This is a genomic window from Pseudomonas sp. PDM15, from assembly GCF_014851565.1.
Lineage (GTDB): Bacteria > Pseudomonadota > Gammaproteobacteria > Pseudomonadales > Pseudomonadaceae > Aquipseudomonas.
The window spans coordinates 55,414-166,214 of sequence record NZ_JACVAA010000003.1; the positions used below are offsets into that span (position 1 = coordinate 55,414).

Sequence of the window (110,801 nt, forward strand, 5' to 3'; positions counted from 1 at the left end):
TCCAGCGCCTGTAGCAACTGCTCGCTGTACAGGCGCCCGGCGGTATGCGCGCCGCCGCCGTGGACCAGGATGCGCAGGCCGCTGCTGGCCAGTGCCTTGATCGCCAGCAGGAACCAGGGCAGATGGCGCTTCTTGCCGGCATAGGTCGGCCAGTCGATGTCCACGGCGATCTGCGGCGCATTCAGGCGCTCGCGGATGGCCTCGGTGAAGCCGGCTAGCTCCTCGGCGCTTTCCTCCTTGTGCCGCAGCAGCATGAGGAAGGCGCCCAGCTGGGTGTCCTCGACCTTGCCGTCGAGCAGCATGCCCATGGCCTCGCGTGCTTCCTCGCGGGTCATATTGCGCGCGCCGCGCTTGCCTTTGCCGAGGATGCGCACGAACTGGGCGAAGGGATGTTCCGGCGGGGCGACGAGATTCATGGCGAGGCTTTCACAGGCAATTCGTGGGTTTCGGCAGGCCGGCCAGCTTGGCGGCGAGCTTGGCTGGCGTGCCCTTGAACAGGCGGTTGAGGTGCAGGCTGTTGCCTTTCTCCGGGCCCAGCTTGAGGGCCACGTATTTGATCAGCGGGCGGGTGGCCGGCGACAGCTGGAATTCGGCGTAGAAGCCGCGCAGCAGTTCGAGAACCTCCCAGTGCTCGCTGGATAGCTGTATCTCCTCGCTGGCTGCCAAGGCCTCCGCGGTGGCTGGCGACCAGTCGGCCAGGTCCGCCAGGTAGCCGTCCTGGTCCAGAGCAATCTCGCGGCCTTCGATCTGCAGGATGCTCATAGCCAGCTGTTGACCTTGGCATAGCGGCCGCAAAGTTCGACGAACGCCGGGTAGTCGATGGCCTGGGCGCGAGCAGGAGCTTGCAGAGCGCGGGCTTGCAGGTCTTCTTCCAGTGCGTACAGGGCGATGCCGGCGGGCATCAGCTGCAGCGCCTGCAGCTGGGCGGTGCCGGGTTGCAGGGCGTACACGGCGTCGCCGGTCAGCAGCAGGCCATCTTCAGGGCCGAGCAGGCGCAGGCAGCTGCTCAGGCGGCTATCGCTGAAGGGCGAGTGGGAAAGCAGGTGCAGGGTGGCCATCAGATCGTCACTACCAGATCGAAACGCTCGAGAAGCAGGGTGAGGGCGGTGTCGTCCAGGCGTTCGGCGGGCAGCGCCAGTGTTGCTTCATCCAGGCCGCGTTCGGCGAGGCTGCGGCTGGACACGAACAGCTCCTCCACGCCGAACAGTGGTAGCGCCTGCAGGTTGGCGCTCAGGTCCTTCTGCTGCAGTGCGCCGGGCTGTTGGCCGGTGGCCAGCTGGAACACCCCGTCGTCGAGAAACAGCAGGCCCAGCGGCAGGTCGAAGGCGCCGCCGGCCAGGGCGATATCCAGCGCCTCACGGGCGGACGGGCCGGCCCAGGGCGCCTGGCGGCTGATGATCAGCATCGATTTGCTCATCAGTGGCCTCCGAAGCAGACCAGACGGTCCGCCATCTGCGCCGCTTCGTGCAGCTGGCCAAGGCCGGACAGCTCCCAAGGTGCGTCCAGATTGGCGGCCGGCTTGTTGTAGCGCTGCGCTTCCTCGGCGTTAAGCACGCCACGGCGCAGGGCGGCGGCGATGCACACCACGGCGTCGAGCTGGTGCTGCTGCACGAAAGTGCGCCATTCGCCGGAGAGGTCGAGCTCGTCCTGCGCGCTGGCGATGTTGCCGGAGGCGCTGTGCACACCGTCTTGATAGAAGAACAGGCGGGCGATCTCGTGGCCGCCGTCCAGCGCCGCCTGGGCGAAGCGCAGGGCGCGGCGCGAGGAGGGGGCGTGGCTCGGGGCGAACAGGGCAATGGCGAACTTCATGGCGAGTCTGCGGCTACTTGCGGATGTCGCCATGATAAACGCCGAGGCATGAAAAAGCCCGCCGAAGCGGGCTCGTTCAACGGTGCGGCGAATCAGTCGTCGCTGCCCATGATGCCGAAGATCTGCAGCAGGCTGACGAACAGGTTGTAGATCGACACGTACAGGCTGATGGTAGCCATCACGTAGTTGCGCTCGCCGCCGTGGATGATTTCGCTGGTCTGATACAGGATGCAGGCCGAGGCGAACAGCACGAAGCCGGCGCTGATGGCCAGTTGCAGGCCGCTGATCTGGAAGAAGAAGCCGGCCACCATGGCGCCCAGCAGGACGAAGCAGCCCGCGGTGATGAAGCCGCCGAGGAAGCTCATGTCCTTGCGGGTGGTCAGCACATAGGCGGACAGGCCGAAGAACACCAGAGCGGTCATGCCCAGTGCGCTGACGATCAGCTCGCCACCGTTGGCCATGCCGGCATAGATGTTGAGGATCGGGCCCAGCACGTAGCCCATGAAGCCGGTCAGGGCGAAGGCACAGAGCAGGCCCCAGCCGCTGTTGCGCAGCTTGGCGGTGAGGAAGAACAGGCCGTAGAAACCGACCAGGGTGATGAGGAAGCCCGGGTGTGGCAGATTCAGTTGTGCGCTGAAGAAGGCGCAGAGCGCGCTGAACACCAGAGTCATGGCCAGCAGGCCATAGGTGTTGCGCAGGACTTTGCTGGTTTCCAACTGGTCCGTCTGCGCGTGGGCGAGTGCGTAGTCCTGTTCGTGCATGGCATCCCTCCTGAGGGGGTAAAAATCCGTGGTCGGGTCGATCATAACAGAGCAGGTCCGCCTGCCAATTGCGAGAGTTTGACAGTGTGTTGCGTTCGGGTAGTATGGCGGCCCGCTACGCGGAGGGTTGGCAGAGCGGTTGAATGCAACGGTCTTGAAAACCGTCGAACGTGAAAGCGTTCCCAGGGTTCGAATCCCTGGCCCTCCACCAAATTGACAATCAAGGGTCTAGACGGCGTCTAGGCCCTTTTTTGTGCCTGCAGAAACTGCTCGCGGCGACACCTAATTGGCGAGAGCCGGGCAACTGCCCTGCAGGCTGTCGTCGAAGCCGCTGATCTGCGGCAGCGCCTTGCCATCGGCTCCGGCATTGCAGGCGAGATGGTAGATGGTGTTCTGGCTGTAGGGCAGCTCCCAGGAATGGTAGGTCTTGGACAGGTCGGCATCGGTGCCGGAGCGGCCCAGCACTATACGGGGGAAGTCAGTGCCGTCGTGGATGCAGATCTGGTTGCCCTGAACGGCCAGCCGGTCCGACTGCAGCGCGCCGGGCGCCGGGATGTAGCACCAGGCCACGCTCACGTTGTGGCTGCAGTTGTTGATCAAGGTGATGACGTTGGGGCCGCCGCTGGCGATCTGGATGCAGGTGTTGACGGTCTCGGCGCCGGGCTGCGGGGCAGGTGGGGGCAGCGGTTTCGCCGCGGGGCGTGCCTTGCCGACGCGGGCCAGCTGCGCGGCGAGACGGTCTAGGCCTCTGTCGATGGCAACGCTGCGCTCCGCTGTCGGCCTGCCCGCGATGAAGCGGGCATGACGCGCTGCCTGGTCGGCATAGACCGCTGCCAGGGTGGCTTCGCCTAGCTCGGCATATTGATCGCGTCTGGTCTCGGCAATGCGCATTTGCTCCCGCGCATCGTCGCTCGGCGAACCGGCAGCCGTTTTGGCCTGCACCTGTTTCACTCTGGCTAATCGCTTGCGCAGCCGACCGGCCTCGTCGGCATAGCCACGTTGCCTGGCGAAATCGAGGGCCAGCTGGGGATAGAGATTGCCGTCCTCCACGTACTGGCCGGAGAGGCCGAACAGGTAGAGCCGCATGGTCAGGTTCGGGCTGCGCAAGGCCTCGGAGCGACTGGCGGCCTTGACCAGCTCCAGGCCCGGGCCGCCGTAGAGCATGCGGACGTCGCCCTGTTTCGCCAGAAGGGCACGGTAGTGCTCGACGGCCTTGTCCTTATCGCGCTTTAGCCAGTACTCGGCCAGGCGTCCCTCGACCCGGCTGACGGCGCCACCTTCTCGTGGGCTGCGGTCCAGGCTTTCCTCGGGCTGCTCCCAGGCCCGCAGCGCGGCGCGCTGGCCCTCCATCAGGGCCGACAGCTCGCGCTCGGGCAGGCCGCTCTGCCTGTAGTTGTCCGCCGCCATGACGTAGTAGGACACCGCGCTGCTCCAAAACTGCTGCCGCTCGCTACGGTGGGCATCGGCCAGGTTGAGTTCTGCCGCTTCACGGTAACGGCCGGCCTGGGTCAGGTCTGCGCTGGTGGGTGACTTGAGGGGGGGCGAGCAGCCGATCAGCAGCATGGATAGACCGAGCATTCCTACGGTTCTAGTCATTGTCATGTCCGGTTTCCTGGAGGTGCTGTGCTGGGGGCTTTCGTCTCACGTCTGTGTGTCGATGCTTCTGCACCTGCATGAGTTCCCGTTGCGGCTACGGGGGAGTGGGATGAGTTCGGGATGAATTTGCGGCGCTGTCGCAACTTAATTGACTTGGTGGCAATTAAGTTGTTGATATTTATATAAATTTGTTTTTGGTTTTGGCGTGCCAAAAGTGCCGCTGCGCTTTGCTGGTGAGGTTCGATGCGTGTAACATTCGTGGCCTCTGCTACGCCGATTTCAGGACGAAATCGGGGGCGTTGATGCAGCGAATCGCAATCTCTGGGAGAGCTGGCTAGCGCCGCTTTTTCGTATCGAATTTCCTGCCAAGTACGGTTTTCTGGCGTTTGCTTTCTGGCGCAGATGCGCCAAGCTAAGTTCGTTGATTGCTGTGTTGCGACAAAGGTGCAGCGAGGTGTCGCTTGATTAAGGTGCTGGTGGTCGACGACCACGATCTGGTTAGAACGGGTATCACCCGCATGTTGGCCGACATCGACGGCCTGCAGGTGATCGGCCAGGCCGACTCCGGTGAGGAAGCGCTGAAGAAGGTGCGCGAGGTGCGTCCGGACGTGGTCCTGATGGACGTCAAGATGCCCGGCATCGGCGGCCTCGAAGCCACCCGCAAGCTGCTGCGCAGCCATCCTGATCTGAAGGTCGTCGCGGTCACCGCCTGTGAGGACGATCTGTTTCCCACCCGCCTGCTGCAGGCCGGCGCCGCCGGTTACCTGACCAAGGGGGCGGCATTGGAGGAAATGGTCCAGGCCATCCGCATGGCCTTCGCCGGCCAGCGCTACCTCAGTCCGCAGATCGCCCAGCAGCTGGCGCTGAAGTCCTTCCAACCCAACAGCGGCGGCTCTCCGTTCGACCTGCTCTCCGAGCGCGAGATCCAGATCGCCCTGATGATCGCCAACTGCCAGAAGGTGCAGACCATTTCCGACAAGCTGTGCCTGTCGCCGAAAACCGTGAATACTTACCGCTATCGCATCTACGAGAAGCTCTCGATCACCAGTGACGTGGAGCTGGCCCTGCTGGCCGTGCGCCACGGCATGGTCGATGCCGTCAGCTGAGAGCCTTAGGCAAGGCCGGGAAGAGGACGTAAACTGCGTCCTCTTCGTCTTTTCAGCCTGCCGATTTCGATGACTTCCACGCCCGCCACTCCTTTCGATCCAAGCGCCTTCCTCGCAACCTGCAGCGGGCGGCCGGGCGTGTATCGAATGTTCGACGAGACGGGCAAGCTGCTCTATGTCGGTAAGGCTTCCAATCTGAAGAAGCGTCTGGCCAGCTATTTTCGCAAGACCGGCCTGGCGCCCAAGACCGCGGCCCTGGTGGCGCGTATCGCTCAGGTCGAGACCACCATTGTCGCCAACGAGACCGAGGCGCTGCTGCTGGAGCAGACGCTGATCAAAGAGTGGCGGCCGCCGTACAACATCCTGCTGCGCGACGACAAATCCTACCCCTACGTGCTGCTTTCCGACGGTGAGTATCCGCGGCTGGGCATTCATCGCGGCGCGAAGTCGGCGAAGGGGCGCTACTTCGGTCCCTATCCCAGTGCCGGCGCCATCCGCGAGAGCCTGGCCCTGTTGCAGAAGACCTTCCTGGTGCGCCAGTGCGAGGACAGCTACTTCAAGAACCGTACCCGGCCTTGCCTGCAGTACCAGATCAAGCGTTGCAAGGGACCTTGTGTCGGCCTGGTGGATCCGCAGGAGTACGCCGAAGACGTGCGTCACTCGGTGATGTTCCTGGAAGGACGCAGCAGCGCGCTGACCGATGAACTGTCCGCGGCCATGGAGAAGGCGGCGACGGGGCTGGAGTTCGAGCTGGCCGCCGAGCTGCGCGACCAGATTTCCCAGCTGCGTCGGGTGCAGGATCAACAGAGCATGGAGGGCGGCAGCGGCGATGTGGATGTGGTGGCCGCCATCGTCAATCCGGGCGGCGCCTGCGTGCACCTGATCAGCGTGCGTGGCGGGCGGGTGCTGGGCAGCAAGAACTTCTTCCCGCAGGTGGGCATCGAGGAGGAGGGCGGTGCGGTGATGTCGGCCTTCCTGGCGCAGTATTACCTGTCCAGCCACGAGCGCGATCTGCCGGGCGAGCTGATCGTCAACGTCGACCATGAGGATCTGCCGACAGTGGCCGCCGCCATCGCCGAGTTGCGCGGCCGCGAGGTCGGCATCAGTCTTCGTGTGCGTGGCACGCGCGCGCGCTGGCAGCAGTTGTCAGTGACCAATGCCGAGCAGGCCCTGAGCGCACGCCTGGCCAATCGTCAGCACGTGGCCGCGCGCTTCGAGGCGCTGGCCGATGCTCTGGATCTGGATGAGCCGCCGCAGCGCCTGGAGTGTTACGACATCAGCCACTCCAGCGGCGAGGCAACCGTCGCCTCCTGCGTGGTGTTCGGCCCGGAAGGGCCGCTGAAGTCCGATTACCGCCGTTACAACATCGAGGGTGTCACCGCCGGCGACGACTACGCGGCCATGCATCAGGCGCTGACCCGGCGCTTCAGCAAGCTCAAGGATGGCGAGGGCAAGCTGCCGGATATCCTCCTGGTCGACGGCGGCAAGGGGCAACTGGCCATGGCACGCGAGGTGCTCCAGGAACTGGCGGTGCCGGAACTGATCCTGCTTGGTGTGGCCAAGGGAGTGACCCGCAAGCCGGGACTGGAAACCCTCTATCTGAACGATGCCGATCACGAGTTCACCCTGCCGGCCGATTCGCCAGCGTTGCACCTGATCCAGCAGATCCGCGACGAGGCGCACCGCTTCGCCATTACCGGCCACCGCGCCCGGCGCGGCAAGGCGCGGCGCACCTCCAGCTTGGAGGATGTGGCAGGCATCGGACCCAAGCGCCGCCGCGAGCTGCTCAAGCACTTCGGTGGGCTGCAGGAGCTGAATCGCGCCAGTGTCGAAGAAATCGCCAAGGCACCGGGTATCAGTAAAAAGCTCGCCGAGTCGATTTATGCGGCCCTGCACAGCGAGTAGAATGCGCGCTCAACTCGCTGGCCAGTGGTCCCGATGAACATCCCGAACCTGCTCACCGTACTGCGCGTCGCCCTGATTCCGGTCTTTATCCTGTTTTTCTATCTGCCGTTCGCCTGGAGCTACTGGGCGGCCAGCGCGGTATTCGCCCTGGCGGCAGTGACCGACTGGTTCGACGGCTACCTGGCCCGTCGCTGGGAGCAGAGCACTCCATTCGGCGCCTTCCTCGATCCGGTGGCCGACAAGCTGATGGTGGCGGTGGCCCTGGTGTTGCTGGTGGAGGAGCACGCCAATCTATGGCTGACCCTGCCGGCGGTGATCATCATCGGTCGCGAGATCGTCGTATCGGCACTGCGCGAATGGATGGCCGAGCTGGGCGCGCGCGCCCATGTGGCCGTATCCAACCTGGGTAAATGGAAGACGGCGGCGCAGATGGTGGCGCTGGTGATCCTGCTGGGTAACCCGCCGCAGCTGACCATCTGGGTCGGCGGTGGCTATGTGCTGTTGATAATCGCGGCCGGCCTGACCCTGTGGTCCATGCTGCAGTACCTGCTGGCCGCCTGGCCGCACCTCAGCATTGATGCCGAAAAGAAATAAAGTTTTTTGAATCAAGGGGTTGACGCGGCGTTTCGAATCTATAGAATTGCGCCCGTCACCAAGACGCGGGAATAGCTCAGTTGGTAGAGCACGACCTTGCCAAGGTCGGGGTCGCGAGTTCGAGTCTCGTTTCCCGCTCCAATTTGTTGACGTTGACGCCGCTTTTGCGGCGTCTTCGTTTGAGGCCGATTAGCAGAGTGGTTATGCAGCGGATTGCAAATCCGCGTACATCGGTTCGATTCCGGTATCGGCCTCCACTATAGAAAAGCCCCGTAGATCATTGATCTACGGGGCTTTTTCTTTGCAGTACCGGCAGTTCTACAATCTTGCCGGGCTGGCGTGGGCTGTATATAGTCCAGCCCTCGCTTCACAGTGCTACCGCCCGAATGGCGAAATCGGTAGACGCAGGGGACTTAAAATCCCTCGCCAGCAATGGCATGCCGGTTCGAGTCCGGCTTCGGGCACCATCTTTTCCTGGACACCTCAGCTTTCATGCTGCCGAGCTGCTTCGGCTCCCGCCGCGGTCAGTTTGAAGGGATCGCTCCAGTCCGCTTCCGCTTTCCTGTCCTGAATCAGCCCGCGCGCCTGTAGCTCGACAAGGGCCTCGGCGACCACGCGCTCGCCGCGATAGTTGTCGAGAATCTCCTTGCCCAGGCCGCCAGGCCCGGCGTGTAGCAGGCGGGTCAGTATTTCTTGCTCAAGTTCCTGATCGATTGCCATGGTTCACCTCGCAAGGGTTTGCCGTGAACGGGCACGCCGCGTCCAGCGATGGCCAGATTTATGCGCCCGGATGCACTACTGACTCGCCGTTGGCGTCGATGATTCCAGCAATCTGCTGTCGGGCAAGGAGGAGGGGCTTTGGGGCGGTCACCCCGGCTGGCGCGCCGCTGGACGTTTGCCAGGCAAAAGAAACCCGGCGCTAGGCCGGGTTAGAAATGGCATTCATGGAGTATCACGACGCCACTCTGTGCCTCTCGATGTGAAAAGAATGTGAAGGGAAAAGCTCGGTTGAAAACCCTGAGTGTGATTGCTTGGTGTGGCTCTGCAATTTAGGTGCAACCCGCGCCAAGCCAAGCGGCTCCAAACAGAACGGCGCCGCCGTATGCTACAGCTGATGTGCGGCCACGTGGCCGAAGGAGAGAAGAATGAGCATTCCGTTCTGGTGTGTCTTTATCGCTGCTTTGCTGATCTACGCTGCCAAGCTGCCCGTCGCTCGGGCAATGAACGCCGAGTCCGGCGGTTACGACAATCACAACCCACGGGCCCAGCAGGCGCGTCTCACTGGCCTGGGGGCCCGCGCGTATGCGGCGCATCTCAATAGCATCGAGATGTTCCCGCTGTTCGCCGCCGGGGTGCTGATGGCCCATACCACCGAGGTGTTCGGTTGGTGGGTGGACCTGCTGGCGATCCTGTTCATCGTTACCCGCGTGCTCTATCTGTTGTTCTACTGGCGCGATCTGGCCTGGCAGCGCTCCATGGTCTGGACCGTCGGCCTGGTCTGCTGCCTGTTGCTGATGCTCAGCCCGGCGATACGCTGGCTGCTGGTGATGCCCTGAAACGAACAAGGCCCGCATTGCGGGCCTTGTGCTGAAACGCTGGAGAGCTTACTGACCGTCGACGGCGTCCTTGGCCTCGTCACCGGCATCCTGGATGGCTTCGCCCGCGTCATCAGCGGCTTCCTGTAGCTTCTCGCCGGTGGTGGGCTCATGGCCGGTGGCCTGGTCGACCTTCTTCTCCATGGCCTCGCCAGTGTCTTCGGCGGCATCACCGAGCGACTCCATGGCTTCGGACACGTTTTCCTTGGCGGATTCCATCTTGTCTTCTGGCGTCTTCTCGCAGGCGCTCAGGCCGAGGGCCAGGGCAAGAAGCAGGGCATAGGTGAGGGGCTTTTGCACGGTTGGATCTCCTTGTCGATGCGGATGCTGTAGTACTGCATCCGTATCGCTTGGAGCGGAGCGGCGCGCCTAAGTTCCTGGCGCACCGATGCCTGCGGGCGAGCCGCAGGCATCGGGCAAGCGTTATTGCTGTTGCTGGCCAGCGGGCGGCGGAGCAGGAATGGTGGGCTGTGTCGGAGCGGCCTCGTTGTTTTCCTCGGCGCGTTCCTGCGCTGCCTCTTCCGCCGCGCGGGCGGCGTCGTTGCTATGCTCGGCGGCGTCGTTCATCGACTCCTGGGCTTCAGACTGGGCTTCGCGGGCCTCTTCGGCCTTGTCCTCCGACGGTTTGTCGCAGGCGGCGAGACCGAGCGTGGCGGCGAGCATGAGCGCATAGGCGAGTGATTTCTGCATGAGCTGTTTCTCCTCGTGGATGAAGGCCATCACTGCTTCGAGGCGCAGCCGTTGGCGATGGTTCAGACTGTTTTTTACCGCGGCCGGCAGCGACGCTATCATGCGTGGCTTTTCCGCATCGCCACGAGGTACCGACGATGAGTGATAACCCTGTTCTTGAGCGCGCCCAGCGCTTCCTGTCGGCCCTGCGCCACTGCCAGGTCCTGGGCCTGAGCGTGCATCAGGCCAAGCCTGAGGGACTGACCCTGCGCCTGCCGTACAGCACGCAGATCATCGGCAACCCAGAGTCCGGCGTGATCCACGGCGGTGCCATCACCACGCTGATGGACACCACCTGCGGCATCTCCACCGTCTGCGTGCTGCCGGAATTCGAGATCTGCCCAACCCTCGACCTGCGCATCGACTACATGCGCCCGGCCGCGCCGCACAAGGACGTCTACGGCTTCGCCGAATGCTACCGGGTCACCGAGAACGTCATCTTCACCCGTGGTTATGCCTACCAGGACAACCCTGACGAGCCGATCGCTCATGTGGTCGGTGCCTTCATGCGCATGGGCAAGCCGACCGATCTCAAGGCCGGCGCCAAGGGAGGTGCCTGATGACCGCGCTCAATCTGAATACCCTGGTGCGCCAGGCGCACGAGAAGAACGACTACGACGCGCTGCTCAGCCTGATTCCCTACGCCAAGCTGATCGGCATCGAGTGTCTGCGCCTGGGCGACGACATGGTGTTCCGCTTGCCGGCGAACAAGGACAACATCGGCAACCCGACCCTGCCGGCGCTACACGGCGGAGTGATCGCTGGCTTCATGGAACATGCCGCCATGCTCCATTTGCTGATGTTCATGGGTATTCCACATTTGCCGAAAATCATCGACTTCTCGATAGATTACCTGCGCGCCGGTCATTATCGTGACACCTACGCCCAGTGCCAGGTCTGGCGTCAGGGCCGGCGGGTGGCCAACGTCGCCATCACGGCCTGGCAGACCAGCCAGAGCGAACCCATCGCCACGGCCCGTGCGCACTTCAAGGTCGACGAACCCTGAGGGCGCGGCGGGTCATCGCATAACAACAAGGAATACCGAATGGATGCGCTGTTGATCCTCGGCGGCCTGCTGCTGATTCTCGCCGGCCTGGTCTGGCTGGTGATGCGAGCCTTCTCCACCAGCCTGCTGTGGGGCTGGGGCAGCCTGATCCCGCCGATCACCCTGATCTATGTGCTGCGCCACTGGCGTACCGCGCGCAAGGCCGTCGGCCTGGTGGCGCTGGGGGTGATCCCGCTGGTGGTGGGCATGGTGCTGATGGCCAGCCAGGACGCGGCGCGCCTGGAAGCGATCCTCAGCCTGCGCTGGCTCAAGGAGCAACCCAAGGCCCCGGCCGAACTGGCGATCCGCCTGCACGGCGAGCTTGACGGCCAGCCGTTCAACCCGCAGTACGCCGAGTTGATCGATGGCGTGCTGAGCCTGCGCGAAGGCGAGGACTTCTTCGCCCGCCGCGAGGTGACCATTCGCCTGCCGCAGGCGCAGAAGGCGCCGATCAAGCTGGATGTGCTGCCGGAAGATGCCGGCCGGCTGCCGGAAGTGGAGATCAGCTGGCTGTTGCCTGAGCAGGACCTGCCCGAGGCCCGCCGCCTGAGCAAGGGCTACACCCTCCACCTGGACCTGCAGGCGCTGCCGCCCAACAAGCTGCAGGGCGACTTCCACCTGGTTCTACCGCCGGCATTCAAGACCAGCCTGAGCGGCAATTTGGAGCTATTTTCCGATCGCCTGCGCTACAAGGACGGCCGCCTGGACGCCCAGTTCGACTCGCGCGAGACCCTGGCCAAGGTGATCGACGATTACCTGCAACGCCGCTTCGCCACTCGCCTGGTACAACTGGCCGAGTTGCCGGAGGTGACCTTCCCGGCCAGCGTTATTCCGCTGGCGGTGCAGGCGCGGGTCAATGGCGAGGCGCAGAACCTGGAGCTGGTGCTGGAGAAGGGCGCCCGTGGCTGGCAGGTGCAGGGCGATCATTACCCGGCGCTGGCCGAGCCGCGTGCCGCCGAGCCGGCCAAGCCGGCGCCCGAGGCCGAACCTGAGGTGGCGCAGACCGGCCGGCCGGCGCTGGATCGTCGCCAGCGTTTCTCCCTGCCGCGGTTGCAACGCAATCCGGAGCAGTACCGCAACCTCAGCATGCGCGTGAGCAAGGCCGCTGGCGGTACGGTGGAAGGGCGCTTCGTCGGCGTGGACGGCGACGGCAGCATTCGCCTGAGCCAGCAGCTGGGCGGAGGCGGTGGCCAGGCCAGCTTCAGTTTCAAGCCGGACGAGATCGGCAAAATCGAATTGCTTGAGCCGTAGTTGTAAACCTAGCCCCTTGAAATCCCTCACGAACTCCCCATCTGTATGACATCCGCCGCAATGGTGCGGCCTGTCATGCATGTGGAGTTCGACGACCATGAGTGTGGAAACTCAAAAAGAAACCCTGGGCTTCCAGACCGAAGTGAAGCAACTGCTTCACTTGATGATCCATTCCTTGTATTCCAACAAGGAAATCTTCCTCCGTGAGCTGATCTCCAACGCCTCCGACGCTGCCGACAAGCTGCGCTTCGAGGCGCTGGCCAAGCCGGAGCTGCTGGAAGGCGGCGCCGAGCTGAAGATCCGACTCAGCTTCGACAAGGACGCCAAGACCGTCACCCTCGAAGACAACGGCATCGGCATGAGCCGCGAGGAAGTGATCGCGCACCTCGGCACCATCGCCAAGTCCGGCACCGCCGACTTCATGAAGAACCTCACCGGTGACCAGAAGAAGGACTCGCACCTGATCGGTCAGTTCGGCGTGGGCTTCTATTCGGCCTTTATCGTCGCCGACCAGGTCGACGTATTCACCCGTCGTGCCGGCAGCCCGGCCAGCGAAGGCGTGCACTGGTCGTCGAAGGGTGAGGGCGACTTCGAGGTCGCCACCATCGACAAGGCCGAGCGCGGCACCCGTATCGTCCTGCACTTGAAGAGTGGCGAAGAAGAGTTCGCCGACGGCTGGCGCCTGCGCAACGTGGTCAAGAAGTACTCTGACCACATCGCCCTGCCGATCGAACTGCCCAAGGAATTTCACGGCGAGGAGAAAGACAAGCCGGCCGAGCCCGAGTGGGAGACCGTCAACCGCGCCAGCGCGCTGTGGACCCGCGCCCGCACCGAGGTCAAGGACGAGGAGTATCAGGAGTTCTACAAGCACGTCGCCCATGACTTCGAGAACCCGCTGAGCTGGAGCCACAACAAGGTTGAGGGCAAGCTGGAATACACCTCGCTGCTCTACGTGCCGGGCCGCGCGCCGTTCGACCTGTATCAGCGTGAAGCGCCGAAGGGCCTGAAGCTGTATGTGCAGCGCGTATTCATCATGGACCAGGCCGACGAGTTCCTGCCGCTGTACCTGCGCTTCATCAAGGGCGTGGTCGACTCCAACGACCTGTCGCTGAACGTCTCCCGCGAGATCCTGCAGAAGGACCCGGTGATCGACTCGATGAAGTCGGCGCTGACCAAGCGCGTGCTGGACATGCTGGAGAAGCTGGCGAAGAACGAGCCCGAGCAGTACAAGCAGTTCTGGAAAGCCTTCGGCCAGGTTCTCAAGGAAGGTCCGGCGGAAGACTTCGCCAACAAGGAGAAGATCGCCGGCCTGCTGCGCTTCGCCTCCACTCAGGGCGACGACGGCGAGCAGACCGTGGGCCTGGCCGAGTACATCGGGCGCATGAAGGAAGGCCAGGACAAGATCTATTTCCTCACCGGCGAGACCTTCGCGCAGATCAAGAACAGCCCGCACCTGGAGGTCTTCCGCAAGAAAGGCATCGAGGTACTGCTGCTCACCGATCGCATCGACGAGTGGCTGATGAGCTACCTGACCGAGTTTGACGGCAAGCACTTCGTCGACGTGGCGCGTGGCGACCTGGATTTGGGCAAGCTGGACTCGGAAGAGGACAAGAAGGCCCAGGAAGAAGTGGCCAAGGCCAAGGAAGGGTTGCTGGAGCGCCTCAAGGGCGCGCTGGGCGAGCAGGTCGCCGAGGTGCGCGTGTCGCATCGCCTGACCGACTCGCCGGCGATCCTCGCCATCGGCGAACAGGACCTGGGCCTGCAGATGCGGCAGATCCTCGAGGCCAGCGGGCAGAAAGTGCCGGACGCTAAGCCGATCTTCGAGATCAACCCGCAGCACCCGCTGATCGAGAAGCTGGATGGCGAGGCCGACGAAGACCGTTTCGCCGACCTGTCGCACATCCTCTTCGACCAGGCCGCCCTGGCCGCCGGCGACAGCCTGAAGGACCCGGCCGCCTATGTGCAGCGCCTGAACAAGCTGCTGGTCGAGCTTTCCGCCTGATTCGCAGTGGTGACGAAAAGCCCGCTTCGGCGGGCTTTTTCATGCCTGCCATCCGGCGGGAGGCAGTAGAAAGCGCTGGAGCTTGGGTGATGGTGGCTATTTAATGGCCATCTAAAGAGCTGCGGCCCAGCGCCGATATGCTTCTGCCTGCCTAACTTGCCGTTGCCGCCCCGCATGTCGTATCTGACCAGCCTTTTCCTGCTCGACGCCGATCCCAGCCTGCTTCTGTATGGCAGCCACAATCCCTGGCTGGTGGGGCTATCGCTGGCCATCGCCATGTTCACGTCGGGCATGGCCCTGCAGGTGGCAGGCATGGCGCGCCTCAGCGACAACCGCCTGTATCGCCAGGTGGCGCTGGTCACCGGTTCGCTGGCCCTGGGCGGTGGCGTCTGGGCGATGCATTTCATCGGCATGCTGGCATTCCAGCTCTGCGCCCGGGTCGACTACGCCCCCGGCCTCACACTGCTGTCGCTGCTGCCGAGCCTGGGCGCCTCCTGGGTGGCCCTGCAGTTGCTGGTGCGCCGCACGATCAGCCGCGTCCAGCTGGTCAGCAGTGGAGTACTGGTGGGCGCCGGTATCGGCGCCATGCACTACAGCGGCATGGCGGCCATGCAGATGGCGCCATTGCTGCGCTACGACCCTTACTGGTTCGCGCTGTCCATCCTAGTCGCGGTGGTCCTGGCGATTCTCGCCCTGTGGGTCCGCTTCGGCCTGCGCGGGCGCCTGTCGTCGGGCAAGGCAATCATGGCCAGCGGCGTGGTCATGGGACTGGCCATCGCCGGCATGCACTACACCGGCATGGCGGCGGCGCGCTTCATCGGTGTTGCCGAGCCGCTGGATCAGCAGAGCAACGCGGACAGCGTCTACATCGCCCTGGCCGTGGCCCTGATCACGGTGACCTTGACCGTGTTCGTCGCCGCCACCAATGGCCTGTTGCGCTACCGCCAGCTGTTCCGGCAGATGCAGGGGAGCGAGTCGCGCCTGCGCGCGATCCTGGAAACCGCGGTGGACGGCATCGTCATCATCGACGAACAGGGGCTGATCGAGGGCACCAACCCGGCGGCCGAGCGCCTGTACGGCTGGAGCAAGGGCGAACTGATCGGGCGGCACATCAACACGGTGATTCCCGAGAGCTACCACAAGGGTGTCCTGGACTATCTGCCCCGGCTGATGCGCGAAGGAAGGAGCGAAGTCATCGGCGGCAGCCGCGAAGTCGAGGCGCTCTGCAAGGATGGCAGCTTGCTGCCGATCCGCCTGGCCATCGGCCTGGTCAACCTGCCGGGCAAGACCCTGTATGTCGGCTTCGTCAGCGATATCAGCGCGCGCAAGAGCATGGAGCAGGCCCTGCGCGAGAGCGAACAGCAGTACCGCTCGCTGATCGGCAATATTCCCGGCGTGTCGTTCCGCTGCCTGCTGGACGAAGACTGGACCATGCTGTTCATCAGCGACGCGGTGGAGAAGCTGACCGGCTGGACCGCGGACGACTTCATGAGCCAGCGCAAGTCGATCAGCAGCCTGTACCACCCCGAGGATTTCCAGCGTGTGGCGGAGGAGGTGCTGGCGGCCGTCGGCCAGGGGCGCAACTACACGGTCGAATACCGCTTGTATGACCGCCAGGGCGTCGAGCACTGGATCTGGGAAAGCGGCAGCGCGGTGCTCGATGAGCACGGCGAGCCGAAGTGGATCGACGGCGTGCTGCTCGACATCACCGATAGCAAGCTGCGCAACGCCGAGTTCGAGAGTACGGTGACCGCCATCCGCCGGGCGCTGCTGGTGATCGAGTTCGACCTGCAGGGCAATATCCTCGACGCCAACCAGAATTTCCTCGACCTGATGGGCTACCGCCTGGAGGAAATCCAGGGCCGGCATCACCGCATGTTCTGCGCCCCGGACTATGTCGAGAGCCAGGAATACGCCGACTTCTGGGCGCAGCTTGGGCGTGGCGAGCTGGAGGCCGGCGAGTACCGGCGTCTGGCCAAGGGTGGGCGCGAGGTGTGGATCCAGGCGTCCTACAACCCGATCTTCGACGCCGACGGCAAGCCGTTCAAGGTCATCAAGTTCGCCACCGACCTCAGTCAGCGCCGCGAAATGGAAGAGGCCCTGCGCGACGCCAAGGAAGTGGCCGAGCTGGCGGCGGCGGCCAAGACCACTTTCCTGGCCAACATGAGCCACGAGATCCGCACGCCGATGAACGCCGTCATCGGCTTCACCGAGCTGCTGCTGGACAGCGTGCTCAACGAACAGCAGCGCCGCCACCTGGGCACTGTACGCCAGGCCGCGCGCTCGCTGCTCGGCCTGCTCAACGACATCCTCGACACCGCCAAGCTGGAGCGCGGTGCGGTGGAACTGGAGAGTCGCGACCTGTCCCTGCGCGAGCTGTGCGCGCAGGTCTGCGACTCCCTGCGTCTGGGCGCGGAAGCCAAGGGCCTGAGCCTGTGCCTGGACTACCAGGAGAGCCTGGGAGACTACTTCAAGGGCGACCCGCTGCGAATCCAGCAGGTACTGACCAACCTGGTGGGCAACGCGGTGAAGTTCACCGAGACCGGCTGGGTACGCCTGGAAGTCAGCGGCGTGCCGGGGCAGGTGCACTTCGCCGTGCGCGACAGCGGCATCGGCATCGCCGAGGACCGCCTGCAACACATCTTCGATCCCTTCGCCCAGGCCGATGCCTCCATGAGCCGGCGCTTTGGCGGCACCGGCCTGGGCACCACCATCGCCCGCCAGCTGACCGAACTGATGGGCGGCAGCATCACGGTGGAGAGCCGCCTGGGGGCGGGCAGCGTGTTCCATGTGCAGTTGCCGCTGCAGGCCGGCGTGGAGCAGCTGGGCGAACGTAGCGGCGGCGCGCGACTTTTGCCGACGTTGAATATCCTGGCCGCGGACGACGTGGCGCAGAACATCGAGCTGCTCAGCCTGACTCTGGGTGCCCTGGGCCATCAGGTGACTACCGCCGGCGACGGCGAGCAGGCCCTGGCCGCCTTCGTCGGGGGGCGCTTCGACGTGCTGCTGATGGATGTGCAGATGCCGCGCATGGACGGTCTGGAGGCCACCCGGCGCATCCGCCGTCACGAGCAGGATCACGGCCTGCGTGCCACGCCGATCATCGCCCTGACCGCCAGCGTGCTTGAGCAGGATCGCCGCGCCGCGCGCGAGGCGGGCATGGACGGCTTCGCCTCCAAGCCACTGGAGATGGACAAGCTGCTGGCCGAGATCGCACGCGTGATCGGCCTGGCGCCGGCCGCCGAGCAGTCCGCCGCGCTGGACGTGCCGGCTGACCTGGCTATCGACTGGCCACGCGGCATTCATCTGTGGGGCAGTCAGCAGGCCATGGCCGCTGCGATCCGCCGCTTCCTCGACGAGCATGCGGGCAGTTGCGCCGAAGTCGCGCGTCTATTGCAGGACAACCGGCGGGAGGCGGCCATCGAACTGGTGCATCGCCTGCGCGGCGCTGCCGGCAACCTGGCGCTGCTGCGTGCCAGTCGCCTGGCCGGGCAGCTGGAGCACGCCCTCAAGGGCGCCATCCCGGCCTCGGTGGATGAGTTGCTGGCGGCGCTGCAGGCTGCGCTCGCCGCCCTGCCGGTCGAACTGCCGGCGCCGGCTAAAGTGGAAGAGGGCGGTACGGCAGCGATGCCGGCGGCTGAGCTGGCCGAACTGGTCGAGCACGCCCGCGCGGCCCTGCAGCACGGCGAGCTGGCCGAGGATGCATTACAGCGCCTGAGCGCCGCATTGCCGGCCCATCAGGCCCAGGCCCTGGAAGGCGCCATCAACGATTTCGACTTCGAGCGCGCCGACGCGCTGCTGGCCGAGCTGCTCGGCCGTGGAGACATGCCGCAATGATCAGACCCGCCGATGCTCGCCCCAAGCTGTTGCTGGTGGATGACGAGCCGACCAACCTGCAGGTGCTGCGGCAGATCCTGCAGGATGACTATCGCCTGCTGTTCGCCAAGGACGGCGACAAGGCACTGGAGCTGGCCGAGCGCGAGAGCCCGGCGCTGATCCTGCTCGACGTGATGATGCCGGGCATGACCGGCCACGAGGTGTGCACCCGGCTCAAGGCCCAGCCGGCCACGGCGGGCATCCCGGTGATCTTCGTCACCGCCCTGGCCGACGTCGAGGACGAGGCGAGGGGCTTCGAGGTCGGCGCGGTGGACTACATCACCAAACCGGTCAGCCCGGCCATCGTGCGTGCTCGGGTACGCACCCACCTGTCGCTGGTGCGGGTCGACGAGCTGCACGAGACGCGCCTGCAGATCGTCCAGCGTCTGGGCCTGGCCTCCGAGTACAAGGACAACGAGACCGGCCTGCACGTGATCCGCATGAGCCACTACACCCATATCCTGGCCAAGGCCGCCGGTTTCAGCGAGCACGAGGCGGACGACCTGCTCAACGCCGCACCCATGCATGACGTGGGCAAGATCGGCATTCCCGACGCCATTCTGCAGAAGAACGGCAAACTCGACGATGCCGAGTGGCAGGTGATGCGCAGCCATGCGCAGATTGGCGCGGAGATCATCGGCGAACACGACTCCGGCCTGCTCAGGACCGCCCGCATCATCGCCCTGACTCACCACGAGAAGTGGGACGGCAGCGGTTACCCCAACGGCCTCAAGGGTGAGGAGATTCCCCTGGCAGGACGCATCGTCGCCATCGCTGACGTGTTCGACGCGCTGACCAGCGTGCGCCCCTACAAGCCGGCCTGGCCGGTGCAGGAGGCGGTGGACTTCCTGCGTCGTGAGAGCGGCCGGCACTTCGATCCGGAGCTGGTCGAGCTGTTCCTGGCCCAGCTGCCGGCGATTCTCGAAGTTAAGGAGCGCTGGGCGGAAACGGACTAGGGCACAATGCCGGCCTCTGCCGCCTGGAGGCCATCATGAGTCTGCCCACCTGGGAACTGCTGTCCTACATCGTCACCGTGGTGGCGTTGCCGTTTGCCATCGGCGTATTCCTCTTTGAGCAGCGCAAGGAGCGCGAGAACGAGGAAGAGGCCATCTGGCAGCAGATATCCGATGCCTATATCGCCTTTCTCGAAGTGGTGTTGGCCAACCCCGATCTGCGCCTGCGCAGCCAGGCCGCTACCCCCGACCTCAGCGACGAACAGCGCGAGCGCATGTGGGTGATCTTCGACATGCTGATCTCGCTGTTCGAGCGTGCCTACCTGCTGGCCTACGAAGACGACATGAGCGAAAAGCAGCGCCGTCGCTGGCACTCCTGGGAGGATTACATGCGCGAATGGAGCCGCCGCGAGGATTTCCGCGAGCGCCTACCGCACCTGCTGCGTGGCGAGGACCCGGGCTTCGCCGCCTATATCCAGGGCCTGGCCGACGAAGAAGTGCGCAATCCTCAAGACTGACTAGTCTTGTCGCTTTGCGGCGGCAGTTGCCCGCCGCCGGGCCGAGAGGAGGCAGCATGAGCCAGATCGTCAACCGTACCCTTCGCTATGAAATCGATGGCCAGCCGTTCGAGGGCCAGTTGCTGTACGACGAGTCGCATGCACGGCCGAGGCCGGGCCTGCTGCTGGCGCCGAACTGGATGGGGGTATCCGCTGGCGCCATCGAGATCGCTAGCCAGGTGGCCGAGCGTGGCTACGTGGTGCTGGTGGCGGACGTCTACGGTGTTGGCATACGCCCGCAGAACCATGATGAAGCCGCCGCGGCGATGATGTCGGTGAAGGGCAAGCCGATCCTGCGCCAGCGCCTGCAGGCCTCGCTCGCTACGCTCAAGGCCCAGCCTGGCACGGCGCTGGACCCCAACCGGCTGGCGGTGTTCGGCTTCTGCTTCGGCGGCCATTGCGCGCTAGAGCTGGCCCGCGACGGTGCGCCGGTGAAGGCCGCGGTGTCTTTCCACGGCACCCTTGATACGCCCAACCCGGCCGATGCGCAGAATATCCGTGGCGCCGTGCTGGTGCTGGATGGCGCCGCCGATCCGCTGGTGCCACGCGAACAACTGACCGGCTTTATCGAGGAAATGAGCGCCGCCAATGTCGACTGGCAGCTGACCACCTACGGCGGCGCGGCACACTCCTTCACCGACAAGCAGGCCAACATCCCCGGCAAGATGCAGTACAACGCCAAGGTGGCGCGCCGCGCCTTCGCCGCGATGCACGACCTGTTCGAGGAAGTCTTCGCCTGATCCGACCGGCTAGGGTGCGCCGGCCTTCTTGGCGATGGCCAGCGGATAGTCGATCAGCACTTCCTCGGCCGAATACAGCGGTGTGGCCAGTCCCGGATCGGTCAGGACCGCGCGCACTCGGTAGCGCCCCGGTGCCAGCTGGGGGAAGAAGGGCACATAGGCATCCTGCTGCTGTTCGTCCGCGTGGTAGATGACGAACTGGCCGTGCTGCCGCTCAATGTAGTTGTCGTCGAGCAGGTAGCCTTCGCCGGGCTTGAGTTCGATCTGGTGGTTGGCGGCATACAGGCGATGGCTACTCTGTGTGCCGTTCTCGGCGGTGAACAACAGGTGCACCTCGGCATGCTCCAGCTGTAAAGGCCGGTCGCCGTCGAGGCCCAGGTTGAACAGCGGCGAGGACGCATCGGAGAAGTCGCTCATGCTCAGGCGCAGGCCGTCCGGATGTGCCGCCGCGCTGTAGCGCTGGTGCAAGTCGTAAGCCTGGTCGAGCGAGATCCAGCGCTCCAGCGGGCCCTTCTTCGATGCGTAGCGAATCAGCAGCCACTGCTCCTTGCGCGCCAGTACCTCGCACACATCACCCTGGATCAGATAGGCCTTGCTGCGGCTGGCCTCGTTCGGTTGCTGGTGCAGATAAAGGCGCGCTGTCGGCACCGTCCAGGTCTGCGGCTGGTCATCGTCGTTCATGGCGCGGCTGGCCACTACGTTGCCCTGGGTGTCGAAGGTCTTCTCGAACAGCGGGAAGAACACATAGGGGTAATCGGGGCTGTAGTCGTCCTGCACTTGCAGAGTCTTGTACAGCCACGGTTGGCCCTGGGCGTCGAAGCGGAAGGCGTCGTAGTACCAGCGCGGGCCGCTGCGGCAATTGCTGTACAGGGCACGCTCCTCGACCTTGCGCGCCAGCCCGAAGAAGCTCGAGCAATTGACACAGTCGATCAGCGTCTCCGGCATTGCCAGGAACTCATAGCGGCGCAGAGAAGGGCGGTACAGATAGAGGTGGTAGTTCTCGTTGACCATGCCGGCGGCGACGCTGATCGCCAGATCGGCATGGCCATCGAAGTCGTAGTCGGCGACCTCGAAGCGTGGTTCGGTTTCGTTGGCCTCGGGAATCTGCAGCTCCATCCAGCTGCCGTCCGGCTGCTGCAGCCGATAGTTTTCACCTTTCTGCTCAACACGGGCCTTTAGCCCGAGCTCGGGTTGCAGTGTTGGCAGGTCGGCGTGGGCGAGTAGCGGCGAGGTCAGCAGGGCGGTGGCGAACAGGCGAAGAGCGAGGGACACGGCAGCAATCCTTTGCGGGCGGAGATCGCCATGTTACTGCCGGACCGACAGTCCGGCACGTGATGGGCGCGGCATTATGTGCCGGGCAGGGTGATGCGCTCGGTCTCGCCGGGCACCCGCGGCCAGTCCCAGGCCGCCCAGTTCTGCTTGGCTTTTTCCAGCAAGGCGGCATCGCTGGCGACGAAGTTCCAGTACATGCGCCGCGGCCCCAACGGCTCGCCGCCGATCAGGGCCAAGTGGCACTCGCCACAGGCGGTCAGCAGCAGCTCCTCGCCCTCCGGCAGCACGGCCATGCCGCGCAGGGGCAGGTCGTTACCCTCCAGCTGGGTTTCGCCGTCGATCAGGTACAGCGCGCGTTCGCGGTGTTCGGCGGGAATCAGCAGACTGGCGCCGGCCGCGAGCTTCAGCTCGGCATAGAGTGTGGGTGAGTGCATGGGCACCGGCGATTCGAGGCAGAAGCCGCTGCCGGCGATCAGGGTGATCTGCACGCCCATCGCCTCGCTGCGCGGCAGGCTGGCGGCCGGGTGGTGGCTGTAGCTCGGTTCACCTTCTTCCAGTTCCTGCGGCAGGGCCAACCATACCTGCAGGCCGTGCAGGCGCGAGCCGCTTTGCCACAGGTGTTGCGGAGTGCGTTCGACATGGGCCACGGCGCGGCCGGCGGTCATCCAGCTGACGTCACCGGGCTGCACCAACTGGTCCGAGCCGAGGCTGTCCTTGTGCTGCAGTTCGCCCTCGAACAGATAGGTAAGGGTGGAAAGGCCGATGTGCGGGTGCTGGTTGATGTTCATGCCGCTGCCGGCCGGATAGGCCTTTTCCAGCATGTGATCGAAGAACACGAAAGGGCCGACGCTGCGGCATTTGGCCGAAGGCAGCGGGCGCAGGATCGGTTGCCCGGCGATGTCCTCGGCCTTGGGGCGGATCAGCAGCGGCTCGCTCATGCGCCGCCGCCCAGCTGGGTTGTCACCTGCACCTCGGCGCTGGTCATCAGCTTGTGCACCGGGCACTTGTCGGCGATGCGCAGCAGTTGCTGGCGCTGGGCATCGTCCAGCGCACCGTGCAGCTGCAGTTCGACGTTGAGGCGGTAGATGCCCTGGCGCTCCTCGCTGTCGTCGCGTTGTACCTGCACGTCGAGGCTTTCCAGCGGCAGGCCCTTCTGCTTGGCATAAAGCATCAGCGTCAGGGCCTTGCAGGCACCCAGGGCGGCATCGAACAGGTCGTGTGGCTCAGGGCCGGAGGCGGTGCCACCGAAGGATTCGGGCACGTCGGTGTGCAGCAGGTGTTCGCCGATCTCGATGCTATGGCGCAGGCCGGACTCGGTGCTGATACGGATCATGGTGGCTCCCAGGCTAGATTGGATGGCCCAGCCTAGCCCAAGGGCGCGAGCGCAGACCAGCCTGGCGAGGCATCGGTTGCGGCCAAGTGCGGGCCACGGCGGGCCAGACGCTACCGGGCCGTGCTCGGCCGGAACCAGAGTTCCTGGCGTTGGTGGGGCGTCTGCGGTGGCTGATCGGGGTTTTCCAGTTCAATTACCTGGCGGCGCTCCAGCCCGGCGCGCTTGATGGTTGCGCCGTGGTACTGCTGGAACAGGGCATCGAAGCTGCCGTCAGCGATCATCGCTTCCAGGCCGCGCTCGATGTGGCCGGCCAGGTCGGCGCGGGCGCGCGAAGTGAAGAAGTAGAAGGCGCTGGGGTAGTGGATGACGATGTGCTCGTCGACTTCCAGGTTGAGGCCTTGCTTGGCGGCTTGCGCCTGCTCGTCCCAGGCCACCACCACTTCGCGCGGGAACAGATCGAAGCGGCCCGCGTCGAGCATGCGGAACAGGCTGTCGTAGCTCTGGCTGGTGATCACCTGCAGGCCGTTGCTACGCAGGATGCGGGTGTCCGGCCAGTCGGCGCGCTGGCCGATGCGCAGCGGTTTGAGGTCCGCCGCGCTGTGCACCTTGGCCAGCCAGTCCTTGTCCTCGCGCCGCACCAGGGGCACGCGCCAGCCGATCAGGCCCTTGTAGATCGGGATGCGGATCGGCAGCAGGCTTTCCTCGCGGGCCTTGGTGGTCATGGTCCACATCAGTTGCACGCTGCCATCGTTCTGCTCCAGCGATTGTTCCGCGCGGCTCTGCGCCATGGGCCGGTGCGACGGCCGCAGCTGGTAGTCGCCACCGCTCTTGGCCAGGGCCTGGCGCAGCAGCTCGACCACATAGGCCTCGGGATCGGCGCCATTGGAATGCAGCGGATAGGTCAGCGGTTCGGCGGCCAGCGGTGTGACGCAGAACAACAGGACGAGCAGGGCGGCGAGGCGGGCGATGGACATGCGCAGGGTTCGCAACGAGAGATGCATCATGATGGCCTTTCGCACGCATGCTCGCCAGTGAACGGCACGGGAGGGATGGCGGTCTACTCTTGCTCGAAACGCCAGGGAGTCATGCCTTTGTCCGTCCGCCGCCTGTTGTGCGCCGCCTTTTGCGGCCTGCTGGCCCTGCCAGCCAGTGCCCGCGACTATCGCTTCAGCGATGCCCATCTGCACTATGTCGACTTCTTCCAGGAGAGCGAGGGCATGACCCCGCTGCTGGAGGCCATGGCCGCCGGCAACATCGACCACGCGATGATCAGCGGCATCCCGGTGGCGAAGAAATGGCACGAGGACGAGCCCAAGCGCCCGCGCTACTACGCCGGCGACGATGCCGGGGCGTACTGGTACAGCGCCACCGATGTGCTGCTGGCCGACGCCCTGCGGCGCCTGCCAGCCGAGCAGCGCCAACGCTTCCACCCCTTCCTCAGCGGCTTCAATCCCGCCGACAAGAACTCCGACGCGCATATCCGCCGCATGCTGGAGCTGGACCCCGGCCTGTGGCAGGGCCTGGGTGAAGTATTTACCCGCCACGACGACCTCACTGCGCTGACCTACGGCGACACGCCACGGGCCAACAACGAGGCCATGACCCGCATCTATCACCTGGCAGCCGAGTACGACCTGCCGGTACTGGTGCACAGCAACATCACCTCCAAGCGCGAGCGCAACCCGCTGTACCTGGAGGAGATCGAGGAGCCGCTGCGCAACCACCCGCATGTACGCTTCATCTGGGCCCATGCCGGCACCAGCCTGGAGATCCATCGTCACCAGGAGAAGCTGGATTTCCTCCTGCCGACCCTGCAGCGCATGCTCGGCGAATACCCCAACCTGTATATCGACCTGTCCTGGAGCGTGCTGCGGCCTTATCTGCTGGATGCCGAGGGTCGGCCCGACCCGCGCTGGGTGAAGCTGGTCAGCAGCTATCCGGCGCGCTTCATGCTCGGCTCCGACGTGGTCGGACGTTTCGACGATCTGGGGCAGTACATGGCCGATTTCCGGCCGTTCCTCGATGCCCTGCCGGAAGACGTGGCGCACAAGGTGGCGCGAGACAACTTCCTTGCCGTGCTGCCGCGCAAGCACCAGGCGCAACTGCGCGACTGACTGTCATCAGCCTGTAACCGCCGCGTCATAGCCTCGCGCCAACTTTCCACAAGGAGCGCGAGATGAAACTGTTCAGCCTGTCTGCCCTGGCCCTGTCGCTGGGCCTGTTTTCCCACCTGGCCCTGGCCGATGTGCAGGTGCAGGGCCCTGTCGAGTACGGCGTGTTCGCCAGCGCGCCGATCAAGGACCCGCAGCCGGGCGAGCGCATCCTCAGTCGCGCCAACCAGCCGATCGAGCAGACCGAGGTGGTGCCGGCGCGCCTCGGTACCAAGTTCGGCGTGCGTTATCAGCTGACTGGCAAAGCCGAGACCGAAAAACCGCTGACCCTGATGTACTTCACCCCCGGCCTGATCGGCCCGGACGGCAAGCGCCAGGACAAGATCGAGTTGCAGCAGAAATTGGTGGTCGGCGCGCCGCAGGACGTGATGGCCTTCGAGTTCACCGAGCACCACGAGGTGGTGCCGGGCGAATGGCAGTTCATGGTCTTCCAGGGTGACCGCAAGCTGCTGGAACAGCGCTTCACCGTGCGTTGATCGTCAGGCGGCTATCCGCCGCCCCGCTGGCGTTTGGGGTGTCTGTTTGCTTGGCTTATCAGTCTATGGACCAAGCCAAGGACGCCGCCATGTTCCTTCGCAATCTGAAAATTGCCCCACGCGCCGGACTGGGTTTTGCCTCGCTGGCGCTGCTGATGCTGATCCTCGGTATGTTCTCGCTGCTGCAGATGGGCGAGATGCAGCGGCAGTCGGCCGACGTCAACGACAACTGGTTGCCGAGCATCCAGTCGGTCAACGAGATGAGCCAGAACATCCTGCGTATTCGCGCCTTGACCCTGCGCCTGATGGTCGACCGAGACCCGCAGAGCCTGAGCCAGAACGAGCAGCGCCTGCAGGACCTCAAGGGCGACCTGCTCACGATTCAGCAGCGTTACGAGAAGCTGATCAGCAGTGATCAAGAGCGTGCCGCATACCAGACCTTCGAGCAGGCCGAGAGCAATTATCTGCGCGAGCAGGAGCGGGTCATGGCGCATTCGCGCCAGGATCAGCTGGACGATGCGCTGGCGCTGGTTAACGGCCCGCTCGGTCAGCATGCCGAAGCAATGGCTAGTGCCCTGGATTCGCTGATCGACATCAACCAGCGTGGCGCCGAAACGGCTGCCGACGAGAGCGACGCCGCCTACGGCAGCGCCGTGCGCATGGTGCTCGGCATGCTGCTGGTGGCTGCGCTGGTGACCCTGGTGCTGGCCGTGATGCTCACGCGCAGTATCGTGCGGCCGCTGGTACAGGCGGTGGAGGTGGCCGAAGTGGTGGCCTCCGGCGATCTCAGTCGCGAGTTCGCCATCGACGGCAGTGACGAGCCCGCACAGCTGCTGACGGCGCTGAAGAATATGCAGCGCAACCTGCGCGAGACCATCCAGCACATCTCCGACTCCTCGCGGCAGCTGGCCTCGGCCTCCGAGGAACTGACGGCGGTGACCGAGGGTTCCACCCGCGGCCTGCATCAGCAGAATGCCGAGATCGAACAGGCGGCCACCGCGGTGAACCAGATGACCTCGGCTGTGGAGGAGGTGGCGCGCAATGCGGTGAGCACCTCGGAGGCCTCGCGCGAGTCGGATCGCAGCGCCCAGCATGGTCGCGAGCAGGTGCGCCAAACGGTGGACTCGATCGGCCAGCTGGCCGGCGATGTGACCGAGACCTCCACGCAGATCGGTCGTCTGGCCGAGCAGGTGCGCAGCATCAGCCAGGTGCTCGACGTGATCCGCTCCATCGCCGAGCAGACCAATTTGCTGGCGCTCAACGCCGCCATCGAAGCGGCGCGGGCAGGCGAGGCCGGGCGCGGTTTTGCCGTGGTGGCCGACGAGGTGCGCGCGCTGGCCCATCGCACCCAGCAGAGCACTCAGGAAATCGAGCAGATGATCGGTGGCATTCAGCAGGGCACGGAGCGGGCGGTCAGCGCCATGCACAACAGCACCCAGCGCACCGGCTCGACCCTGGCCCTGGCCCAGTCGGCCGGGCGCGCCCTGGACGAAATTGCCGAGGCCATCACCTCGATCAATGAACGTAACCTGGTGATCGCCAGCGCCTCGGAGGAACAGGCCCAGGTGGCTCGCGAGGTGGATCGCAATCTGGTGAACATCCGCGACCTGTCGCTGCAGACCTCAGCCGGCGCGAATCAGACCAGCGCCGCCAGCCAGGAGCTGTCGCGTCTGGCGGTCGGCCTCAATGGTCTGGTGGCGCGTTTCCGTATTTGAGCCGGTTGAAACGAAAACGGCGCCCGAGGGCGCCGTTTTTTCATGGCAGCTGCAATCAGCCCTTGTAGCGTTGCAGCACCAGGGTGGCGTTGGTGCCGCCGAAGCCGAAGCTGTTGCTCATCACGGTGTTGAGCTGGGCATCGCGGGTTTCGCGCAGGATCGGCATGTCGGCGACCTCCGTGTCCAGCTCGTCGATGTTGGCCGAGCCGGCGATGAAGCCGCCTTCCATCATCAGCATGCAGTAGATCGCTTCCTGCACGCCAGCGGCGCCCAGACTGTGCCCGGACAGGCTCTTGGTCGAGCTGATGGCCGGTGCCTTGTCGCCGAACACTTCGCGCACGCCGCGGATCTCCGCCACGTCGCCGACCGGGGTCGAGGTGCCGTGGGTGTTCAGGTAGTCAATCGGCGCATCGACGGTGGCCAGGGCCTGCTGCATGCAGCGGATGGCGCCTTCGCCGCTCGGTGCGACCATGTCGTAGCCGTCGCTCGTTGCGCCATAACCGACGATTTCCGCATAGATCTTGGCACCGCGCTTGAGGGCGTGCTCCAGTTCCTCGACCACCACCATGCCCCCGCCGCCGGCGATGACGAAGCCGTCACGTTTGGCGTCGTAGGCGCGCGAGGCTTTCTCGGGGGTCTCGTTGTACTGGGTGGAGAGGGCGCCCATGGCGTCGAACAGGCAGCTCTGGCTCCAGTGTTCTTCCTCGCCTCCGCCGGCGAAGACCACGTCCTGCTTGCCCAGCTGGATCTGTTCCATGGCCTGGCCGATGCAGTGCGCGCTGGTGGCGCAGGCCGAGGAGATGGAGAAGTTCACGCCCTTGATCTGGAAGGGGGTGGCCAGGCAGGCCGACACGGTGCTGCCCATAGTGCGGGTGACGCGGTATGGGCCGATGCGCTTGACGCCTTTCTCGCGCAGGGTGTCGATGGCTTCCATCTGGTTCAGCGTGGAGGCACCGCCGGAGCCGGCGATGAGGCCGGTGCGCGGGTTGGAGATCTGCTCCGGGGTCAGGCCGGAGTCGGCGATGGCTTTTTCCATCGACAGGTAGGCGTAGGCCGCGGCGTCGCCCATGAAACGCAGCACCTTGCGGTCGATCAGCTCTTCAAGGTTGAGGTCGATCGAGCCGGAAACGTGGCTGCGCAGACCCATCTCGGCGTAGGCCGGGTTGAAACGGATGCCCGCCTTGCCGGCACGCAGGCTGGCGGAGACGGTGTCTTTGTCATTGCCCAGGCAGGAAACGATGCCCAGACCGGTGATCACGACGCGACGCATGCGGATAACCCTTAGAAATTGTCAGTGGAGGTGAACAGGCCGACGCGCAAGCCTTCGGCACTGTAGATTTCGCGACCATCGACGCTGACGCTGCCATCGGCGATGGCCAGGATCAGCGAGCGGTTGATGGTGCGCTTGATGTGGATGTTGTAGGTGACTTTCTTCGCAGTGGGCAGCACCTGGCCAAAGAACTTCACTTCTCCCGAGCCCAGCGCGCGGCCGCGGCCGGGATTGCCCTGCCAGCCTAGGTGGAAGCCCACCAGTTGCCACATGGCGTCGAGGCCCAGGCAGCCCGGCATGACTGGGTCGCCTTCGAAGTGGCAGGCGAAGAACCAGAGGTCCGGATTGATGTCGAGTTCGGCGACGATCTCGCCCTTGCCGTACTTGCCGCCCGTGTCGCTGATATGAACGATGCGATCGATCATCAGCATGTTGGGGGCGGGCAACTGCGCATTACCTGGACCAAACAGTTCGCCGCGGCTGCAGGCGAGCAATTCTTCCCGGGTATAGGCGTTTTGCTGGGTCATGCGAACTCCTCAAATGGTCCCCTCGGTGGGGCTAAAGCTGTGCCGCGAATGTTCTTGTGTAGCGGCAGACTAGTCATAGACTGTTGCGTCCTGGTGAAAGTCACAGCCTGTTGTGAACACTTGTATACCGGATGAGTCTGACGCAAATCGTCCACGCTTAGTTCGCTGGGCCGATTCTAGTACTCCTGCTGCAGCGTCTGGTTGCGCTTGCCCAGCCAGCGCAGCAATACCCGTTCCAGGTCTGCACGCTTGAACGGCTTGGCCAGGTAATCGTTCATACCGGCCTGCAGGCAGGCCTCACGATCACCCTGCAGGGCATTGGCGGTCAATGCGATGATCGGAGTACTGCATTGCGGCGTCTGGCGGCGGATCTGCCGGGTGGCTTCGTACCCATCCATGACCGGCAGGCGGCAGTCCATCAGCACGGCGACGAAGCGCTGCGGGTCGAAATGCTGCACCGCCTGGGCGCCATCGCCGACCAGCTCGACCCGATAGCCCAGGCTGCGCAGCATGGCCTCGATCACCGTCTGGTTGACCGGGTTGTCTTCCACCAGCAGCACTTCCTGGCCTTCGCCGGACGGATGCTCGCTGCGCTCCTGTGGCTCGAGGCTGGGGCTGCTCAGGCAGAACGGCAGGGGAATCTCCAGGGTGAACACCGAGCCGCTGCCTTCCAGGCTGGTGGCATGTAGGGTGCCGCCCATGCGCTCGGCCAGGGTGCGGGCGATGGACAGGCCCAGGCCGGTACCGCCATAGCGCCGGGAGATCGAGGTGTCGGCCTGCTGGAAGGCATCGAACATATGCTCCAGGCGCTGCGGGGCGATGCCGATGCCGCTGTCGTGCACGGCGCAGGTGAACCACAGCACCTCATTATCCAGCGGCTGCCAGTGGGTCTCGATGCGGATGCCGCCTTCCTCGGTGAACTTCAGCGCATTGCCCAGCAGGTTGACCAGAATCTGGCGGATGCGCGTAGGGTCGCCCTGCACCTCGAACTTTTCCAGCCCCGGAGGGGTGTCCAGACGCAGGTAGAGGCCACGCTGGTGGGCGCTGTGCTGGAACACCTGGATCGAGCCCTGCAGCAGCTCCTGCAGGTTGAAGGGGATGCGCTCCAGCTCCAGGGCGCCGCGTTCGATGCGCGAGAAGTCGAGGATGTCGTTGATCACCTTGAGCAGGTGCTCGGTGGATTCGGTGGCCAGGGCCGCGTACTCCGCCTGCTCCTGGGTCATCTCGGTGGTTTCCAGCAGCTGCAGCATGCCCAGCACGCCATTCATCGGGGTGCGCAGCTCGTGGCTCATCATCGCCAGGAAGTCCGACTTGGCGCGGCTGGCCTGTTCGGCCTCCTCGCGGGTCTGGATCAACTGCTGCATGGCCTCGCGCTGCTCGCGGCTGGCGTTGTCCAGCTCCACCGCCAGGTTGTTGATGTGCCGGGCCAGGTCGCCCAGTTCACCGGTATCGCTCTCCGGCAGCTGGGTCTGGTAGTCGCCGGCCTTGATTGCCTCCACAGCCTCGCCCATGGCGCTGATCGGCTGGGCCAGACGCCGCGCCAGCTGGCGCGCGAGGAAGAAGGTCAGCAGCAGGGCGACCAGGGCCAGCACCGTGGCCTTGAGCAGGATTGCCTGCTGGCGACTGGTGAAGGCCTCGTCGGACATGCCGACCACCACCCGGCCCAAGTAGCCGTCAGGCTCGACGCCGTTCTCCTGACGGATCGGCGCATGGAAGATGCCGACTCGCGAGGCGCTCTGCTCGTTGTGCTGCTCGACGTAGACCAGAATGTTCTCGGCTCGGTCGCGCACCTCGAGGAAGCGCACGTTGGGGGTCTGCAGGGTGGCGCGTAGCAGGTTCTCCAGCACCTTGGTATCGCCGGCTGCGACGCCATGCACCGAGGCTGGCGCCAGCTGGTTGGCCATCAGCTGGCCGGCGTGGTTGATCTCCTGGCGCAGGTCTTCCAGGCGCGAATGGGTGAAGAAACCGGTCAGCAGCAGGGTCAGCAGCAGGGCCGGGCCGACGCTGATCAGCTGGGTGCGGGTGTGGATGTCCCAATTACGCCCGAACATCGGCCCACTCGTGCAGTCGCAGATAGAAGCCTGCCACGTCGACAGACTCGGGAGTTGCGCGCCGCGCGGCCCGGCAGTGTGGGCGCGGAAGTCGGCGGGGAAGGGATGTGAGCACGGAACGGCCTTGTTCTCTGGGCATGACTGCCGCATGTTAACCGAGAAGCCGAGCTTTGCCAGCGCACGCTCTGCGCGGCGGGTCACGCTGGGGACTGGTCGGTCGGCCGGGGCTTCGTGATAATGCGGCTTTCGCCATCTGGATGGCCTGTTTGGAACTCTTATGACCGAGCAACAACCTGTTGCAGTACTGGGCGGCGGCAGCTTCGGCACCGCCATCGCCAACCTCCTGGCCGCCAATGGCCAGCGCGTCCTGCAATGGATGCGCGACCCGGAGCAGGCCGAGGCGATGCGCACCCAGCGCGAGAACCCGCGCTACCTCAAGGGCATCAAGCTGCTGCCCGGCATTGAGCCGGTCACCGACCTGCCGGCCACCCTGGCGGCCTGTGAGCTGGTCTTCGTCGCCGTGCCTTCGTCGGCCCTGCGCAAGGTACTGCAGCCGATCGCTGACTCCCTGGCCGGCAAGCTGCTGGTCAGCACCACCAAGGGCATCGAGGCCGACGGCTTCAAACTGATGAGCCAGATCCTCGCCGAAGTGGCACCCCAGGCACGTATCGGTGTGCTGTCCGGCCCCAACCTGGCCCGTGAGATCGCCGAACACGCGCTGACCGCCTCGGTGATCGCTAGCGAGGACGATGAGCTCTGCCAGCGCGTTCAATCGGCCCTGCACGGCCGTACCTTCCGCGTTTATGCCAGCCGCGACAGCTTCGGCGTGGAGCTGGGCGGCGCACTGAAGAACGTCTACGCCATCATCGCCGGCATGGCCGCGGCCATGGGCATGGGCGAGAACACCAAGAGCATGCTGATCACCCGCGCCCTGGCGGAGATGACCCGCTTCGCCGTCAAGCTCGGCGCCAACCCCATGACCTTCCTCGGTCTGGCCGGGGTCGGTGACCTGATCGTCACCTGCTCCTCGCCGAAGAGCCGCAACTACCAGGTCGGCTATGCCCTGGGCGAGGGCCTCAGCCTGGAAGACGCGGTGGCGCGCCTGGGCGAGGTGGCCGAGGGCGTCAATACGCTCAAGGTGCTGAAGACCAAGGCCGAAGAGCTGCAGGTGTACATGCCGCTAGTGGCTGGGTTGCATGCCATTCTGTTCGAGGGCCGCACCCTGGCCCAGGTCATCGAGGCGCTGATGCGCGGCGAGCCGAAGACCGACGTGGATTTCATTTCCCCCAGCGGTTTCTGACCATCCAAGGAGAGCACCATGAGCGAACCGAACAAGGAACTGGAGCGCGAGTCCATCGCCCTGCGCATTCTGTGGATGGTGATCTTCGCCATCGTCTGGCAGCTGGCGGAGATCATTCTCGGCGGCGTGGTCCTGCTGCAGATTGGCTATCGCCTGTTCTACGGCGCGCCCAACGGCACTCTGCAGGGCTTTGGCGACAGCCTCAGCCAGTATCTGCAGCAGATCGGCCGCTTCGGCACCTTCAATAGCGAGGAGAAGCCCTGGCCATTCGCCGACTGGCCGACTCCACGTGCCCCGGAAGGCATCGAGCCGCACAGCATTCCGCCGGCGCCGCACCCCGTGCGCGACGAAGAGCCCAAGCTGTGACCCTCTGGCTGCTGCGCCACGGCGAGGCCGAACCGCGTGCGCGTAGCGACGCGGAGCGGGCCCTCACCGAGCGCGGCCGCAAGGAAGTGCGCAAGATCGCCGAGCACCTGCGTGGCCGGCAGCTGGCGCACATTCTGGTCAGTCCCTACCTGCGTGCCCAGCAGACGGCAGAGCTAGTGCGCGAGACCCTCGGCCTCACGCTGCCGCTGACCACGGTGGACTGGGCCACGCCGGATGACTCTCCGCGCTCGGCCGCCGACCGCTTCGAGCATTACCCAGGCGAGTGCCTGCTGGTCAGCCACAATCCGCTGCTCGGCAGCCTCTCCGGCTTTCTGCTGCATGGCAATCTGCAGCAACCCCTCGGTCTGCACACCGCCAGCCTGGTCGCCCTCGACGGCGACATCGTGCCTGGCCTGATGCACCTGGCTGGTCTGCATCACCCGCACTAGAGGGGTCCTGCGCTCCTGTAACATTTCTTCACTTGCCGCACCTCCTGACGCATGGAATATTCGACCAAGCAAGTGCTTGGTTGCTCCCTGTGACAAAAACAACAAACAAGGAGGCCCCGTGGCCAGTGCAGTCCGTTTGCCGCTCGAAGCGTTTTTCGAGCGCGAGTCGCGTCATCCCAACAAGACCTACCTGATCCAGCCTCTGGGCGGTGGTCGGGTGGAACAGCTGACCTGGGCCGAAGTCGGCGAGCAGGCGCGGCGTACTGCCAGCTGGCTGCGCAGCCTGGAGCTGCCGCAGGGCAGCAAGATATCGATCATTTCCAAGAACAGCGCGCACTGGATAGTCACCGATCTGGCCATCTGGATGGCCGGGCACGTCTCGGTGCCGCTGTATCCCAACCTCACCGCCGACTCGGTGCGCCAGGTGCTGGAGCATGCGGAAACGAAAGTGGTCTTTATCGGCAAGCTCGACGACTGGCCGGGGATGGCTCCCGGCGTGCCCGAGGGGGTCATCACCGTGGCTCTGCCGCTGCACGCCGAAGGCAGCTTCGACAAACAGTGGAGCGATCTGCAGGCCTGTGCGCCGATCCAGGACCAGCCGCGCAGCCAGCCCGACCAGCTCGCCACCATCATCTACACCTCCGGCACCACCGGCATGCCCAAGGGCGTCATGCACAACTTCGCCAACTTCGGTTTCACCGCCAGCCATGCCACCGAGCTGTTCGGTGTCGGCGAGCAGGACCGCGCGCTGTCCTACCTGCCGCTGTGCCACGTGGCCGAGCGCATGTTCGTCGAGCTCAACTCGCTGTACAGCGGCATGAGCGTGTTCTTCGCCGAGAGCCTCGACACCTTCCTCGACGACCTGCGCCGCGCGCGGCCGACGGTGTTCTTCGGCGTGCCGCGGATCTGGACCAAGTTCCAGATGGGCGTCTACTCGAAGATGCCGGCCCAGCGCCTCGATTTCCTCCTGTCCATCCCGCTGCTCGGTCGCCTGTTCGGGCGCAAGGTCCTGCGCGGGCTGGGGCTGGATGCGGTGCAGTTCGCCCTGTCCGGCGCCGCGCCGGTGCCCGACGCGCTGCTGGCCTGGTACCGCCGCCTGGGCCTGGAGCTGCAGGAGGTCTACGGCATGACCGAGAACTGCGGTTACTCGCACGTGTGCCGTCCCGGCAAGTTCAAGAAGGGCTGGATCGGCCAGAACAACCCGGGCACCGAGGTGCGCATCAGCGAGGAGGGCGAGGTGCTGGTGCGCAGCGGCTCGACCATGCAGGGCTATTACAAGGAGCCGGGCAAGACCGCCGAGGTGCTGACCGAGGACGGCTTCCTGCGCACTGGCGACAAGGGCGAGCAGGATGCCGAGGGCAACCTGCGCCTGACCGGGCGGATCAAGGAAATCTTCAAGACCAGCAAGGGTAAGTACGTGGCCCCGGCGCCGATCGAGAACCGCCTGGCCGTGCACAGCCATATCGAGCAGGTCTGCGTGGTCGGTGACGGCCTGCCGCAGCCGCTGGCCTTGTGCGTGCTGTCCGAGGCCGGGCGCAAGGAATCCCGCGAGCAGCTGGAGGGCAGCCTCAAGCGCCTGCTGGAGGAAACCAACCAAGTGCTGGACAAGCACGAGCAGCTCAACGGCCTGGTGTTGGTGCCAGAGGTGTGGGCGGTGGACAACGGCTTCCTGACGCCGACCCTGAAGATCAAGCGCGCCTCGGTGGAAACCGCCTACAGCCCCCACTTCGATGCCTGGGGCGAGCGCCGCGAAGGCGTGGTCTGGCACCAGCAGGTCGGCTAGTCACCTGCGCAGCTGGCGATCATCCAAGCCCGGTCATTGACCGGGCTTTTTTGTGGGAGCGCGATCCGGCATCGACAGGCCATGGCCGGTGCGCGCGCAAAAAAAAGCCCGGCCAAACCGGCCGGGCTAAGCACTACTCCGCAGGAGCGAAGGGGATCAGGCAATCTCTGCCAAAGCTTGAATCTGTTGCTGTGCAGCCACTTCGCCGATCACCAGGATCGCCGGGCTTTTCAGCTGGAAGTCATGGGCCGCCTGCTGCATGCCGGCCAGGGTGCTGCGACACTCGCGTTGCTGCGGCAGGGAGGCGTTCTCGATCATCGCCACCGGCATGTCGGCGCGCATGCCACCGGCCAGCAGGCTGTCGCGCACCTCGGGGAGCTTGGCCACGCCCATGTACACCACCAGGGTGGTGCCGCCCTGGGCCAGGGCCTGCCAGTTGAGACTGCTGTCGTCCTGGGTGTGGGCGGTGACCAGGGTCACGCCGCGGGCCACGCCGCGCAGGGTCAGGGGGATGCCGCAGTTGGTGGCACCGGCCAGGCCGGCGGTGATGCCATTGACCATCTCCACCTCGACGCCGTGTTCGGCCAGCCAGTCGGCTTCCTCGCTGCCGCGACCGAAGATGCACGGGTCGCCACCTTTCAGGCGCACCACACACTTGCCCTGGCGCGCATAGCGCAGCATCAGGCGGTGGATGAAGGCCTGCGGGGTAGAGCGGCAGCCGCCGCGCTTGCCCACCGGCACGACGCGGGCGTCCGGGCAGTGTTCCAGCACCGCCGGGTTGACCAGGTCGTCGATCATCACGATATCGGCCTGTTGCAGAGCCTTGACCGCCTTGAGAGTCAGCAATTCCGGATCGCCAGGGCCTGCGCCCACCAGCCAGACTTTTGCATTCATGGTTCTACTCCTCAGGCTTCCACGGCGACGGCGGCCACGTGGGTGACCAGCAGTCGTTTGATTTCCGGCACGCACGAGCCGCAGCTGGTGCCGCATTTCAGCTCGCGCTTGAGCCCGTCCAGGTCCAGGCCGCGCTCGATACCGGCGCACACCGCGTCCTGGCTGACGTTCATGCAGTTGCACAGCACCTTGCTGGCCTTCATGCCGCCACCCGGCGGGGTGGCCAGCGGGGCGAGCAGCCAGCGCCGCAGGTCGGCATCGGTGCTGCCCTGTTCCCACAGGCCCTTGAGCCAGTCGCGGGCGGCGGTCTCTCCGGCCAGCCGCACGGCGACGATGCGTCCGTCCTCGATGCGCACGCGCTTGCCCACGCGGCGCTTGGCGTCGTCATAGGCCAGCACCGGGCCGTGGTCGACGCCGAGCAGGCTGTCGATCTCGGCCAGCAACTCGGCATCCGGCGCCGCCTCGGCAGCAGCCTTGATCAGCAGGGCCGGGCGCTGCTCGCGGCCGGTCGGCGTCAGGCTGGCGTAGGCGAACTGCTCGAACAGCGGGCGCAGGGCCTCGAAGCGGCTCTGCACATCGCCTTCGATCAGGGCGAAGAACTGCCAGGGCAGCTCGGCCCTGGCCACGTCGACGCCGCTGATCTTCAGTTCCGGCTGCTTGGACAGCGGGTCGAACGCTGGCTGGGTCAGCACGTTGGTGCCCAGGCCCTTGAGGAAGCGGTCGCCCCAGTGCATCGGCAGATAAGCCTGACCAGGCTGCAGGGCTTCGTCGGCCTGCACCGGCAGGATCAGGCCGCCGCGGCGGCTGCGCAGGTGGATCAGCTCCCCGGCGTGCAGGCCACGGCGCTTGAGCTCGTCCGGATGCAGGCCGAGCACCGCTTCCGGCGCGTGGCCGAACAGCCGTGCGGCGGTGCCGGTGCGGCTCATGCCGTGCCATTGGTCACGCAGGCGCCCGGTATTGAGCAGCAGCGGGAAGTCGCTCTCCTGGCGTTCCCTGGCCGGTACGAACGGATCGGCGACGAAGCGTGCGCGGCCGCTGGCGGTGGGGAAGATGCCGTTCCCGTACAGACGCGCGGTGCCCTGCTGGGCACCGGCCGGGAAGGGCCATTGTTGTGGACCTTGGTTGTCCAGGATCGCGTAGCTGAGACCGGAGAGGTCCAGGTCGCGGCCCTGGGTCAGGTGCTTGTATTCCTCGAACAGCGCTTGCGCGCTGGCGAAGTCGAACAGGCTTGGCAGGCCGGGGCGGAGCTGTTGTTCCAGGCGGCGGGCGAAGTCACAGACGATCGCCCAATCCGGCCGCGCCTCTGCGGGCGCTGGCACGGCGCGGCGCACGTGGGTCACGCGCCGCTCGGAGTTGGTCACGCTGCCTTCTTTTTCTCCCCAGCTGGCGGCTGGGAGCAGGAGGTCGGCGTAGTGGCAGGTTTCGGTGGTGAAGAAGGCCTCCTGCACCACCACGAAGGGGCAGGCGGCCAGGGCCTCGTGGACCTTCTGCTGGTCCGGCAGGGATTGGGCCGGGTTGGTGCAGGCGATCCACAGGGCCTTGATCTTGCCGACGCGCACCGCCTCGAAGAGTTCGATGGCGGAGAGGCCGGTGCTCTCCGGCAAGCCGTCGACGCCCCAGTAACGGGCGACTTCGGCGCGGTGCTCGGCATTGCCGGCCTCGCGGTGGCCCGGCAGCAGGTTGCTCAGGCTGCCGGTCTCGCGGCCGCCCATGGCATTGGGCTGGCCGGTGAGAGAGAAGGGCCCGGCGCCGACCTTGCCGATCTGGCCGGTGGCCAGGTGCAGGTTGATCAGCGCGCTGTTCTTGGCGCTGCCTGCCGTGGACTGGTTGAGGCCCATGCACCATAGCGAGAGGAAGGCCGGCGAACGGCCGATCAGTGCGGCGGCGCGGCGCAGGTCGGCCTCGTCGATGCCGCACAGACGCGCCACTTCGCTCGGCGGGTAGTCGGCGGCCAGCTCGCGCAGGGCTTCGAAGCCTTCGGTGTGAGCCTCGATATAGGTGAGGTCATAGTCGCCATTGATCAGCAGCAGGTGCAGCAGGCCATGGAACAGCGCCACGTCTGTGCCCGGTGCGATCGCCAGGTGCAGGTCGGCCAGGTCGCAGGTATCGGTGCGCCGCGGGTCGACGACGATGATCTGCATCTCCGGCCGCGCGGCCTTGGCTGCCTCCAGGCGACGGAACAGGATCGGATGGGCGTAGGCCATGTTGCTGCCGGCGATCAGCAGGCAGTCGGCCTGTTCGATGTCTTCGTAGCTGCAGGGCGGGGCATCGGCGCCCAGGCTGCGCTTGTAGCCGACCACGGCCGAGCTCATGCACAGGCGCGAGTTGCTGTCGATGTTGTTGGTGCCGACCAGGGCGCGCGCCAGCTTGTTGAAGGCGTAGTAGTCCTCGGTCAGCAACTGGCCGGAGATATAGAAGGCGACGCTGTCCGGGCCGTGCTCGCGGATGGTTTCGGCGAACACATTGGCGGCGTGGTCGAGGGCGCTGTCCCAGCTGCTGCGGGCGCGGGCCAGGCCCTTGCCCAGGCGCAGCTCGGGGTACAGGGCGCGGGCATCCAGGTCGCCGGTCAGGTGAAGGGTCGAGCCCTTGCTGCACAGTTTCCCGTGATTCGCCGGATGGCTGGGGTCACCCTGCACGCCGAGGATCTTCGTACCGTCGTGCTCGATCAGCACGCCACAGCCCACGCCGCAGTAGCAGCAGGTGGCCGCGGTAATCTGGGTGGCGGATTGCAGGGCAGCTTCAGGCACGGGCGGCACCTTCGCTCGCGCTCAGACCGGCCGCACGGATGCCCGCCGCTTCGATACTGGCCTTGCCGAACATCAGGTGATCGCGCACGCCACTGATGTCGGCGCCGCCGCAGATCTGCTGGAAGTACCAGCTGCCGTCCAGGGTGTCGCCGTACAGGCAGCCGCCGACCAGCACGTCGTCCTTGATCACCAGCTTCTTGTACACGCTGCCGATGGGGTCGGAGAGGGTGATGGTCTCGGTGTCATCACCGCCCATGAAATCGCCGGCGGAGAACAGATCGATGCCGGTGACCTTGAGCTTGGTGGAAATCACCGAGCCCTGGTAGCGGGCGGTGCCGAGCATGGCCAGGTGGTTGGCGCAGACCTTGGCCTGCTCGAACAGCGGGGCGACCAGGCCGTAGGCGATGCCACGATGGTTGGCGCACTCGCCGACCGCGTAGACGCGCGGGTCGTAGGTCTGCAGGCAGTCGTCGACCTGGATGCCGCGGTTGCAGGGAATGCCCGCCTTTTCCGCCAGCTCGGTGTTGGGGCGCACGCCGGCGGCCATCACCACCAGGTCGGCGGGAATCACGTCTCCACCCTTGAACTGCACGGCACAGACGCGGCCGGTGCCGTAGTCGAGCAGCTCGTCGGTCTGCTCGCTGAGGCGGAAGCGGATGCCGCGGGCTTCCAGCGCCTGCTTCAGCAGCTCGCCAGCGGTCTTGTCCAACTGGCGCTCGAGCAGCCAGTCGGCCAGGTGCACCACGGTCACGTCCATGCCGCGCTGGCGCAGGCCATTGGCCGCCTCAAGGCCAAGCAGGCCGCCACCGATGACCACCGCGTGGCTGTGGGTGCGGGCGGCCTGCATCATTTGTTCGGTGTCGGCGATGTCGCGGTAGGCGATCACGCCCTCCAGGCGGTTGCCCGGTACCGGCAGGATGAAGGGATTGGAGCCGGTGGCCAGGATCAGGCGGTCGTACTGGGCGCTGCTGCCGTCGTCGGCGATCACCACACGCTTCTTGCGGTCGATGCTCACGACCTTGCGCCCCAGACGCAGGTCGATGCCGTGCTGTTCGTACCAGTCGAGGCCGTTGAGCACGATATCGTCGAAGCTCTGCTCGCCGGCCAGAACCGGGGACAGCAGGATGCGGTTGTAGTTGGGGTGCGGCTCGGCGCCGAACACGGTGATCTCGTACAGGTCGGGGGCGAGCTTGAGCAGCTCCTCGAGGGTTCTGACGCCGGCCATGCCGTTGCCTACCATCACCAGCTTGAGTTTGTTCATGCCGGTTCTCTCCTGTTGATCACGGAAAATTGTCCGGGGCATGCCCCGCGACGACTCGAACATTGGCGGCTGCCGTGGGCAGGCCATAAAGCAAAAAAGGCGTCCCGCTAGTTGCCTAGCGAGGACGCCTTTGTCCTGGTCCCGATCTGCCGGGAAGCACTGCCTTCTACGTTGACGGCGATGCTTTTATGTAATGTCGATTTCTCTTTTGCAGGGCGCGTGCCAACTCTGCGGAGGCTGTGTTTTCTGGGATTCTTGCCGGGTTTTGACGGTTATTTGGGCCTTGTGCGCACCCGATTAAAGCGGTGCTGCGTCGTTGTGGTGCGGTTTGCTGATGAAACCGAATTGTGGGAGCGGCTGCACCGGCTCTACAGCAGGGCCACCAGCAGGATCAGGTTGAGCAGCAGTGAACCCAGCGCCACGCCACGCCAGACCTTCAGCGGTTCGCGCTCCAGCAGCGGACGTGGGCGTACGTTGAGCGCCTGGCGTTCGCCCTGTTCCAGGCTGAGCAGCCACTCTTCGGCGGTCTCGAAGCGCTCCTGCGGGTTGGCCGCCACCGCGCGCAGCAGGCAGTCGTCGAGCCAGCTCGGCAGGTCCGGGCGGTAGCGGCTGGGCGCGGCGGGGGTGCCGAAGCGCGGATGCTGGAACGCCTCGATCTCGCCGTACGGATAGTGGCCGGTGAGCAGGCGGTAGAGGGTGACGCCGGCGGAGTAGAGATCCTGCTGGCGATCCGGGGCGATGCCGGCGAAGGCTTCCGGGGCGATGTAGCTGGGCGTGCCAGGCAGGGCGTGCTGCTCGTCACGGGACAGGCCGGGGCAGTAGGCCAGACCGAAGTCGAGCAGGCGCAGCTCGCCGTCGTCGCACCACAGCAGGTTCTCCGGCTTGATGTCGCGGTGCAGGATGTTGCGACGGTGCAGCAGGCCCAGAGCCTTGAGCAGGCGCGGCGCCAGGTCCAGCCATTCCGGCAGGCCCAGCGGGCCGCTCAGGCGCAGGTGTTCAGCCAGGGTCTGGCCGGCGTATTCGCGCTGCACGTAGTAGAGATGCTGGCGCTGCGGCAGCGGATGGACCTCGGGGAAGTGGCGCCCGGCCACGCGGCGCAGGAACCATTCCTCCAGCAGCAGGGCCGGGCCGGCCTGGGTTTCGTCATGGCGGCTGTTCGGCAGGGTCTTGAGCAGCCAGCGTCGTGCCTGGCCATCTCGCACCCGGTACACCAGAGACTGGCGCGACTCGGCCAGCACGCGCTCGATCTGCCAGCCCTCGAACTCCTGGCCCTCGCGCAACTTGGGTGGCATCGGCCACTGCTGGAGCTGAGCCAGGGTGTCGGCCAGGTCGTTGTCCGGCAGCTCGTCGACCTGCACCAGCACGGCGCTGGCATTGTCCTGGCTACCGGCCAGATGGGCGGCGGCCACCAGCGCTTGGCAGGCGGCGGTGGCATCGCTTTCGTCCTGAAGCAGGCTGCGGATGCCGGAGTCGCCGAGGGTCGACCACACCCCGTCGCTGACCAGCAGGTAGCGCTCGCCCTCGCGCAGCTCGCCCTCCAGGTAGTCCACTACCAAATGCTGATCCAGGCCCATGGCGCGCTTGAGCACGTGCTGCATGCCCGGCTGTTCCCATACATGGTCCTCGCTGAGGCGCTCCAGCTGGCCGGAGTGGAAGCGATAGACGCGGCAGTCGCCGACATGCGCGAGGGTGAAACGACGCCCGCGCAAGACCAGAGCGGAGAGGGTGGTGAGCAGCGGTTGGCCGCCACCATTGGCCTGCAGCCAGCGGTTGTGCGCCACCAGCAGGCGATCCAGCGATTGCGCCACGGCCCAGGTTTCCGGCGTGGCGTAGTAATCCAGCGCCAGGGCCTGCAGGGTGGCGCGGGCCGCCAGGCCGCCATCGGCGCACTGGCTGACGCCATCGGCCAGGGCGAACAGGAAGCCCTTGCTGGCCGCAAGGGTCGGCGCCGGAGTGACTACGCGGATGGCGTCCTGATTCTCCGTGCGCGGGCCGGTGGCGGTGGCTTCGCCGAAGCTCAGTTGCAGGGCCATCGGGCGCTCCTGTGGCGGGACATGATGAAGGGCGCCGTGGCGCCCCTTGGGTATTCAAGTCGGTTGAGACAAAGGCTGAGCCGGCGCGGCTCCCAGGAGTGTTGCCACTCCACCTTTCCTGACCAGTGCGAGGAGTCTGTTGCCAGCCCCGCCTTTGTCGCAACCGTCCTGCGCAAACGCCGGGCGCACGAGGCGCCCGGCGGGTGGATCAGACGCGGGCGGCGGTGACTGCTGCTGAGCCCCAGGTGGTGCGCCAGCGCAGCTTGACGCCATGCAGGCCGAACCAGGCCAGCACGCCGAGGCTGGCGAACAGCCACAGGCCCAGCTGGTAGTCGCCGGTGGCCTGCTTGATGGCGCCGAGGCCCGCGGTCAGGCAGAAGCCGCCGATGCCGCCGGCCATGCCGATCAGTCCGGTCATCACGCCGATCTCCTTGCGGAAGCGCTGCGGCACCAGTTGGAACACCGCACCGTTGCCGGCGCCCAGGCTGAGCATGGCGGCCACGAACAGGCCGAGGGCGGCGTAGGCGCTGGGCAGGTTGAAGCCGACCGCGGCGATGCAGATAGAGGCGCAGGTGTACATCACCAGCAACGAGCGGATGCCGCCGATGCGGTCAGCCAGGGCGCCGCCCAGCGGGCGCATCATGCTGCCGGCGAATACGCAGGCGGCGGTGTAATAGCCGGCTTTCACCGGATCGAAGCCGTACTGGTCGTGGAAGTAGCCGGGCAGGGTGCTGGCCAGGCCGAGGAAACCACCGAAGGTGATGCTGTAGAAGAACATGAACCACCAGCTGTCGCGGTCGCCGAGTGCCTTGAGGTAGTCGGCCATGGACTTGGGCGTCGGGCGCTCGGGAGCGTTCTTGGCCACGCTGGCGAAGATGATCAGGGTCAGCACCAGCGGGATCAGCGCCAGTCCGAACACGTTGCCCCAGCCGAAGGCAGCGGCCAGGCCTGGCGCGAACAGGGCGGTGAGCACGGTGCCGGAGTTGCCGGCACCGGCGATGCCCATGGCCTTGCCCTGGTGTTGCGGCGGGTACCACTGGGACGCCAGCGGCAGGGCCACGGCGAAGGAGGCGCCGGCGAAGCCGAGGAACAGGCCGAGCAGCAGGGCCTGCTCGTAGCTATGGATGCCCATCTGCCAGGCGACGGCGAGAGCGGCGATGACAATCACCTGGCCGATCAGGCCGGCGGTCTTCGGCGAGGTGCGGTCGGCCAGCAGGCCCATAATGAAGCGCAGCACGGCGCCAGCCAGGATCGGCGTGGCCACCATCATGGCGCGTTGTTGGGTGGTCAGGCCCAGGTCGGTGGCGATCTGCACGCCCAGCGGGCCGAGCACGTACCAGATCATGAAGCTCAGGTCGAAATAGAGGAACGCGGCGAACAGCGTCGGTGCGTGGCCGGCTTTCCAGAAACTTGTATTCATCCAACACCTCATCATCGAGAAAGAGTCCCGCGGGTTGCGCGGCGCCGTGATCGTGGGCACCTTGCCGAACAACCCTTGGGAGAAGCCCGGAGCTTGTGGCGCCAGGCCCCGTGGCCGAAGCCACAGACAGGTTGAGAGAGTTACCGGCTGGCGCCCGGATCGCGGCCCGCCAACCGCCCCATTCGCTGGGGCTGAAACGCAAAAAGCGCCGCACCACTGACCGCCTGAGCGGAAGAGGTGCGACGCCTTTGTCGTATCGGTGGCAACCGCCGTTGGATGCCTGTGACAGGGCTTGAGCAAGACTCGGGCCAAGCCTCTGGAAACATGGAAATTAGTGGTTCAGGCGGATGTATGGTCAGGCTGGTGGATCATTGCGGTGCGAAGAGGAAGTTATGCGCACTGACTTGAGGCGAGGTTGCCTGCGCAAAGGGGCAACATCATCGATCTGCTAGAGAGTCCCACCAAACGACTCTCTAGGAGAGTGATATCGTGCACCTCCAAAGCTACTATGGCCACGTATAGCGCCCCAACAATTGAGCTGTTTATGTACAAGCAATCAACCGGCTCAGCGGCCATTTCCAGAGTAATCCAGGTTTCTTGGCTGCGGGCAATGATGGGGCTGAAGTCAGAGTCCCGGGGCACGCGGCTGGGATACTTGTGGTGGATCATTGAGCCGGCGATGCATCTGGCGGTCTACTATCTCGCCTTCGGGGTGCTGCTTAAGCATGGTGGCGATGATTACGTCGCCTTTCTGTTGATTGGAGTCGTGCACTGGCTCTGGTTCTCCAAGAGCATCATGAATGCCAGCCAGTCGATTCTGGTTGGCCGCGGCCTGATACTCCAGCTACCGCTTCACACCAGCATCTTCCCACTGGCCGAAGTTTTTAGAGATCTGATCAAGCAGATTCTGGTCGTAGTGATCTTGATGCTGATCCTCAGCATCATGGGCTATTTTCCGACGGCGTACTGGCTCTGCTATCCAGCTCTTTTCTTGCTGCAGGCTATGCTGATTCTCCCCTGCGCGGGGCTTGTCGCCGCGCTCATGCCCTTCATTCCGGACCTGCGGGTGATAGTTCCTGCGTGTCTGCAGCTCGCCATGTTCCTCTCGGGTGTGTTCTTTTCGGGCGACCTAGTCCCGGAAAGCTTCCACTGGGCTCTGAACTTCAATCCTGTTTATCTGCTGCTTGAGGCCTACAGGGATATTCTGATCAGACAGCAACAGCCCGAATGGTACATGTTGGCTAACCTCCTTGCAGCGCTCCTGTTGTTCAATGTGCTCGTGATGGCGCTGTTCGGGCGCTACAACCGGCAGTACGCCCGAATCATTCAGGAGTGAGGATGGGTCACTTGTTGTTGGAAATGCACGACGTGCATCTGGCGTACCGTTTACGCAAATCGTTTTTTCAAAGTGATTACCACCCGGTTATCAACGGCGTCAGCTTGCAGATTCATCAGGGCCAGCGCCTGGGCATCATGGGTCACAATGGGGCTGGTAAATCGACTCTGCTGAGATTGATGGCGGGTATCTATGCGCCGGATCGTGGCCGGGTGAGCAACTTCGGTGCGCGCATATCCTTGCTATCACTCCAGGCCGGCTTCGACCCGCGACTGAATGGCTGGGACAATGCCCTTCTCAGTGGTGTCCTGATGGGTATGAGTCGCAAAGAAGTCAGGCTTCGGCTCAAGGGAATCCACGAATTCTGCGAGCTCGGCGAGCAGATGAATGATGTGCTCGGCACCTATTCGTCTGGCATGCGGGCTCGACTTGGTTTTGCAGTCGCATTAGCCATGGAAGTTGACCTTCTGCTGATCGATGAAGTGCTATCGGTCGGGGATCAGGATTTTCAGGAGAAGTCGGAAAAGGCTGTGCGGCATGCCGTCGAGCAAGGTTGTGCCATGGTTCTAGTGTCCCATTCGCCGGCCAAGCTCAAGAAATGGACAGATACCGTCCTTGTCTTTGAGAAGGGCATGATCCGCTCTTCCACCTCGGAAAAGGCCCTGTCTGCACCATGATTAGCTACGCACAAAACTTCGAGGACGTAATTCTTGAGCGCTTGTTCAAGAGCAGGAAGACTGGCTTTTATGTCGACATAGGTGCGTGTCATCCGATTTATGACTCGGTTACCCATCACTTCTATCTGAAGGGCTGGAGCGGTATCAACGTCGAGCCACAGCCAAAGCTGTTCACTGAGCTTCAAGCCGCTCGTGAGCGAGATATCAATCTTCAGTGCTGCGTCGGGGCGCAGGCCGACACCCGAACGTTCTACATCACAAAGGATATAGGCACTTCGACGCTCAACCAGGTAATTGCGGAGCACTACCGCGAGGAAAGGAGCATTGATCAGGAACTGACCGTCGAGTTGGTTACTCTGAACCAAATTTGGTCCGAGCATGTGGGAAATCGACAAGTCGATTTCATGAAGATCGATGTTGAGGGTTGCGAGGGGGACGTGCTTTTCGGAGCGGATTTTTCCGTAGTAGCTCCATCCGTTCTGGTTATAGAGGCCACCGTTCCGAACTCCCAAGAGCTCAGCCACGAGCAATGGGAGGAGCTTGTCCTAGATCACTATCAGCTCATCTATTTCGATGGCCTGAACCGATTCTATGCCCGCAAGGGCTCGCAGTTCGGCACAAGCATCGAAATTATTCCGCCGAACGTCTTTGATCATTTCAAACCATATTCCCTTGAGCTGCTCGAACAGGCCAATGAGAGTCTTACCCTCGACAACGAGATGCAGAGACAACAGATTCAGACCCTCATCACGCAGCTGTCACAAAAGGACGCGGCCTTGAACGATGCTGCTCATGCATATGAAAACCTATTGAGGGCATACGAACAGAAGGAGAGAGACCTTCAGAACGCGTTCGCTGCTTTTCAAGCGAGAGAAGAAGAGTTGCGAAATACGCAGAAGAAGCTCAATGCTATCGAGATTGTTCCGCCGAACGATTTCAAACCATATCCCCATGAGCTGCTCGAACAGGCCAACGAGAGCCTTACCCTCGACAACAAGGCGTTGAAGCAACAGATTCAGACTATCCTGACGCAGGTATCGCACAAGGACGCGGCTTTGGACGATGCTGGCCACGCATATGAGAACCTGTTGAAGGCGTACGAACAGAAGGAGAGAGACCTCCAGAACACGCTCGTTGCTCTTCAAGCGAAAGAGGAAGAGCTGCGAAGCAGGTAGAAAGAATGCAGCGCTGCGGGTGCCGCTCGACTTCTACCCCCCTTAGTGCGGGCACTTTCGAGTATGCTTGCAGAGGGCTTAAGGATTGCTCGTTTTCTAGATGTGAATCAACGGTGGGTTGTTCTAGAAATAGCGTTCGGCGAGCCTGATCGCGCAAATCGAGCACAAGGATGACATCCAGTGGTTTCTGCCAGAGATTAACGAGACTCTCGATGGACAAGCCAGTGGCTCGGAGCTCCATGAGGTCTTGGGGCCGGTGCAACTGAAACCAGTAGATATCTGTCATCGCTTCAACGGGCAATTTATGAGTCAACCCTTCGACCATGACGTTTGTATTTTTACCGTCGTCTCCAACAACTATCTGCATTTTGCCAACACCCTCTTCGAAAGTCTGAGAGAGCACTGCCCCGACGCTGATCTTTTCTTGGGGCTATGCGATAGGAGGGTGGCAGATACCTGCTGCCCAGTTGCCGAGATCATCGATATTACCGATCTGGATATTCCAGAGCTGGGCACCTTCATCTATCAGTATTCGATCCTGGAGCTGAACACCGCGATCAAGCCCTATGTTGTCGAATTGCTGATGAACCGTGGATACAAGAAGGTCATCTATTTCGACCCCGATATCCTCATTTGTAGCACTCTGGACCCCATGCTTGGATTGCTGGGCGAACACAATGTGCTGCTGACCCCGCACCTCACCGATTTGCTGGATGACGGCCGGTGGCCAACTGAACTCAGTATTCTTCAGGCAGGCTCATACAATCTCGGCTACATCGCACTGCGTACCTGCGACGAGACTCGCAAGCTGGTGAGGTGGTGGCAAGGTAAGCTTTACAAGGAATGTGTGGTAGACCTGCCGCGAAACCTGTTTGTCGACCAGAAATGGATGGATTTCGTGCCGTCGATGTTCTCTGGGGTGTATATCAACCGAGACACCAGCTGGAATATCGCATACTGGAATCTCAGCCAACGAAACCTGGGGCTGGCCAGTGACGGAAACTTCGAGGTCGATGACAAGCCGCTGGTATTCTTCCATTTCTCGGGTTTTTCCATCGAGGCAAATACTCTCAGCAAGCACCAGAATCGCTTCGACAAGGGTTCTCGCGGGACACCCCTGCGCGAATTGTGCACTCGCTATGAGGAGGGGCTGGCGCGCAACGGTTTGCAGCGTTTCAAGAGTATACCTTACGCCTTCAGCCATTTTGCAGATGGTACCCAGGTTCCTGACAGTGCACGTCGCCTGATTCGCACCAGTGATGCCTTTAGCGGAGTCGACTTTTTCGATGAAGAACAGTGTCCCCTTATTCACGAAGAACTCAATCGCCTCGTGCATTCCAAGAAGGGCGGCATCAGCCTGACGGCCTTGTCGCTGGCGCTGTGGGATTCCCGTGCCGATTTGCGTGACGCCTTCCCTGCCGTGGAGAGCGTCGACAGCATCAGATTCGCAGAATGGCTCCTAGATACCGCACCCCGCGAAGCAGGCTTCAGCGAGCGCTATCTGGCACCGGTTCGCGAGCAGCTGGAGCGAGCCCGCAACGCAGAGGCGGCGCAGCCCAAGACCCTCGGTGACACACTGAAGAGCAAGCTATTCCGGATAGTCTGGCAGCAGCGTCGCCGTGTCCCGCTGAAGATGCGCATCGCGCTGGCCCCATATGCCGGATGGGCGCTGAAGCATGCCTATCCACGCCTCCAGCAGCTGCCGCCCGAGCGTAGCAATGAGACTGGGATCAACCTCATCGGCTATCTCCACGCAGAAAGCGGTGTCGGGGAGGCGGCACGTGCGTCCTTGCGTGCATTGCGCCATTCGGGCCTGCCGTTCTCGCTGGTGGACTACCGACTCGGCAATGTCTCTCGCATGGGGGAGACGGTGCATGGCCTTGGTGGCACGCTTCGCTATCCGATCAATCTCGTTCATGTGAACGCGGACCAGAGCAAGATCGCCAGAGACCATCTGGGAAGCGAACTCTTCCATGACCGCTACACCATCGGCTACTGGTACTGGGAGCTGCCGGTCTTTCCGGCGTTTTTGCATTTCGCCTATGACCAGGTAGACGAGATCTGGGTCTCGACCGAATACAATCGGGTTGCCATTTCCCGATATACGTGCAAGCCGGTGACCCTGATTCCACCCGCAATCGAGGTGGTCATCGAGAAGCCTCTGAGCCGCAGGGAGCTTCACCTAGACGAGCGCGCGTTTCTGTTCCTGCATATGTCGGACACGCTCAGCATGCCCGAGCGCAAGAACCCGATCGGCGTAATCAAGGCGTTCCAGAGTGCCTTCCGCGACAAGCCTGAAGCCAACGTCAGACTGGTCATCAAGCTATCCAATCTCGAGCGGCAACCGGCATTGGCGGCAGAGGTCTATACCGCCATGGAACTGGATACCCGCATCCAGTTGATCGGCGACTATCTGGACCGCAACACGCTGAACAACCTGATCAACGCTTGCGATTGTTACGTCAGCCTGCATCGCGCCGAAGGCTTTGGCCTGCCGATCGCGGAAGCCATGTATCTGGGCAAGCCGGTCATTGCCACGCACTGGTCCGGCAATGCCGACTTCATGAACGATGGGAATTCTCTGCCGGTGCGCTACAAGCTGGTGGAGCTCGAGCAGGACATTGGTCCCTATCAGAAGGGGCAGATCTGGGCTGAGCCAGATATCGAGGACGCGGCCGAAAAGATGCTCCGTATCCTCCAAAATAGAGCGCTATCACTTCAGTTGGGGCGAGCAGCGTTCGAGACTATCCGAAACGATTTCAGCCCGAGTCGCAGCGCCCAGCTAATCAATGCGCGTGCGGCCGATATCAATCTCGCGATCAACTGAACCTATGAGTACCGATTTGCTGTCTTTTGAGGTCCACAGCATAGAACGTTCCGCGCTGCCGATAGAGGTGGAAGGTTTTAGCCTCGATGCGCCTAAAGCAAATACCACGAATGCAGGACACAGCCTGCCTATTGCAGGCTGGGCTGTTGGCCGCGCTCCCTATCTGGTGCCTTCCATCGAGATCATGAATGGGGAAACTCTTCTCAAGCGCATCCCTGTTCACGTCCCCAGGCCGGACGTGGCTGCACATCTTCAGAAAGAAGAGTCTGCCGGAAGCAAGTTTGGATTTCACAGCTTTATCGGCACCTTAGGCCTTCTTAAAACCACGCGCTTGGAGATCGTTCTCAACTTATATGACCCGCGCGATCAGAGCCGCAGAAAAGAAAAGGTGGCGGTCATTCATGGGCGAGCGCGCAACAATATCCTGACGGACAGTAAGTACCAGCCGCTCATGCTCACTGCCATCGGCCGTAGTGGCACGACACTGGTCATGCAGATACTTAGTGAGCATCGCCAAGTCCTGACCGCTAATTTCTACCCCTACGAGGTGAAGCAGTCCGCCTATTGGATGCACCTGCTGAAAGTCCTTAATGATCCCGCTGACTTCGATAATTCTTCGCATCCGGACAAGTTCGAAAGCAATCTCGGCCTGATCGGGCATAATCCGTACAACCATCAGGAGTCCATGCGTCAATTTCAGACTCCTGAGCGCTTTCGGGACTACTACGACAATCGGCTCCCGCGATCACTTATCGATTTTTCCGTTAGGCGGACGGATGAGTTCTATGAGCTCATCGCGGCCAGTGAAAAAAAACATGATGCCGTTTACTTTGCCGAGAAGTTTTTGCCGACACACCTGCAGTCGATTTTCAACGATGTTTACAGATCGCCACGGGAAATCATCCTCACCAGAGACTTCCGCGACATGATCTGCTCAGCGCTGTCATTCAACGAGAAGCGCAACCGTCAGTCTTTTGGACGAGAGCGTGCAACCGATGATTTTGATTGGGTGCACCGGGTCTTCAGTACAGGGGCCAGGAGGGTTGTAGAGGCTTGGAATGACAGGAAGAGTTCTGTCTTGCATGTCAGATACGAGGATGTCGTTCTGGATCCCGTGGGCCAGATGCAGAGGATTTTTAACTATCTCGAGATTGATGGCTCTGATCGTTTGATGAAGGCCATCCAGCAGAAAGTATTGAGCTCGTCTGCGAGCGAGCATCACAAAACCTCGGAAAGCTCGGAGCGATCCATCGGGCGATGGCGAGTCGACATGCCGGAGGACTTGCTGGAGTACTGCAACACAAAACTGGCGAATGAGCTCAAGGCGTTCGGGTACGAGTAAGGCTTAGCTCGAGCGGAGACCGAACTTCAGTCAACACCCAGGTGATTGAGCTGACTGCCTACTTCGCAGTTCCCAGGCGTTGTTCGAATAGTTCGAGAGCTCCTACGTACAGCTCAAGGTCAGCCGGCACCAGTTGCTCAATGAGCGATCTCAGATCAGGCGTCACCCTCACCGCTTCTATAGGGCGGTAGTTGCCTTCGCATTCGATCAAGTCGGACAGGACCATCTTGCGGCTTATCGAGCGAGGCACAGGGATGCCGAGGCAAGCGAAGATTAGCCCGACCGATTCCTCGTACCGTTCCATGACACCAAAGGCTGCCAAGCCGGAAAGTCGTTCGAGGGCCTCCCTCCCAGCACCAGACATGTCGCGCGCAGGTCTCCGCTCGGCAATGGTTGGCCATGCCTCCATGGGTAGCGAATCAACCAGTGTGCGGGTCATTCCATCCCTGATGTAGGGATGGTTCATCACGAGGGGATGCTGGAAAAAATCTGCAGCGCCGAGGTCGGATGCGAGCCTTGCAAGTGTCCACTCATTGCGTTCGACCACATCCGGGCGATGTGCTTTCAGAAAGTTGTATAGCGAGATGAGGCGCGACACGGGCTCGCGCAGGAAGGTCACTATCTGTTTTTCACCTGGTATGAGCTGGCAGGAAACCAGATCGTAATGGCCGGAGAAAAGGCGATAGTGGGCGAGCATTCCTGCCGGATGATTCTTGAGGCCATTGAATCTCTCCGGGCAGACCCTGCCTTCGGCATACAGGTTGGCTAAAAGATCATGGAAAGTCGTTCCCCCGGTCTTCGGGCTATGCACGAAAACCAGGCGAGGGGCGCTCAGATCCTCCCATCTCGGAAATGGAATACCTGACGTATCGGCTGCCGTGTGCGGATATAGGGCAGTGAACTCTGCGGATTCCAGCAGAGCCTTCCTGAACACGGAAAGGCTTTCATGTTGACGGTGATGCTCGATGACGCTCTCGCTCTCGGGTTGGCGCCCGAGAATCATCGAATATCCAGCAATCACATCTTCACGCGAAATCACCCGGTCAGGCCTCTCACTCAACACGCCTCAATATATTCGTTATGGGGTCTGCCTCGGTCCAGGCGGCGAGGCTCAAGACTCGTTTGCAGTATCACAGTTATACTCGCCGCGCATGAATGACGGCGCACGCAGTTTTCTGTGTCGAGTCGCGCCGGATCCGAGTTTATCCATGCTCCGTCGACCTATGAGGTGCAACGGTAGCTTACCCATTCTAGAAAGCGTTGGAGCCGTATGCAGGCAGTTGGGGAGGGGAGAGGGCCTCTAGTGGAGGTGGCTACATCGAAAACCTTCCATGGTTCACGGCGCCGGGATCTGGCGATCTGCTTGCTGCTTGGGCTCGCCTTTTTCCTGATCTACAACGCCAATCTGAGATCCATCGGTGGTGGCGATACCTATCCAGCGCGTTACCTTCCGCTTTCAATCTGGAAGCACCACAGTCTGACGCTTGACCCCATCGCACCGCTGGTCGCACAAGGCCGACCGGTTCCCACCGGGCAGGGCCAGTCGAGCGCCGCATTCTGGGTGATCAAGAGCCCTGAAGGCAGCATCGTCTCGCTCTATCCCGTCGTGACTCCCGTAGTGATTGCGCCACTATACCTGCCGGCGGTGGCCTGTCTCGACGTCAAGGGCTGGGACCCACAGCGAGTTGATCATGTCGCGCGGATCATGGAGAAGTTCTGTGCCTCGCTCTTGGCAACGCTCTCGGCGATGCTGCTTTACCTGCTGTTGCGTCGGCGTGGCCCGCCGGCTGTCGCGGCGCTGCTCACCGTCGCATATGCGTTGGGCACCACGACATGGGTTATCAGCAGTCAGGCCTTGTGGTTGCACGGGCTCGGCGGACTGCTGGTTGTCGCGCTGCTTTACCTGCTTACCGGGCCTTGCACGCTGCTTCGTGCGCTTTGGGCTGGCCTCTTCTGCGCGCTACTAGCCTGTAATCGACAGCCAGACGCAATCCTCGCGGCCGGCTTCGCGCTCTATGCAATCCGCTGGGCGGGGAGCCGTTTCCCGCTATTTCTTGTTTCGGCCTTAGTGCCGGTCGGGCTCTTACTGGCCTACAACCTCTTCGTGGTGGGGCACATCTTCGGTGGCTATGGTTTGATGCCGACGCTGGACAGCAGAGTCGCGCAGTTCGGTGACGACGCACTCTTCGGCGCCGGTGTGATGCTGTTCAGCCCGGTCTACGGCCTTTTCGTCTTCTCGCCATTCCTGCTGTTCGTGCCGCTCTTCCTGGCTTCGCTGCTGCGCGACCGGAATTCGCGCAGCTTCATTCTGGTGATTGGCGGCGCTCTACTGTTGCAGGTGCTCTTCTATGGCGCGACGCATTGGGTGCAGGGCCAGAGTTGGGGGCCTCGCTATCTCACCGAGTCGCTGCCGATCCTGGTATGGATGCTGGTGCCAGTCTTCGAGCGCTTACGCATAGCGGGCCGAGCGATGTTCATCTTTGCATGCATTGTCTCCGTGGCTATCCAGGCGATAGGGGCCTTCTGCTATACGGGCCAGGCCCTTGGGGCTGCGGTGGCTGCCAAGGGGGCGGTGGTGAACCGCGATACATGGAAGCAACTGGTCTGGGATATCGACAACCTGCCTTTTGTCGCTGAGCTGAGGCACGGGCGAGCCGCCCCTGATTTCGGCATGCTGCGGGGGAGTATCGATCTTGCCGAGGTGCGCGACGAGGGAGACGGCAGGCGTATGGTTGTCGCCGGATGGTCGCTCATGGATGGCCGCACGCCCTCGGATGTCACGCTGATGGTGAATGGCCGCGTGGTCGCTGGCACTGATAGCTTCTTCGAGCGCTCTGACGTTGTGCGTGCGCTCGGTGAGCCTGCCCCCAGCGGTTGGCAGATGACATTTGCCGTAGATGCTCTGGCACCCGGAAAACATGTGGTGACAGCGCTCGTGCGCGCCAATCCCGGCGGCCAGCATCGCCTGTTGGGAGCTCGCGAATTCATCATCGAGAACATCGATGCGAATCTCGCGGGAGCAGCACGACGTGCGGCTGCGATTCTCGTCGAGCGCCAGGATCGCGCCGGCTTCTGGCTCAGCGAGTACTCCAAGACAACACGGTTCGTGCCGCAAGGGCAGGAGCTGAATCTATTTACTAACGCCGCCCTGATCGAGGCCATGGAGCCGGTGGCGCAGCAGAGCGGTTTCACCGGTCCGCTGGAGCGGGCGCGCCAGTTCCTCATGAATCAGATCGAGGACGATGGCCTCGTGCGCTATCACGGTCGCCCGGACCTGCCGACGATGGGTGTGATGGGCTGCGTTATCACCCCAGACTCCGACGATACGGCGCTCGCATGGCGAATCGCTCCGAGTGCCCGCCCGGAATTGCTGGCGCAGGCACTGTCCACGCTCAAGCAGTACCGCTCGCCGGACGGTCTCTATCAGACCTGGCTGGCGCCAAGGGCGCATTTCAGGTGCATCGACCCGGGCAAGGATCCGAACCCGCCCGATATTGGCATCCAATTGCACGTCTATCTGCTGTTGGTGCAGGAGGACCCGCCCGCAGCCCGTGCGCTGTGCACCGCACTGCAGAAGCGCTCAGCCGATGAATCGTTGTGGGTTTACTATCGCCTTGCGCCACCAGTCGTCCTGCTGCGTCTGAATCGGGTGAGCAAGGCGGGTTGCCCGCTGCAGCTGCCGGCGGCGCGGTTGCAGACCGCAGTCGCGGGCCAGGGTATCTGGATCGAGCTTCTGAACCATCTTGCGCACTTCGAGACAGGGGGTGAGCCTGCCGCAGGCCAGCTTGAAGCCGTAGAACTCTTACTGAACAGGCTTGCCACCAACAACTTCTCTGCGCTGAAGGGTGAGCCTCCGCTGCTCTACCACAACGATCTGAGCGCCTCCGTGAGCCGGTACTATTGGTCCGAGTCGTTTGGCTATGCGCTCTGGCTCAGACTCTATTACGAGAGCGAGCGTGCACGATCTGCGGCTAAAGCGGTGGGCGGCGCCGCGCATGACTCCGAGAAGGACCGCGTCGGGCTATGAGCAATATCGCCACCACCAATCTTCGCTTTCAGTCGGTGCGGCAGTTGTTGCGGTTACTGTCCGCCATTCGCCTCGACGAAGTCTTGGTGTTGCAAGGTACTCCGCTGATAGGCGCGATCCTGGCACTCGATAGCCTGACTGTCGCCGACTGCATCAGGGCTGTCGTGTTCGGTTTGGGGAGCCTGTGCCTGGTGGGGCACGTGTTCGTAATAAACGATTGGGCCGGTATCGATGGCGACCTCAGGGACCCGCACCGCGCTACCCGAACATTCGCCGCGCAGGGCGTGAGCCGCAGCGCCGTCGGACTCCTTGCTGCGGCGCTGCTGGGCGTGACGCTGCTGTTGTTCGCGCTGCTGGGGGCGGCCTCGTTTGCCTTGGCGTTGGCCATCCTGGGGCTGAGCGCGCTCTATTCCGCGCCTATGATTCATATGAAGGGGCGCCCGGTTCTGAGCTCCGGTCTCCATCTCGTGGGGGGCACGCTGCATTTCCTGCTCGGTTACGCGACCTTTTCCACAATCGATGCAGGCAGCATCGTCACCGGTTGCTTCTTCGGGTTGATCTTCGCTGCCGGCCATCTCATGCACGAGACCCGTGGCTACGAAGGCGACCGGCTCAATGGCATCCGTACCAACGCGGTCGCTTTCGGTCGGATGAGCAGCTTCGTCGTGGGTATGATCTTGTTTACTGTGGCCTATGGGCTGCTGATCGCTCTTGCTGTGTCCGGCCAGCTGCCGCGCCTGCTCGTGTTTGCCGTCGTGCTCTATCCGGTGCATCTGTATGCGTCCTGGCGAGCCGTGCGCGCCGGCCTCAGTGTCGACAGCCTTCTCACCTACCAGAAATGCTATAGAGTGCTCTACGCCCTCATCGGCGCCATGCTGGTCGGGTCGGTTCTATTTGATTGGGTGAGTTAGCCTTTCGGCCTTTGGGCCCGTTGTGATTTCACTTTCATGTTCTTCTACATCACCCCATGAGCACATGCAGCGCACTCCCCCCAAGCTTGTCGTAGTGACTCCGGTCTTCGAAGACGCAGAGGCTTCTGCCCGCCTATTCGAAGAGCTGTCTGCGGCTTTCGGCCAGCAGGTATATGTGGTGGCAGTGGACGACGGTTCGGTGCGACAGCCGGTCGACCTTGCGAAGCTGGATGCTGCCGGACTTTGCGGTACGGTCATTCGGCTGCGTCGTAATGTCGGCCACCAGCGCGCCATCGCGCTCGGCATCAGTTATGTGGCGGAGCACATGGGCACCGCGCATGTCGTGGTCATGGATTCTGACGGAGAGGATCTGCCCGCATCTATTCCGGAGCTGCTCAATGCACTGGACTCGCCCGATGTGGATCTGGTCGTCGCCCAGCGCAAGGCCCGCGTCGAGACGCTGCGTTTCAAGGCTTTCTATTTCTTCTACAAGTGGCTGTTCAAGGTGCTGACCGGGCGCCAGATCAGCTTTGGCAATTTCATGGCACTCAAGCCGGCGGCCGTGAAGCGGCTCGCTGCCATGCAGGAGCTCTGGATCCACGTCGCCAGCTGCGTGCTGGGTTCACGCCTGCGGATTCGTACCTGTGCACTAAATCGCGGCCCGCGCTATGCCGGCCAGAGCAAGATGGATTTCGTGGGGCTCGTGTTGCACGGCTTTCGCGGTGTGATGGTCTTTGCCGAAGACGTGCTGGTGCGCGTCGGAATCGCCTCGGCGCTGATCGCCATGCTGGCATTGGTCGCAGGTCTGGCGACCGTCGTTCTCAAGGTGTCGGGATTCGCGACCCCGGGCTGGTTCTCGGTAGCGCTTGGCATCCTGGCGCTGATGTTCCTCCAGACAGGCTCCCTGGCGCTGATCAGCCTCATGCTCACCGGGGTCAGCAAGTCCGGGGCGCTTGCGCATATTACCTATGCACAGTTTATCGAATGCATCGAACACAGTGCCTTATCGCAGGCACGCAAAGACGGCGACCAATGAGCACAGAGTCACGTTCCGCCGAGGTTGGTCGTTTCGTCATAAACGGCCTGTTCGCCACCACAGTTCATTACGCCGTCTTTAGCTTCAATCTGCGGGTGCTTGAGATGCCTTCGGCAGGCCTGGCCAATTTCTTGGCTGCGTGGTTCGGCATTGCAGCGTCCTTCATCGGCAGCCGCTATTTCGTTTTTCGCTGCGTGGGTGGGCCATTGGGGCAGCAGTCCGTGCGCTTTCTCACATCCTACGCTGCGATTGCTTGCCTGCACGGGCTTTTGCTCTATGCCTGGACCGATCAACTGCATCTGGACTACACCGTCGGCCTTATCATCCCTGCGATGATGCAGGCCGTGCTGAGCTACCTCGGTAATAGACTATTGGTTTTCAAGGCAGCATGAAGAACGCACGATTCCTCGCCGCTTCCCTGGTTTTTCTGTCGCTCACTTGCCTGATCTACTGGATCCATGCCGCCTTCTTCAGGGTCGATGTGGTTTTCTACAGCGCACTCTTCGATGGTGTGCTTGCAGTTGTGATCGCCGGTCTCGCCATCTGGCGTTTGCATGTATTCGCCATCTTCGGCTCCTTCGAGAAGCTGCAGATGGTGCTCATCTGGCTGCTGACAGCCTATGGGCTAGCCATCTCGGTACCTACCGTGCTCGATCGGTCATTATCGTTCTACGTTCTCGAGAAGCTGCAGCAGCGCGGAGGTGGTATTCAGCAGAGCCGCTTCGCCGAAGTCTTCACGCAGGAGTATCTCAAGGAGCATCGGTTGGTCGACGTACGTCTAACCGAGCAGCTTCAGTCGGGCACGATCCGCATCGAGAACGGTTGTGTTCATCTGACGCCCATAGGTGACAGGCTGGCGAGTTTCAGCCGCTTCTTCCGTGCCCATCTGTTATCCAAGCAGAGACTCCTGCTCGACAGCTATGGCGACGATCTTGTCGATCCATTCCGGCACAGCAACACCGCTGTCGACTACCTGTGTCGGTGAGCCGAGCTGGGCGAATGATTGGTCAAGTCCGAAACCCGACGGGCTTGTCTCCTGTATGAGCGCAGGCTCTGAGGTAGTGGCTGGCAGTCGCCGGTCTTGTTGGGGCGGAACCAGCTGGAGCTTGGCGCAATGAACTGCAAGTAGGCGGCGCCGGCGGGATGTCTGCTGCCGAATCCGCTAGTCCAGCCAATTCACATCCGGAAACGTCGCGCGAAACTCTTCCGGCATCTGCACCACCTTGTTCTGCTGGTAGTCGAAGAACACGAAGCCGGACTTGGCCAGGGCGATCAGGGTGTCGTCCGCGGGGCGGGTGATGCGGAAGATGATGTCGCCGCCGTAGCGGTTGAAGTCCATCACGCCGACCTCGAACAGCAACTGGTCACGGGCGTGCGATTCGGCGCGGTACATGGTGGCCAGGTCGGTGACGATGATGCCGTGCTGCTGGTCTGCCTCGCGGATGCCGAAGTCGAACAGGAAGCGCGCACGGGCCTCCGAGATCATCGAGATCATGGCGTCGTTGCCCAGGTGGTTGCTGGCATTGATGTCGGTACTGCGTACCGTCATGTGGGTGCTGTAGCAGAACTGCTGCTGGGAGAAATTGAGCTGGAGACGGGCCATGACTGCTGCCTGGTCGGAAATGGGGGCGACAGTCTAACCTCGGCGCTGCGGAACGAAATCATTGCCGTCATGAATGAGGGGAGCCCATGGCGTTGAACATGACCCTGCAGGCCGGCCTGTGGGGCTGGCTGGCGGCCAGCAGCCTGTTGTTGGGCGTGGCGATCGGTTTGCTGTGCAAGCTGTCGCGCAAGGTGGTTGCGTCGATCATGGCCTATGGCAGCGGCGTGCTGATCGCCGCTATCTGCTTCGAACAGTTGCCCGATGCGCTGCGCCTGGGCGGGCATCTGGCGACCCTGGGTGGAATGTTCTGTGGAGGCGTGGTGTTCGTCCTTGCCAGCCGCTGGCTTGAGCGTCTGCAGGGTAGCGGGAAGGGCGCGCTGGTGGGGCTGCTGATCGCCGCTGGCGCCTTTCTCGATGGCATTCCCGAATCGCTGGGCCTCGGTCTGGGCCTGCTTGACGGCGGTCAGGTCAGCCTGGTGATGCTGGCGGCGATCTTTCTTTCCAACCTGCCGGAAGGCCTGGCCAGCGCCGCCAGCCTGCGCGACGAGGGGCGCAGCCGGGCCTGGGTGTTCGGCCTGTGGGGCGCGATCGTGCTGCTCTCGGGCCTGGCGGCCATGGCCGGGCCGGGGTTGTTCGCCGGCTTGCCGGATACCTGGCTGGCCTTCGTTCTCGGCTTCTCTGCCGGCGCCGTGCTGTGCATGCTGGTGGACAGCATGATTCCCGAGGCTTTCGCCGAGACCCACGCGTTGACCGGTTTGATCACCCTGAGCGGGTTCATGACCGCGCTGGCGCTGGACAAGGTGATCTGACCGCGGTGGGCGGCTTCCGCTACAATGCCGCGGTTTTCGATTCCTGCGAGCCCGCCATGTCCTGCCAGACCCCGATCATCGTTGCCCTCGACTTCCCCTCCCGTGACGCCGCCATGGCCCTGGCCGAGCGGCTGGACCCGCAGCTGTGCCGGGTCAAGGTCGGCAAGGAGCTGTTCACCCGCAGCGGCCCTGCGGTGGTCGAGGCCCTGCAGGCCAAGGGTTTCGAGGTGTTCCTCGACCTGAAATTCCACGACATCCCCAACACCACGGCGATGGCGGTCAAGGCCGCGGCCGAGATGGGCGTATGGATGGTCAACGTGCACTGCTCCGGCGGCCTGCGCATGATGGCAGCCTGCCGCGAGGAGCTGGACAAGCTGGCCGGCGCCAAGCCGCTGCTGATCGGCGTGACCGTGCTGACCAGCATGGAGCAATCGGACCTGGCCGGCATCGGCCTGGACGTGGCCCCCCAGGAGCAGGTGCTGCGCCTGGCCGCCTTGGCCGCCGAGGCGCGCCTGGATGGCCTGGTGTGCTCCGCCCAGGAAGCCCCGGCGCTGAAGATCGCCCAGCCGTCCCTGCAGCTGGTCACTCCGGGTATTCGTCCGGCCGGCAGCGCTGCCGACGACCAGAAGCGCATCCTCACTCCGGCCAAGGCCATGGCTGCCGGCTCCGACTTCTTGGTAATCGGTCGACCGATCAGCCAGGCCGCCAATCCTGGTAAGGCCCTGGCGGACATCGTCGCCGAGCTGGGCTGACCCGCTTTGCATCCAGAGGAGTGATAGAAGGTATGAGCCCTTCATCATTCCTTTGGATGATCCTGCACATCGCCCCCTGATAGTGCTGCTCGCCGTCGTCGGCGCTGGCTAGACTGCGCTCACTTCAACTCCTGCGAGGATGTAGAAATGAGTATGACCTTCTCCGGCAAAGTAGCCCTGGTGACTGGCGGTGCCGCCGGCATCGGCCGCGCCACCGCCCAGGCCTTCGCGGCCGAGGGCCTGCAGGTGGTGGTGTCCGACGTCGACGTGAGCGGCGGCGAAGGCACCGTGCAGCTGATTCGCGATGCCGGCGGCGAAGCGGTGTTCGTGCGTTGCGACGTGACCCGCGATGCCGAGGTCAAGGCGCTGATGGAGCAGGTGATCGCCAGTTTCGGTCGCCTCGACTACGCCTTCAACAACGCCGGCATCGAGATCGAGAAGGGCAAGCTGGCCGACGGCGACGAGGCCGAGTTCGACGCCATCATGGGCGTCAACGTCAAGGGCGTGTGGCTGTGCATGAAGCACCAGCTGCCGCTGCTGCTGGCCCAGGGTGGCGGCGCCATCGTCAACACTGCCTCGGTCGCTGGCCTCGGCGCCGCGCCGAAGATGAGCATCTACGCCGCCTCCAAGCACGCGGTGATCGGCCTGACCAAGTCCGCCGCCGTCGAGTACGGCAAGAAGAAGATTCGCGTCAACGCGGTGTGCCCGGCGGTGATCGACACCGACATGTGGCGCCGTGCTGCCGAATCCGACCCGAAGAAGGCCGAGTTCGTCGCCGGCATGCACCCGGTCGGGCGCATCGGCAAGGTCGAGGAGATCGCCGCGGCGGTGCTTTACCTGTGCAGTGATGCGGCTGCCTTCACCACCGGCCACTCACTGGCCGTGGATGGCGGGGCTACCGCGATCTGATGAGAAAGGGCGCCGCGAGGCGCCCTTTTTGCATTCTGTAACGACATCCCCGGCCTTTGGCTTAAAAAGCCAGTTACAAGGCCTGCCGGCTCGTCAAGAATCGCAGGGCTAGTTCGTTCTGGAGAACAATAACAATGACAGCAAGTGCCTTGACCACCACCTTCCTCCCCATTGCCCTGGGCATCATAATGCTCGGCCTGGGGTTGTCGCTGACCCTGGCGGACTTCGCCCGGGTGGTGAAATTCCCCAAACCCGTGCTGATCGGCCTCGGCTGCCAGCTGCTCCTGTTGCCGCTGGTGTGCTTCCTGATCGCCAAGGGTTTTGGCCTGGCGCCGGCCCTGGCTGTCGGTCTGATGCTGCTGGCCGCCTCCCCCGGCGGCACCTCGGCCAACCTCTACAGCCACCTGGCCCACGGTGACGTGGCGCTGAACGTGACGCTGACTGCGGTGAACTCGGTGGTGGCCATTCTGACCATGCCCTTCATCGTCAACCTGTCGCTGGCCTACTTCATGGAAGGCGACCAGGCCATTCCATTGCAGTTCGCCAAGGTGGTGCAGGTGTTCGCCATCGTCCTCGGCCCAGTGGCCATCGGCATGGTCATCCGCAAGCTGGCGCCGGGCTTCGCCAACGCCATGGAGAAGCCGGTGAAGATCATCTCCGCGCTGTTCCTGCTGCTGGTGATCGTGCTGGCCTTCGTCAAGGATTGGCAGACGGTGGTGGACTACGCCCCGGTGGTGGGCATGGCCGCACTGCTGTTCAACCTGATCAGCCTGGCCGTCGGTTATGGCGTGCCGCGCCTGATGAAGCTGCCGCGTCGGCAGGCAGTGGCCATCGGCATGGAGATCGGCATCCACAACGGCACCCTGGCCATCGCCCTGGCGCTGAGCCCGATGCTGCTGAACAACGCGACCATGGCGGTGCCGGCGGCGATCTACAGCTTCATCATGTTCTTCACCGCCGCCGCCTTCGGCTGGTGGGTCAACTTCGCCCACGGCAAGGAGCTGGCGGCCGAGGAAGTCCAGGCGGCCTGAGCCTGTGAGGTTGTAACAACGCCGCGCGATTGCGCGGCGTTGTCGTTTCTGTAGGAGCGAGCTCTGCTCGCGAAGCGCTTGGGGACCCAATTCGCGAGCAGAGCTCGCTCCTACGTTACAGCTCTGTGGCGCACGGGGCAGACACTACTTCTTCCAGTTGAGGATCAGCAGGGTGACGGCGCCGCCGACCAGGCCCCAGAAGGCCGAGCCGATACCCAGCAGGCTCATGCCCGAAGCGGTGATCATGAAGGTGATCAGCGCGGCGTCGCGCTCGGCCGGGGCGTTCATCGCCTGGGCCAGGCCATTGCCGATGGAGCCGAGCAGGGCCAGCGCGGCGATGGACAGGATCAGGGCACTGGGCAGGGTGGTGAACAGCGCGGCCAGGGTGGCGGCGAAGATCCCGGCGATGCCGCAGAACACCCCGTTCCACAGCGCTGCCGTGTAGCGCTTGCGCTTGTCCTCGTGGGCTTCGGCACCGGTGCAGATGGCCGCGCTGATGGCGGCCAGGTTGATGCCGTGGGAGCCGAACGGCGCCAGCAGCAGCGAGGCGATGCCGGTGGTGGCGATCAGCGGCGAGGGCGGCACGTCATAGCCGTCGGCACGCAGCACGGCCAGGCCGGGGATGTTCTGCGAGGCCATGGCCACCACGAACAGCGGCAGGCCGATGCTGATGGCTGCGCCCAGGGAGAAGCTTGGCGTGGTCCACACCGGCACCGCCACTTCCAGCTTGAGGTGGCTGAAATCCAGCATGCCCAGCGCCGCGGCCATCACGGCGCCGACCAGCAGCGCGGCGAGCACTGCATAGCGGGGCGCCAGGCGCTTGCCGAGCAGGAAGGTGAAGAACATCGCCAGCACCAGCGCGGTGCTGGTCTGCGTGGCGACGAAGATCTCGCTGCCGATGCGGAACAGAATGCCGGCCAGCAAGGCCGCTGCCAGCGAGCCGGGCAGGTAGCGCATGACTCGTTCGAAGGCGCCGGACAGGCCGACCAGGCTGAGCAGCAGGGCGCATACCACAAAGGCGCCGACCGCCTCCGGATAGCTCACGCCGGGCATGCTGGTGATCAGCAGGGCGGCACCCGGCGTCGACCAAGCCACCACGACGGGCGTGCGATAGCGCAGCGACAGGGCGATGGTGCAGATGGCCATGCCGATCGACAGCGCCCACAACCAGGAGGAAATCTGCGCGGCGCTGAGCCCGGCGGCCTGGCCGGCCTGGAACATCAGCACCAGCGAGCTGGTGTAGCCGGTGAGGGCCGAGACGAAGCCGGCCACCACGGCCGAGGGCGCGGAGTCGGCGAGGGGGCGCAGACGACGCGAGGTATCCATGGCTTCCGTGACGTTGCTCATCAGAAGGTTCCCTTGACGTCGATCAGGATAGGGTAGAGCGAGGCCACCAGCAGCAGGGCCATGCCGATGTTGAAGGCGCGCAGCACGCGCGGCTTGTCCAGCCAACGGCGCAGCAGGCTGCCGGCGACCGTCCACAGGCCCACGCTGGGGCAATTGACCAGGGCGAACAGCGCGGCGATCAGCAGCACGTTGAGCAGGAAGCCGTCCTGCGGGGTGTAGGTGGTGATGGCGCCGATGGCCATGATCCAGGCTTTGGGGTTCACACACTGGAAGGCGGCGGCCTGGAGGAAGGTGAACGGCTTGCCGGCGGCCTTGCCGCTCGCATCCGGCGCGCTGGAACCGGCGATCTTCCAGGCCAGGTACAGCAGGTAAGCAGCGCCGGCGTAGCGCAGCGCGGCGTACAGCGGCGGAAACTGTTCGAACAGTTGGCCGAGACCCAGGCCCACGGCCGCCACCAGCACCATGAAGCCAAGGCTGATGCCGAGCATGTGCGGCACGCTGCGGCGCACGCCGAAATTCACCCCCGAGGCGAGCAGCATCATGTTGTTGGGGCCGGGTGTCACCGAGGTGACGAAGGCGAAGAGGACGAAGGCGATCAGCAGTTCCGGGGTCATGGCGGTTCTCCGTGGATGCTGGCAGCCTATGCGCAGCCCACCCGGGCGTCGCGATACAGCGGCACCGACAATCGCCGGTACAGTTTTGAATGGCTGTTCGGGCGAAGGAGACTGTTCCATTACTAAGGAAATTGCCATGGACCCGAACAATCCCTATGCGGCGCCGCAGGTGGCGCTGGTCGATGCCCAAGCGCCACAGCAGCTTTCGGGCTGGAGCCCCGGCCAGCTGCGGGTACTCGGTTGGCTCAACCTGGTCTATCTGGTTGCCACCCTGGTGGTGGTCGGCCTGGCCTTCGTCGAGAGCCTGGTGACGCTGGGGGACTGGCTGAGCGTGGCGGCGACCCTGCTCGGCGCCTACCTGGTGTTGCGCCTCAAGGCCTTCCTGGTGGCGCGCTTCGCTGCGCGCGGTCTGGACTGGCCGGTGTGGCTGAGCGTGGTGCTCAGTGTGGCGCTGGAGCTGGCGCAGCTGTACTGGGGTGACCCCGCGCTGGCGGAGTTCGGCGTGCCCTCGTTCATCTACTTCGGCGGCCTGGCAGTGCTCGGCCTGGTCATCCTGTGGCTGGGTATCGTGCTGCTCAAGGTGGAGAACGCTTATCCCTCGTTGCGCACTCTGGCCTGGCTCAACGTGGCCAGCGGTGTGCTGGTGGCCTCGGTGATTCTGCTGGTGATCGGCATATTGCCGATGCTGGCAGCCATGGTCGTTTCGGCGCTGGTGTTCTTCCAGGGCGCCAAGGAGCTCGAAGGCAGCCAGGCGGCCTGATCAGTCCTCGCCGCCCGCCTGGCGAGCCTTGCCCAGGGCCTGGTTGATCGCCAGCCAGGCCTGCACGGCCGGCTCGCCGGCTTCCTTGAATACCTTCGCCAGCAGCCGCGACTGCTCGTGGCGCAGCGCCTGCTCCAGCTTGGCGCCCTCGACGGTAAGGCCGAGCTGGCGTTTGCGCTTGTCGTCGCTTGCGGCCACGCTCTCCACCATCGACATTTCCTGCAGCTGCCGCAGCGGCGTGTTCAGCGCCTGCTTGGTCACGCCCAGGTAGCCGAGCAGCTCTTTCACGCTCAGGCCGGGGTGGCGGGCGATGAAGAACAGGATGCGGTGGTGCACGCGGGACAGGCCGCGGCGCGCGAGCATCTCGTCGGGCTTGGCGGTGAAGGCCTGGTAGCCGAAGAAGAAGGCTTCCATGGCGGCTTGCTGGGAACTCGGCTTTTTCAGGTCAAGCATATTGACGTATCCGTCCTGGCCGTCGTAGTTTCGGTCAAACAGTTTGACCCAATTTATCCTGCCTGTGCTACCGGTGACTCCCATGGCCTTCTCCGAACGCGTTGCCCGCCTGAAAAGCTCCCTGATTCGTGAAATCCTCGCTGCGGCGCAACGTCCGGAAGTGATGTCCTTCGCCGGTGGCCTGCCGGCCGAACCGATGCTGCCGAAGGTGGACTGGAGCGAGATGCCGACCTCCATCGGCCAGTACGGCATGAGCGAGGGCGAGCCGGCGCTGCGCGAGGCCATCGCCGCCGAGGCCAACAAGCTGGGGGTGAAGTGCGACGCCAGCCAGGTGTTGATCGTCTGCGGCTCGCAGCAGACCCTGGACCTGGCCAGCAAGCTGTTCATCGATCCGGGTACGGAAATTCTCGTTGAGGCGCCGACCTACCTGGCCGCGCTGCAGTCTTTCCAGCTGTTCGGCGCCGACTGCATCACCGTGCCGCAAGAAGCTGATGGCCCGGAACTGGAGGCCCTGCGCGAGCGCCTGCAACAGCACAAGCCGGCCTTCGCCTACCTGATTCCGACTTTCCAGAACCCGTCCGCCGTACGCTACAGCGAGGCCAAGCGCGACGCCGTGGCGGCGCTGCTCGACGAGTTCAACGTCACCCTGATCGAAGACGAGCCTTATCGTGAGCTGGTGTTCGATGCCGGCAGTGCCACGCCCATCGTCAGCCGCCTGCAGCGCACCAGCTGGATCTACACCGGCACAGTGTCCAAGACCCTGCTGCCGGGCCTGCGCGTCGGTTTCCTGATCGCCAGTCCGGACCTGTTCCCGCATCTGCTGCGTCTGAAGCAGGCCGCCGACCTGCACACCAACCGCATCGGCCAGTGGCAGGCGCTGCAGTGGATCGGTACCGACAAGTACCAGTCCCACCTGGCCGAGCTGCGCGATTTCTACCGCGTACGCCGCGACGCCATGCAGGTGGCGCTGGAGGAGCATTTCGGTGATCTGGCCACCTGGCAGGTGCCGCAGGGTGGCCTGTTCTTCTGGCTGACCCTGAACAACAAGCTGGATACCCGCACGCTGCTGCAACCGGCAATGGCGCAGAACGTGGCGTTCATGCCGGGCGAGCCATTCTTCACCGAGCCGGACGCCAACCCCGGCCATCTGCGACTCAACTTCAGCCATGTACCGCCGGAAAAGCTGGGCGAAGGCCTGCGCCGTCTGGCGACCGTTGTCCGCGAAGCGCAAGGCGCTCTCGAAGCTCAGGGAGGTCAGTAGTCATGCTCAAGGTCTATGGCGATTACCGTTCCGGCAACTGCTACAAGGTCAAGCTGATGCTCAATCTGCTCGGCCACCAGTATCAGTGGCTGCCGATCGACATCCTCAAGGGCGAGACCCAGACCGCGGAATTCCTGTCCAAGAATCCCAACGGCAAGATTCCGGTACTGGAACTGGAGGATGGCACCTTCCTCTGGGAGTCCAACGCCATCCTCAACTTCCTGGCCGATGGTAGCGCGTTCATCCCCACGGAGCCGCGCCTGCGCACGCAGATGCTGCAGTGGCAGTTCTTCGAGCAGTACAGCCACGAGCCCTATGTGGCGGTGGCGCGCTTCATCCAGCTCTACCAAGGCCTGCCGGAGGCGCGCCGCGCCGAGTACGAAGAGTGCCACGTGCGCGGCCACAAGGCCTTCAAGGTGATGGAACAACAGCTGCAGCGCACGCCGTATCTGGTGGGCGAGCAGTACACCCTGGCCGACATCGCCCTGTACGCCTACACCCACGTGGCGGACGAGGGCGGCTTCGACCTGTCTGCCTACCCGGCGATCAATGCTTGGCTCGATCGCGTGGCCAGCCATCCGCAGCATGTGAGCATGTTCGGCTGACGAGCGAGTGAGGGGTGGGCAGCAACTGCCCGTCCCGAGCCATCACTGGGCGGCGAAGCGTTCGTTCAGGTAGGCGCCGATGGCCTTGGACTCATACAGCCAGCGCACTTCGCCCGACTCCTCGATACGCAGGCAGGGCACCTGCACCTTGCCACCCTGTTCCAGCAGCTCCTGACGGCGCACCGCGTCGTTCTTCGCGTCGCGCAGCACCACCGGCACGTTCAGTCGGTGCAGGGTGCGGCGGGTTTTCACGCAGAACGGGCAGGCGTGGAACTGGTACAGCGCCAGGCCGGCGGCTGCGTTCTCGACCTGGGCCTGTTCCTGCGGGCTGCGCTTGAGCTTGCGCGGGCGGGTGATGAAGTCGAGAAAGATGATGATCTGGCCGAGGCCGATCCGCAGTGCCTTGATAAGCATCGCCGGTCATTCCTGGTAGTGGATAAAAGGGGCGGCAGGGTACCCGAGTTGCTCGGCCTTGGCAGCGCCGGATATCGCTTCGCCGGTGTTTTTCTCCGCTAGTGCTGGCGAGCGGGGTGGCGGCGAACTAGCTTGCAGTCCTGTCCAAATCGCACGGGAGTGCCAGCCATGAGTCACCAGGGGAGTTGCCACTGCGGCAAGATCAGTTTCAGCGTGAGCGGCGAGATCGACAGCCTGACCGAGTGCAACTGCTCGCTGTGCAGCAAGCGTGGCGGGCTGCTGTGGTTCGTTGGTCGCGACCAACTGCAGCTGAAGTCGCCGCAGGGCGAGCTGCCGACCTATCGCTTCAACACGCGCAAGATCGCCCATCACTTCTGCGATGTTTGCGGCTGCTCGCCGTTCAGCGAGGCGCCGGGACCGGATGGGCGTCTGATGGCGGCGGTCAATGCGCGCTGCCTGGACGATGTCGATCTGTCGCCGTTCAAGATCGTGCCGTGGAATGGGCGTGATCACTGATGCATGAAAAAGCCGGCGCAAGGCCGGCTTCGTTCACTGCGACGTCGCTCAGCTCTTGATCAGGCTGAGGAACTCGCTGCGGGTGGCGGCGTTCTCGCGGAACTCGCCGAGCATCACCGAGGTGACCATGGAGGAGTTCTGCTTCTCCACGCCGCGCATCATCATGCACATGTGCTGCGCCTCGATCACCACGGCAACGCCCAGGGCGCCGGTGACCTGCTGGATGGCCTCGGCGATCTGCCGGCTGAGATTTTCCTGGATCTGCAGGCGGCGGGCGTACATGTCGACGATGCGCGCCACCTTGGACAGGCCCAGCACCTTGCCGCTGGGGATGTAGGCCACGTGGGCCTTGCCGATGAAGGGCAGCAGGTGGTGTTCGCACAGCGAATACAGCTCGATGTTCTTCACCAGCACCATTTCGCTGTTGTCGGAGCTGAACAGGGCGCCGTTGGTGACTTCCTCGAGGGTCTGCTCATAGCCACGGCAGAGGTACTGCATGGCTTTGGCGGCGCGCTTCGGGGTGTCGAGCAGGCCTTCACGGGATACGTCCTCGCCGAGTTGGCCGAGAATCGCGGTGTAGTGCTGTTCCAGGGACATGGGTCTTCCTGTGGGTGGTAATGCTCAGGGGCGCAGGGTAGGGCGGAGCAGGGGCGCTGGCAAGGGCGGAGTGCGCCACATGGGGCTACTTTTCCGGCCGTGCGGGTAGCTGCGCGGCCCAGCTTTCGGCCCATACCGCCAGCGGCAGGCAGCGCTGCACCAGCTCCAGCCCCAAGGTGGAAAGCTGGTAGCCGCGCTCGCCGTTTTCCAACAGCTGGGCTTCGCGCAGCTCGCCCAGGCGGGTGTTCAGCACCGACGGCGATACGCCTTCACAACGCGCTTGCAGCTCGCGAAAGCTGGCTGGCGCCTGGTGCAGCTCCCACAGCACGCGCAGGGTCCAGCGCCGGCCGATCAGGTCGAGCAGCGCCATGATCGGCTTGCCGCTGGATGAACCGCGGACAGGATCACCGGGTTGGGGAAAGCTCATGCAAACTCCTTGCTTCTTTTTTAGTAGCAGTGATAGGTTTCGCTTGCTACTTATTTCGTAGCATGACAGGAGTCCACTCTATGAACCAGCCTCGCGTACAACCCCTGAACCCTCCCTACAGCGCCGACATCCAGGCGGCCTTCGACCGGGTCATGCCTCCCGGCATGCCGCCGCTCAAGCTGTTCCGCAGCATGGCCCACAACCCACGCGTGCTGCAGCGCATGCTCGCCGGCGGTTTGCTGGACCACGGCAGCATCGAGCTGCGCGAGCGCGAACTGCTGATCCTGCGGGCCACCGCGCTGTGCGGGGCGGAATACGAGTGGGGTGTGCATGTGGCGGCCTTTGCAGGCAAGGCCGGTTTCAGCGCCCAACAGATCGCCGATACCTGCAGTGGACGGATCGATCCGACCCTGTGGAGCCAGGCGGACCAGACCCTGCTGGAGCTGGCGGACAGCCTGCATGCCAGCTCCACCGTCGGCGAGGGGCTGTGGCAGCGGCTGGGCACGCACTTTAGCGACGAACAACTGATCGAATGCCTGCTGCTGGTCGGCTTCTACCACGCGGTGTCCTTCGTGGTGAACGGTCTGCGGGTGGAGCTGGAGGATTACGCGCCGCGCTTCACTGCCTAGTCTTCGTCGCGGCCGTCGAGCATGGTGCGCTTGAGCAGCACGTACACCGCGCCGGGACCGCCGTGCTTGGCGATGCAGGAGGTGAAGCCCAGCACCTGCGGGTGCTGGCGCAGCCAGGTGTTGACGTGGCTCTTGATCATCGGTCGCTTGCCGTCGGTGCGCGCGGCCTTGCCGTGGGTGATGCGCACGCAGCGCACTTCCATGCGCGTGGCCTCGTCGAAGAAGCTCCACAGGGTTTCGCGGGCCCGCTCCACGTTCATGCCGTGCAGGTCCAGGCTGCCTTCGAAGGACACCTGACCGGCCTTGAGCTTGCGCATCTGGCCGTCCTGTACGCCGTCGCGGGCCCAGTAGAGCTCGTCTTCGGCAGCCACGTCGATGACGAACTGGTCGGACAGGCCATCCACCTTGACCTGGTCGACCTTCACCGTCGCTGCCTGACGCAGCGTGCTGATGCGCTGGCGATCAGTCTTGGGCTTGCCGGTGTCGGCGCGGTCATGGCTGATCGGCTTGACCCCGCGCACGGCGGACTGGAACAGGGAAAAATCGTCGTCTTGCATGAAAGGCCTCCGTGGATGAGGCCAGTTTACCGGCTTCAGCCGCGCTTTTTCAGCAGGCCTGGCGACAGGCTCAGCTCGTCACCGTGGCTGCGGCGCATGCGCCGCCGACAGCGGCGCCAGACGTTGATGCCGCCCCACAGCAGGAACAGGCCGAACAGCAGCAGGACGATGGCCGCACCAATGCTGTCGTTCAGCGGGCCGAGGGCCGGTGGGCGGCCGAGCAGGGTGGCCGCGCCGGCCATGCTCAGCATCACGCCGAAGGCGGCGAACAGGGCGGCCAGAGCGGCGAGGCAGCGCCAGCGCCAGCCGGATGTGCCGCGGGGACGCAGGCGGCGGGCATCGAATCCATCTTCAGACAACTTCATCCCGATTTTCCTCTGGAGTATCGGCGCTATGACCGGTCCTACCCGCCTGGGTTCCGGCCGAGAAGTCGTTCTGCCCGATCAGATCAGTGCGCGGGCCTGTGGCACCACCATCGCATAGTTGTCGGCCAGGGCCGCCAGGGTCATGCGGTGCAGGGCGCGCGCCGGAATCAGTTCACCGTCGTAGGGCAGATCGCGGGTGGCGCAGGCGGCGTCCACCAATGTGCAGCGGTAACCATAGTCCTTCGCCGCGCGCACGGTGGTGCTGACGCTGGAATGGGTCATGAAACCGCAGATGATCAGGTCCAGATGACCGAGCTGTTGTAGACGCTCGTGCAGGTCGGTTCCGGCGAAGGCATTGGGCAGGCGTTTTTCCACCACTGGCTCGCCGGCCTGTGGCGCCAGGCCGTCGATGAAGTGGCCGCGCGGGCCTTGCGGGTCGAGCAGGCCGCCGGGAATGCCCAGGTGGCGCACATGCAGCACCGGCGCACCGAGGCTGCGGGCGGCGCCGAGCAGGGTGGCGATTTCCGCGATGGCGGATTCCACGTCCGGCAGCTGCAGGGTGCCGCTGCGGTACTCCTCCTGCGCGTCGATCACCAGCAGGGTGGCCTTGCCAAGGATGGCAGGGGCATAACCGCGTCCGAGCAGTTGGAACAGGGTTTTCGGATCGGACATGGGAGGGCTCCTGTGGCGGCGATGTGTCTATTCTCCGCTCGCCAGCGCGATCTGTGAACCTTTAGTGCGTATCGAGGGTGTCTGGACGGCCCCGCGATGTGGCCCAACGCGCGCTTTGTCTGGTGTTGCGCCGGGCAGGGCAGTTTTGTCGCAGCCTGTTAGAATCGCGCACCGCTTTTCGAGGTCAGAACCGTGTCCCCATCCCGCCTGCGCACAGTGCGCGACCATATCCGCTGGGCCGTCAGCCGCTTCCATGAGGCCGGGCTGTTCTTCGGCCACGGCACCGATAACGCCTGGGACGACGCCCGCCAACTGGTGCTGGGCGCCCTGCACTTGCCATTCGAGATCGCTGACGGCTACCTGGATTGCCGGCTGGAGGAAGACGAGCAACAGCATCTGCTGGAGCTGATTCGTCGGCGCGTCGAGGAGCGCGTGCCCACCGCCTACCTGCTCGGCGAAGCCTGGTTCTGCGGCCTGCCGTTCCTGGTTGACGAGCGCGTGCTGGTGCCGCGCTCGCCCATTGCCGAGCTGATCTCCAACCAGTTCGCCCCCTGGCTACCGGCCACGCCGGCGCGCATCCTCGACCTGTGCACCGGCTCCGGCTGCATCGGCATCGCCTGCGCCTACGCCTTCCCCGACGCCGAGGTGGTGCTAGGCGATCTGTCCTTCGATGCGCTGGAAGTGGCCAACCACAATATCGAGCGGCATGAACTGGAGGAGCGGGTCTACACCGTGCAGGGCGACGGCTTCGCCGGGCTGCCGGGACAGCGCTTCGACCTGATCGTGTCCAATCCGCCCTACGTGGATGCCGAGGACTTCGCCGACATGCCGGCCGAGTACCAGCATGAGCCGGAGCTGGGCCTGGCCTGTGGCGACGATGGCCTGGACCTGGTGCGACGCATGCTGGCCGAGGCCGCCGACCACCTCACCGAGAAGGGCCTGCTGATCGTCGAAGTGGGCAACAGCCAGGTGCACGTTGAGGCGCTGTACCCGGAAGTCGACTTCACCTGGCTGGAATTCGAACAGGGCGGTCACGGCGTGTTCCTGCTGGCAGCGGCCCAGTGCCGCGAGTATCAGAAGCTGTTCCGTTCGCGGGCCAAGGGCTGAGGCCGGGGCAGGGCCTGTAGCCCGGATGCAATCCGGGGCTGGAGCTGTCTGCTTTCCCGGATTGCATCCGGGTTACGGGTGATTCCTCAGATCCGGGCTGCTGCCGGCACGCCGCTGCTTAGCGCGTGGCAATCCAGATCAGCAGGCCGGCCTGGAACAGCGCCAGCGCCACCAGGCAGGCAATGGTGAAGCGCAGGCCGCTGTCCTCGCGTTTGAACACGTCGATGCGTCGTTCCAGCTTGCTGATCTTCACCTGTTGCTCGTGCAGGTTGTGGTCGGCCTGCTGCAGCATGGCACCGCAGTCGAGCAGGTCGATGATCTGCACCCGCTCCTGATTCCACTCCGGATTGAGCACGCTGACCCGGCTGGCGGCGTAGCTGGCCTTGACCTGTGCCAGGTCCTGGTAGCTCACCTCGAAACCCTGGACGCGCAGGAAGTGGTCGCGGCGCAGGCGGGCGTCCTCGCTGAGGATGTCCTTTGCCGCCAGTGCAGCGCCTTCCACCGTGTAGCTGCCCCAGCGCTGGCGTGCCCAGACGATGCCCTGGGCCAGCAGGAAGCGGCCCAGGCCGCGGTTCTGCGGCTCGATCTGCAGACCCTTCTCGGCGCCGAAGCGCACTTCGCGGCTGCGATGGTCGACCCACACCTCCAGCAGGTTCTGTTCGCGGCGCAGGCGCTGGCCGGGAATGTCCACCGACAGGCGCAGCAGGCTCTGCTCGTTGCTGTGGCGCTCGGCGCGGCCGAACCGTACGAAACGCAGGGGGCGCAGGCCGGTGCTGCGGTCGGTCGGCAGTGGCGCCAGGCGCAGCAGCTGGAAATGCTCCGCCTCCAGTCCTTCCCACGGATGGGGCTGCGGGGTCTGTTCGGCCTGTTCTTGGGGTTGCTGGGCGTCGGTATCGCTCATCGCGGCGTCCTTGGGCATGCGTAGAGGCATTATCGGCAACTTTCGGTACAACTGCAGGCTGGCCAACTGCCATTTGCCGGAATCACGCCCGTTTCGCAGGTGAACTGACCGGACACCGGCGGTATACTCGCCGACCTTTGTTCGAGGCAGATTTCGCGGAGCGCCCTGCATGTCCGGCAACACCTACGGCAAGCTGTTCACCGTCACCACCGCTGGCGAGAGCCATGGCCCGGCGCTGGTCGCCATCGTCGACGGTTGCCCGCCGGGCATCGAGCTGTCCCTGGAAGATCTGCAGCGCGACCTCGACCGCCGCAAGCCGGGCACCAGCCGCCATACCACCCAGCGCCAGGAAGACGACGAAGTCGAAATCCTCTCCGGGGTATTCGAGGGCAAGACCACCGGATGTCCGATCGGCCTGCTGATCCGCAATACCGACCAGAAGTCCAAGGACTACTCGGCGATCAAGGACCTGTTCCGCCCGGCCCACGCCGACTACACCTACCACCACAAGTACGGCATCCGCGACTATCGTGGCGGCGGCCGCAGCTCGGCCCGTGAGACCGCCATGCGCGTCGCCGCCGGTGCCGTAGCCAAGAAGGTGCTGGCCGGCCTGGGCATCCAGGTGCGTGGCTACATGAGCCAGCTCGGCCCGATCGAGATTCCATTCAAGACCTGGGACAGCGTCGAGCAGAACGCCTTCTTCAGTCCCGACCCGGACAAGGTGCCGGAGCTGGAAGCCTACATGGACCAGCTGCGCCGCGACCAGGACTCGGTGGGCGCCAAGATCACTGTGGTCGCCGAAGGCGTGATGCCGGGCCTAGGCGAGCCGATCTTCGATCGTCTGGACGCCGATCTGGCCCACGCGCTGATGAGCATCAACGCGGTCAAGGGCGTGGAAATCGGTGCCGGTTTCGCCTGCGTGGCCCAGCGCGGCACCGAGCACCGCGACGAGCTGACCCCCGAAGGCTTCCTCAGCAACAACGCCGGCGGCATCCTCGGCGGCATTTCCAGCGGCCAGCCGATCGTCGCCCACCTGGCACTCAAACCGACCTCCAGCATTACCACCCCGGGCCGCTCCATCGACGTCGACGGCAACCCGGTGGACGTGATCACCAAGGGGCGCCACGATCCCTGCGTGGGCATCCGCGCCACGCCGATCGCCGAGGCGATGATGGCCATCGTGCTGCTCGACCACCTGCTGCGCCACCGCGCACAGAACGCCGACGTACGGGTCAACACCCCGGTACTGCCGCAGCTGTGACCGGCCAGCCGCTGCCGTACTGGCGGCTGTCCGCGTTCTACTTCTTCTACTTCGCCATGCTGGGCGCCACCGCGCCCTTCCTGCCGTTGTACTTCCAGCACCTGGGTTTCTCGCCGGCACGCATCGGCGAGCTGGTGGCCATTCCCATGCTGATGCGCTGCCTGGCGCCCAACCTGTGGGGCTGGCTGGGCGACCGTAGTGGCCAGCGCCTGCGCATCGTGCGCTTCGGCGCGCTGTGCACGCTGCTCAGCTTCGCCCTGATCTTCGTCGACCAGAGTTACGCCTGGCTGGCCCTGGTGATGGCGCTGCACGCGTTCTTCTGGCACGCGGTGCTGCCGCAGTTCGAGGTGATCACCCTGGCCCACCTGCAGGAGCAGACGGCGCGCTACTCACAGATCCGCCTGTGGGGCTCGATCGGCTTCATCATCGCGGTGATCGGCCTCGGCTGGCTGTTCGAGCATTTCAGTCCCGCACTGTTTCCGGGCATGGTGGTGCTGATCCTCGCCGGCATCCTGGTTGGCACCCTGTGGGTACCCAATGCGCTGCCGCAGGCGCGGGCCGGGCAGGTCGGCGAGGGCGGCTTCCTGGCCCAGCTGCTGCGCCCAGGCGTGCCGGCGTTCTTTCTCTGCGTATGCCTGATGCAGCTGTCGCATGGTCCGTACTACACCTTCCTCACCCTGCACCTGGAGGGGCTCGGCTACGAGCGCGGCTTCATCGGCCAGATGTGGGCGTTGGGCGTGGTGGCGGAGATCGTGCTGTTTCTGTTCATGGCGCGCATCCTCACGCGCTTCTCGGTGCGCTGGGTGCTGGCGGCCAGCTTCCTGTTGGCGTCGCTGCGCTGGCTGCTGCTGGGCAACTTGGCCGATCACCTGGGCGTGCTGCTGTTCGCCCAACTGCTCCATGCCGCCACCTTCGGCAGCTTCCATGCTGCCGCCATTCACTTCGTCCAGCGCAGCTTCGGCCCCAACCAGCAGGGCCAGGGACAGGCGCTGTACGCGGCGCTGGCTGGTACCGGCGGCGCACTGGGCGCGCTGTACGCCGGCTACAGCTGGGTCGATCTCGGCCCGAGCTGGACCTTCGCCATAGCCAGCTTGGTCGCCCTGGCTGCGGCCTTTATCATTGCCATCCGTTTGCATGAGGAGCGGGCATGAACCGTGAACAACTGACCCGCCAGATCATCGAGGCCGGGCGCTTCCTGTACGGCCGCGGCTGGTCGCCGGCCACCAGCAGCAACTATTCGGCACGCCTTGCTGCCGACCAGGCGCTGCTGACCGTCTCCGGCAAGCACAAGGGCGAGCTGGGCGAGGACGACGTGCTGGCCACCGACCTCGACGGCAACAGCCTGGAGCCGGGCAAGAAGCCCTCGGCCGAGACCCTGCTGCACACCCAGCTGTACCGCTGGAAACCGGAGATCGGCGCCGTGCTGCACACCCACTCGGTGAACGCCACCGTGCTGTCGCGCCTGACCCTGGCCGATTCCCTGGTGTTCGCCGACTATGAGCTGCAGAAGGCCTTCAGCGGCGTCAGCACCCACGAGTGCCAGGTGCTGGTGCCGATCTTCGACAACGACCAGGACATCGCCCGCCTGGCCAGCCAGGTGCAGCCCTGGCTGGACGAGCATGCGGACTGCGTCGGCTACCTGATCCGCGGCCACGGTCTGTACACCTGGGGCAAGACCATGGCTGACTGCCTGCGCCAGGTCGAGGCCTTCGAGTTCCTGTTCGAGTGCGAGCTGAAGGTGCGCGCGCTGCAACGTTGAATACCTGGGGTGCGCCCGGCGTGCCCTGCACAGAAGAATCCAGCCACAGCACGAGCTGAGCGACCCACCCGCGAGGACGCCGCCGATGAGCAGCCTGACCGTCTACCACCAATCCAGCCCCGACGTGCCGAACAAGGTGCTAACCCACCTCGAGGACATCGCCAGCACCCTGGCCGCCGTCGGCGTGCACTTCGAGCGCTGGCAGGCCAGCGCGCCGATCCAGCCCGGCGCCGGCCAGGAAGAGGTGATCGCCGCCTACCGCCCGCAGATCGACAAGCTGATGAGCGAGCGCGGCTACGTCACCGTCGACGTGGTCAGCCTGAACAAGGATCACCCGCAGAAGGACGAGCTGCGCGCCAAGTTCCTCGACGAGCACCGCCACGGCGAAGACGAGGTGCGTTTCTTCGTCGCCGGCCGCGGCCTGTTCACCCTGCATATCGACGACTACGTGTACGCCGTGCTCTGCGAGAAGAACGATCTGATCTCGGTGCCGGCCGGCACCCGCCACTGGTTCGACATGGGCGAGTTCCCGCACTTCGTGGCGATTCGACTGTTCAACAACCCGGAAGGCTGGGTGGCCAACTTCACCGGCGACGATATCGCCAGTCGCTTCCCGCGCCTGGAAGACTGACACCATGCCGATCAAAGCCATCCTCACCGATATCGAAGGCACCACCAGCGCGGTGAGCTTCGTCTATGACGTGCTGTTCCCGTTTGCCGCGGAGCACCTGCCGCAGTTCGTCATCGAGCATGCCGGCGAGGCCGAGGTAGCGCTGCAGCTGGACGCCGTGCGCGCGCTGAGCGGCGAGACCGAGGCGGACCTGATCCGGGTGATCGAGATCCTCCTGCAGTGGATCGCCGAGGACCGCAAAGCCACGCCGCTCAAGGCCCTGCAGGGCATGATCTGGCAGCAGGGCTATGCGGCCGGGCAGCTCAAGGGCCACGTCTACCCGGATGCGGTGGAGGCGCTCAAGCGCTGGCACCAGGAGGGCTACGCCCTGTACGTGTATTCCTCCGGTTCGGTGCAGGCGCAGAAGCTGATCTTCGGCTGCTCCGAGGCCGGCGATCTGAGCCCGCTGTTCAGCGGCTACTTCGACTCCACCAGCGGCCCCAAGCGCGAAGCCCAGTCCTACCTCAACATCGCCGCAGATATTGGTCTGCCGGGCGAGGAAATCCTGTTCCTCTCCGACATCGTCCAGGAACTGGACGCTGCCCAGCAGGCGGGCATGCAAACGGTCGGCCTGGCCCGCGACGGCGGCACGCTGGCCGGCCACGACACGGTGGCCAGCTTCGCGGTGATCGACCTCGACCGTTTGGGTTGAACCCCGGCCCGGCGGCGCGACCCTAACAGGGAACCGCTGCCGGAGATTGCCGATGTTCGAACCCCTGATGCGCCTGCCGGACTGGCTGTTCTACGGCGTGCCGGCGCTGCTCTATCTGCTGCTGACGCTCTGGGCGCTGTGGCATGTGCAGGGCAGCATCAGCCGGCGCCCGCAGAAGCTGCTGTGGACGGCGCTGCTGCTGTTGTTCCCGCTGCTCGGACTGTTCAACTGGCTGATCATGGGGCCGCGTCGTGCGCGCGGCGCGCCACGTTGATCAGTGTGTTTGCTGGGCGTCGTTGCGCTGGTGGCGGTACACGCTGACGGCTTCGTACACCGCCTTGCGCAGGCGGTTGATGCCGCCAATAGGGCGATGCTCGGGCAGGGCGTGCCAGGGATTGAAGGAGAGGTTGTCGCAGGCGACGTTCTTCTCGCGGCTGTCGAAGTCCTGGGCTGGCACCTTGATCGTCGCCACCGTCTCGAACGGCGAGATGTCCTCGCTCCACTCCACGCTGGTGTCCTCGATGGGCATGTAGTAGTTGGCGTTCTGCCGCTGCACCTGCAGGGCGAAGCAGGCCGGCACCCGGTCCAGCGACAGCTGCTGGTACAGGGCGTTGCGCAGGAAGTTGGGCAGATCGGTGTTCTGCTCCGGCAGCTCGTAGGCTGGGCAGCTCGCAGGGTCGGGGATCACCCGGTACTTGATGTTGTGCGGGCCGAGTTTGAACGGCGCGATGGAGTTGTAGGTGGCGGCCACCGGGCTGTCCGGCGCCGGCGCCAGGGTCTTCAGGGCGATGATCAGGTGGCGGACTTCCCAGGTGCGTGGGTCCAGGCTGGGGAAGAACGCCTGGATCTTCTGCCCGCTGGCCTGGGCGGCGAAGTTCTGCTTGTACTCGGCCACGTCGCGCACGAAGAACACCGGATGGTTGAACATCACGAAGTCCTGGTTGCCGGCCGTGGCCTTGCTGCTCAGCAACTTCTCGCCGGGCACGTCGAGCAGCTTGATCGCCATGCCACGGGCGTCGCGGGCACTGTCGAACTGCGGATAGGCGTTGCCGTTGGACAGGCGCATCCAGGCTTGCCAGGTCTTGCCCGGCTCGGCCAGCACGCCGTGGCGCAGACTCTGGTCGAGGTCCGGCAGCACGGTGAACTGCGCCTTCACGCAGCCATGGGCCTTGGCGTGGGCGTCGCGCAGCACGCGGGTGTTGTCGCGGTGCTGTTCGACGATGCGGATGGCGTCCTCGATGATGCCCTGGGTCAGGGCCGCCTCGTCCTTGGGAATCTCTTCCTCGGCGGATACCGGGCCGGAGAATTTCCAGGCGTAGTAAGCGGCGCCCAGGCCCCAGCCGAGAGCACCGACGACCAGGAGAATCAGCAGCAGACGGCCGAGCAGGCGACCGAGCCAGAGCCAGAAGCGTTTGAGCATGGTGGCTTTCCTTTAGTTGTTGTTCTGGCAGCTGGGGCCGGGAGTCCAGGGGCGGCTCTCGGCGGGCTTGAGCTGGCTTTCCAGGCGCTCGTCGCCCATCACCTTGAGGTATTCGATCAGGGCGAAGCGTTCCTCCGGCTCGAGGAAGCGGCCGATCACCCCTTCGTTGCGGCAACCGTCGCGGAATTCATGACCGCGATTGCCGTTGCCGGTAACGCTGGTGTCGAACAGGAAGCCGCCGTCGAACTTGCCGGTGAGGAAGCCGGCGCGCTTGGGGTCGTACTCGAAATTGCCGACCCAGAAGCGGGTGTCTCGCTCGACCACCGGCGACAGCACCTGGAACAGATTCGGCACCGAGCCGTTGTGCAGGAACGGTGGGGTGGCCCAGATGCCGTGCAGCGGGCGGGCCTTGTAGCCGCGTTTTTCCTGCACGCCGATGGACAGACCGTAGCCGTCCATGCGCCAGCGTTCCCGGGGCTGGATGCCGGCGTCGCGGTAGGCGCGGTCTTCCACGTAGGCGGTGACGTAGGCCAGGCCCTTGGCGCTGGAGATGCTGGCGAAATCGACCTCGTCCAGGCTGGCTCCGAACAGTTTGACGTCGAGCTTGGCGAGTTCGGCCTTCTGCCAGCCCAGCTTGCTGATGTCGAAACGGTGGTCGGCGATGTTGTCGGCGGTGGTCGGGTCGGTGCCGACGATGCGGGTCGGCACGATGCGCAGGTGCCATTCCGGATCGCGCGCCGGTGCCAGACGCTGGTCACGCGGAACCGGATCGGGGGCGTGGCAGTAGGCGCAGTTCTCGGCGAACAGGGCGCGGCCCTGGCTGGCCAGCTCCAGGTCGACCTTGCCGAAGATCTCTTCCGGCCAGGTCGGCGGTTTCAGCTGCTTGAGGGTTTCTTCCAGGGTGTAGAGGTCGCGCAGGCGTACGCTGGAAGGGTAGCGCTGGCTCTCCGGCAACTTGCTGCCGTTCTCGTCGAACAGGTGCAGGGTGGCGCCGACGCCGAGTGCCTCGCCGATGTTGCGCGCCATCGGCTGCATGGCTGAGCCGTTCCACTGTACCCAGTCAAACTTCCAGATGTCCCATACCTGCGGGTAGCTGACTGGCGCGTTGGCCACCCGGTAGTTGCTCTCGTCAATGGCGTCACCGAACACGCTGTTGGCGATGCGGCCGAAGGCATCGGTGCGGCCGAAACCTTCCTCGGTGGGGTAGAGGCCGCGGTGCCAGTCGTTCATCGCAGTGCCGAGCAGGCGGTCGAGCACGGCCTTGAAGTCTTCGCGCAGCTGGCTCTTGTCCCGGTCGTAGCTGTCGCCCAGCACGGTCTTGGCGAAACGGTTGAACTTGATCGGGTTGTAGTAGGTGAACGCCATGCTCATGCCCAGCGCCTGGCCGAAACTGCCGCCCCTGAGCGTGGGCACGGTGGAGGCCAGGGAATGCAGGGCGGCGCCGCCGTCGATGCGCACGGCCTGGCCCTTGTAGCGCAGCTCGCCGGTGTGGCAGGCGGCGCAGGTGATATCCAGGTACTGGATGCCGGTCTCGTCGTCCGGGTGGCGGGCGAAGCCTACCGGCAGGTTGCCGGGGTTGAGTTCGCTGGCCTGCTGGCGCGGATCGGTCAGGAAGCCGAAGCGCGCCATGTAGTCGGGCTTGGCGAACTTGTCTTGGGAGAAGGGCAGTTCCAGCGCGGTGAACCACTCATAGCGCAGGCCTTTCACCGTGGTGCCCTGGGGCGTGTAGTAGTAGGTCTGGCGTGCCTGCTCGTCCCACTGGCCGAGGTAGTTGACCTGCTCCGGCTTGTCGAACACCGGCAGGTTGGGGCGGGCGATGTAGTAGAGGACGACCGCGAGGGCGGCGAGAGCGAGCAACAGGACGACGATCAGGGCACGGCGCAGCAATCGCATGTCATCAACATCCGTGTGGTGATTTTTTATTGGGTACGTTTATGCCAATACGCAGGGACGATGGCAAGCGGCCATAACACTTGGGAAGGTGCGCAAATCTCTGCCGTTTTTATAGAGAAACGTTCCTAGAGGCCCGCGATCCGCTTGCTAGGGTTCAATTATCCGCGCCAAGCGATTGTTTTACCTGGATATTTCAAAATATTGGCGCCAAGGATTGGTAGAGTGCGAACCCAGGTAACTACGCCCCGGCGCCTTTTGGTCGTCGATCCCTGTATCGAATGTGAGCGCTTGCTGCCGCAATTGCAGGCCGGCGGCTGGCAGGTGCAGAGCTGCAGCCTGGCGGAGGCCCAGGACCAGGCCTGCGATGTCGGCTTGGTGCGCCTGGCGCCCGAGCATCTGGATAATCCCCAGTACCTGAAGCGCCTGATCAGCCTCAGCGGAACCGAATGGATCGCGGTGCTCAGCCCCGAAACCCTGCAGGTGCCCGACGCCGGCAATTTCATCGGCGAGTGGTTCTTCGACTATCACACCCTGCCGTTCGACCTGGACCGGGTCGGCGTGGCCCTCGGGCGCGCCTTCGGCATGGCGCGCCTGCGCGGCAAGGTCGCCGCCGGCGAAGCCGGGCAACACGAACTGCTGGGCAACAGCCGCAGCGTGGCCGAACTGCGCCACCTGCTGGCCAAGCTGGCACCGCTGAGCGCGCCGGTGTTGATCCGCGGCGAGAGCGGCAGCGGCAAGGAGCTGGTGGCGAACACTCTGCACCGCCTGTCCGTGCGTGCCACTGGGGTGCTGATCCATGTCTGCAGCGGCGCGCTGGACGAGCAGGAGCTGTTCGGCTCGGAGCGCATGCCGGGGCTGATAGAGCAGGCCGACGGCGGCACTTTGGTGTTCGACGAAATCACCGAGCTGCCCCAGCGCCTGCAGGCGCGACTGCTGCGTGTGCTGCAGGAGATGTGCGTGGAGCGCGGCGGCCAGGCGGTGCCGCTGAATGTACGGGTGCTGGCCACCAGCCGCTTCGATCTGGAGGCGGCCGTGGAGAGCGGCGCCTTCCGCGAAGACCTCTACTACCTGCTCAGCGCGCTGCAGGTGCGCACCACGCCGCTGCGCGAGCGACGCGAGGACATATCCTGCCTGGCAGGCTATTTCGCCCGACGCTATGCGGTGGAGGTCGGCCGACGCCCGCGCAGCTTCAGCGACCAGGCCATTCGCGCCCTGGCCGATCACGACTGGCCCGGCAACGTACGCGAGCTGGCCACTCGGGTACGGCGTGGCACGGTGCTGACCGAGCAGCGGCAGATCGATGCCGAGGACTTGGGGCTGGTCGCCGGGGAGGGTACGGAGGGGGTGTTCAGCAGCCTGGCCGACTATATCCGCCGAGCCGAGCGTCAGGCTCTGCATGACGTGCTGTTGCGCCATGCCGGCAACATGAGCCACGCGGCAAAGGTGCTGGGTATCTCGCGGCCGACCTTCTACCGGCTACTGCACAAGCACCAGATGCGTTGAGCGCTCGTACTTGCGAGGCTTGATCTGGATTAACAGCCCAGGCTGTCGGACTGCCGGTAAAGCGCCAGCAGCTTGCGCGTGATGCTCTGCTGGATGTCGTCGCGCTCGAATGACGACAGGCGGGTGAGCTTCTGTACCTGCAGGCGGTGCAGGTGGATGTAGGGCATCTTCTGGTCGAATTCGCGCAGGTCGCCCTTCATCAGGATCGGCAGGAAGACGTCGTTGATCTTCTTCTGGTTGCTGATGATCTGCGCCAGGGCCTGCTTGAACGGCATGGTCTTGGGCGCCGGGCCGCCGTCTTTCATCTGCGTGGTCAGTAGCAGGCCGGGCTTGCCCAGCACCACGCCGGGCAGCACGCAGAGGCCGGTCTTGCGCACGGCCAGCGGGTCGATGCCGTGCAGGGTGTCATGGAAGGCGTAGGGGTTGGGCAGCACCACCATCTTGCGCCCGTAGTCGGTGGGGAAGTGCAGGTTGTAGTTGGTGTACAGCTGGCGGGTCGACTCGGAGTACACGCACAGGCGGTTCTCGAATAGCTTGATGAAGCGCTCGGCCAGCTCGCGGCGAGCGATGCTGTCCAGATCCCAGATCAGGTCCTGGTTCTGCTGCTGGCCGAGGTTGACCTCTTGGTGCTCCATACTGCTCATCGCCACCTCATACACGGAATTGACCCAACAAGCGGTTCAGCTGCCCGGCCAATTCGCCGAGGTGGCGGCTGGCCTCACTGGAGTGATCGGCCGCCAGGGCATTCTCATGCGCCAGCGTAGCTGCCTGGGTGACATTGTGGTTGATATCGTCCACCACATGCGACTGTTGCAGGGTGGCACTGGCGATGGAAGCATTCAAGCCTGTCAGGTTGCGCAGGGAGGCGGCGATCTGGCTGAGGCTCTCACCGGCCTGGCGCGCCTGCTCGACGGTCTGTTGTGAGGCCTGGCTGCTGGCGTTGATGACCTTGACCGCTGCCTCGGAGTTGCCCTGCAGGCGCTCGATCATGCCCTGGATCTCGGCCGTGGACTGCTGGGTGCGCTGGGCCAGCATGCGCACTTCGTCGGCCACCACGGCAAAACCCCGGCCCTGCTCGCCGGCCCGCGCTGCTTCGATGGCCGCGTTGAGCGCCAAGAGATTGGTCTGCTCGGCAATGGAGCGGATCACCTCCAGCACGCTGCCGATCTGGGTGCTCTCCTGGGCCAGGTTCTGCATCACCTGCACGGCCTGGTCGATGGTCGCCGACAGCTGGTCGATCTGGCGCAGGCTGCCCTCTATGTTCTGCTGGCCCTGCAGCGCCTGCTGCTCGGCCAGGCGCACCTCGCTGGCCGCGTGCTCGGCGTTCTTCGCCACGTCCTGCACGGCGTAGGACACCTCGTTGATCGCGGTGGCCACCAGCTCCATCTGCTGCGACTGCTGCTGGCTGTGCTGCTGGGCGTTGCCGGCGATCTCGCCGAGGGATTGCGAGGCCTGGTTCAGGCTGCCGGCGGCCTGCAGCGATTCGCCGATCACCCCGCGCAGCTTGCCGGTGAAGGCATTGAAGTGGCCGCCCAGGGCAGTCAGCTCGTCGCGGCCGTGGTTGTCCAGGCTGCGTGTCAGGTCGGCCTCGCCGCTGGCGATGTTGGCCATGGCGCTGACCGCTTCGTCCAGCGGCCGGGCGATGCTGCGGGCGATCAGCGTGACCAGCGCCGCCAGCAGCAGGGCGATGACCACCAGGATGCCGACGGCGCGCAGGGCTTGCTCACGGAACTCGGTCTGCACGTCGTCGACATAGATGCCGGAGCCGAGGATCCAGCCCCAGGGCTGGAACAGTTCGACGTAGGAGATTTTCGGTACCGGCTCGTCCGAGCCCGGCTTGGGCCAGCGGTAGTCGACCTGGCCGGAGCCGCTCTTCTTCGCCAGGGCGACCATCTCGTTGAACAGGAACTTGCCGTCCGGATCCTTCAGGCCGGAGAGGTTCTGGCCCTCCAGCTTGGGATTGGTCGGGTGCATGACCATCACCGGGGTCATGTCGTTGATCCAGAAGTAGTCGTCCTGGTCGTAGCGCAGGCCGCGGATCACCTCCATCGCCTGCTTCTGCGCCTCCTCGCGGGCCAGGCCGCCGCTCTCCAGGCCTTGGAAGTGCTTGATCACACCCATGGCGCTTTCCACCACGTGGCGGGTCTTCAGTGCCTTGGCCTTGTACAGGTCGCCGTGGATCTGCTGCAGCATCAGCCCGGCCAGGACCAGCAGCATGACAATGGATGAAAGCAGGATCAGCCACAGGCGGCGGCTGATGGGGAGGGTGCGCAGACTGCTCATGGAAGGACGACTCCGGTTTCTTGTTATTGCTGCTAGCTAATAGCCAGTCTAGAAGCTGCGCCATTAACCGTTGGCCAGGCAGCGCGACAAGGGCCCATCTGGTAGCATGCCCGCCGTTTTCTGCCTGCACGTCAGGCGCCAACCCTGTTATCGGCCGATGCGACGAAAAGGCCAGCCCGAGGTAATTCATGGATTTGTGGACAGCCCTGCAGGTACTGATTCTAGGCATCGTGGAGGGGCTGACCGAGTTCCTGCCGATCTCCAGTACCGGCCACCAGATTGTCGTCGCCGACCTGCTCGGCTTCGCTGGCGAGCGGGCGATGGCCTTCAACATCATCATCCAGCTCGGCGCGATCCTGGCCGTGATGTGGGAATACCGCCGCAAGATCCTCATCACCGTGTTTAACGTGCCGCGCCAGCGCGAGGCCCAGCGCTTCACCGCCAACCTGCTGATCGCCTTCCTGCCGGCAGTGGTGATCGGCGTAGCCTTCGCCGATCTGATCCACGAGTACCTGTTCAACCCCATCACCGTGGCCGCGGCCCTAGTGATCGGCGGCGTGGTGATGCTCTGGGCCGAGCAGCGCAAGCATGAGGTCCATGTCGAAGAAGTGGACGACATGACCTGGAAGGAGGCCCTGAAGATCGGCTTCGCCCAGTGCTTGGCGATGATCCCCGGCACCTCGCGCTCGGCCTCCACCATCATCGGCGGGCTGTTGTTCGGCCTGTCGCGCCGCGCCGCCACCGAGTTCTCCTTCTTCCTGGCCATGCCCACCATGGTCGGGGCCGCCGTGTACTCCGGCTACAAGTACCGCGACCTGTTCCAGCCCGGCGACCTGCCGGTGTTCGCCCTGGGCTTCGTGGTGTCGTTCGTGTTCGCCATGATCGCCGTGCGCGGCTTGCTCAAGTTCATTGCCAACCACAGCTACGCGCTGTTCGCCTGGTACCGCATCGGCTTCGGCCTGCTGATCCTGGCCACCTGGCAGTTCAGCCTGATCGACTGGAGCAGCGCCCAGGCGCACTGAGGCCCGATATGGAGCGGCGTGGCACGCTGAAGAGCTGGGACGACGGCAAGGGCTTCGGCTTTATCCAACCCGAGGGCGGTGGCGAGCAGCTGTTCGTACATATCTCCGCCATGCGTGGCGATAGCCGGCCGCAGGTCGGCGACGCGGTGGTCTATGTCGCCGGTAGCGATGCTCAGGGTCGGCCGCGTGCCCAGCACATGCGCCACGCCGGGCTGAGCCTGGATCGACCGGCGATTCGCCGCAAGCCGACGGAGTCGGCCAAGCCCTCCAGAACTGCCGCTGCGAAGAGCGCCCGTGCGGCGCGCGGCGAGCGTCCGCCGCAGCCGGGCATTCAGCAGTTGTCGCTCAAGCTGCTGGTGCTGGCGGCTCTGTGCGTGCTGCCGGTCTGGGGCGCCCTGGTGCTGCTGGAGCGAGGGCTGGTCTGGGTGCTGCTGGCCTATCCGCTGGTCAGCCTGTTCAGCTTCTGCCAGTACTGGCTGGACAAGCAATCCGCGCAGAAGGGCCGCTGGCGCACTCCGGAGAACAGCCTGCATATCGCCGAGCTGCTCGGCGGCTGGCCCGGCGCCCTGGTGGCGCAGCAGGTGTTCCGCCACAAGACGCGCAAGGCGTCCTTCCAACTGGTGTTCTGGGCCATCGTCGCGCTGCACCAGGCTTTCTGGATCGACCAGTTGACGCTGGGCGGCCGCCATCTAGGCCATCTGCTGCCGCTCTAGTCGAGCAGCAAACCCAGCTGGCGAATCTTCGGCAGCTTGCGCATCACCAACTGGTGGGAGCGCCGCAGGCATTCGCGCAGCTCCTCGTCACCGAGGGGGAAGGGCGGCGCCATGCTGATCCAGTGGGCGCGCGCCAGATATGGAGCGGGGTGGATGCCCGGCCGGTCGACGTAGCCGAGGAACAGCTCCGCCTCGACCTTGAACGCCAGCCGTTCACCCATGAAGTCGAGAATGGCGAACATTTTATTGCCGGCTATTGAGAACACCCGGTTGCTGCCCCATTTAAGATCCTCGCGGGCGCCGGGCAGGCTCAGGCAGTACGCGGCGATCTGTTCGTTGGTCATCAGGCTTCATCTCTCTGGCTGAACCGCGGCTACCCTAGCAGAGTCGCGCCGCCTCTACCCAAAGGAGTTCCCCCATGTCGCTGTCCCTCTACCAGGCCTCCGTGCCGCAATTCGTGCGCATGTTCGGCAACCTGTCGGCCATCCTCGACAAGGCCGTGGCCTATGCCGAAGCCAAGAAGATCGACCCCAACGTGCTGCTCAACGCGCGCCTGGCACCGGACATGCACCCGCTGACCCGCCAGGTGCAGATCGCCAGCGACGCGGTCAAGGGCTGCGCCGCGCGCCTGGCCGGGGTGGACGTGCCGAGCTTCGCGGACACCGAGAGCAGCTTCGCCGATCTGCAGGCACGCATCGCCAAGACGCTGGACTTCGTGAAGAGCCTGACGCCGGAGCAGATCGACAGCGGTGCCGGGCGCGAGATCGTCATGAAATTCCCCGGTGCCGAGCTGAAGTTCACCGCCGAGGACTACCTGCTGCACTTTGTGCTGCCCAACTTCTACTTCCACGTCACCACGGCCTACGCCATCCTGCGCCATAACGGCCTGGACGTCGGCAAGATGGATTACCTGGGCCGCGTCTGATCCGCCCAGCAATAAAAAGCCCCGCATTGCGGGGCTTTTTCGTTACAGGGCCGGCGTCAGACGAAGATGCCCTGGCTGCGCAGGTAATCGTCGTAGGTGCCGCTGAAGTCGGTCACGCCGTTCTCGGAAAGCTCGATGATGCGGGTGGCCAGGGAGCCGACGAACTCGCGGTCGTGGCTGACGAAGATAAGCGTGCCCGGGTAGTTCTCCAGCGCCAGGTTGAGCGCCTCGATGGATTCCATGTCGAGGTGGTTGGTCGGCTCGTCCATCACCAGCACGTTGGGCTTCTGCAGGATCAGCTTGCCGAACAGCATGCGGCCCTGTTCACCACCGGAAATCACCTTGACCGACTTCTGGATCTCGTCGTTGCTGAACAGCATGCGCCCCAGGGTGCCGCGGATGGTCTGCTCGCCCTGGGTCCACTGGCCCATCCAGTCGAACAGGCTGACGTCGTCCTCGAAGTCGTGGGCGTGGTCCTGTGCGTAGTAGCCGACCTCGGCGCTCTCGGTCCACTTCACTTCGCCGGCATCCGGGGCGAGTTCGCCGACCAAGGTGCGCAGCAGGGTGGTCTTGCCGATGCCGTTGGGGCCGATGATGGCCACGCGCTCGCCGGCCTCGACCTGGAAGCTGAAGTTCTTGAACAGCACCTTGTCGTCGAAGGCCTTGGACAGCTTCTCGATGGTTACGGCCTGGCGGTGCAGCTTCTTGTTCTGGTCGAAGCGGATGAACGGGCTGACGCGGCTGGACGGCTTGACCTCGGCCAGCTGGATCTTGTCGATCTGCTTGGCGCGCGAAGTGGCCTGCTTGGCCTTGGAGGCGTTGGCCGAGAAGCGGCTGACGAACGTCTGCAGCTCGGCGATCTGCGCCTTCTTCTTGGCGTTGTCGGCCAGCAGCTGCTCGCGCGACTGGGTCGCGGCGGTCATGTACTCGTCGTAGTTGCCCGGGAACAGGCGCAGCTCGCCGTAGTCCAGGTCGGCCATGTGGGTGCAGACCGAGTTCAGGAAGTGGCGGTCGTGGGAGATGATGATCATGGTGCTGTTACGCGCCGTGAGGATGTTTTCCAGCCAGCGGATGGTGTTGATATCCAGGTGGTTGGTCGGCTCGTCCAGCAGCAGCACCTCCGGATCGGAGAACAGCGCCTGGGCCAGCAGCACGCGCAGCTTCCAGCCGGGAGCGACTTCGCTCATCGGGCCGAAGTGCTGCTCCAGCGGGATACCCAGGCCGAGCAGCAGCTCACCGGCGCGGGATTCGGCGGTGTAGCCGTCCATCTCGGCGAACTCGCCTTCCAGCTCGCCCACCTTCATGCCGTCTTCTTCGCTCATCTCCGGCAGCGAGTAGATGCGGTCGCGCTCGGCCTTGACCTTGTACAGCTCCTCGTGGCCCATGATCACGGTGTCGATCACGGTGAATTCTTCATAGGCGAACTGGTCCTGGCGCAGCTTGCCCAGACGCACGTTCGGCTCCAGCATCACCTGGCCGCCGGAAGGCTCCAGATCGCCGCCGAGGATTTTCATGAAGGTCGACTTGCCGCAACCATTGGCGCCGATCAGACCGTAGCGGTTGCCGTTGCCGAACTTGACGGAAACGTTCTCGAACAGCGGCTTGGCACCGAACTGCATGGTGATGTTAGCGGTGGAGATCAAAGGGATTACCTATCAATAACTTAGAGATGGCTGGAGTCGCCTGATACCGATTTGATGCCAATATTCAGTTTTCCAACTCGCTCCAATCGGAGCTTGAGTTAATCCAGCGGGCGTACGTAGACCGCAGCACCTGCACTCTATGGCCGAGCTGCTGGGATATGAAAGCGGGGGCATGCGCATATTGTCGCATAGGTGTGGCGGCAGTTGTACGGCGGCCGATAACGAACACTCAGTGCCTTCAGTACCGGTCGCCACTGATGGTGCAGGTCCTAGATCTGCTAGGAGGGAAGACATAGGGCGTTTCGGTTACCTTTCCCACCCCAGATCTGCGGCGCTCTGCATAAGCCTTGGCGAATTCCAGGGCATGCATGACTCTTTCATTAAGCACGACGAATCGGTCGCCACCGGTTTGGTGCGCTCTTCCATGACGCCTAGCGCGACCGTACGGCAAACGTGAGCAACGCGTTTCGTCATGTCGACAGCGTCCCAGCGCAACGCCAATGCTTCGGATAGCTGCATCGCAGCGCCCTCTAGCACTATGTCGATGCCATTGCCGATGAGCAAGCGCAGCTCCTTAAAGGCAGTACCTCCGGATTCGCTTGGCATGTGGAACAAGGCGTAATCCGACTGATAGTCTGAAGCTGTCCGCTCGAACGTAATGGGCGTAACGCATGGCCACATACTCGTGCTTGCTTGAAACTCCCTCTGTTCACACATACCAGGCCCTTCGCCTTGGCTCAGGACTGAGTGAGAAGACTACTGAAGCTGCGATACGGGGGTTGCCCAACACCCTCTTCGCTGTCCAAATTCTTCATGGCTCGCAACCGGTGGGAATGGGGCGAGTCGTAGGCGATGGTGGGTGCTTCTATCAAGTTGTGGACATTGCTGTCCTCAAGGAGCATCAGGGCAACGGCTTGGGGAAGCGCATCATGGGGGAAATATTGAGATACATCGAAGCCAATGTCCCTGAGAGCGGCTACGTGAGCTTGATCGCAGATGGTCAAGCACAGGACTTGTACGCACAGTTTGGCTTTGTGCATACAGCGCCGCGCTCTGTTGGCATGGCTTACAGGAAGCTCGGGGCGGCATCCGAGGATGCCGTTTCCAGAGGCCTGGGGACGACGGGACACCGCTTTGGGCGGTGAATCGCCGCTCACGACCGCCTGACCTTTTTTCGGAAGCCTATGAGAGACGGCGCAGTCGTTCGATGCAAACAAAAGCAGGGGCGAATAGTCGCCGCCGATTGCTAATGGCTCTCCGTCAGTTCTGTAAGTAGCTCCTCACGCAATCTTTGCAGTTCCCGCGAGTTGCGCTCCCGCGGGTGCGGCAGGTCGACCTTGACTTCGTGGCCGATACGTCCCGGGCGGGCGTCCATGACGATCACGCGATCACCCAGGTAGAGCGCTTCTTCTACGTCATGAGTGACCATGATCATGGTGCTGCGCTGTTGCACCCAGATGCGCTGCAGCTCGTGTTGCAGATGCACGCGAGTGAGGGCATCGAGGGCGCCGAAGGGTTCGTCGAGCAGCAGCACCTTGGGGCGGGTGATCAGCGCGCGGGCGATGGCTGCGCGCTGGGCCATGCCGCCGGAGAGCTGGTGCGGGTAGGCCTGTTCGAAGCCGTTCAGGCCGACGAGGGCCACATGCTCGGCCACCAGGTCGGCCTTTTCCTTCTTGCTCAGGCGCTGGTTCCTGAGGGCCAGGGCGATGTTCTGTTCGACGGTCTTCCAGGGGAACAGGCGGTGGTCCTGGAACACGATGCCGCGGTCGAGGCTGGTGCCCGATACGGATTCGCCGTCCAGTTGGATCTGACCCTGGTAGTCGTTCTCCAGGCCTACGATCAGCCGCAGCAGCGATGACTTGCCGCAACCGCTGGCCCCGACGATGCTGACGAATTCTCCAGGCAGCACCTGCAGGTCGATGTTGTGCAGCACTGGCAGGGCCTTGCCGTCGATCTGGTAGGCCTTGTTCAGGCTGCGGATCTCCAGCGCGCCGGGCTGGCGCAGGTCGTTGCCGAGCAGTTGTGGATCGAGAATGGCTGTCATGAGGTTACCTATCGCGAAGGTTGCGCCAGCGCAGCAGGTGGCGGCTGAGGCGTGTAAACAGTTGGTTCATGGTGTAGCCGAGCAGGCCGATGCACAGCACGCCGATCACCACGACCTCCATGCGTGATCCGGTCTCGGCGTTCATCATCAGGTTGCCGAGGCCCATGCCGGTGGAGAGGAAGAGCTCGCAGCCCACCGAGCTGACCCAGGCGAAGGCCAGCGCGTGCAGCACACCGTTGGACAGGCTGGGCAGGGCGCTTGGCAGTTGCACCTGGGTGAACTGCTGCAGTGGCGTCAGGGTGTAGATGCGGCCGACCTCCTGATAGCTCTTCTCGACGTGGCTGAAGCCCTCGAAGCTGTTCAGCACCATGGGGTAGAAGGCGGCCAGGGAAACGATCAGTACCTTGGAGAACTCGCCGCTGCCGAACCACAGGGCCAGCAGCGGGATCAGGCCGAGAATCGGTACCTGGCGCAGCGTGTGGTAGAGCGGCGCGAGCAGACGCTCGGCGATGCGCGAGTGGGCCATCAGCGCGCCTACGGCGAAGCCGGCGAGTACGCCATAGAGCAGGCCGAGGCAGGTGCGTTCGAGGCTGGCCGCTACGCTCAGCCACAGCTCGCCACTGGCCAGCAGCTCGTCCAGACCTGCGCCGATCTTGCTCAGCGGCACGAAGGCGTAGGCCTGGCTGGCGCCCTGGCGTGACATGTATTCCCAGGCGGCAATCAGCAGTAGTGGCAGGAGCAGGCCGCGCAAGGACGCGAGAAAGCGGATCAGAATCTTCATGCGCGTGGTTTCCAGCGGAACAGGTGTTTTTCCAGGAGGCGGAAGCCGTAATCGAGGGTGAAGCCGACCAGCCCAGTCACCACCACGCCGACCATCACGATGTCGATGCGCATCATCTGCCGGCTCAGTTCGATCAACTGGCCGAGGCCGCTGTCGGCGGCCAGCAACTCGGCGGCGACCAGAACCATCCAGGAACGGCTGAGGCTGATGCGCAAGCCTGTGACGATGGGCGGTGCTGCGGCGGGGAAGGCTACGTCCTTGAGCAGGCTCCACAACGGCAGGCGATATACCTCGGCCACATCAAAGTAGCTGCGCGGAATGCCCTTAACGCCCTCGCTGGTGGCCAGGGCCACCGGGAAGAACGCCGCCTTGACCACGATGAGGATCTTGAAGGTCTCTTCGACGCCGAAGAACAGGATGAACATCGGGATCAGGGCGATGGAGGGAATCTGCCGCAGGGTGTGGAACAGCGGGGCGCAGTAGGCCTCCACCTGTTTCGACAGGGCCATGGCGGTGCCGAACAGCAGGCCGCCAAGCGCGCCGAGGGAAAAGCCTATGCCCAGGCGCGACAGGCTGTTTTGCAGGTGCTCGCGCAGCTCGCCGCTGCTCAGCAGTTCGACGAAGGCCTGGTAGACATGCAGCGGCGGTACCAGCAGCTGGGTTGGGTACCAGCCGGCCTGAGCCACCAGGGCCCAGGCGACGAGCAGTGCCAGTGGCGAGGCGAACCAGCTCAGGCGGTTGAGTGAGGCGGTCAGCATGTCATCCCTCCAATACGGCAGCCGCGGGGACGCGACGTACCTTGCGCAGCCAGCAGAAGCCGGCCACCAACAGCAGCAGCGGAATCCAGGCGAGGAACAGGTTGCTCAGCCCGACCAGCTGGCTGATCACGCCGCCGAGCAGCGCGCCGGAAAAGCTGCCGAGCATGCCGGCCAGGTTGAACAGGCCGGAGATCTTGCTCTTGTCGGCGGCGTGCTCGCCGAGCTGGGCCATGTTGACCAGGTGCACCAGCGAGGCTGCCGTGCTCAACAGCACACCGCCGATGGCCAGCAGCGCGTAGCCATGTGCGCGGCCGAGCAGCAGCAGACCGAGCACCGCGGCGCTCAGCCCGGCGACGTAGGCGAAGCGGCGACCGATGCGCTCTACCAGATAGCCGAGGCCGAACAGGCCGAGTACGGCGGCCAGACCTTGCACCATCACCAGGCTGACCGCCTGGCTCTGCGAGAGCCCGGCGACATCCATGGCCAGCAGAATGATGAAGGTGCCGAACAGCGCGCCGGTGGCGCCGGATAGCATCTCGATCAGGCAGCTCTCGGCAATTTCCAGGTTCTGCAGCATGGCCAGCACCTGGCTGAACATGCTGCCGCTTTCGGCACCCACATCGAGGCTACTCGGCTCCACCTGTTCGGCTTCCCAGAAGCCCAGGCTGTAGACCGCCATCAGGCCGAAGCACAGGCCGATCACCACGAAACCGAGGGTGAAGCCGGTGCTGCCGCTGAGCCAGTTGCCCAGCAGCGGGCCGAGCAGGCCCATGCCCAGGGTCAGCGAGCCGCGGTACCAGCCGGCCTTGTCGTTGCCGATGCGCTTGAGCTGGCGCAGAAACGCGCTGTTCATGGCGACGATGCGGAACGGGATGCACAGGCCGATCAGCAGGCGCGCCGCGGCCAGCCAGATCCAGCCGCCGAACAGCGGGATGGCCAGGTTCAGCAGCATGGGCCCCAGGCTGGCGAGGAAATACACCCGGCGCGCGCCAAAGCGGGCGATGACGAAGCCGGCCGGCAGGGTCAGCAGCACCATGCCCAGCGATTCCATGGCCGAGATGATGCCGAGTTGCAGGGAATTGGCGCCGATCTCGATGGCGTACAGGGTTGTGATGATCTTGGCCATGCCGATGGTGGCGCCACTGAAGGCGGCCAGCAGCATGAAGTTGGCCAGGAAGGCGCCGGGGCGCCCGCTGGCTTCAGATCGCGACATTGACCTTCTCCAGCAGTTGTTCCAGCGGCTCGGCGGCTATCCATTGGCGCACGTCGAAAGCGTGTGGGATGAAGTCCCAGCGCTGGAGGAAATCGGTGAGGTCCTGCAGCGCGCCGATGGAACGCTCGGCCAGGTTGGTCTGCAGGCGCAGATGGGCGTCTTCGCCATAGGCGCGGGCCACCCAGTACTCGCTGCTGTTGGTCTCGCGGGCCAGGTAGCGCCGGGTCTCCTCGGGATGGGCCCAGGCCCACTGCTCGGCGCGCAGCACGGTATCGAGGATCAGCACGGCCGCCTCGGAGTGTTCATCGAGCAGGTGCTGGTCGACGGTCAGGGTACGTGGCGTGCCGATGTTGGCGCGGATCAGCGGGTCCGGGTGCGAGCCGACATCCACTACCACGCGCAAACCGAATTCGTTGGCCAGGTGCAGGCCATGAGCGCCCTTGACGAAGATCGCGTCGATATCGCCGCGTAGCAGACCGATCAGCTCGTTGTTGCGCTGCGGACGGTTGCCGCCGAGGGTGACCTGGGCGCCATGCACATGGTGCACCGGCTCATCGCTGTAGGTACCGCCGTAGGGATAGTCGACCAGCTCCACGTCGGCGACCCGCAGGCCTTCCAGCCGCAGGGCGTTTTCCAGACCGCGAATGGCCTGGGCGCGGGTGAAGTCGATCTGCACGTTGGCCCACTTGGGCACGCCGAAGCGGCGGTTGCGCAGGTCGCGGATGTCGCGGATCTGGCTGTCGTGGGTGGTGACGATCAGCTGCACCTCGTCGGCCCAGGACAGGCCGATCACCCGGGTCTCGCTGCCACGGGCGCGGGCCCAGATGGCCGGGATGTTGCCGCCATGGCGGACCGAGTTGTGCAGGTGCTGGTCGAAGTGTGCCTCGCGCACTTCGCGGTCCGAGGACTCGCGCAGTGCCTGAATGCGGGTGCCCAGCGGTCGGAAGGCCTGGGCCAGACGACCGGATTCAACGGCAATGCCGAGCCCTGTGGGTACCGGACTATGGGTGTACCAGAGGGTATCGAGGGGTGTGCTCATGAAATGTCCACGAAACGCTTGTTCGGATGTGTTCCGCACGGGCGCAGTGTTCGCCCGTGCGGAACCACGACTCAGCCGGCGCGCTGTGCCACTGCGCTGCGCAGGGTTTCCAGAGGGCGTGGGTCGATCCAGTCCTGGACCGAGAAGCTCTGCGGGATGAAGGCCCAGCGCTGGAGGAAGTCGGTGAAGTCCTGCAGGGCCACGATCGAGCGCTCGTCGAGGTTGGTGCGCAGGCGCTGGTGGGCGTCCTCGCCGTAGGCCTGGGTTACCCAGTACTCGCTGCTGTTGGTCTCGCGTGCCAGGTAGCGGCGGGTGTCGTCGGGGTGGGTCCAGGCCCATTCCTCGGCGCGCAGCACCGAGCTGAGAATGCCGACCGCAGCATCGTAGTGCTGCTCTAGCAGGTTGGAGTCGACGCTCAGGGTGCGCGGTGTGCCGTTGTTGGCGCGGATCAGTGGTTCCGGATGCGAGCCGGTGTCGATCACCGTGTGCAGGCCGAACTGTTGTGCCAACTGGGCGGCATGGGCGCCCTTGAGGAAGATCGCGTCGACTTCGCCACGCAGCAGGCCGACCAGTTCGGCGTTTTGCCCGCCGCGCCGGCGGCCGCCGAAGGTGGAGGTGCCGCTGACCGTCTCGGCCGCCTCGTCACTGAAGGTGCCGCCGTGGGTGTAGTCGACCAGCTCGACGTCCTTCACCTCCAGTCCTTCCAGCTTGAGGGCGTTCTCCAGGCCGCGGATGGCCTGGGCGCGGGTGAAGTCGATCTGTGCATTGGCCCAGTTCGGCAGGCCGAACTTGCGGCCCTTGAGATCCTTGGCGGATTTGATGCCACTGTCCGGCAGGCTGAGGATCAGCTGTACCTCGTCGGCCCAGGACAGGCCGATCACGCGGGTATCGCGGCCACTGGCGCGGGCCCAGATGGCCGGGATGTTGCCGCCGTGGCGTACCGAGTTCTGCAGGGTATGGTCGAAGTGCGATTCGCGCACGGCCTGGTTGGCCGACTCGCGCAGAGACTTGATGACCGTGCCCTGGGCCCCCAGGGTTTCTTCTAGCCAGCCTTTCTGCACGGCGATGCCGAGGCCGGTAGGTACCGGGCAGCGGGTGTACCAGAGGGTATCGAGTGGTTGACTCATGGTGCGATTCCTTTCAGTCAGGCGCTGGCTTGCAGCGCGGTGGTGGTGTGGATCTGGGCCGGTTTGGCGTGCACCAGCGGCAGGATCTCCTGGCCAATGCGCAGGGCTTCTTCGAGGTGCGGATTGCCGGCCAGGATGAAGGTCGAGAAACCGGCATCGCGGTATTCGGCGAGGCGTTCGGCGACGTTCTCGTGGCTGCCGACCAGGCCCACGGTCGGTCCCGGCTTGGCCTTGCCGAAGCCGGCCCAGAGATTCGGGCCGAGGACCAGGTCTTCGAAGCGATCGCTGTTCTGGTGGTAGGCGTTCTGCCGCGCCGCACCCACCGAGTCGGAACCGGTGGCGAAGTGTTTGATGGCGGCGCTGGTGCGCGCGTCGATGCGCTCGTACTGGCGGCGCAGTTCGCTCCAGGCGGCCTCTTCGGTCTCGCGGGCGAACAGGTCGATGCGGATGCCGAAGCGCACGCTGCGGCCCTGCTTGTCGGCCAGCTCGCGCACCCGTTCGAGGTGCGGCTTGAGCTTGTCGATCGGCTCGGCCCAGTTCAGGTAGACGTCGGCATGCTTCGCCGCCACGTCCAGGGCTGCATCGGAGAAGCCGGAGAAGTACACGCCGGGCTTGCGCTCATGCTTCAGGCCGAGCGGCAGGGAGCCGTTCTCCAGCTGGTAGATGTCGCCCTGGTAGCTGAACTGCTCGTGGTTCCACAGGCCATCGATGATGTCGAGGAACTCGCCAGTGCGCTGGTAGCGCTTGTCGTGCTCGAGGAAGTCGCCGTTGGCGCGCTGGCTGGCCGGGTTGCCGCCGGTGATGATGTTCCACTCTAGGCGACCGCGGCTGAGGTTCTGCAGGATCGCTGCCTGCTGCGCGGCATAGGCCGGCAGGGTCCAGGTGGCCTGGAAGGCGATCAGGAACTTGATCCGGCGGGTCTCGCGAGCCAGGGCGGCAGCGGCAATCCACGGCTCGGGGCCGGTCGGCAGTAGGGCGCCCTCGAAGCCGGCGAGTTCGGCGGCCTTGGCCACCTGGGCGACGTAGTCGATGTAAGTGAAGCCGTCCGGCTCACCGTTGGGCAGGCGCCCCGGAGCGATGTTGCCCGGGCGGTGCACGGCGGCGCCGCGGTTGTTCTTGTCGGTGGCCAGGTAGGGACCATCGCTACCCAGCGGTAAACGCCAGAAAAATTCGGTGCTCATGGCAGTGTTCCAGTTGCTGCGTCGAGGAGGCCCGCCGCGTGCTGCGACCGGGGTTGCAGGAGCTTGAGCAAGGCCTGTGCCGAAAGGCTGAAAGCCAGCAATGGCGGGCGATGCAGCCCGGTACGGAGAGTCTTGCCAGGGCCGATTGCTGATGCAGCAACACCTGCCCAGCACTGGCTGCTTGGGTTGCAGCAGATTCAGCTTTGAACGAAGTGGGCGATGCTTTGGCTGATATTCAAGTATTTGAAATTCAATGGTTTTTTCTTGTGGCACAAGTCCTGCTGAGAAGGGTTCAGTACCGCGCCGATCAGGCGCGGTCCCCATCATCGTTCCCCAGGAGCTTCAGCCATGACCGCCAGCCTCACCGCCATACAACTCAGCCAGCTCGAACAGGCCAAGCGTGATTTCGCCAAGGCCTTCCGCGTGCTCAAGGAAACCCGCACGCTGACCGCCACCAACACCTACCAGGCCTATGTGCGAGTGCCAGATAGCGAGCTGGTGATCGCCCTGCATGCTCCAGGCCCTTGGGCCGATGACCAGGAGATCCGCGCCGTGGTTGCCAGCTACAGCGGCCAGGTGGTGCTGGACGAGACCGCCGCTGGCAGCTCGCCGCTCAGCGGCAGCAAGGCCGGCGGCAACGGCCAGCGCTATGCCGGGGTGTTCCAGAAGCGCCCCGAGGTCAATGTGGTGATCCATGTGCACACGCCGTACCTCGGCGGTTGGGCCAGTGCCCACCGGGTGCTGCCGATCCGCTATGCGGCCTCGCAGCGCGTGACCCTGGCCCGCGAGCTGCCGATCTACATCGACCGCCGCCAGCCGGAGCACGCCTTCATCGTCGAGAAGATCGAGGAGAACCCGCACACCCCGGCGATTCTCGAGGCCAATGGTGGCGCGACCTTCTGGGGTGAGAGCGTGTTGCAGGCGTCCAAGCTGATTTTGCTGATCGAAGAGGGCGCCTACTTCCAGGGCCTCGCCGAGCTGTTCGGCGGCTCCAAGGAGTTCGGCCCCGGTGTGCTGGAGCAGCAGTGGAAGATGACCGGCCTGTGGGCCCAGGGACAGAAGCTGCTCGAAGCGGTGGCCTGATCGGAGATGGCAGGCCGCCACGGCGGCCTGTTCAAGCTACGAGCCCGAATGCGTTGCGCATTCGGGCTCGGTCTTTTCAGGAGGTAGCGAAGCTGAAGCGGCCCTCGGCTATCAGGCTCGCCAGCGGCTGGCGCTGGGTCGGCTGTTCGCGGGCGCGCAGGTCATCGGGCAGCTCGGCGGCCTCGCCACGGCGGCCGATGGCGATGGCCAACTCGACCTGATAACCGTCCGGCACGCCCAGCTCGCTACGCGCCCGCTCGCGGTCGAAGCCACCGATGGCATGGCTGCTCCAACCACTGTGCTGGGCCTGCAGGGCCAGGCTGGCCCAGGCCGCGCCGCTATCCAGGGAATGGCTGAGCAGCGGGCTGTCCTCGCTGGCGCCGGGGCGGCGGTGGTGGGTGCGCGAGATCAGTATCACCAGCGCGGCCGCCTTGGCGGCCCAGCGCCGGTTGTACTCGCCGAGCAGGTCGAACAGGCTCGCCCAGCTGGGCGAGCCATTGAGTGCATAGACGAAACGCCAGGGTTGGGCGTTGTTGGCCGAGGGTGCCCAGCGCGCGGCCTCGAAGAGGGCGAACAGCTCCTGCTCGGCGATTGCCTCGCCGGTGAAGGCGCGTGGCGACCAGCGCTCGAGGAACTGTGGATGAATGGCGTACTCGGTCTGGCGGGGTGTGCTCATGTCGCTGTCTCGTGCGGGTGAGTGAATCAGAGGCCGGCCTGTCGCTGGCGCTCGCGCAGGGCCAGGGCGGCCTCCAGGGGGCGGTGGTCGACCCAGTCATGCAGGTCGAAGTCACGTTCGAGGAAGCCATACAGCCAGAGCGCCTGCTTCTGCTCGGCGAACAGTGCCAGGCGCTCGGCGGAGAGGTCCGGATGCAGGCTGCGGTGGAAGTCGTTGCGATAGGCGGCGGCCACACCTGCGGCGCTACCGGCGGTCTCGCCCTCGAGGACGGCGTGCAGGGCGTCGGGGTTGTCGGCAGCCCAGTCGGCGGCGCGCAGGGTCTCGGCGAGGAAGCGCACCAACAGGTCGAAGTGCTGGTCGATCAGGTTCTTGTGCACGGTGATCGGCCGCGGCGTGCCGTTGTTGGTGCGCAGGTGGGCAGAGGGCAGGGCATCCAGATCGATGCCGACCACGACGCCGGCAGCACGCGCCGCATCCACCGCGGCGGCGCCTTTGACATAGACCGCGTCGACCCGGCCTGCGGCCAGCTGCTCGATGCCGGCCCACAGCTGGCGTGGTCCGTTCTGTCCGCGCTTGCCATGCCCGGAGGGCACCTCCACCAGGGTGACGTCATGCAGGCCGAGCCCGGCACTGGCCAGTACACCACGATAACCCTGCAGCGACATGCCGCGAGCGATGCTGGAGCCGCGGGCATGGCTGGGCAGTGGATGCTCGATCCACTGTGGCAGCGCCAGGCGCTTGCCGGCGAGATCGGCGGCGCTACGGATGCCGGACTCGGGGCGTACCAGGATCACCTGCCACTCGTCGATCCAGGTCAGGCCGATCAGGCGGGTCGGCGCGCCTTGGGCGCGAGCGGCGAAGGCGAGGATGTTGCCGCCCTCGCGAATCAGCTCCGGCAACTGATGGTCGTAGTGGTGCTGGCCGAGGCCGGGGTTGTCCTGCAGGGTCTCGACGGCGATACCGTCGTCGGCGAAGGCCTGTTGCAGCCAGCCGAGTCTGTACGCCAGGCCGGTGGCGGTCGGCACCGGGCAGCGGGTGAACCAGAGCTTGTCGAGACCGGTTTTGCTGGCGAGAGGCGAGGGATTGGGCATGGCGGCTCCAGGAGCTGGGCGGCGCGCCGGAGCGCGGCCGCCGCGGTGGGATTAGCGGTGACCGCGCAGTAGCGGCAGGACTTCTTCGCCGACCCGGTAGGCTTCTTCCAGGTGTGGCGTGCTGGCCAGGATGAAGGCGTCGGCGCCGAGCTGGACAAGTTCGTCCAGGCGTTCGGCCACCTGCTGGTAGCTGCCGACAATGCCGTTGGTCTGTCCGCCGCGCAGCAGGTTGAAGCCGGACCAGACGTTCGGCTCGAGGATCAGGTCGTCGAAACGGCTGACGGTCTCGGGGCGGTTGCCGGCCTGCCGGTTGGCCCCCACCGAGTCGCCACCAGGGCGCTGCGCGGCGCGTGCCAGTTCCTCGGGCGATAGCCGCTCGAAGCCCTTGCGTACCTCGCGCCAGGCTTCTTCCTCGGTGGCGCGGGCGATGATGTCGACGCGTACCGCACACTTGATCTTGCGACCCAGGGCCTCGGTGCGCTCGCGTACGCGGGCGAACTTCTCGCGCAGCTGGGCGAAGGGTTCGAGCCAGGTCAGGTAGTACTCGGCGTGTTTCGATGCAGTAGCGAGAGCCGCATCAGAAGAGCCGGAGAAGTAGATCTCGGGAAATTCCTGCTGCGCCAGCGGCAAGGCCAGACCACCATCATCGACCTGGTAGTAGCGGCCTTGGTAGCTGAACGGGCCGCCGTTCCACACGCCGCGCAGCACGTCGAGGAACTCGCTGGTGCGGTCATAACGGGCATCGTGGCCGGCGCTGTCGCCCCACCACAGCTGGGCCGGACCGCCACCACCGGTGATCACGTTGAACAGCGCGCGGCCGCCGGTGGCGCGTTGCAGGCTGGCAGTCATGCGTGCGGCGGTCAGCGGGTTCAGGAAGCCCGGCTGGAAGGCGATCATGAAGCGGAAGGTGCGTGTCTCGCGGGCCAGGAAGGCGGAGATGGCCCAGGGCTCGTCGGTCATCGGGAAGGACGGGATCAGTCCGCCCTGGAAGCCGGAGATCTCGGCGGCGCGAGCGATCTCGGCGAGGTAGTCGATATAAGTGAAACCGTCGTCGCGGGTGCTCAGCCCGCTACTGCTGGGGTTGCCGTTGCCGAAGAACCAGTCGCCGCGAAACGGCTCGCGGTTGCGGTGGGTGCTGGGCTCGCCATGGGTGGGCAGGCGCCAGAAAACATCGATGGCCATGCTGTGGATTCTCGTCAGGCGGTGTGGGCGGTGGCGCCGGCAAGGCGGGCTCGCAGGGCGGGCAGGACGTTTTCGCCGACCCGATAGGCTTCCTCCAGATGCGGCGCGGCGCCAATCAGGAAGCTGCCGATGCCGGCTCCGGCATACTCGGCTAGCCACTCGATGACCTCGGCGTAGCTGCCGATCAAGGTCGCGACGCTGTCACCCCCTGGCTGCCAGAGGCCGCTGCCACCAGGTGCAGGCAGGCCTGCCTGGGTGGCCAGGCGTTGGGCATCGGCCAGGGCCTCCGCGGCATCCTCACGGGCCAGCAGATCGAGACGCAGGCCGGCCTCCGGGGCGCGCCCATGAGCGCGGGCGATGCGGCTTAGTTCGTCGAGCAGCGGCGCCAGTTCGCTGGACGGCCGCGCGGAAAAGACGTGGACGTCGGCCTGGCGGGCAGACAGTTGCAGGGCCTCGGCATCGTCGCCGGCGAGGTAGATGGGGGGCACTCGCTGGCCCGCCAGCGGCCCCTGGAAACCACCATCGAGCACCTCGAAGAAGCGCCCCTTGAAGCTGAACGGCGCCTGGGTGATGACTCCGCGCGCCACGCCGATGAATTCGTCGATGCGTGGCAGCAGGTCGGCATCCGCGACGAAGTCGCCCTGGCGTCTGCGCGCGGCGGCATCGGTCGGGGTGCTGAGCTGCCAGGCGAAGCGCCCGCCGCTGAAGCGCTGGTAGCTGACCGCGTTCTTCGCCGCATAGACCGCCGAGCCGCGCGCCGCGTCGAACTCGGTGAGCAGGCGCAGATGGCGGGTGCTGCGTGCGACGTAGCCAGCGATGATCCAGGGCTCGTCGCCATCCGGATGGTTGCCGATGCGGATGCCGTCGAAGCCGCTGAGGTCGGCGGCGCGGGCGATCTGCTGCAGGTAGTCGAGGTAGTTGAAACGTTCGCCGCGTGGGTCGCTGATACCAGGACCGAAAGCGGTCTGGCCATGGCGCTCGCCACGCAGGTAGGCGCTGGCATCGGCGTAGCGTGAGTCGCGCCAGTTGGGCAGCTCCCAGATGAATTCGACGCTCATGGGGCTCTCCCTAAGGGTGGCTGGCCAGGTCGGCCTGGTCTTCCTGCCAGTAGTTCTCCAGCTGCAGCTCCTTCAGCCCCTGGGCGACGAACTTGGGTTCGAGCAGCGCATTGACGTCGACTTCTCCACGAATCAGCTTGGCCTTCTGGCTGTAGGCGATGCCGTCGGCGTAGTGCTGGCGCAGGGCCTGGTCATACAACGGGGTGAACTGGCCGACCCAGGACCCGCCCTCGACTTCGCGCTGCAGCACGCTGAGTGGCTGGCCGGACTGCGACAGGTAGCCCTGGTAGGTTGCGCGGTTGGCGTCCTGGGCAGTCCAGTGGGCGGCCTTCAGGTAGGCGGTGACCACCAGTTGGGTCAGCTCCGGCTGCTGGGTTACGAAGTCGCTGGCGCCCCAGAGTTCGGCGCGCATCTTCCAGTCGCGTGGTGCCTGTTTGCTGGACCAGACGATCTTGCCGACCTGCTTGTCTTCGAGCAGGAAGGCATCGCTGAGGGTGAAGAACGCATCCACCCGCCCGGCACTCAGCGCGGCGGCGCCGGCCTGGGGGTTGAGGTTGAAGATGCGGAAGTCGGAGAAGCCGAGGCCATTGGCCTCCAGCAGCTTGGCGAACGACAGCTCCCAAGGGCGGCCGCGGTGCAGGGCGATGCGCTTGCCCTTCAGATCCTTGATCGAGGTGGCGCTGGAGCCGCTGGGCACCACCAGGTAGACATTGTTGCCGCTGCCACCAGGGGCGATCAGTTTGGTGGAGACGCCGGAGGCATTGGCGATGATCGACGGCAGATCGCCGTAGAAGGCGAAGTCGATGCGCTTGTTGGCGAACTCCTCGTTGACGAAGGTGCCCACCGAGGCGGTGGCCGCCGGGACCCATTCCAGCTTGATGTTGCGCTTGGCCAGTTCCTGTTGCAGCCACTGGTCGCGATCCATCACGTAGGCCGGGCCGTTGAAGGTGATCTTGCCGGCGTTGGCGTAGGCCACGGTGGCGATGCGCACGCTCTGCGGCGCTTCCGCCGCGATGGCGTGGCTGGCCAGCACGGCGGCCGGCAGCAGGGCCAGGCGGCGCAGCAGGCGGGTGAGGGTGAATGCTTGCATGGCGATGTCCTCGCGGGAGCCCGCGGCTTTAGGCCGCGGGCGGGGTGGGTCAGAAGTCGCTGGTCACGGAAACACCAACGGTGCGTGGGTCGCCGAACATCACCGCGGCGCTCTGGAAGCCACCCGGCAAGGTGTGGTTGCGGTACTCCTTGTCGGTGAGGTTATTGACGTAGGCGGTGACGCGCGTGGTCTCGCCCGGCAGCTCGTAGGTCACCCGGGCGTTGCCCAGGGTGTAGCCGTCGGCGCGCATGCTGGCGGTCTGGTCGTTGGAGAAGAAGTACTGGCGGCTGCGGGTGTTCCAGTCGGTGCCGAGGATGATCGCGCCACCGACATTCAGCGGGATGCGGTAGTCGGCGCCGAGCACGGCCGACACGTTGGGTGCACGGACGAACTTGTTGCCGGAGAAGTCGTCGTTGCCCGAGGTGTAGTCGGTGAACTCGGTGTGCAGCAGGCCGAGGGCGAAGTTGATGTGCAGGTTCTCGACCGGAATCGCTTCCAGCTCGAACTCGGCACCGTAGGCTTCGCCCTGGGCGCCGTTGGCCAGGCGCGAGACGGTCTGGTTGTTCACCGCGGTCACGATGTTGAGCTGGATGTCCTCGTAGTCGTAGTAGAACAGCGCGGCGTTGGCGTTGAGGCGGCCGTCGAACCACTCGGACTTCAGGCCCAGCTCGTAGGAGGTCAGGTATTCCGGATCGACCGTCGCGACGGTGGCCTGGCTGGTGACCCCGGTGTTGTAGCCACCGGAGCGGAAGCCATAGGCATAGCGGAAGTACACCCGGGCATTGTCGGAGAGGCGGTACTCGGGCGTCAGGTCGTATGTCCAGTCGCTCCAGGTATTGCTTTCGTCCTGCACGGCGTTGACCACCAGCGGGGTGCTGACGCTGCCGAGATGCCACCAGTCCTCGTTGTTGAAGCCGGCCTGGCCCTGGTTCTGCAGGCGCTGCAGGTCGATGTCCTTGGTTTCGCGGGTCCAGCGCAGGCCCGCGGTGAGGTTGAAGTCCTCGGTGAAGTTGTAGGTGGTGCTGCCGAACAGGGCGTAGCTCTCGGTGCCCTGGTTGAAGGCGGTGTTGTTGTAGAAGCGCGGGATGTAGCGATTGCTCAGCGAGCCGTTGGCGCTTTCCGAGTCCAGATCCTCGTCAAAATAGTGGAAGCCCAGGACCCAGTTCAGGCGGTCTTCGCGCGGCGAGGCGAGACGGAATTCCTGCGACCACTGCTTGCTGTCGGCATAGCTGTAGCCACGCTGCAGTTCCAGCGGCGTGTTGTCGCTGTCGCTCAGGCCTTTGCGCTCGAAATGCTCGAAGGCGGTGATGGAGGTGAGCTCCAGGCTGCCCAGCTGCCAGACCAGGTTGAGGTTGGCGCCGGCCTGGTCGATGTTCACCTTGTAGTCGGCGTTGTAGTTGACCTCGCCCTTCTTCGGGTCGATCGAATAGCCGAACTGGTTGGTGCCGTTGGCGCGGGTGCCGTAGCTGACGGTGCTGTAGCCGCCGGTGTCGTGGTAGCTGCGCGCATGCAGATTCAGGTTGGCTTCCAGGTCGTCATTGATGCGCGCGAGGAACTGCAGGCGTGCGGCATCGTCTTCCAGTGCGCCTTGATCGTCGTCGTTGGCGAGATTCTCGTTGTAGCCGTCACGGCCCTGATGGCGCAGCGACAGGCGGGCGGCCAGGCGGTCATCGACCAGCGCATCGCTGACCGCACCCTCCACCACGCGATCGGCGTAGTCGCCGACGCCGACCTTGAAGTACCCGGACGGATCGAAGGTGGGCTTGCGCGAGATGAAGTTGATCGCGCCGGCCGTGGTGTTCTTGCCCCACAGCGTGCCTTGCGGGCCGCGCAGTACCTCCACCCGCTCCTGGTCGAACAGCGGGAAGCCGCTGGCGCTGATGTTGGCGATGTACACGTCGTCGACGTAGATGCCCACCGGGCTGACGGTATTGGCCCCCTGGTCGCCGGTACCCAGGCCGCGAATCCACCAGCGCGGACGGCCATGGCCTTCGGTGGTGCCCGCCGAGGCGTTGGGAATGAAGCGGGTGACTTCGTTGGCCGACTGCAACGAGGTGTCGCGCACCTTGTCGCCATTCAGCACGGAGATGGAGGAGGGTACCTCCTGCACCGTCTCCTCGCGCTTCTGCGCCGTGACGGTGACCTTGGCTAGCGTCGGGGCGCTGTCGGCCTGCTGGTCGGCAGGCGTTTGTGCCTGCTGCGTGGTCTCGGCGGCATGTGCCGCGACCAGGTTAAGGCCGGCCAGGCCCCCCAAGGCCCAGGCGATGGCAGTGGAAAGAGTGGTGCGCTTGAACATGTTGCCCCCAGTGACTGGCTTGTTTCCGGCATCGCGATGGCGATGCCGGGCGATCAGGTGTTGGCGGTGCCCATGCTCTTTTGCGGTGGTGGCTAGGCATCCGGCGGCTTGTGCAGGCCGCATTGCCCCTATCGCAACAACCGTACCGAGATATGTTTATTGCTAGTAATTTATTGATTAGTAAGGATTTGTTTTGATTTTAAGGTGACGAATCAGCGGTTGTTTCCTACTGCCTGGCCAGCAACCATTGCTGCTGGGTTGCTGCCCCAGCAGCAATTGTCTTTATATTCTTTAAGAGAATAACCAAATGAATATTTATGATTATTTGTGCATAAATTAATTGCTGCACTATCGGTGCTCTGGCCATTAACGGATTCGCCGCCATGTCGCTGCTCACTCACCCTCAGGCTCGTGAACTGACCAAGTCGGTTCGCGCCACCGTGCTGGTGTTCAAGGACCCTCGTTCGCAGGAGTTGCTCAACCGTATCGAGCGCCTGGCACCTAGCGAGGCCAACGCACTGATCATCGGCGAGACGGGTACCGGTAAAGAGCTTGTTGCCCGCCACATTCATCACCTGAGCCGGCGCGGCAAGGCGCCCTTCGTGGCGGTGAACTGCGGAGCGTTCCCGGAGACCTTGGTGGAAAGCGAGCTGTTTGGTCATGAGAAGGGCGCGTTCACCGGCGCCGCCACCAGCAAGGCCGGTTGGTTCGAGGCCGCCAACGGCGGGACCCTGTTTCTCGATGAGATCGGCGATCTGCCGTTGAACATGCAGGTCAAGCTGCTGCGTGTCCTGCAGGAGCGCGAGGTGGTGCGGCTGGGCTCGCGTACCCCGATCCCGATCAACGTGCGTCTGGTCGCGGCGACCAACGTCAACCTGGCCGATGCGGTAGTGGCCGGGCACTTTCGCGAGGACCTGTTCTACCGCCTGCACGTGGCGACCATCCGCCTGCCGCCGCTGCGCGAGCGGCCGGGCGATATCCTGCCGTTGGCCGAATTCTTCGTGAACGAGCATTGCCAGCGTCTCGGCTACCAGCGCGCCTCGCTGAGCCCGGAGGCCGAGCGCAAGCTGCTGCTGCACAGCTGGCCGGGCAACATCCGCGAGCTGGAGAACGCGATTCATCACGCGTTGCTGGTATGCCGGAATCAGCAGGTGCAGCCGAACGATCTGCAACTGGTCGAGCTGCGTCCCTCTATCGAGCGCCACGAGTTGCCAGCCGCTTCTGGTGCGGTGGCCGAGGCGAGCCTGGAAGCCGCGCTATACGCGCTATACGAGAAGAACCTGCCGGACCTTTACGAACACATCGAAGAGGCGATCTTCCGCAGCGCCTACCACTTCTGCCAGGGCAACCAACTGCAGACCGGCCGTTTACTTGGAATCAGCCGCAACATAGTGCGGGCGCGATTGGAAAAGATCGGCGAGCTGAGCAGGCCTATACGGGAGGTCGCGTGCCTTTAGAGCATTCGAGACTTTCAGTTTTACAAATCAATAATCCGATCCACGTCAGCCGGCCAGTTTTTGCAGGGTCCGGCATGCCCCGAAACGCCATCCAGAGCTGGCCCCTGATCCAGGAGCACACCGCCAAATGGGCAACGTCCTAAAAGCTGACAATCTGAAGGAAGTGCTTTGGCGCAATCCCGGCGAGGTCCTCGATCTCGGCGTGCAGTTGCGCCAGGCCCTCGACCTGCAGCGCCATGTGCCGCGTCGCGAACGTCCCGTGCTGAACCGCCGCGAGGCCGTGCTGCTGGGCCTGTTCGCCCTGACCCTGCACGGCGCTGTGTTGTACTGGCTGAGCCAACGTAGCGAGCCGGTACTGCCGGAAGTGCCGGTGGTGATTCCGCCGATGACCATCGAATTCGCCGCCCCGCCGCCTCCGCCGGAGCCGGTGATCGAGCCACCGCCACCGCCGGTGGTGGAGGAGCTGGCGGTCAATCCGCCGCCCAAGCCCGAGCCACCCAAGCCGCAGCCGCCGAAACCTAAACCGAAACCCAAGCTGGTGCCGAAACCGGTCGAGCCGCCACCGCAGCCGCCCAAGGCCGAGACGTCGCCGGCGCCGCAACCGCCCAAGCCGGCTCCGGCCCCGGTGGAAACGGCACCGTCCGCCAACGCCGCGTACCTGAAGAACCCGGCGCCGGAATACCCGAGCCTAGCCCAGCGCCGCGGCTGGGAGGGCACGGTGCTGCTACGGGTACACGTGCAGGCCAACGGCAAGCCGAGCGAGATCCAGGTGCAAAAGAGCAGCGGCCGCGAGGCCCTCGACGAGGCCGCCATCCGCGCGGTCAAGCGCTGGAGCTTCGTACCGGCCAAGCGTGGCGAGCAGACCATCGCCGGTTGGGTGACCGTGCCACTGGACTTCCGTTTGAACTAACTGACCGACCGCAGCGGCGCCCGCTGGCGCCGCCGAACAAGACTGCAATACGCCCTGCGAGGAACGCGACATGAACCTGCTTACCGACTCTCCCTTCCAATCGGTCGAACACAGCGTCATCTGGCTGCTGATAGGCTTCTCCGTCATCACCTGGGGCCTGGCCCTGATCAAGGGCATCCAGTTCGCCCGCCAGCGCTATCAGGATCGCCGCTTCCACAAGCAGTTCTGGAGCGCCACCAGCCTGGGCTCCGCCGCCGAGCAGGGCCAGCAACAGAACGGTGCGGTGGCCCGTCTGGCACAGGCCGGCTTCGCCGCCATCCAGGTACAGGACGGCCAGACCCATGATCTGGCCCAGTCGATCAACCACCAGGATCGTCTCGAGCGCTCCCTGCGCCAGCAGATCCAGCGTGAGCGCCGCTCGCTGGAGTCCGGCCTGGCGGTTCTCGCCTCGATAGGTTCGACCTCACCCTTTATCGGCCTGTTCGGCACCGTATGGGGCATCATGGAAGCGCTCAAGGGCATCAGCGCGGCGGGCAACGCCAGCCTGGAAACCGTGGCTGGGCCCATCGGTGCGGCGCTGGTCGCCACCGGTGTCGGCATCGCCGTCGCTGTGCCGGCGGTGCTGGTCTACAACTACTTCCTGCGTCGCCTCAAGCTGACCGCAGCGGACCTCGACGACTTCGCCCACGACTTCTACAGCCTGGCGCAGAAGAGCGCGTTCAAGGTCATCAGCCACCCCGGCGCGCGCAAGCCGCAGCAGCCGCAGAACGTGAAGGAGGCCGTCTGATATGGCCTTCTCCACGCAGGACAGCGACGAGGTCCTCTCCGAGATCAACGTCACCCCGCTGGTGGACGTGATGCTGGTGCTGCTGGTGGTGTTCATCGTCACCGCGCCGCTGCTGACCAACTCTATCCCGATCAACCTCCCGAAGACCGAGGCAGTGGCCCCGGCGGACCAGAAGGACCCGCTGGTGGTGAGCATCGACGGCGACGGCAAGCTGTTCATCAACAAGGACGAGATCCAGCCGGAGCTGCTGGAGAGCAGCCTGGCCGAAGCCAAGAGCAAGGACGCGGAGATCAAGGTGCAGCTGCAGGCGGATGACCAAGTCGACTACGGCGTGGTGGCCAAGGCCATGGCCAGCATCGAGCGCGCCGGCATCACCAAGCTGGCCGTGATTACCGCCCGTTAGAACGATTTCATGGGGCCGCTCTTACCAGGCAGGGGAACGGCCCCTTTTTTATTCGCCGCAGGAGACGCCCAAACCGATGTTGTACATCCCGCCGCGGGCCTGTTATCTGGCCTTGCATAAGGCCATTCACCAGCTGGCGCTGCCGCAAGTTGGGTGAACCTGCGGGTATTCCAAAAGCATGTCTGGACGGGCTGCTAATGGCTGACAGCGGACATGGTTGTCGGAAGGCAGCTGTGATCCCGCCGCGTCAGAAGCCCACTAAGCGCAGTGGCTTGCGAGCTCACAACTCGAGCGATCAGTCCGGGCACCTGACATAGTGCTTGGCGTTGTCTGTATGAGCATGAGGTTCGACCAGCATGTGGAGGGCAATAGCAGGTCCGCCTCTTCATCCCTCTTCCAAAACTCGGCCATGCGGTTCAACTGGTCGGCAGTTGCGGCCAAACCGAAGTCCAAGCTGTCCTGCAAAACGATTAGTTCGCCATTGATGAGCGTGGCGAATAGGTGCTTCAACATGAGAGATTCCCCAGCTAGATACCCCTTTGAGTGGGGGACGCCACATTGGCCTGGCTTTTCCAGTTTCCAATCATTCTGAAAACTGCAAGTCGAGGTCGGAGGTGGTTTCCGGTCGATAGGGCAGCCATGATCGGCTGGCCGGAGTCCTCTCCGGCCAGCCAACGCCTCAGTAGCGCAGCTTGGCGCTCCAGTCGTCGTACACGGCCGGCTGTTTCATCTGCACGCGGAACTGCTCGGCCTCGGCTGGGTTGCTGGTCCACAGATACAGGTGGTCCTTCCAGCTGCCGGAGGTCCAGCGCAGCAGGTAGTAGTCGCTGCCGCGCACGGTGTCGCGGTCGAGCAGGCGTACCAGGTCGCCATCGGCCAGGCAACCGCTGGGCTTGCCCGGCAGCTCGATGCGTAGCTGGTTGGAGGAGTCGCCGGCCTTGGGGTAGTAGGCATAGTTGCCGCCGCCACCGCCCAGCCACCAGTTCAGCCAGTGGCCAGGGTGGCGCACCGATTCGATCTCCAGGTAGTCGCCACTGCGGATGCAGAAACTCACCGGATAGTGCCAGTTGCGCAGGCTGAACAGGCTTTCGGCTTCGCTGCCGTCACCGGTCACGTGCAGCCAGTCGGTAGCCTTGCTGGCGCCGGCACGCAGAGTCTTGCCATTGCTCTGGCTGCGCAGGGTGACCTGGCCGTAGCGGTTTTCCCGCGGCTTGCTGGCGCGGGTCGGGGTAGTGCTATCGGCGCGGGTGAAGGCGGCGACTGGCGAATGGTCGGAATAGTCCTGGAACTGCCAAGTGGCGCCGGCCTGGGTCACGCTCCAGCGCGGCGACGGGGTGTCCAGCACCTGGTTGTGCCAGTAACTCGGCTGGCCGTGGTGACGCGAGACGAAGATGTAGTCCAGATACTCCGGTGCGTGGTTGGGGTACTGGTAGCTAGCGATGCCATTGCGCCGGGTGTCGAAGCTGGTGTCGCTGCCGGCGAAGCTGTCCGGTGCCTTCACCTGCAGGCGCTCGAGCAGGTCGTGGTATTCAGGGCTGTCGCGGATCACGTTGAAGTCGCCGCCGATGAACAGCACTTCGTCCGCAGAAATGCCTTTGCTCTCGATAAAGGTGCGCATCTCGTCGAACTGGCTG

General features: G+C 64.3%; 109 protein-coding genes, 4 tRNA genes and 3 pseudogenes (2 of these 116 only partly in view). 59 read left to right on the forward strand and 57 right to left on the reverse strand.

The features are described from left to right. The 6 genes from IB232_RS08210 to IB232_RS08235 form a co-directional block, all read right to left on the reverse strand. A protein-coding gene (locus tag IB232_RS08210) for a glycosyl transferase family protein (protein WP_192398038.1) crosses the window boundary here: on the reverse strand, positions 1-416 show its start. It extends 568 nt beyond the left edge of the window; 416 of the gene's 984 nt are visible here — the first part of the coding sequence; the start codon lies at positions 414-416; its stop codon lies beyond the left edge, outside the window. A 10-nt stretch (positions 417-426) separates the two neighbouring features. After that, entirely contained in the window at positions 427-762 is a 336-nt protein-coding gene (locus IB232_RS08215) for a TusE/DsrC/DsvC family sulfur relay protein (RefSeq protein ID WP_192398039.1), read from the reverse strand. Next, entirely contained in the window at positions 759-1,058 is a 300-nt protein-coding gene (tusB, locus tag IB232_RS08220; protein WP_137973338.1) for a sulfurtransferase complex subunit TusB, read from the reverse strand. The genes IB232_RS08215 and tusB overlap by 4 nt, the downstream gene beginning before the upstream one ends. Continuing rightward, positions 1,058-1,417 (reverse strand): sulfurtransferase complex subunit TusC, encoded by a 360-nt coding sequence (gene tusC, locus IB232_RS08225; RefSeq protein WP_192398040.1) that lies wholly within the window; start codon positions 1,415-1,417, stop codon positions 1,058-1,060. Before tusC ends, tusB begins: the two co-directional genes overlap by 1 nt. After that, on the reverse strand, positions 1,417-1,809 hold the full coding sequence (gene tusD / locus IB232_RS08230) for a sulfurtransferase complex subunit TusD (protein WP_192398041.1): 393 nt from the start codon (positions 1,807-1,809) through the stop codon (positions 1,417-1,419). Before tusD ends, tusC begins: the two co-directional genes overlap by 1 nt. Before the next feature lie 92 nt (positions 1,810-1,901). Continuing rightward, positions 1,902-2,570 carry a Bax inhibitor-1/YccA family protein gene (locus IB232_RS08235; RefSeq protein ID WP_192398042.1) on the reverse strand — a complete coding sequence of 223 codons (669 nt, stop codon included), beginning with the start codon at positions 2,568-2,570 and terminating at the stop codon, positions 1,902-1,904. Positions 2,571-2,691: 121 nt separating this feature from the next. On the opposite strand from IB232_RS08235, the gene IB232_RS08240 reads away from it, so the two are divergent. After that, positions 2,692-2,781: transfer RNA gene (locus IB232_RS08240), tRNA-Ser, on the forward strand. Positions 2,782-2,852: 71 nt separating this feature from the next. On the opposite strand, the gene IB232_RS08245 is transcribed toward IB232_RS08240, so the two are convergent. After that, the gene (locus IB232_RS08245) at positions 2,853-4,172 is read right to left on the reverse strand and encodes a hypothetical protein (protein WP_192398043.1); all 1,320 of its coding nucleotides are present in this window, start codon (positions 4,170-4,172) and stop codon (positions 2,853-2,855) included. Between the two features lie 455 nt (positions 4,173-4,627). Between IB232_RS08245 and uvrY the strand changes: the two genes are divergently transcribed. The 6 genes from uvrY (at position 4,628) to IB232_RS08275 (ending at position 8,238) form a co-directional block, all read left to right on the forward strand. Beyond that, entirely contained in the window at positions 4,628-5,272 is a 645-nt protein-coding gene (uvrY, locus tag IB232_RS08250; RefSeq protein WP_137973333.1) for a UvrY/SirA/GacA family response regulator transcription factor, read from the forward strand. 69 nt (positions 5,273-5,341) lie between these two features. Then, entirely contained in the window at positions 5,342-7,177 is a 1,836-nt protein-coding gene (gene uvrC / locus IB232_RS08255; protein WP_192398044.1) for an excinuclease ABC subunit UvrC, read from the forward strand. Between the two features lie 33 nt (positions 7,178-7,210). After that, positions 7,211-7,771 (forward strand): CDP-diacylglycerol--glycerol-3-phosphate 3-phosphatidyltransferase, encoded by a 561-nt coding sequence (pgsA, locus tag IB232_RS08260; protein WP_192398045.1) that lies wholly within the window; start codon positions 7,211-7,213, stop codon positions 7,769-7,771. Between the two features lie 65 nt (positions 7,772-7,836). Next, a tRNA-Gly gene (locus IB232_RS08265) sits at positions 7,837-7,912 on the forward strand. Positions 7,913-7,954: 42 nt separating this feature from the next. Continuing rightward, positions 7,955-8,028 (forward strand) — tRNA-Cys (locus IB232_RS08270). 123 nt (positions 8,029-8,151) lie between these two features. Continuing rightward, positions 8,152-8,238 (forward strand) — tRNA-Leu (locus tag IB232_RS08275). A 16-nt stretch (positions 8,239-8,254) separates the two neighbouring features. Here IB232_RS08275 and IB232_RS08280 read toward each other — a convergent pair. Beyond that, positions 8,255-8,491, reverse strand: coding sequence for a hypothetical protein (locus IB232_RS08280; RefSeq protein WP_192398046.1), 237 nt, complete (start codon positions 8,489-8,491; stop codon positions 8,255-8,257). A 425-nt stretch (positions 8,492-8,916) separates the two neighbouring features. On the opposite strand from IB232_RS08280, the gene IB232_RS08285 reads away from it, so the two are divergent. Further along, on the forward strand, positions 8,917-9,327 hold the full coding sequence (locus IB232_RS08285; protein ID WP_192398047.1) for an MAPEG family protein: 411 nt from the start codon (positions 8,917-8,919) through the stop codon (positions 9,325-9,327). A gap of 48 nt (positions 9,328-9,375) precedes the next feature. Here IB232_RS08285 and IB232_RS08290 read toward each other — a convergent pair whose 3' ends face one another. Both IB232_RS08290 and IB232_RS08295 read right to left on the reverse strand, forming a co-directional pair. Further along, on the reverse strand, positions 9,376-9,666 hold the full coding sequence (locus IB232_RS08290; protein WP_192398048.1) for a hypothetical protein: 291 nt from the start codon (positions 9,664-9,666) through the stop codon (positions 9,376-9,378). A 123-nt stretch (positions 9,667-9,789) separates the two neighbouring features. Continuing rightward, positions 9,790-10,158, reverse strand: coding sequence for a hypothetical protein (locus IB232_RS08295; RefSeq protein ID WP_412547719.1), 369 nt, complete (start codon positions 10,156-10,158; stop codon positions 9,790-9,792). Between the two features lie 35 nt (positions 10,159-10,193). Between IB232_RS08295 and IB232_RS08300 the strand changes: the two genes are divergently transcribed. From IB232_RS08300 to IB232_RS08335, 8 genes are all read left to right on the forward strand, one after another. After that, positions 10,194-10,655 carry a PaaI family thioesterase gene (locus IB232_RS08300; protein WP_192398049.1) on the forward strand — a complete coding sequence of 154 codons (462 nt, stop codon included), beginning with the start codon at positions 10,194-10,196 and terminating at the stop codon, positions 10,653-10,655. After that, the gene (locus IB232_RS08305) at positions 10,655-11,101 is read left to right on the forward strand and encodes a PaaI family thioesterase (RefSeq protein WP_137973326.1); all 447 of its coding nucleotides are present in this window, start codon (positions 10,655-10,657) and stop codon (positions 11,099-11,101) included. Before IB232_RS08300 ends, IB232_RS08305 begins: the two co-directional genes overlap by 1 nt. Before the next feature lie 39 nt (positions 11,102-11,140). Beyond that, positions 11,141-12,391, forward strand: a complete 1,251-nt coding sequence (locus IB232_RS08310) for an MFS transporter (RefSeq protein ID WP_192398050.1) — start codon at positions 11,141-11,143, stop codon at positions 12,389-12,391. Positions 12,392-12,488: 97 nt separating this feature from the next. After that, positions 12,489-14,393, forward strand: a complete 1,905-nt coding sequence (gene htpG, locus IB232_RS08315; protein WP_192398051.1) for a molecular chaperone HtpG — start codon at positions 12,489-12,491, stop codon at positions 14,391-14,393. A gap of 174 nt (positions 14,394-14,567) precedes the next feature. Beyond that, positions 14,568-18,230: a PAS domain S-box protein gene (locus IB232_RS08320; RefSeq protein ID WP_192398052.1), complete on the forward strand. Its 3,663-nt coding sequence runs from the start codon at positions 14,568-14,570 to the stop codon at positions 18,228-18,230. Next, entirely contained in the window at positions 18,227-19,225 is a 999-nt protein-coding gene (locus IB232_RS08325) for a two-component system response regulator (protein WP_192398053.1), read from the forward strand. Before IB232_RS08320 ends, IB232_RS08325 begins: the two co-directional genes overlap by 4 nt. 35 nt (positions 19,226-19,260) lie before the next feature. Then, positions 19,261-19,740: a hypothetical protein gene (locus IB232_RS08330; RefSeq protein WP_192398054.1), complete on the forward strand. Its 480-nt coding sequence runs from the start codon at positions 19,261-19,263 to the stop codon at positions 19,738-19,740. Positions 19,741-19,796: 56 nt separating this feature from the next. Further along, positions 19,797-20,519, forward strand: coding sequence for a dienelactone hydrolase family protein (locus IB232_RS08335; protein WP_192398055.1), 723 nt, complete (start codon positions 19,797-19,799; stop codon positions 20,517-20,519). A gap of 9 nt (positions 20,520-20,528) precedes the next feature. On the opposite strand, the gene IB232_RS23480 is transcribed toward IB232_RS08335, so the two are convergent. The 4 genes from IB232_RS23480 to IB232_RS08355 form a co-directional block, all read right to left on the reverse strand. Continuing rightward, positions 20,529-21,791, reverse strand: coding sequence for an XAC2610-related protein (locus IB232_RS23480; RefSeq protein WP_225592221.1), 1,263 nt, complete (start codon positions 21,789-21,791; stop codon positions 20,529-20,531). 74 nt (positions 21,792-21,865) lie between these two features. Next, on the reverse strand, positions 21,866-22,729 hold the full coding sequence (locus IB232_RS08345; RefSeq protein WP_192398056.1) for a pirin family protein: 864 nt from the start codon (positions 22,727-22,729) through the stop codon (positions 21,866-21,868). Further along, positions 22,726-23,136 carry an OsmC family protein gene (locus tag IB232_RS08350; protein WP_192398708.1) on the reverse strand — a complete coding sequence of 137 codons (411 nt, stop codon included), beginning with the start codon at positions 23,134-23,136 and terminating at the stop codon, positions 22,726-22,728. The genes IB232_RS08345 and IB232_RS08350 overlap by 4 nt, the downstream gene beginning before the upstream one ends. Positions 23,137-23,234: 98 nt before the next feature. Then, on the reverse strand, positions 23,235-24,098 hold the full coding sequence (locus tag IB232_RS08355) for a substrate-binding periplasmic protein (RefSeq protein ID WP_192398057.1): 864 nt from the start codon (positions 24,096-24,098) through the stop codon (positions 23,235-23,237). Positions 24,099-24,209: 111 nt separating this feature from the next. Here IB232_RS08355 and IB232_RS08360 point away from each other — a divergent pair, with 111 nt between their 5' ends. The 3 genes from IB232_RS08360 to IB232_RS08370 all read left to right on the forward strand — a co-directional run bounded on the left by IB232_RS08360 (position 24,210) and on the right by IB232_RS08370 (position 27,486). Next, positions 24,210-25,238: an amidohydrolase family protein gene (locus tag IB232_RS08360; RefSeq protein ID WP_192398058.1), complete on the forward strand. Its 1,029-nt coding sequence runs from the start codon at positions 24,210-24,212 to the stop codon at positions 25,236-25,238. Positions 25,239-25,300: 62 nt separating this feature from the next. Next, positions 25,301-25,771 (forward strand): DUF3859 domain-containing protein, encoded by a 471-nt coding sequence (locus IB232_RS08365; protein WP_192398059.1) that lies wholly within the window; start codon positions 25,301-25,303, stop codon positions 25,769-25,771. Positions 25,772-25,860: 89 nt separating this feature from the next. Further along, positions 25,861-27,486: a methyl-accepting chemotaxis protein gene (locus IB232_RS08370; RefSeq protein WP_192398060.1), complete on the forward strand. Its 1,626-nt coding sequence runs from the start codon at positions 25,861-25,863 to the stop codon at positions 27,484-27,486. 55 nt (positions 27,487-27,541) lie between these two features. Here the strand turns inward: IB232_RS08370 and fabB are convergent, their stop codons facing one another. The 3 genes from fabB to IB232_RS08385 form a co-directional block, all read right to left on the reverse strand. Further along, the gene (fabB, locus tag IB232_RS08375; RefSeq protein WP_192398061.1) at positions 27,542-28,756 is read right to left on the reverse strand and encodes a beta-ketoacyl-ACP synthase I; all 1,215 of its coding nucleotides are present in this window, start codon (positions 28,754-28,756) and stop codon (positions 27,542-27,544) included. A gap of 11 nt (positions 28,757-28,767) precedes the next feature. Beyond that, on the reverse strand, positions 28,768-29,283 hold the full coding sequence (fabA, locus tag IB232_RS08380) for a 3-hydroxyacyl-[acyl-carrier-protein] dehydratase FabA (RefSeq protein WP_192398062.1): 516 nt from the start codon (positions 29,281-29,283) through the stop codon (positions 28,768-28,770). A 176-nt stretch (positions 29,284-29,459) separates the two neighbouring features. Continuing rightward, positions 29,460-31,334 carry an ATP-binding protein gene (locus IB232_RS08385; RefSeq protein WP_192398063.1) on the reverse strand — a complete coding sequence of 625 codons (1,875 nt, stop codon included), beginning with the start codon at positions 31,332-31,334 and terminating at the stop codon, positions 29,460-29,462. 277 nt (positions 31,335-31,611) lie between these two features. Here IB232_RS08385 and IB232_RS08390 point away from each other — a divergent pair, with 277 nt between their 5' ends. From IB232_RS08390 to IB232_RS08405, 4 genes are all read left to right on the forward strand, one after another. Next, positions 31,612-32,634 carry an NAD(P)H-dependent glycerol-3-phosphate dehydrogenase gene (locus IB232_RS08390; RefSeq protein WP_192398064.1) on the forward strand — a complete coding sequence of 341 codons (1,023 nt, stop codon included), beginning with the start codon at positions 31,612-31,614 and terminating at the stop codon, positions 32,632-32,634. Between the two features lie 18 nt (positions 32,635-32,652). Next, positions 32,653-33,000 (forward strand): DUF4389 domain-containing protein, encoded by a 348-nt coding sequence (locus IB232_RS08395; RefSeq protein WP_137973310.1) that lies wholly within the window; start codon positions 32,653-32,655, stop codon positions 32,998-33,000. Then, positions 32,997-33,449 carry a phosphohistidine phosphatase SixA gene (sixA, locus tag IB232_RS08400; RefSeq protein ID WP_192398065.1) on the forward strand — a complete coding sequence of 151 codons (453 nt, stop codon included), beginning with the start codon at positions 32,997-32,999 and terminating at the stop codon, positions 33,447-33,449. The genes IB232_RS08395 and sixA overlap by 4 nt, the downstream gene beginning before the upstream one ends. 118 nt (positions 33,450-33,567) lie before the next feature. Then, complete coding sequence (locus tag IB232_RS08405) at positions 33,568-35,232, forward strand: AMP-binding protein (protein ID WP_192398066.1); 1,665 nt, start codon at positions 33,568-33,570, stop codon at positions 35,230-35,232. 156 nt (positions 35,233-35,388) lie between these two features. On the opposite strand, the gene cobA is transcribed toward IB232_RS08405, so the two are convergent. The 5 genes and pseudogenes from cobA to IB232_RS08430 form a co-directional block, all read right to left on the reverse strand. Continuing rightward, on the reverse strand, positions 35,389-36,126 hold the full coding sequence (cobA, locus tag IB232_RS08410) for a uroporphyrinogen-III C-methyltransferase (RefSeq protein ID WP_192398067.1): 738 nt from the start codon (positions 36,124-36,126) through the stop codon (positions 35,389-35,391). 11 nt (positions 36,127-36,137) lie between these two features. Then, entirely contained in the window at positions 36,138-38,858 is a 2,721-nt protein-coding gene (locus IB232_RS08415; RefSeq protein ID WP_192398710.1) for a nitrate reductase, read from the reverse strand. A 28-nt stretch (positions 38,859-38,886) separates the two neighbouring features. Continuing rightward, a pseudogene (locus IB232_RS08420) lies at positions 38,887-40,134 on the reverse strand (NAD(P)/FAD-dependent oxidoreductase); the annotation flags it as partial. Positions 40,135-40,502: 368 nt separating this feature from the next. Beyond that, the gene (locus IB232_RS08425; protein WP_192398068.1) at positions 40,503-42,167 is read right to left on the reverse strand and encodes a bifunctional protein-serine/threonine kinase/phosphatase; all 1,665 of its coding nucleotides are present in this window, start codon (positions 42,165-42,167) and stop codon (positions 40,503-40,505) included. A gap of 208 nt (positions 42,168-42,375) precedes the next feature. Then, positions 42,376-43,587, reverse strand: coding sequence for an MFS transporter (locus IB232_RS08430; protein ID WP_192398069.1), 1,212 nt, complete (start codon positions 43,585-43,587; stop codon positions 42,376-42,378). A gap of 544 nt (positions 43,588-44,131) precedes the next feature. Here IB232_RS08430 and IB232_RS08435 point away from each other — a divergent pair. The 5 genes from IB232_RS08435 to IB232_RS08455 all read left to right on the forward strand — a co-directional run bounded on the left by IB232_RS08435 (position 44,132) and on the right by IB232_RS08455 (position 50,944). Next, on the forward strand, positions 44,132-44,923 hold the full coding sequence (locus IB232_RS08435; RefSeq protein ID WP_192398070.1) for an ABC transporter permease: 792 nt from the start codon (positions 44,132-44,134) through the stop codon (positions 44,921-44,923). A 2-nt stretch (positions 44,924-44,925) separates the two neighbouring features. After that, complete coding sequence (locus IB232_RS08440) at positions 44,926-45,600, forward strand: ABC transporter ATP-binding protein (protein ID WP_192398071.1); 675 nt, start codon at positions 44,926-44,928, stop codon at positions 45,598-45,600. Continuing rightward, positions 45,597-46,775: an FkbM family methyltransferase gene (locus IB232_RS08445; RefSeq protein WP_192398072.1), complete on the forward strand. Its 1,179-nt coding sequence runs from the start codon at positions 45,597-45,599 to the stop codon at positions 46,773-46,775. Before IB232_RS08440 ends, IB232_RS08445 begins: the two co-directional genes overlap by 4 nt. Before the next feature lie 304 nt (positions 46,776-47,079). After that, positions 47,080-49,602, forward strand: coding sequence for a glycosyltransferase family 4 protein (locus tag IB232_RS08450; protein ID WP_192398073.1), 2,523 nt, complete (start codon positions 47,080-47,082; stop codon positions 49,600-49,602). Between the two features lie 4 nt (positions 49,603-49,606). Further along, positions 49,607-50,944 carry a sulfotransferase gene (locus IB232_RS08455; protein WP_192398074.1) on the forward strand — a complete coding sequence of 446 codons (1,338 nt, stop codon included), beginning with the start codon at positions 49,607-49,609 and terminating at the stop codon, positions 50,942-50,944. A 58-nt stretch (positions 50,945-51,002) separates the two neighbouring features. Here IB232_RS08455 and IB232_RS08460 read toward each other — a convergent pair whose 3' ends face one another. After that, positions 51,003-51,983 (reverse strand): sulfotransferase family 2 domain-containing protein, encoded by a 981-nt coding sequence (locus IB232_RS08460; protein WP_192398075.1) that lies wholly within the window; start codon positions 51,981-51,983, stop codon positions 51,003-51,005. A 324-nt stretch (positions 51,984-52,307) separates the two neighbouring features. On the opposite strand from IB232_RS08460, the gene IB232_RS08465 reads away from it, so the two are divergent. From IB232_RS08465 to IB232_RS08485, 5 genes are all read left to right on the forward strand, one after another. Further along, entirely contained in the window at positions 52,308-54,971 is a 2,664-nt protein-coding gene (locus IB232_RS08465; protein ID WP_192398076.1) for a hypothetical protein, read from the forward strand. Then, complete coding sequence (locus IB232_RS08470; RefSeq protein WP_192398077.1) at positions 54,968-55,882, forward strand: UbiA family prenyltransferase; 915 nt, start codon at positions 54,968-54,970, stop codon at positions 55,880-55,882. Before IB232_RS08465 ends, IB232_RS08470 begins: the two co-directional genes overlap by 4 nt. 64 nt (positions 55,883-55,946) lie before the next feature. Then, entirely contained in the window at positions 55,947-56,918 is a 972-nt protein-coding gene (locus tag IB232_RS08475; protein WP_192398078.1) for a glycosyltransferase, read from the forward strand. Beyond that, on the forward strand, positions 56,915-57,310 hold the full coding sequence (locus tag IB232_RS08480; RefSeq protein WP_192398079.1) for a GtrA family protein: 396 nt from the start codon (positions 56,915-56,917) through the stop codon (positions 57,308-57,310). The genes IB232_RS08475 and IB232_RS08480 overlap by 4 nt, the downstream gene beginning before the upstream one ends. Next, positions 57,307-57,903 (forward strand): hypothetical protein, encoded by a 597-nt coding sequence (locus IB232_RS08485; RefSeq protein ID WP_192398080.1) that lies wholly within the window; start codon positions 57,307-57,309, stop codon positions 57,901-57,903. Before IB232_RS08480 ends, IB232_RS08485 begins: the two co-directional genes overlap by 4 nt. A 177-nt stretch (positions 57,904-58,080) precedes the next feature. Here the strand turns inward: IB232_RS08485 and IB232_RS08490 are convergent, their stop codons facing one another. Next, positions 58,081-58,521 (reverse strand): thioesterase family protein, encoded by a 441-nt coding sequence (locus IB232_RS08490; protein ID WP_192398081.1) that lies wholly within the window; start codon positions 58,519-58,521, stop codon positions 58,081-58,083. 86 nt (positions 58,522-58,607) lie between these two features. Here IB232_RS08490 and IB232_RS08495 point away from each other — a divergent pair, with 86 nt between their 5' ends. The 4 genes from IB232_RS08495 (at position 58,608) to IB232_RS08510 (ending at position 62,022) form a co-directional block, all read left to right on the forward strand. Continuing rightward, positions 58,608-59,330 carry a ZIP family metal transporter gene (locus IB232_RS08495; protein ID WP_192398082.1) on the forward strand — a complete coding sequence of 241 codons (723 nt, stop codon included), beginning with the start codon at positions 58,608-58,610 and terminating at the stop codon, positions 59,328-59,330. A gap of 56 nt (positions 59,331-59,386) precedes the next feature. After that, positions 59,387-60,082: an orotidine-5'-phosphate decarboxylase gene (gene pyrF / locus IB232_RS08500; RefSeq protein WP_192398083.1), complete on the forward strand. Its 696-nt coding sequence runs from the start codon at positions 59,387-59,389 to the stop codon at positions 60,080-60,082. 147 nt (positions 60,083-60,229) lie between these two features. Continuing rightward, the gene (locus tag IB232_RS08505; RefSeq protein WP_192398084.1) at positions 60,230-60,991 is read left to right on the forward strand and encodes an SDR family oxidoreductase; all 762 of its coding nucleotides are present in this window, start codon (positions 60,230-60,232) and stop codon (positions 60,989-60,991) included. A gap of 134 nt (positions 60,992-61,125) precedes the next feature. Further along, positions 61,126-62,022, forward strand: coding sequence for a bile acid:sodium symporter family protein (locus IB232_RS08510; RefSeq protein ID WP_192398085.1), 897 nt, complete (start codon positions 61,126-61,128; stop codon positions 62,020-62,022). Positions 62,023-62,166: 144 nt separating this feature from the next. Here IB232_RS08510 and IB232_RS08515 read toward each other — a convergent pair whose 3' ends face one another. Both IB232_RS08515 and IB232_RS08520 read right to left on the reverse strand, forming a co-directional pair. After that, a complete protein-coding gene (locus IB232_RS08515; RefSeq protein WP_192398086.1) occupies positions 62,167-63,369 on the reverse strand; it encodes a benzoate/H(+) symporter BenE family transporter in 1,203 nt (400 codons plus the stop codon). After that, positions 63,369-63,983 (reverse strand): LysE family translocator, encoded by a 615-nt coding sequence (locus IB232_RS08520; RefSeq protein WP_192398087.1) that lies wholly within the window; start codon positions 63,981-63,983, stop codon positions 63,369-63,371. The genes IB232_RS08515 and IB232_RS08520 overlap by 1 nt, the downstream gene beginning before the upstream one ends. A gap of 136 nt (positions 63,984-64,119) precedes the next feature. Here IB232_RS08520 and IB232_RS08525 point away from each other — a divergent pair, with 136 nt between their 5' ends. Further along, positions 64,120-64,743 carry a hypothetical protein gene (locus tag IB232_RS08525; protein ID WP_192398088.1) on the forward strand — a complete coding sequence of 208 codons (624 nt, stop codon included), beginning with the start codon at positions 64,120-64,122 and terminating at the stop codon, positions 64,741-64,743. Here IB232_RS08525 and IB232_RS08530 read toward each other — a convergent pair whose 3' ends face one another. Beyond that, positions 64,744-65,196 (reverse strand): MarR family winged helix-turn-helix transcriptional regulator, encoded by a 453-nt coding sequence (locus IB232_RS08530; protein ID WP_137973297.1) that lies wholly within the window; start codon positions 65,194-65,196, stop codon positions 64,744-64,746. It lies immediately after the preceding gene. Positions 65,197-65,278: 82 nt separating this feature from the next. Here IB232_RS08530 and IB232_RS08535 point away from each other — a divergent pair, with 82 nt between their 5' ends. Together IB232_RS08535 and IB232_RS08540 are read left to right on the forward strand one after the other, a co-directional pair. Continuing rightward, the gene (locus IB232_RS08535; protein WP_192398089.1) at positions 65,279-66,457 is read left to right on the forward strand and encodes a PLP-dependent aminotransferase family protein; all 1,179 of its coding nucleotides are present in this window, start codon (positions 65,279-65,281) and stop codon (positions 66,455-66,457) included. 2 nt (positions 66,458-66,459) lie between these two features. Then, positions 66,460-67,062 (forward strand): glutathione S-transferase family protein, encoded by a 603-nt coding sequence (locus tag IB232_RS08540; RefSeq protein ID WP_192398090.1) that lies wholly within the window; start codon positions 66,460-66,462, stop codon positions 67,060-67,062. Positions 67,063-67,104: 42 nt separating this feature from the next. On the opposite strand, the gene IB232_RS08545 is transcribed toward IB232_RS08540, so the two are convergent. Then, positions 67,105-67,476, reverse strand: a complete 372-nt coding sequence (locus tag IB232_RS08545) for a glutaredoxin domain-containing protein (RefSeq protein ID WP_192398091.1) — start codon at positions 67,474-67,476, stop codon at positions 67,105-67,107. Positions 67,477-67,644: 168 nt separating this feature from the next. On the opposite strand from IB232_RS08545, the gene IB232_RS08550 reads away from it, so the two are divergent. Continuing rightward, complete coding sequence (locus IB232_RS08550) at positions 67,645-67,992, forward strand: GFA family protein (RefSeq protein WP_192398092.1); 348 nt, start codon at positions 67,645-67,647, stop codon at positions 67,990-67,992. A 48-nt stretch (positions 67,993-68,040) separates the two neighbouring features. On the opposite strand, the gene folE is transcribed toward IB232_RS08550, so the two are convergent. Both folE and IB232_RS08560 read right to left on the reverse strand, forming a co-directional pair. Beyond that, positions 68,041-68,589 carry a GTP cyclohydrolase I FolE gene (gene folE, locus IB232_RS08555; RefSeq protein WP_137973292.1) on the reverse strand — a complete coding sequence of 183 codons (549 nt, stop codon included), beginning with the start codon at positions 68,587-68,589 and terminating at the stop codon, positions 68,041-68,043. 85 nt (positions 68,590-68,674) lie between these two features. Beyond that, positions 68,675-69,016, reverse strand: a complete 342-nt coding sequence (locus IB232_RS08560) for a winged helix-turn-helix transcriptional regulator (protein ID WP_192398093.1) — start codon at positions 69,014-69,016, stop codon at positions 68,675-68,677. A gap of 80 nt (positions 69,017-69,096) precedes the next feature. On the opposite strand from IB232_RS08560, the gene IB232_RS08565 reads away from it, so the two are divergent. Next, positions 69,097-69,645 carry a carboxymuconolactone decarboxylase family protein gene (locus tag IB232_RS08565; protein WP_192398094.1) on the forward strand — a complete coding sequence of 183 codons (549 nt, stop codon included), beginning with the start codon at positions 69,097-69,099 and terminating at the stop codon, positions 69,643-69,645. Here IB232_RS08565 and IB232_RS08570 read toward each other — a convergent pair. The 3 genes from IB232_RS08570 to IB232_RS08580 form a co-directional block, all read right to left on the reverse strand. Then, positions 69,642-70,202, reverse strand: a complete 561-nt coding sequence (locus tag IB232_RS08570) for a Smr/MutS family protein (RefSeq protein WP_192398095.1) — start codon at positions 70,200-70,202, stop codon at positions 69,642-69,644. The two genes, IB232_RS08565 and IB232_RS08570, sit on opposite strands and share 4 nt — an antisense overlap. A 35-nt stretch (positions 70,203-70,237) precedes the next feature. Then, positions 70,238-70,567 carry a hypothetical protein gene (locus IB232_RS08575; protein WP_192398096.1) on the reverse strand — a complete coding sequence of 110 codons (330 nt, stop codon included), beginning with the start codon at positions 70,565-70,567 and terminating at the stop codon, positions 70,238-70,240. Between the two features lie 78 nt (positions 70,568-70,645). Then, positions 70,646-71,239, reverse strand: coding sequence for a cysteine hydrolase family protein (locus tag IB232_RS08580; protein WP_192398097.1), 594 nt, complete (start codon positions 71,237-71,239; stop codon positions 70,646-70,648). A gap of 192 nt (positions 71,240-71,431) precedes the next feature. On the opposite strand from IB232_RS08580, the gene prmB reads away from it, so the two are divergent. Continuing rightward, positions 71,432-72,346 carry a 50S ribosomal protein L3 N(5)-glutamine methyltransferase gene (gene prmB / locus IB232_RS08585; protein WP_192398098.1) on the forward strand — a complete coding sequence of 305 codons (915 nt, stop codon included), beginning with the start codon at positions 71,432-71,434 and terminating at the stop codon, positions 72,344-72,346. Between the two features lie 118 nt (positions 72,347-72,464). Here the strand turns inward: prmB and IB232_RS08590 are convergent, their stop codons facing one another. Next, entirely contained in the window at positions 72,465-73,247 is a 783-nt protein-coding gene (locus IB232_RS08590; RefSeq protein WP_192398099.1) for a hypothetical protein, read from the reverse strand. Positions 73,248-73,416: 169 nt separating this feature from the next. Between IB232_RS08590 and aroC the strand changes: the two genes are divergently transcribed. The 6 genes from aroC to IB232_RS08620 all read left to right on the forward strand — a co-directional run bounded on the left by aroC (position 73,417) and on the right by IB232_RS08620 (position 77,863). Further along, positions 73,417-74,508 carry a chorismate synthase gene (aroC, locus tag IB232_RS08595; RefSeq protein WP_192398100.1) on the forward strand — a complete coding sequence of 364 codons (1,092 nt, stop codon included), beginning with the start codon at positions 73,417-73,419 and terminating at the stop codon, positions 74,506-74,508. Continuing rightward, the gene (locus IB232_RS08600; RefSeq protein WP_318652247.1) at positions 74,505-75,659 is read left to right on the forward strand and encodes an MFS transporter; all 1,155 of its coding nucleotides are present in this window, start codon (positions 74,505-74,507) and stop codon (positions 75,657-75,659) included. The genes aroC and IB232_RS08600 overlap by 4 nt, the downstream gene beginning before the upstream one ends. Further along, complete coding sequence (locus IB232_RS08605) at positions 75,656-76,267, forward strand: methylthioribulose 1-phosphate dehydratase (RefSeq protein WP_192398101.1); 612 nt, start codon at positions 75,656-75,658, stop codon at positions 76,265-76,267. The genes IB232_RS08600 and IB232_RS08605 overlap by 4 nt, the downstream gene beginning before the upstream one ends. A gap of 85 nt (positions 76,268-76,352) precedes the next feature. Then, on the forward strand, positions 76,353-76,898 hold the full coding sequence (locus tag IB232_RS08610; RefSeq protein WP_192398102.1) for a 1,2-dihydroxy-3-keto-5-methylthiopentene dioxygenase: 546 nt from the start codon (positions 76,353-76,355) through the stop codon (positions 76,896-76,898). Between the two features lie 4 nt (positions 76,899-76,902). Beyond that, entirely contained in the window at positions 76,903-77,589 is a 687-nt protein-coding gene (mtnC, locus tag IB232_RS08615) for an acireductone synthase (protein WP_192398103.1), read from the forward strand. A 52-nt stretch (positions 77,590-77,641) separates the two neighbouring features. Beyond that, complete coding sequence (locus IB232_RS08620; RefSeq protein WP_192398104.1) at positions 77,642-77,863, forward strand: PLDc N-terminal domain-containing protein; 222 nt, start codon at positions 77,642-77,644, stop codon at positions 77,861-77,863. Here the strand turns inward: IB232_RS08620 and IB232_RS08625 are convergent, their stop codons facing one another. Both IB232_RS08625 and IB232_RS08630 read right to left on the reverse strand, forming a co-directional pair. Further along, positions 77,864-79,009, reverse strand: a complete 1,146-nt coding sequence (locus tag IB232_RS08625; protein WP_192398105.1) for a catalase family protein — start codon at positions 79,007-79,009, stop codon at positions 77,864-77,866. 12 nt (positions 79,010-79,021) lie between these two features. Further along, positions 79,022-80,902: a di-heme-cytochrome C peroxidase gene (locus tag IB232_RS08630; RefSeq protein ID WP_192398106.1), complete on the reverse strand. Its 1,881-nt coding sequence runs from the start codon at positions 80,900-80,902 to the stop codon at positions 79,022-79,024. Between the two features lie 222 nt (positions 80,903-81,124). On the opposite strand from IB232_RS08630, the gene IB232_RS08635 reads away from it, so the two are divergent. After that, on the forward strand, positions 81,125-82,405 hold the full coding sequence (locus IB232_RS08635; RefSeq protein ID WP_192398107.1) for a sigma-54-dependent transcriptional regulator: 1,281 nt from the start codon (positions 81,125-81,127) through the stop codon (positions 82,403-82,405). A 29-nt stretch (positions 82,406-82,434) separates the two neighbouring features. Here IB232_RS08635 and IB232_RS08640 read toward each other — a convergent pair whose 3' ends face one another. The 3 genes and pseudogenes from IB232_RS08640 to IB232_RS23920 form a co-directional block, all read right to left on the reverse strand. Then, positions 82,435-83,049, reverse strand: a complete 615-nt coding sequence (locus IB232_RS08640) for a hypothetical protein (RefSeq protein WP_137973276.1) — start codon at positions 83,047-83,049, stop codon at positions 82,435-82,437. 7 nt (positions 83,050-83,056) lie between these two features. Next, positions 83,057-83,791: a methyl-accepting chemotaxis protein gene (locus IB232_RS23915; RefSeq protein WP_412547726.1), complete on the reverse strand. Its 735-nt coding sequence runs from the start codon at positions 83,789-83,791 to the stop codon at positions 83,057-83,059. 123 nt (positions 83,792-83,914) lie between these two features. Beyond that, positions 83,915-84,688: pseudogene (locus IB232_RS23920) on the reverse strand (cache domain-containing protein); the annotation flags it as partial. Between the two features lie 188 nt (positions 84,689-84,876). Between IB232_RS23920 and IB232_RS08650 the strand changes: the two are divergent. Beyond that, a complete protein-coding gene (locus IB232_RS08650; protein ID WP_192398109.1) occupies positions 84,877-85,710 on the forward strand; it encodes an undecaprenyl-diphosphate phosphatase in 834 nt (277 codons plus the stop codon). Positions 85,711-85,718: 8 nt separating this feature from the next. Continuing rightward, positions 85,719-86,423: a DUF1294 domain-containing protein gene (locus IB232_RS08655; RefSeq protein WP_192398110.1), complete on the forward strand. Its 705-nt coding sequence runs from the start codon at positions 85,719-85,721 to the stop codon at positions 86,421-86,423. On the opposite strand, the gene IB232_RS08660 is transcribed toward IB232_RS08655, so the two are convergent. Next, the gene (locus IB232_RS08660; RefSeq protein ID WP_192398111.1) at positions 86,420-86,767 is read right to left on the reverse strand and encodes an MmcQ/YjbR family DNA-binding protein; all 348 of its coding nucleotides are present in this window, start codon (positions 86,765-86,767) and stop codon (positions 86,420-86,422) included. The two genes, IB232_RS08655 and IB232_RS08660, sit on opposite strands and share 4 nt — an antisense overlap. 74 nt (positions 86,768-86,841) lie before the next feature. On the opposite strand from IB232_RS08660, the gene IB232_RS08665 reads away from it, so the two are divergent. Further along, positions 86,842-87,348, forward strand: a complete 507-nt coding sequence (locus tag IB232_RS08665; protein ID WP_192398112.1) for a DUF1993 family protein — start codon at positions 86,842-86,844, stop codon at positions 87,346-87,348. Between the two features lie 56 nt (positions 87,349-87,404). Here the strand turns inward: IB232_RS08665 and IB232_RS08670 are convergent, their stop codons facing one another. Beyond that, positions 87,405-88,991 carry an ABC-F family ATPase gene (locus tag IB232_RS08670; RefSeq protein WP_192398113.1) on the reverse strand — a complete coding sequence of 529 codons (1,587 nt, stop codon included), beginning with the start codon at positions 88,989-88,991 and terminating at the stop codon, positions 87,405-87,407. A gap of 64 nt (positions 88,992-89,055) precedes the next feature. Then, positions 89,056-89,510 (reverse strand): annotated as a pseudogene (locus tag IB232_RS23485) (site-specific integrase); the annotation flags it as partial. Positions 89,511-89,662: 152 nt separating this feature from the next. Between IB232_RS23485 and IB232_RS08680 the strand changes: the two are divergent. Further along, positions 89,663-90,136: a GNAT family N-acetyltransferase gene (locus tag IB232_RS08680; RefSeq protein WP_192398115.1), complete on the forward strand. Its 474-nt coding sequence runs from the start codon at positions 89,663-89,665 to the stop codon at positions 90,134-90,136. 101 nt (positions 90,137-90,237) lie between these two features. Here IB232_RS08680 and IB232_RS08685 read toward each other — a convergent pair whose 3' ends face one another. The 7 genes from IB232_RS08685 to IB232_RS08715 form a co-directional block, all read right to left on the reverse strand. Next, the gene (locus tag IB232_RS08685; RefSeq protein ID WP_192398116.1) at positions 90,238-91,035 is read right to left on the reverse strand and encodes an ABC transporter ATP-binding protein; all 798 of its coding nucleotides are present in this window, start codon (positions 91,033-91,035) and stop codon (positions 90,238-90,240) included. A 4-nt stretch (positions 91,036-91,039) separates the two neighbouring features. Continuing rightward, positions 91,040-91,816: an ABC transporter permease gene (locus tag IB232_RS08690; protein WP_412547720.1), complete on the reverse strand. Its 777-nt coding sequence runs from the start codon at positions 91,814-91,816 to the stop codon at positions 91,040-91,042. Further along, the gene (locus IB232_RS08695) at positions 91,813-92,574 is read right to left on the reverse strand and encodes an ABC transporter permease (protein ID WP_192398117.1); all 762 of its coding nucleotides are present in this window, start codon (positions 92,572-92,574) and stop codon (positions 91,813-91,815) included. Before IB232_RS08695 ends, IB232_RS08690 begins: the two co-directional genes overlap by 4 nt. A 1-nt stretch (position 92,575) precedes the next feature. Next, positions 92,576-93,787, reverse strand: a complete 1,212-nt coding sequence (locus IB232_RS08700) for an MFS transporter (RefSeq protein WP_192398118.1) — start codon at positions 93,785-93,787, stop codon at positions 92,576-92,578. Further along, positions 93,774-94,826 (reverse strand): ABC transporter substrate-binding protein, encoded by a 1,053-nt coding sequence (locus IB232_RS08705; RefSeq protein ID WP_192398119.1) that lies wholly within the window; start codon positions 94,824-94,826, stop codon positions 93,774-93,776. The genes IB232_RS08700 and IB232_RS08705 overlap by 14 nt, the downstream gene beginning before the upstream one ends. A 71-nt stretch (positions 94,827-94,897) precedes the next feature. Next, positions 94,898-95,953, reverse strand: coding sequence for an ABC transporter substrate-binding protein (locus IB232_RS08710; protein WP_192398120.1), 1,056 nt, complete (start codon positions 95,951-95,953; stop codon positions 94,898-94,900). Between the two features lie 17 nt (positions 95,954-95,970). Next, positions 95,971-97,134, reverse strand: a complete 1,164-nt coding sequence (locus IB232_RS08715; RefSeq protein ID WP_192398121.1) for an LLM class flavin-dependent oxidoreductase — start codon at positions 97,132-97,134, stop codon at positions 95,971-95,973. Positions 97,135-97,482: 348 nt separating this feature from the next. Between IB232_RS08715 and IB232_RS08720 the strand changes: the two genes are divergently transcribed. Then, positions 97,483-98,217, forward strand: a complete 735-nt coding sequence (locus IB232_RS08720; protein ID WP_192398122.1) for a class II aldolase/adducin family protein — start codon at positions 97,483-97,485, stop codon at positions 98,215-98,217. A 76-nt stretch (positions 98,218-98,293) separates the two neighbouring features. Here the strand turns inward: IB232_RS08720 and IB232_RS08725 are convergent, their stop codons facing one another. From IB232_RS08725 to IB232_RS08755, 7 genes are all read right to left on the reverse strand, one after another. Then, positions 98,294-98,893 (reverse strand): nitroreductase family protein, encoded by a 600-nt coding sequence (locus IB232_RS08725; protein WP_192398123.1) that lies wholly within the window; start codon positions 98,891-98,893, stop codon positions 98,294-98,296. 26 nt (positions 98,894-98,919) lie between these two features. Beyond that, positions 98,920-99,984 carry an ABC transporter substrate-binding protein gene (locus IB232_RS08730; RefSeq protein ID WP_192398124.1) on the reverse strand — a complete coding sequence of 355 codons (1,065 nt, stop codon included), beginning with the start codon at positions 99,982-99,984 and terminating at the stop codon, positions 98,920-98,922. Between the two features lie 51 nt (positions 99,985-100,035). Further along, complete coding sequence (locus IB232_RS08735) at positions 100,036-101,166, reverse strand: LLM class flavin-dependent oxidoreductase (protein ID WP_192398125.1); 1,131 nt, start codon at positions 101,164-101,166, stop codon at positions 100,036-100,038. A 14-nt stretch (positions 101,167-101,180) separates the two neighbouring features. Continuing rightward, positions 101,181-102,224: an LLM class flavin-dependent oxidoreductase gene (locus IB232_RS08740; RefSeq protein ID WP_192398126.1), complete on the reverse strand. Its 1,044-nt coding sequence runs from the start codon at positions 102,222-102,224 to the stop codon at positions 101,181-101,183. Between the two features lie 10 nt (positions 102,225-102,234). After that, the gene (locus IB232_RS08745) at positions 102,235-103,314 is read right to left on the reverse strand and encodes an ABC transporter substrate-binding protein (RefSeq protein WP_192398127.1); all 1,080 of its coding nucleotides are present in this window, start codon (positions 103,312-103,314) and stop codon (positions 102,235-102,237) included. A gap of 49 nt (positions 103,315-103,363) precedes the next feature. Continuing rightward, positions 103,364-105,610, reverse strand: coding sequence for a TonB-dependent receptor (locus IB232_RS08750; RefSeq protein ID WP_192398128.1), 2,247 nt, complete (start codon positions 105,608-105,610; stop codon positions 103,364-103,366). A gap of 212 nt (positions 105,611-105,822) precedes the next feature. After that, positions 105,823-106,011: a hypothetical protein gene (locus IB232_RS08755; RefSeq protein ID WP_192398129.1), complete on the reverse strand. Its 189-nt coding sequence runs from the start codon at positions 106,009-106,011 to the stop codon at positions 105,823-105,825. Here IB232_RS08755 and IB232_RS08760 point away from each other — a divergent pair. The 4 genes from IB232_RS08760 (at position 105,994) to IB232_RS08775 (ending at position 109,167) form a co-directional block, all read left to right on the forward strand. Further along, positions 105,994-107,067, forward strand: coding sequence for a sigma-54 interaction domain-containing protein (locus IB232_RS08760; RefSeq protein ID WP_192398130.1), 1,074 nt, complete (start codon positions 105,994-105,996; stop codon positions 107,065-107,067). The two genes, IB232_RS08755 and IB232_RS08760, sit on opposite strands and share 18 nt — an antisense overlap. A 127-nt stretch (positions 107,068-107,194) precedes the next feature. Further along, on the forward strand, positions 107,195-107,977 hold the full coding sequence (locus IB232_RS08765; protein WP_192398131.1) for an energy transducer TonB: 783 nt from the start codon (positions 107,195-107,197) through the stop codon (positions 107,975-107,977). Positions 107,978-108,047: 70 nt separating this feature from the next. Then, on the forward strand, positions 108,048-108,764 hold the full coding sequence (locus tag IB232_RS08770; RefSeq protein ID WP_192398132.1) for a MotA/TolQ/ExbB proton channel family protein: 717 nt from the start codon (positions 108,048-108,050) through the stop codon (positions 108,762-108,764). Position 108,765: 1 nt separating this feature from the next. Further along, complete coding sequence (locus IB232_RS08775) at positions 108,766-109,167, forward strand: ExbD/TolR family protein (RefSeq protein ID WP_192398133.1); 402 nt, start codon at positions 108,766-108,768, stop codon at positions 109,165-109,167. Positions 109,168-109,846: 679 nt separating this feature from the next. On the opposite strand, the gene sph is transcribed toward IB232_RS08775, so the two are convergent. After that, on the reverse strand, positions 109,847-110,801 hold the 3' portion of the coding sequence (gene sph / locus IB232_RS08780) for a sphingomyelin phosphodiesterase (protein ID WP_192398134.1). 557 nt of this gene lie beyond the right edge of the window; 955 of the gene's 1,512 nt are visible here — the last part of the coding sequence; its start codon lies beyond the right edge, outside the window — the gene reads right to left on this strand; the stop codon is at positions 109,847-109,849.

Bases quoted from the DNA above. Each gene is read 5' to 3' on its own strand.
- IB232_RS08215 (WP_192398039.1), bottom strand. From the start codon at position 762: ATGAGCATCCTGCAGATCGAAGGCCGCGAGATTGCTCTGGACCAGGAC.
- tusB (WP_137973338.1), bottom strand. From the start codon at position 1,058: ATGGCCACCCTGCACCTGCTTTCCCACTCGCCCTTCAGCGATAGCCGC.
- tusC (WP_192398040.1), bottom strand. From the start codon at position 1,417: ATGAGCAAATCGATGCTGATCATCAGCCGCCAGGCGCCCTGGGCCGGC.
- tusD (WP_192398041.1), bottom strand. From the start codon at position 1,809: ATGAAGTTCGCCATTGCCCTGTTCGCCCCGAGCCACGCCCCCTCCTCG.
- IB232_RS08235 (WP_192398042.1), bottom strand. From the start codon at position 2,570: ATGCACGAACAGGACTACGCACTCGCCCACGCGCAGACGGACCAGTTG.
- IB232_RS08245 (WP_192398043.1), bottom strand. From the start codon at position 4,172: ATGACAATGACTAGAACCGTAGGAATGCTCGGTCTATCCATGCTGCTG.
- uvrC (WP_192398044.1), top strand. From the start codon at position 5,342: ATGACTTCCACGCCCGCCACTCCTTTCGATCCAAGCGCCTTCCTCGCA.
- pgsA (WP_192398045.1), top strand. From the start codon at position 7,211: ATGAACATCCCGAACCTGCTCACCGTACTGCGCGTCGCCCTGATTCCG.
- IB232_RS08280 (WP_192398046.1), bottom strand. From the start codon at position 8,491: ATGGCAATCGATCAGGAACTTGAGCAAGAAATACTGACCCGCCTGCTA.
- IB232_RS08285 (WP_192398047.1), top strand. From the start codon at position 8,917: ATGAGCATTCCGTTCTGGTGTGTCTTTATCGCTGCTTTGCTGATCTAC.
- IB232_RS08295 (WP_412547719.1), bottom strand. From the start codon at position 10,158: ATGATAGCGTCGCTGCCGGCCGCGGTAAAAAACAGTCTGAACCATCGC.
- IB232_RS08300 (WP_192398049.1), top strand. From the start codon at position 10,194: ATGAGTGATAACCCTGTTCTTGAGCGCGCCCAGCGCTTCCTGTCGGCC.
- IB232_RS08305 (WP_137973326.1), top strand. From the start codon at position 10,655: ATGACCGCGCTCAATCTGAATACCCTGGTGCGCCAGGCGCACGAGAAG.
- IB232_RS08310 (WP_192398050.1), top strand. From the start codon at position 11,141: ATGGATGCGCTGTTGATCCTCGGCGGCCTGCTGCTGATTCTCGCCGGC.
- htpG (WP_192398051.1), top strand. From the start codon at position 12,489: ATGAGTGTGGAAACTCAAAAAGAAACCCTGGGCTTCCAGACCGAAGTG.
- IB232_RS08320 (WP_192398052.1), top strand. From the start codon at position 14,568: ATGTCGTATCTGACCAGCCTTTTCCTGCTCGACGCCGATCCCAGCCTG.
- IB232_RS08325 (WP_192398053.1), top strand. From the start codon at position 18,227: ATGATCAGACCCGCCGATGCTCGCCCCAAGCTGTTGCTGGTGGATGAC.
- IB232_RS08330 (WP_192398054.1), top strand. From the start codon at position 19,261: ATGAGTCTGCCCACCTGGGAACTGCTGTCCTACATCGTCACCGTGGTG.
- IB232_RS08335 (WP_192398055.1), top strand. From the start codon at position 19,797: ATGAGCCAGATCGTCAACCGTACCCTTCGCTATGAAATCGATGGCCAG.
- IB232_RS08345 (WP_192398056.1), bottom strand. From the start codon at position 22,729: ATGAGCGAGCCGCTGCTGATCCGCCCCAAGGCCGAGGACATCGCCGGG.
- IB232_RS08355 (WP_192398057.1), bottom strand. From the start codon at position 24,098: ATGTCCATCGCCCGCCTCGCCGCCCTGCTCGTCCTGTTGTTCTGCGTC.
- IB232_RS08360 (WP_192398058.1), top strand. From the start codon at position 24,210: ATGCCTTTGTCCGTCCGCCGCCTGTTGTGCGCCGCCTTTTGCGGCCTG.
- IB232_RS08365 (WP_192398059.1), top strand. From the start codon at position 25,301: ATGAAACTGTTCAGCCTGTCTGCCCTGGCCCTGTCGCTGGGCCTGTTT.
- IB232_RS08370 (WP_192398060.1), top strand. From the start codon at position 25,861: ATGTTCCTTCGCAATCTGAAAATTGCCCCACGCGCCGGACTGGGTTTT.
- fabB (WP_192398061.1), bottom strand. From the start codon at position 28,756: ATGCGTCGCGTCGTGATCACCGGTCTGGGCATCGTTTCCTGCCTGGGC.
- fabA (WP_192398062.1), bottom strand. From the start codon at position 29,283: ATGACCCAGCAAAACGCCTATACCCGGGAAGAATTGCTCGCCTGCAGC.
- IB232_RS08385 (WP_192398063.1), bottom strand. From the start codon at position 31,334: ATGTTCGGGCGTAATTGGGACATCCACACCCGCACCCAGCTGATCAGC.
- IB232_RS08390 (WP_192398064.1), top strand. From the start codon at position 31,612: ATGACCGAGCAACAACCTGTTGCAGTACTGGGCGGCGGCAGCTTCGGC.
- IB232_RS08395 (WP_137973310.1), top strand. From the start codon at position 32,653: ATGAGCGAACCGAACAAGGAACTGGAGCGCGAGTCCATCGCCCTGCGC.
- cobA (WP_192398067.1), bottom strand. From the start codon at position 36,126: ATGAATGCAAAAGTCTGGCTGGTGGGCGCAGGCCCTGGCGATCCGGAA.
- IB232_RS08425 (WP_192398068.1), bottom strand. From the start codon at position 42,167: ATGGCCCTGCAACTGAGCTTCGGCGAAGCCACCGCCACCGGCCCGCGC.
- IB232_RS08430 (WP_192398069.1), bottom strand. From the start codon at position 43,587: ATGAATACAAGTTTCTGGAAAGCCGGCCACGCACCGACGCTGTTCGCC.
- IB232_RS08435 (WP_192398070.1), top strand. From the start codon at position 44,132: ATGTACAAGCAATCAACCGGCTCAGCGGCCATTTCCAGAGTAATCCAG.
- IB232_RS08440 (WP_192398071.1), top strand. From the start codon at position 44,926: ATGGGTCACTTGTTGTTGGAAATGCACGACGTGCATCTGGCGTACCGT.
- IB232_RS08445 (WP_192398072.1), top strand. From the start codon at position 45,597: ATGATTAGCTACGCACAAAACTTCGAGGACGTAATTCTTGAGCGCTTG.
- IB232_RS08450 (WP_192398073.1), top strand. From the start codon at position 47,080: ATGAGTCAACCCTTCGACCATGACGTTTGTATTTTTACCGTCGTCTCC.
- IB232_RS08455 (WP_192398074.1), top strand. From the start codon at position 49,607: ATGAGTACCGATTTGCTGTCTTTTGAGGTCCACAGCATAGAACGTTCC.
- IB232_RS08470 (WP_192398077.1), top strand. From the start codon at position 54,968: ATGAGCAATATCGCCACCACCAATCTTCGCTTTCAGTCGGTGCGGCAG.
- IB232_RS08475 (WP_192398078.1), top strand. From the start codon at position 55,947: ATGCAGCGCACTCCCCCCAAGCTTGTCGTAGTGACTCCGGTCTTCGAA.
- IB232_RS08480 (WP_192398079.1), top strand. From the start codon at position 56,915: ATGAGCACAGAGTCACGTTCCGCCGAGGTTGGTCGTTTCGTCATAAAC.
- IB232_RS08485 (WP_192398080.1), top strand. From the start codon at position 57,307: ATGAAGAACGCACGATTCCTCGCCGCTTCCCTGGTTTTTCTGTCGCTC.
- IB232_RS08490 (WP_192398081.1), bottom strand. From the start codon at position 58,521: ATGGCCCGTCTCCAGCTCAATTTCTCCCAGCAGCAGTTCTGCTACAGC.
- IB232_RS08495 (WP_192398082.1), top strand. From the start codon at position 58,608: ATGGCGTTGAACATGACCCTGCAGGCCGGCCTGTGGGGCTGGCTGGCG.
- pyrF (WP_192398083.1), top strand. From the start codon at position 59,387: ATGTCCTGCCAGACCCCGATCATCGTTGCCCTCGACTTCCCCTCCCGT.
- IB232_RS08505 (WP_192398084.1), top strand. From the start codon at position 60,230: ATGAGTATGACCTTCTCCGGCAAAGTAGCCCTGGTGACTGGCGGTGCC.
- IB232_RS08510 (WP_192398085.1), top strand. From the start codon at position 61,126: ATGACAGCAAGTGCCTTGACCACCACCTTCCTCCCCATTGCCCTGGGC.
- IB232_RS08515 (WP_192398086.1), bottom strand. From the start codon at position 63,369: ATGAGCAACGTCACGGAAGCCATGGATACCTCGCGTCGTCTGCGCCCC.
- IB232_RS08520 (WP_192398087.1), bottom strand. From the start codon at position 63,983: ATGACCCCGGAACTGCTGATCGCCTTCGTCCTCTTCGCCTTCGTCACC.
- IB232_RS08525 (WP_192398088.1), top strand. From the start codon at position 64,120: ATGGACCCGAACAATCCCTATGCGGCGCCGCAGGTGGCGCTGGTCGAT.
- IB232_RS08530 (WP_137973297.1), bottom strand. From the start codon at position 65,196: ATGCTTGACCTGAAAAAGCCGAGTTCCCAGCAAGCCGCCATGGAAGCC.
- IB232_RS08535 (WP_192398089.1), top strand. From the start codon at position 65,279: ATGGCCTTCTCCGAACGCGTTGCCCGCCTGAAAAGCTCCCTGATTCGT.
- IB232_RS08540 (WP_192398090.1), top strand. From the start codon at position 66,460: ATGCTCAAGGTCTATGGCGATTACCGTTCCGGCAACTGCTACAAGGTC.
- IB232_RS08545 (WP_192398091.1), bottom strand. From the start codon at position 67,476: ATGCTTATCAAGGCACTGCGGATCGGCCTCGGCCAGATCATCATCTTT.
- IB232_RS08550 (WP_192398092.1), top strand. From the start codon at position 67,645: ATGAGTCACCAGGGGAGTTGCCACTGCGGCAAGATCAGTTTCAGCGTG.
- folE (WP_137973292.1), bottom strand. From the start codon at position 68,589: ATGTCCCTGGAACAGCACTACACCGCGATTCTCGGCCAACTCGGCGAG.
- IB232_RS08560 (WP_192398093.1), bottom strand. From the start codon at position 69,016: ATGAGCTTTCCCCAACCCGGTGATCCTGTCCGCGGTTCATCCAGCGGC.
- IB232_RS08565 (WP_192398094.1), top strand. From the start codon at position 69,097: ATGAACCAGCCTCGCGTACAACCCCTGAACCCTCCCTACAGCGCCGAC.
- IB232_RS08570 (WP_192398095.1), bottom strand. From the start codon at position 70,202: ATGCAAGACGACGATTTTTCCCTGTTCCAGTCCGCCGTGCGCGGGGTC.
- IB232_RS08575 (WP_192398096.1), bottom strand. From the start codon at position 70,567: ATGAAGTTGTCTGAAGATGGATTCGATGCCCGCCGCCTGCGTCCCCGC.
- IB232_RS08580 (WP_192398097.1), bottom strand. From the start codon at position 71,239: ATGTCCGATCCGAAAACCCTGTTCCAACTGCTCGGACGCGGTTATGCC.
- IB232_RS08590 (WP_192398099.1), bottom strand. From the start codon at position 73,247: ATGAGCGATACCGACGCCCAGCAACCCCAAGAACAGGCCGAACAGACC.
- aroC (WP_192398100.1), top strand. From the start codon at position 73,417: ATGTCCGGCAACACCTACGGCAAGCTGTTCACCGTCACCACCGCTGGC.
- IB232_RS08605 (WP_192398101.1), top strand. From the start codon at position 75,656: ATGAACCGTGAACAACTGACCCGCCAGATCATCGAGGCCGGGCGCTTC.
- IB232_RS08610 (WP_192398102.1), top strand. From the start codon at position 76,353: ATGAGCAGCCTGACCGTCTACCACCAATCCAGCCCCGACGTGCCGAAC.
- mtnC (WP_192398103.1), top strand. From the start codon at position 76,903: ATGCCGATCAAAGCCATCCTCACCGATATCGAAGGCACCACCAGCGCG.
- IB232_RS08620 (WP_192398104.1), top strand. From the start codon at position 77,642: ATGTTCGAACCCCTGATGCGCCTGCCGGACTGGCTGTTCTACGGCGTG.
- IB232_RS08625 (WP_192398105.1), bottom strand. From the start codon at position 79,009: ATGCTCAAACGCTTCTGGCTCTGGCTCGGTCGCCTGCTCGGCCGTCTG.
- IB232_RS08630 (WP_192398106.1), bottom strand. From the start codon at position 80,902: ATGCGATTGCTGCGCCGTGCCCTGATCGTCGTCCTGTTGCTCGCTCTC.
- IB232_RS08640 (WP_137973276.1), bottom strand. From the start codon at position 83,049: ATGAGCAGTATGGAGCACCAAGAGGTCAACCTCGGCCAGCAGCAGAAC.
- IB232_RS23915 (WP_412547726.1), bottom strand. From the start codon at position 83,791: ATGGAGCTGGTGGCCACCGCGATCAACGAGGTGTCCTACGCCGTGCAG.
- IB232_RS08650 (WP_192398109.1), top strand. From the start codon at position 84,877: ATGGATTTGTGGACAGCCCTGCAGGTACTGATTCTAGGCATCGTGGAG.
- IB232_RS08655 (WP_192398110.1), top strand. From the start codon at position 85,719: ATGGAGCGGCGTGGCACGCTGAAGAGCTGGGACGACGGCAAGGGCTTC.
- IB232_RS08660 (WP_192398111.1), bottom strand. From the start codon at position 86,767: ATGACCAACGAACAGATCGCCGCGTACTGCCTGAGCCTGCCCGGCGCC.
- IB232_RS08665 (WP_192398112.1), top strand. From the start codon at position 86,842: ATGTCGCTGTCCCTCTACCAGGCCTCCGTGCCGCAATTCGTGCGCATG.
- IB232_RS08680 (WP_192398115.1), top strand. From the start codon at position 89,663: ATGGCCACATACTCGTGCTTGCTTGAAACTCCCTCTGTTCACACATAC.
- IB232_RS08685 (WP_192398116.1), bottom strand. From the start codon at position 91,035: ATGACAGCCATTCTCGATCCACAACTGCTCGGCAACGACCTGCGCCAG.
- IB232_RS08690 (WP_412547720.1), bottom strand. From the start codon at position 91,816: ATGAAGATTCTGATCCGCTTTCTCGCGTCCTTGCGCGGCCTGCTCCTG.
- IB232_RS08695 (WP_192398117.1), bottom strand. From the start codon at position 92,574: ATGCTGACCGCCTCACTCAACCGCCTGAGCTGGTTCGCCTCGCCACTG.
- IB232_RS08700 (WP_192398118.1), bottom strand. From the start codon at position 93,787: ATGTCGCGATCTGAAGCCAGCGGGCGCCCCGGCGCCTTCCTGGCCAAC.
- IB232_RS08705 (WP_192398119.1), bottom strand. From the start codon at position 94,826: ATGAGCACACCCCTCGATACCCTCTGGTACACCCATAGTCCGGTACCC.
- IB232_RS08710 (WP_192398120.1), bottom strand. From the start codon at position 95,953: ATGAGTCAACCACTCGATACCCTCTGGTACACCCGCTGCCCGGTACCT.
- IB232_RS08715 (WP_192398121.1), bottom strand. From the start codon at position 97,134: ATGAGCACCGAATTTTTCTGGCGTTTACCGCTGGGTAGCGATGGTCCC.
- IB232_RS08720 (WP_192398122.1), top strand. From the start codon at position 97,483: ATGACCGCCAGCCTCACCGCCATACAACTCAGCCAGCTCGAACAGGCC.
- IB232_RS08725 (WP_192398123.1), bottom strand. From the start codon at position 98,893: ATGAGCACACCCCGCCAGACCGAGTACGCCATTCATCCACAGTTCCTC.
- IB232_RS08730 (WP_192398124.1), bottom strand. From the start codon at position 99,984: ATGCCCAATCCCTCGCCTCTCGCCAGCAAAACCGGTCTCGACAAGCTC.
- IB232_RS08735 (WP_192398125.1), bottom strand. From the start codon at position 101,166: ATGGCCATCGATGTTTTCTGGCGCCTGCCCACCCATGGCGAGCCCAGC.
- IB232_RS08740 (WP_192398126.1), bottom strand. From the start codon at position 102,224: ATGAGCGTCGAATTCATCTGGGAGCTGCCCAACTGGCGCGACTCACGC.
- IB232_RS08745 (WP_192398127.1), bottom strand. From the start codon at position 103,314: ATGCAAGCATTCACCCTCACCCGCCTGCTGCGCCGCCTGGCCCTGCTG.
- IB232_RS08750 (WP_192398128.1), bottom strand. From the start codon at position 105,610: ATGTTCAAGCGCACCACTCTTTCCACTGCCATCGCCTGGGCCTTGGGG.
- IB232_RS08760 (WP_192398130.1), top strand. From the start codon at position 105,994: ATGTCGCTGCTCACTCACCCTCAGGCTCGTGAACTGACCAAGTCGGTT.
- IB232_RS08765 (WP_192398131.1), top strand. From the start codon at position 107,195: ATGGGCAACGTCCTAAAAGCTGACAATCTGAAGGAAGTGCTTTGGCGC.
- IB232_RS08770 (WP_192398132.1), top strand. From the start codon at position 108,048: ATGAACCTGCTTACCGACTCTCCCTTCCAATCGGTCGAACACAGCGTC.
- IB232_RS08775 (WP_192398133.1), top strand. From the start codon at position 108,766: ATGGCCTTCTCCACGCAGGACAGCGACGAGGTCCTCTCCGAGATCAAC.